Source organism: Micromonospora sp. CPCC 205554 (assembly GCF_036902745.1).
Taxonomy (GTDB): Bacteria; Actinomycetota; Actinomycetes; order Mycobacteriales; family Micromonosporaceae; genus Micromonospora; species Micromonospora tulbaghiae.
Map to the genome: position 1 here is coordinate 1 of NZ_JBAKHP010000013.1, position 115,343 is coordinate 115,343.

General features: G+C 73.0%; 96 protein-coding genes and 1 pseudogene (1 of these 97 running past the window's edge). 52 read left to right on the forward strand and 45 right to left on the reverse strand.

Translation table 11 applies throughout. The features are described 5' to 3' along the window. Positions 1–121 precede the first annotated feature (121 nt). Together V6U82_RS18245 and V6U82_RS18250 are read right to left on the reverse strand one after the other, a co-directional pair. Positions 122–538: a VOC family protein gene (locus tag V6U82_RS18245; RefSeq protein WP_128138701.1), complete on the reverse strand. Its 417-nt coding sequence runs from the start codon at positions 536–538 to the stop codon at positions 122–124. Further along, positions 514–1,086 carry a cob(I)yrinic acid a,c-diamide adenosyltransferase gene (locus V6U82_RS18250; RefSeq protein ID WP_128138700.1) on the reverse strand — a complete coding sequence of 191 codons (573 nt, stop codon included), beginning with the start codon at positions 1,084–1,086 and terminating at the stop codon, positions 514–516. Before V6U82_RS18250 ends, V6U82_RS18245 begins: the two co-directional genes overlap by 25 nt. Here V6U82_RS18250 and murA point away from each other — a divergent pair. Beyond that, positions 1,085–2,506 carry a UDP-N-acetylglucosamine 1-carboxyvinyltransferase gene (gene murA / locus V6U82_RS18255; protein ID WP_091422636.1) on the forward strand — a complete coding sequence of 474 codons (1,422 nt, stop codon included), beginning with the start codon at positions 1,085–1,087 and terminating at the stop codon, positions 2,504–2,506. The genes V6U82_RS18250 and murA overlap by 2 nt on opposite strands. Positions 2,507–2,575: 69 nt before the next feature. Next, entirely contained in the window at positions 2,576–3,424 is an 849-nt protein-coding gene (locus tag V6U82_RS18260) for a 3-hydroxyacyl-CoA dehydrogenase family protein (RefSeq protein ID WP_013475365.1), read from the forward strand. A gap of 57 nt (positions 3,425–3,481) precedes the next feature. On the opposite strand, the gene V6U82_RS18265 is transcribed toward V6U82_RS18260, so the two are convergent. Then, a complete protein-coding gene (locus V6U82_RS18265) occupies positions 3,482–4,291 on the reverse strand; it encodes an alpha/beta hydrolase (RefSeq protein WP_334462748.1) in 810 nt (269 codons plus the stop codon). A gap of 53 nt (positions 4,292–4,344) precedes the next feature. After that, positions 4,345–5,556: an MFS transporter gene (locus V6U82_RS18270; RefSeq protein WP_334462750.1), complete on the reverse strand. Its 1,212-nt coding sequence runs from the start codon at positions 5,554–5,556 to the stop codon at positions 4,345–4,347. 118 nt (positions 5,557–5,674) lie between these two features. On the opposite strand from V6U82_RS18270, the gene V6U82_RS18275 reads away from it, so the two are divergent. Next, entirely contained in the window at positions 5,675–6,568 is an 894-nt protein-coding gene (locus V6U82_RS18275; protein ID WP_334462753.1) for an ArsR/SmtB family transcription factor, read from the forward strand. A 7-nt stretch (positions 6,569–6,575) separates the two neighbouring features. Here the strand turns inward: V6U82_RS18275 and V6U82_RS18280 are convergent, their stop codons facing one another. Both V6U82_RS18280 and V6U82_RS18285 read right to left on the reverse strand, forming a co-directional pair. Further along, a complete protein-coding gene (locus tag V6U82_RS18280; protein ID WP_334462756.1) occupies positions 6,576–7,421 on the reverse strand; it encodes an ABC transporter permease in 846 nt (281 codons plus the stop codon). Beyond that, positions 7,418–8,266: an ABC transporter ATP-binding protein gene (locus V6U82_RS18285; protein ID WP_128138305.1), complete on the reverse strand. Its 849-nt coding sequence runs from the start codon at positions 8,264–8,266 to the stop codon at positions 7,418–7,420. The genes V6U82_RS18280 and V6U82_RS18285 overlap by 4 nt, the downstream gene beginning before the upstream one ends. Before the next feature lie 86 nt (positions 8,267–8,352). On the opposite strand from V6U82_RS18285, the gene V6U82_RS18290 reads away from it, so the two are divergent. The 5 genes from V6U82_RS18290 (at position 8,353) to V6U82_RS18310 (ending at position 14,167) form a co-directional block, all read left to right on the forward strand. Beyond that, positions 8,353–8,877, forward strand: coding sequence for a PadR family transcriptional regulator (locus V6U82_RS18290; protein ID WP_334462759.1), 525 nt, complete (start codon positions 8,353–8,355; stop codon positions 8,875–8,877). Beyond that, entirely contained in the window at positions 8,874–9,554 is a 681-nt protein-coding gene (locus V6U82_RS18295; RefSeq protein ID WP_334462762.1) for an ABC transporter ATP-binding protein, read from the forward strand. The genes V6U82_RS18290 and V6U82_RS18295 overlap by 4 nt, the downstream gene beginning before the upstream one ends. Beyond that, positions 9,551–11,704, forward strand: a complete 2,154-nt coding sequence (locus tag V6U82_RS18300) for an FtsX-like permease family protein (RefSeq protein ID WP_334462764.1) — start codon at positions 9,551–9,553, stop codon at positions 11,702–11,704. Before V6U82_RS18295 ends, V6U82_RS18300 begins: the two co-directional genes overlap by 4 nt. 101 nt (positions 11,705–11,805) lie before the next feature. Continuing rightward, entirely contained in the window at positions 11,806–13,818 is a 2,013-nt protein-coding gene (locus tag V6U82_RS18305; RefSeq protein ID WP_334462766.1) for a protein meaA, read from the forward strand. 52 nt (positions 13,819–13,870) lie between these two features. Beyond that, positions 13,871–14,167: a DUF1540 domain-containing protein gene (locus tag V6U82_RS18310; protein ID WP_128137340.1), complete on the forward strand. Its 297-nt coding sequence runs from the start codon at positions 13,871–13,873 to the stop codon at positions 14,165–14,167. A 10-nt stretch (positions 14,168–14,177) separates the two neighbouring features. Here V6U82_RS18310 and V6U82_RS18315 read toward each other — a convergent pair whose 3' ends face one another. Then, positions 14,178–14,795 (reverse strand): DUF4126 domain-containing protein, encoded by a 618-nt coding sequence (locus V6U82_RS18315; protein ID WP_128137341.1) that lies wholly within the window; start codon positions 14,793–14,795, stop codon positions 14,178–14,180. A gap of 71 nt (positions 14,796–14,866) precedes the next feature. On the opposite strand from V6U82_RS18315, the gene nucS reads away from it, so the two are divergent. Continuing rightward, the gene (gene nucS / locus V6U82_RS18320; RefSeq protein WP_128137342.1) at positions 14,867–15,526 is read left to right on the forward strand and encodes an endonuclease NucS; all 660 of its coding nucleotides are present in this window, start codon (positions 14,867–14,869) and stop codon (positions 15,524–15,526) included. A gap of 9 nt (positions 15,527–15,535) precedes the next feature. On the opposite strand, the gene V6U82_RS18325 is transcribed toward nucS, so the two are convergent. Further along, on the reverse strand, positions 15,536–17,038 hold the full coding sequence (locus V6U82_RS18325) for an aldehyde dehydrogenase family protein (protein WP_128137343.1): 1,503 nt from the start codon (positions 17,036–17,038) through the stop codon (positions 15,536–15,538). A 218-nt stretch (positions 17,039–17,256) separates the two neighbouring features. Between V6U82_RS18325 and V6U82_RS18330 the strand changes: the two genes are divergently transcribed. The 7 genes from V6U82_RS18330 (at position 17,257) to V6U82_RS18360 (ending at position 24,150) form a co-directional block, all read left to right on the forward strand. Continuing rightward, entirely contained in the window at positions 17,257–17,703 is a 447-nt protein-coding gene (locus V6U82_RS18330) for an FHA domain-containing protein (protein WP_120573401.1), read from the forward strand. Between the two features lie 532 nt (positions 17,704–18,235). Further along, a complete protein-coding gene (locus V6U82_RS18335; protein WP_334462770.1) occupies positions 18,236–19,300 on the forward strand; it encodes an alpha/beta fold hydrolase in 1,065 nt (354 codons plus the stop codon). A gap of 123 nt (positions 19,301–19,423) precedes the next feature. Then, positions 19,424–21,214 (forward strand): 3-hydroxyacyl-CoA dehydrogenase family protein, encoded by a 1,791-nt coding sequence (locus V6U82_RS18340; protein WP_128137349.1) that lies wholly within the window; start codon positions 19,424–19,426, stop codon positions 21,212–21,214. 41 nt (positions 21,215–21,255) lie between these two features. Then, positions 21,256–21,750, forward strand: a complete 495-nt coding sequence (locus V6U82_RS18345; protein WP_128137345.1) for a SigE family RNA polymerase sigma factor — start codon at positions 21,256–21,258, stop codon at positions 21,748–21,750. Then, positions 21,747–22,826 (forward strand): hypothetical protein, encoded by a 1,080-nt coding sequence (locus V6U82_RS18350; protein WP_334462775.1) that lies wholly within the window; start codon positions 21,747–21,749, stop codon positions 22,824–22,826. Before V6U82_RS18345 ends, V6U82_RS18350 begins: the two co-directional genes overlap by 4 nt. Positions 22,827–22,946: 120 nt before the next feature. Further along, positions 22,947–23,273 (forward strand): hypothetical protein, encoded by a 327-nt coding sequence (locus tag V6U82_RS18355; RefSeq protein WP_128137347.1) that lies wholly within the window; start codon positions 22,947–22,949, stop codon positions 23,271–23,273. Positions 23,274–23,340: 67 nt separating this feature from the next. Further along, entirely contained in the window at positions 23,341–24,150 is an 810-nt protein-coding gene (locus tag V6U82_RS18360; protein ID WP_128137348.1) for an alpha/beta hydrolase, read from the forward strand. 4 nt (positions 24,151–24,154) lie between these two features. Here the strand turns inward: V6U82_RS18360 and V6U82_RS18365 are convergent, their stop codons facing one another. From V6U82_RS18365 to mce, 5 genes are all read right to left on the reverse strand, one after another. Beyond that, positions 24,155–25,399: an AI-2E family transporter gene (locus tag V6U82_RS18365; protein ID WP_442933446.1), complete on the reverse strand. Its 1,245-nt coding sequence runs from the start codon at positions 25,397–25,399 to the stop codon at positions 24,155–24,157. A 216-nt stretch (positions 25,400–25,615) separates the two neighbouring features. Then, positions 25,616–27,712 (reverse strand): hypothetical protein, encoded by a 2,097-nt coding sequence (locus V6U82_RS18370; protein ID WP_334462779.1) that lies wholly within the window; start codon positions 27,710–27,712, stop codon positions 25,616–25,618. Positions 27,713–27,883: 171 nt separating this feature from the next. Then, positions 27,884–29,134, reverse strand: coding sequence for a DivIVA domain-containing protein (locus V6U82_RS18375; RefSeq protein ID WP_013475376.1), 1,251 nt, complete (start codon positions 29,132–29,134; stop codon positions 27,884–27,886). A 263-nt stretch (positions 29,135–29,397) separates the two neighbouring features. Then, positions 29,398–30,753: a crotonyl-CoA carboxylase/reductase gene (gene ccrA / locus V6U82_RS18380; RefSeq protein ID WP_334462786.1), complete on the reverse strand. Its 1,356-nt coding sequence runs from the start codon at positions 30,751–30,753 to the stop codon at positions 29,398–29,400. 281 nt (positions 30,754–31,034) lie between these two features. Then, positions 31,035–31,499, reverse strand: a complete 465-nt coding sequence (mce, locus tag V6U82_RS18385; RefSeq protein ID WP_120573410.1) for a methylmalonyl-CoA epimerase — start codon at positions 31,497–31,499, stop codon at positions 31,035–31,037. A gap of 62 nt (positions 31,500–31,561) precedes the next feature. Between mce and V6U82_RS18390 the strand changes: the two genes are divergently transcribed. The 5 genes from V6U82_RS18390 (at position 31,562) to V6U82_RS18410 (ending at position 36,857) form a co-directional block, all read left to right on the forward strand. Further along, complete coding sequence (locus V6U82_RS18390; RefSeq protein WP_128136498.1) at positions 31,562–32,755, forward strand: acetyl-CoA C-acetyltransferase; 1,194 nt, start codon at positions 31,562–31,564, stop codon at positions 32,753–32,755. A 5-nt stretch (positions 32,756–32,760) separates the two neighbouring features. Continuing rightward, positions 32,761–33,762 carry a methylmalonyl Co-A mutase-associated GTPase MeaB gene (gene meaB, locus V6U82_RS18395; protein ID WP_128136499.1) on the forward strand — a complete coding sequence of 334 codons (1,002 nt, stop codon included), beginning with the start codon at positions 32,761–32,763 and terminating at the stop codon, positions 33,760–33,762. A gap of 139 nt (positions 33,763–33,901) precedes the next feature. Then, positions 33,902–34,300 carry an Asp23/Gls24 family envelope stress response protein gene (locus V6U82_RS18400; RefSeq protein ID WP_128136500.1) on the forward strand — a complete coding sequence of 133 codons (399 nt, stop codon included), beginning with the start codon at positions 33,902–33,904 and terminating at the stop codon, positions 34,298–34,300. A 185-nt stretch (positions 34,301–34,485) separates the two neighbouring features. Then, entirely contained in the window at positions 34,486–35,202 is a 717-nt protein-coding gene (locus V6U82_RS18405; protein ID WP_258544664.1) for a FadR/GntR family transcriptional regulator, read from the forward strand. A gap of 191 nt (positions 35,203–35,393) precedes the next feature. Further along, on the forward strand, positions 35,394–36,857 hold the full coding sequence (locus tag V6U82_RS18410; RefSeq protein ID WP_334462794.1) for a P1 family peptidase: 1,464 nt from the start codon (positions 35,394–35,396) through the stop codon (positions 36,855–36,857). 645 nt (positions 36,858–37,502) lie between these two features. Here the strand turns inward: V6U82_RS18410 and V6U82_RS18415 are convergent. From V6U82_RS18415 to V6U82_RS18425, 3 genes are all read right to left on the reverse strand, one after another. Continuing rightward, on the reverse strand, positions 37,503–39,020 hold the full coding sequence (locus tag V6U82_RS18415) for an ABC transporter substrate-binding protein (RefSeq protein WP_128136502.1): 1,518 nt from the start codon (positions 39,018–39,020) through the stop codon (positions 37,503–37,505). Positions 39,021–39,144: 124 nt separating this feature from the next. Continuing rightward, a complete protein-coding gene (locus V6U82_RS18420) occupies positions 39,145–40,101 on the reverse strand; it encodes a formylglycine-generating enzyme family protein (RefSeq protein ID WP_334462796.1) in 957 nt (318 codons plus the stop codon). Positions 40,102–40,108: 7 nt separating this feature from the next. Continuing rightward, the gene (locus tag V6U82_RS18425) at positions 40,109–41,197 is read right to left on the reverse strand and encodes a 3-isopropylmalate dehydrogenase (RefSeq protein WP_121685029.1); all 1,089 of its coding nucleotides are present in this window, start codon (positions 41,195–41,197) and stop codon (positions 40,109–40,111) included. Positions 41,198–41,382: 185 nt separating this feature from the next. Here V6U82_RS18425 and pdxR point away from each other — a divergent pair, with 185 nt between their 5' ends. The 9 genes from pdxR to V6U82_RS18470 are packed head-to-tail and all read left to right on the forward strand — an operon-like array spanning position 41,383 to position 52,326. After that, complete coding sequence (gene pdxR / locus V6U82_RS18430) at positions 41,383–42,909, forward strand: MocR-like pyridoxine biosynthesis transcription factor PdxR (RefSeq protein WP_128136504.1); 1,527 nt, start codon at positions 41,383–41,385, stop codon at positions 42,907–42,909. 11 nt (positions 42,910–42,920) lie between these two features. Next, positions 42,921–44,165 (forward strand): M20 family metallopeptidase, encoded by a 1,245-nt coding sequence (locus tag V6U82_RS18435; RefSeq protein WP_334462798.1) that lies wholly within the window; start codon positions 42,921–42,923, stop codon positions 44,163–44,165. Continuing rightward, positions 44,162–45,604, forward strand: coding sequence for an aldehyde dehydrogenase family protein (locus V6U82_RS18440; RefSeq protein WP_334462801.1), 1,443 nt, complete (start codon positions 44,162–44,164; stop codon positions 45,602–45,604). Before V6U82_RS18435 ends, V6U82_RS18440 begins: the two co-directional genes overlap by 4 nt. A 22-nt stretch (positions 45,605–45,626) precedes the next feature. Continuing rightward, entirely contained in the window at positions 45,627–46,571 is a 945-nt protein-coding gene (locus tag V6U82_RS18445; RefSeq protein WP_128136506.1) for an ABC transporter permease, read from the forward strand. Continuing rightward, a complete protein-coding gene (locus V6U82_RS18450; RefSeq protein ID WP_013288207.1) occupies positions 46,568–47,452 on the forward strand; it encodes an ABC transporter permease in 885 nt (294 codons plus the stop codon). Before V6U82_RS18445 ends, V6U82_RS18450 begins: the two co-directional genes overlap by 4 nt. A 5-nt stretch (positions 47,453–47,457) precedes the next feature. Beyond that, a complete protein-coding gene (locus V6U82_RS18455; protein WP_334462805.1) occupies positions 47,458–48,444 on the forward strand; it encodes an ABC transporter ATP-binding protein in 987 nt (328 codons plus the stop codon). Continuing rightward, positions 48,441–49,265, forward strand: a complete 825-nt coding sequence (locus V6U82_RS18460) for an ATP-binding cassette domain-containing protein (RefSeq protein ID WP_334462808.1) — start codon at positions 48,441–48,443, stop codon at positions 49,263–49,265. The genes V6U82_RS18455 and V6U82_RS18460 overlap by 4 nt, the downstream gene beginning before the upstream one ends. After that, complete coding sequence (locus V6U82_RS18465) at positions 49,262–50,017, forward strand: SDR family NAD(P)-dependent oxidoreductase (RefSeq protein ID WP_334462811.1); 756 nt, start codon at positions 49,262–49,264, stop codon at positions 50,015–50,017. Before V6U82_RS18460 ends, V6U82_RS18465 begins: the two co-directional genes overlap by 4 nt. 8 nt (positions 50,018–50,025) lie before the next feature. Then, positions 50,026–52,326 (forward strand): arylsulfatase, encoded by a 2,301-nt coding sequence (locus V6U82_RS18470; RefSeq protein WP_334462813.1) that lies wholly within the window; start codon positions 50,026–50,028, stop codon positions 52,324–52,326. 75 nt (positions 52,327–52,401) lie between these two features. Here V6U82_RS18470 and V6U82_RS18475 read toward each other — a convergent pair whose 3' ends face one another. From V6U82_RS18475 to V6U82_RS18495, 5 genes are all read right to left on the reverse strand, one after another. Next, positions 52,402–53,700, reverse strand: a complete 1,299-nt coding sequence (locus tag V6U82_RS18475) for a dihydrolipoamide acetyltransferase family protein (RefSeq protein WP_334462815.1) — start codon at positions 53,698–53,700, stop codon at positions 52,402–52,404. Between the two features lie 14 nt (positions 53,701–53,714). Continuing rightward, the gene (locus V6U82_RS18480) at positions 53,715–54,683 is read right to left on the reverse strand and encodes an alpha-ketoacid dehydrogenase subunit beta (RefSeq protein WP_334462817.1); all 969 of its coding nucleotides are present in this window, start codon (positions 54,681–54,683) and stop codon (positions 53,715–53,717) included. A 28-nt stretch (positions 54,684–54,711) separates the two neighbouring features. Beyond that, positions 54,712–55,842 carry a thiamine pyrophosphate-dependent dehydrogenase E1 component subunit alpha gene (locus V6U82_RS18485; protein ID WP_128137607.1) on the reverse strand — a complete coding sequence of 377 codons (1,131 nt, stop codon included), beginning with the start codon at positions 55,840–55,842 and terminating at the stop codon, positions 54,712–54,714. A 115-nt stretch (positions 55,843–55,957) separates the two neighbouring features. Then, on the reverse strand, positions 55,958–57,289 hold the full coding sequence (locus V6U82_RS18490; protein WP_334462818.1) for an aspartate aminotransferase family protein: 1,332 nt from the start codon (positions 57,287–57,289) through the stop codon (positions 55,958–55,960). 20 nt (positions 57,290–57,309) lie between these two features. After that, positions 57,310–58,842, reverse strand: coding sequence for a CoA-acylating methylmalonate-semialdehyde dehydrogenase (locus V6U82_RS18495; RefSeq protein WP_442933447.1), 1,533 nt, complete (start codon positions 58,840–58,842; stop codon positions 57,310–57,312). Between the two features lie 107 nt (positions 58,843–58,949). On the opposite strand from V6U82_RS18495, the gene V6U82_RS18500 reads away from it, so the two are divergent. Next, positions 58,950–60,590, forward strand: coding sequence for a PucR family transcriptional regulator (locus tag V6U82_RS18500; RefSeq protein WP_334462821.1), 1,641 nt, complete (start codon positions 58,950–58,952; stop codon positions 60,588–60,590). Positions 60,591–60,594: 4 nt separating this feature from the next. On the opposite strand, the gene V6U82_RS18505 is transcribed toward V6U82_RS18500, so the two are convergent. Beyond that, positions 60,595–60,978: a hypothetical protein gene (locus V6U82_RS18505; RefSeq protein ID WP_318333022.1), complete on the reverse strand. Its 384-nt coding sequence runs from the start codon at positions 60,976–60,978 to the stop codon at positions 60,595–60,597. Between the two features lie 318 nt (positions 60,979–61,296). Here V6U82_RS18505 and V6U82_RS18510 point away from each other — a divergent pair, with 318 nt between their 5' ends. The 3 genes from V6U82_RS18510 to V6U82_RS18520 all read left to right on the forward strand — a co-directional run bounded on the left by V6U82_RS18510 (position 61,297) and on the right by V6U82_RS18520 (position 65,336). Beyond that, positions 61,297–62,985, forward strand: a complete 1,689-nt coding sequence (locus tag V6U82_RS18510) for an acyl-CoA mutase large subunit family protein (RefSeq protein ID WP_334462824.1) — start codon at positions 61,297–61,299, stop codon at positions 62,983–62,985. Positions 62,986–63,190: 205 nt separating this feature from the next. Beyond that, on the forward strand, positions 63,191–64,108 hold the full coding sequence (locus V6U82_RS18515) for a tetratricopeptide repeat protein (protein WP_334462826.1): 918 nt from the start codon (positions 63,191–63,193) through the stop codon (positions 64,106–64,108). 58 nt (positions 64,109–64,166) lie between these two features. Continuing rightward, a complete protein-coding gene (locus tag V6U82_RS18520; protein WP_334462829.1) occupies positions 64,167–65,336 on the forward strand; it encodes an arginase family protein in 1,170 nt (389 codons plus the stop codon). A 10-nt stretch (positions 65,337–65,346) separates the two neighbouring features. Here the strand turns inward: V6U82_RS18520 and V6U82_RS18525 are convergent, their stop codons facing one another. After that, positions 65,347–67,314 carry a penicillin-binding transpeptidase domain-containing protein gene (locus V6U82_RS18525; protein WP_334462832.1) on the reverse strand — a complete coding sequence of 656 codons (1,968 nt, stop codon included), beginning with the start codon at positions 67,312–67,314 and terminating at the stop codon, positions 65,347–65,349. 288 nt (positions 67,315–67,602) lie between these two features. Here V6U82_RS18525 and V6U82_RS18530 point away from each other — a divergent pair, with 288 nt between their 5' ends. Then, positions 67,603–72,666: an NAD-glutamate dehydrogenase gene (locus V6U82_RS18530; RefSeq protein WP_334462833.1), complete on the forward strand. Its 5,064-nt coding sequence runs from the start codon at positions 67,603–67,605 to the stop codon at positions 72,664–72,666. Between the two features lie 64 nt (positions 72,667–72,730). Here V6U82_RS18530 and V6U82_RS18535 read toward each other — a convergent pair whose 3' ends face one another. After that, positions 72,731–73,531 carry a class F sortase gene (locus V6U82_RS18535; RefSeq protein WP_334462985.1) on the reverse strand — a complete coding sequence of 267 codons (801 nt, stop codon included), beginning with the start codon at positions 73,529–73,531 and terminating at the stop codon, positions 72,731–72,733. 79 nt (positions 73,532–73,610) lie between these two features. Then, positions 73,611–74,852, reverse strand: a complete 1,242-nt coding sequence (locus V6U82_RS18540) for a hypothetical protein (protein ID WP_334462834.1) — start codon at positions 74,850–74,852, stop codon at positions 73,611–73,613. Between the two features lie 552 nt (positions 74,853–75,404). Between V6U82_RS18540 and V6U82_RS18545 the strand changes: the two genes are divergently transcribed. Then, on the forward strand, positions 75,405–77,216 hold the full coding sequence (locus V6U82_RS18545; RefSeq protein ID WP_334462836.1) for a glycoside hydrolase family 6 protein: 1,812 nt from the start codon (positions 75,405–75,407) through the stop codon (positions 77,214–77,216). A gap of 108 nt (positions 77,217–77,324) precedes the next feature. Here the strand turns inward: V6U82_RS18545 and V6U82_RS18550 are convergent, their stop codons facing one another. The 5 genes from V6U82_RS18550 to V6U82_RS18570 all read right to left on the reverse strand — a co-directional run bounded on the left by V6U82_RS18550 (position 77,325) and on the right by V6U82_RS18570 (position 81,645). Next, complete coding sequence (locus tag V6U82_RS18550) at positions 77,325–77,708, reverse strand: hypothetical protein (RefSeq protein ID WP_091422838.1); 384 nt, start codon at positions 77,706–77,708, stop codon at positions 77,325–77,327. A gap of 74 nt (positions 77,709–77,782) precedes the next feature. After that, a complete protein-coding gene (locus V6U82_RS18555; protein ID WP_091422840.1) occupies positions 77,783–78,106 on the reverse strand; it encodes a hypothetical protein in 324 nt (107 codons plus the stop codon). 17 nt (positions 78,107–78,123) lie between these two features. Next, positions 78,124–79,782, reverse strand: coding sequence for a sodium:solute symporter family protein (locus V6U82_RS18560; RefSeq protein WP_128137265.1), 1,659 nt, complete (start codon positions 79,780–79,782; stop codon positions 78,124–78,126). Positions 79,783–79,907: 125 nt separating this feature from the next. Next, on the reverse strand, positions 79,908–81,032 hold the full coding sequence (locus V6U82_RS18565; RefSeq protein WP_334462841.1) for a hypothetical protein: 1,125 nt from the start codon (positions 81,030–81,032) through the stop codon (positions 79,908–79,910). A 13-nt stretch (positions 81,033–81,045) separates the two neighbouring features. Further along, complete coding sequence (locus tag V6U82_RS18570; protein ID WP_334462843.1) at positions 81,046–81,645, reverse strand: hypothetical protein; 600 nt, start codon at positions 81,643–81,645, stop codon at positions 81,046–81,048. A gap of 304 nt (positions 81,646–81,949) precedes the next feature. On the opposite strand from V6U82_RS18570, the gene V6U82_RS18575 reads away from it, so the two are divergent. From V6U82_RS18575 to V6U82_RS18605, 7 genes are all read left to right on the forward strand, one after another. Further along, entirely contained in the window at positions 81,950–84,298 is a 2,349-nt protein-coding gene (locus V6U82_RS18575) for a sensor histidine kinase (protein WP_334462846.1), read from the forward strand. Beyond that, the gene (locus tag V6U82_RS18580; RefSeq protein WP_334462848.1) at positions 84,298–84,720 is read left to right on the forward strand and encodes a roadblock/LC7 domain-containing protein; all 423 of its coding nucleotides are present in this window, start codon (positions 84,298–84,300) and stop codon (positions 84,718–84,720) included. Before V6U82_RS18575 ends, V6U82_RS18580 begins: the two co-directional genes overlap by 1 nt. Further along, positions 84,710–85,099 carry a DUF742 domain-containing protein gene (locus V6U82_RS18585; RefSeq protein WP_128137836.1) on the forward strand — a complete coding sequence of 130 codons (390 nt, stop codon included), beginning with the start codon at positions 84,710–84,712 and terminating at the stop codon, positions 85,097–85,099. Before V6U82_RS18580 ends, V6U82_RS18585 begins: the two co-directional genes overlap by 11 nt. After that, the gene (locus V6U82_RS18590) at positions 85,080–85,682 is read left to right on the forward strand and encodes a GTP-binding protein (RefSeq protein WP_128137837.1); all 603 of its coding nucleotides are present in this window, start codon (positions 85,080–85,082) and stop codon (positions 85,680–85,682) included. The genes V6U82_RS18585 and V6U82_RS18590 overlap by 20 nt, the downstream gene beginning before the upstream one ends. Before the next feature lie 100 nt (positions 85,683–85,782). Next, entirely contained in the window at positions 85,783–86,817 is a 1,035-nt protein-coding gene (locus tag V6U82_RS18595) for a lactonase family protein (protein WP_334462854.1), read from the forward strand. Positions 86,818–86,994: 177 nt separating this feature from the next. Beyond that, positions 86,995–88,749 carry a substrate-binding domain-containing protein gene (locus V6U82_RS18600; RefSeq protein ID WP_181726636.1) on the forward strand — a complete coding sequence of 585 codons (1,755 nt, stop codon included), beginning with the start codon at positions 86,995–86,997 and terminating at the stop codon, positions 88,747–88,749. Positions 88,750–88,961: 212 nt separating this feature from the next. Continuing rightward, positions 88,962–90,443: a sugar transferase gene (locus V6U82_RS18605; protein ID WP_334462858.1), complete on the forward strand. Its 1,482-nt coding sequence runs from the start codon at positions 88,962–88,964 to the stop codon at positions 90,441–90,443. A gap of 10 nt (positions 90,444–90,453) precedes the next feature. On the opposite strand, the gene V6U82_RS18610 is transcribed toward V6U82_RS18605, so the two are convergent. Further along, complete coding sequence (locus tag V6U82_RS18610) at positions 90,454–91,584, reverse strand: PP2C family protein-serine/threonine phosphatase (RefSeq protein ID WP_128137840.1); 1,131 nt, start codon at positions 91,582–91,584, stop codon at positions 90,454–90,456. A gap of 95 nt (positions 91,585–91,679) precedes the next feature. Here V6U82_RS18610 and V6U82_RS18615 point away from each other — a divergent pair, with 95 nt between their 5' ends. Then, complete coding sequence (locus V6U82_RS18615; RefSeq protein WP_128137841.1) at positions 91,680–92,195, forward strand: MarR family winged helix-turn-helix transcriptional regulator; 516 nt, start codon at positions 91,680–91,682, stop codon at positions 92,193–92,195. A 1-nt stretch (position 92,196) separates the two neighbouring features. Here the strand turns inward: V6U82_RS18615 and V6U82_RS18620 are convergent, their stop codons facing one another. From V6U82_RS18620 to V6U82_RS18630, 3 genes are all read right to left on the reverse strand, one after another. Further along, complete coding sequence (locus V6U82_RS18620) at positions 92,197–93,234, reverse strand: cobalamin B12-binding domain-containing protein (protein ID WP_334462862.1); 1,038 nt, start codon at positions 93,232–93,234, stop codon at positions 92,197–92,199. Further along, a complete protein-coding gene (locus V6U82_RS18625) occupies positions 93,231–94,952 on the reverse strand; it encodes a PP2C family protein-serine/threonine phosphatase (protein ID WP_334462864.1) in 1,722 nt (573 codons plus the stop codon). Before V6U82_RS18625 ends, V6U82_RS18620 begins: the two co-directional genes overlap by 4 nt. A 78-nt stretch (positions 94,953–95,030) precedes the next feature. Continuing rightward, positions 95,031–96,290 (reverse strand): ROK family protein, encoded by a 1,260-nt coding sequence (locus tag V6U82_RS18630; protein WP_334462866.1) that lies wholly within the window; start codon positions 96,288–96,290, stop codon positions 95,031–95,033. Between the two features lie 50 nt (positions 96,291–96,340). On the opposite strand from V6U82_RS18630, the gene xylA reads away from it, so the two are divergent. The 3 genes from xylA to V6U82_RS18645 are packed head-to-tail and all read left to right on the forward strand — an operon-like array spanning position 96,341 to position 100,475. Continuing rightward, entirely contained in the window at positions 96,341–97,528 is a 1,188-nt protein-coding gene (gene xylA, locus V6U82_RS18635; protein ID WP_128139108.1) for a xylose isomerase, read from the forward strand. A gap of 11 nt (positions 97,529–97,539) precedes the next feature. Next, a complete protein-coding gene (gene xylB / locus V6U82_RS18640; RefSeq protein ID WP_334462868.1) occupies positions 97,540–98,982 on the forward strand; it encodes a xylulokinase in 1,443 nt (480 codons plus the stop codon). Positions 98,983–99,038: 56 nt separating this feature from the next. Further along, positions 99,039–100,475: an MFS transporter gene (locus V6U82_RS18645; RefSeq protein ID WP_334462870.1), complete on the forward strand. Its 1,437-nt coding sequence runs from the start codon at positions 99,039–99,041 to the stop codon at positions 100,473–100,475. A gap of 21 nt (positions 100,476–100,496) precedes the next feature. Here V6U82_RS18645 and V6U82_RS18650 read toward each other — a convergent pair whose 3' ends face one another. The 5 genes from V6U82_RS18650 to V6U82_RS18670 form a co-directional block, all read right to left on the reverse strand. Beyond that, complete coding sequence (locus V6U82_RS18650) at positions 100,497–102,140, reverse strand: glycoside hydrolase family 13 protein (RefSeq protein WP_334462986.1); 1,644 nt, start codon at positions 102,138–102,140, stop codon at positions 100,497–100,499. A 43-nt stretch (positions 102,141–102,183) separates the two neighbouring features. Further along, positions 102,184–103,254, reverse strand: coding sequence for a LacI family DNA-binding transcriptional regulator (locus V6U82_RS18655; protein ID WP_128138540.1), 1,071 nt, complete (start codon positions 103,252–103,254; stop codon positions 102,184–102,186). A 61-nt stretch (positions 103,255–103,315) separates the two neighbouring features. After that, positions 103,316–104,275: a carbohydrate ABC transporter permease gene (locus tag V6U82_RS18660; RefSeq protein WP_334462875.1), complete on the reverse strand. Its 960-nt coding sequence runs from the start codon at positions 104,273–104,275 to the stop codon at positions 103,316–103,318. 1 nt (position 104,276) lies between these two features. After that, on the reverse strand, positions 104,277–105,323 hold the full coding sequence (locus V6U82_RS18665; RefSeq protein WP_128136678.1) for a carbohydrate ABC transporter permease: 1,047 nt from the start codon (positions 105,321–105,323) through the stop codon (positions 104,277–104,279). A 72-nt stretch (positions 105,324–105,395) separates the two neighbouring features. Then, a complete protein-coding gene (locus V6U82_RS18670) occupies positions 105,396–106,736 on the reverse strand; it encodes an ABC transporter substrate-binding protein (RefSeq protein WP_120573484.1) in 1,341 nt (446 codons plus the stop codon). 236 nt (positions 106,737–106,972) lie between these two features. Between V6U82_RS18670 and V6U82_RS18675 the strand changes: the two genes are divergently transcribed. Next, entirely contained in the window at positions 106,973–107,749 is a 777-nt protein-coding gene (locus V6U82_RS18675; RefSeq protein ID WP_128136677.1) for a M23 family metallopeptidase, read from the forward strand. Positions 107,750–107,792: 43 nt separating this feature from the next. Here the strand turns inward: V6U82_RS18675 and V6U82_RS18680 are convergent, their stop codons facing one another. The 5 genes and pseudogenes from V6U82_RS18680 to V6U82_RS18700 all read right to left on the reverse strand — a co-directional run bounded on the left by V6U82_RS18680 (position 107,793) and on the right by V6U82_RS18700 (position 110,217). After that, positions 107,793–108,290, reverse strand: a complete 498-nt coding sequence (locus tag V6U82_RS18680; RefSeq protein WP_128136676.1) for a TspO/MBR family protein — start codon at positions 108,288–108,290, stop codon at positions 107,793–107,795. Positions 108,291–108,441: 151 nt separating this feature from the next. After that, on the reverse strand, positions 108,442–108,588 hold the full coding sequence (locus V6U82_RS18685; RefSeq protein WP_013288160.1) for a GPGG-motif small membrane protein: 147 nt from the start codon (positions 108,586–108,588) through the stop codon (positions 108,442–108,444). Then, a pseudogene (locus V6U82_RS18690) lies at positions 108,579–109,359 on the reverse strand (metallophosphoesterase family protein). The gene V6U82_RS18685 and the pseudogene V6U82_RS18690 overlap by 10 nt, the downstream one beginning before the upstream one ends. A 10-nt stretch (positions 109,360–109,369) precedes the next feature. Beyond that, positions 109,370–109,579: a hypothetical protein gene (locus tag V6U82_RS18695; protein ID WP_225853111.1), complete on the reverse strand. Its 210-nt coding sequence runs from the start codon at positions 109,577–109,579 to the stop codon at positions 109,370–109,372. 56 nt (positions 109,580–109,635) lie between these two features. Beyond that, on the reverse strand, positions 109,636–110,217 hold the full coding sequence (locus V6U82_RS18700; RefSeq protein ID WP_091422918.1) for a nucleotidyltransferase: 582 nt from the start codon (positions 110,215–110,217) through the stop codon (positions 109,636–109,638). Positions 110,218–110,367: 150 nt separating this feature from the next. Between V6U82_RS18700 and V6U82_RS18705 the strand changes: the two genes are divergently transcribed. After that, on the forward strand, positions 110,368–111,099 hold the full coding sequence (locus tag V6U82_RS18705; RefSeq protein ID WP_334462889.1) for a dTMP kinase: 732 nt from the start codon (positions 110,368–110,370) through the stop codon (positions 111,097–111,099). On the opposite strand, the gene V6U82_RS18710 is transcribed toward V6U82_RS18705, so the two are convergent. Further along, complete coding sequence (locus V6U82_RS18710; protein WP_334462891.1) at positions 111,084–111,761, reverse strand: SDR family NAD(P)-dependent oxidoreductase; 678 nt, start codon at positions 111,759–111,761, stop codon at positions 111,084–111,086. The genes V6U82_RS18705 and V6U82_RS18710 overlap by 16 nt on opposite strands. 257 nt (positions 111,762–112,018) lie before the next feature. On the opposite strand from V6U82_RS18710, the gene V6U82_RS18715 reads away from it, so the two are divergent. The 3 genes from V6U82_RS18715 to V6U82_RS18725 all read left to right on the forward strand — a co-directional run. After that, positions 112,019–112,933, forward strand: coding sequence for a MurR/RpiR family transcriptional regulator (locus V6U82_RS18715; protein ID WP_128136673.1), 915 nt, complete (start codon positions 112,019–112,021; stop codon positions 112,931–112,933). After that, positions 112,930–113,877, forward strand: coding sequence for an N-acetylmuramic acid 6-phosphate etherase (gene murQ, locus V6U82_RS18720; protein WP_128136672.1), 948 nt, complete (start codon positions 112,930–112,932; stop codon positions 113,875–113,877). The genes V6U82_RS18715 and murQ overlap by 4 nt, the downstream gene beginning before the upstream one ends. Before the next feature lie 484 nt (positions 113,878–114,361). After that, positions 114,362–115,343, forward strand: the 5' portion of a protein-coding gene (locus V6U82_RS18725) for a sigma-70 family RNA polymerase sigma factor (protein WP_181726522.1). The gene runs 8 nt beyond the window's last position; 982 of the gene's 990 nt are visible here — the first part of the coding sequence; it begins with the start codon at positions 114,362–114,364; its stop codon lies beyond the right edge, outside the window.

The window sequence follows — 115,343 nt, forward strand, 5'->3', positions numbered from 1 at the left end:
CCACTACGCCCAGTGGGAACAGCAGGCCGCCGACCTCGTCGCCCAGCACTGGAACAAGTAAGACCAACAAGCAAGCGAGACAGTGAAAGGCCGGCACCCCGAAACCGGGGTGCCGGCCTTTTCACGTCTCCGCGACCAACTCGACCTCGTAGCCCTGCCCGTCGGTGAGGTACGCGGCGTAGCTGTCCGGTCCGCCCGCGTGCGGGTGCCGGTCCGGGAACAGCAGCGTCCAGCCGTACTCTCCGGCGGCAGCGACCAGGTGCTCGACGGCGGCCGGCGGGCCGGCGTGGAAGGCCAGGTGGTTCAGGCCGGGCGCGCACCTGTCGTGGGTGCGGCCGGTTAGCGCCGGTGACTCCTCCAGCACCAGATAGGTGGACCCGAGGCGCCAGGACCGGCCGGCGGGCCAGTCCTGGTAGAGCGTCCAGCCCAGCTCGCCGAGAAGCCAGCCCCAGGAACGACTGGCCGCCGCCAGGTCGGGTACCCACACCTCCACGTGATGGAGGCCGCCGATGGTCAGCGCTTCCCGCCCGGCACCCATAGCACGTCGCCGTTCGGATTTGCCGTTCTTGACAGGATAAAGAGCAAATCGGAGAGCCGGTTGAGATACTTGGCCGGGAGGGGACTGGTCCGATCGGGGTCGTGTGCGACCAGCGCCCATGCCGCACGCTCGGCGCGCCGGGCGGTCGTCCGTGCCACGTGCAGCAGTGCCGCGCCCGCGGTGCCGCCGGGGAGGATGAAGGAGTCGAGCTTGCTCAGGCGCGCGTTGTACTCGTCGCACCAGCCCTCAAGGCGCTCGACGTACTCCTCGGTCACCCGCAGCGGCGGGTACTTCGGGTCCGGCTCGACCGGCGTCGCCAGGTCCGCACCGACGTCGAACATGTCGTTCTGCACGGATTCCAGCACGGCTCGCAGCTCGTCCGGGAGCTGCCCCAGGGCGAGCGCGACGCCGATCGAGGCGTTGCACTCGTCCACGTCCGCGTACGCGGCGATGCGCGGATCGGTCTTCGGCACCTGCTCGTTGTTGCTCAGCCTGGTCATGCCGGCGTCGCCGGCCTTGGTGTAGATGCGCGTGAGGTGGACGGCCATGACGCACAGCCTACGGATACCGGAACTGACGATCCCGGCCCGGCCGAGTCCGGTGGGGCCGGGTGACGCGGGAGATCCGGCGCTCAACGACGTCGACGTCATCCGGGTACGCGGCGACGCCCGGCTCGACGGCACCGTGCACGTGGTGGGTGCGAAGAACTCCGCGCTGAAGCTGATGGCCGCCGCGCTGCTCGCGCCCGGGCGCAGCCTGATCACCAACGTGCCCCGGATCACCGACATCGCGATCATGGGCGAGGTGCTGCGGCGGCTCGGCTGCGGCGTCCGGTTCGGCCCGGACGACCCGGTCGACCCGATGGTGGCGCACGGCGGCGTGGAGCGGTCCCGTTCGGTGCTCATCGACGTGCCGGAGCGGCCGGGCGCGGAGGCCGACTACGACCTGGTCCGCCGGCTGCGCGCGTCGATCTGCGTGCTCGGCCCGCTGCTGGCCCGCCGGGGGTACGTCCGGGTGGCCCACCCCGGCGGCGACGCGATCGGCTCGCGCGGGCTGGACATGCACATCGCCGGGCTGGCCCGGATGGGCGCGGAGATCTCCGGTGAGCACGGCTTCGTCATCGCCGAGGCGCCGGACGGGCTGCACGGCGCCGACATCGTGCTGGACTTCCCGAGCGTGGGCGCGACCGAGAACCTCGTGATGGCGGCGGTGCTGGCCCGGGGCGCCACGACGATCGACAACGCGGCCCGGGAGCCGGAGATCGTCGACATCTGCACCATGCTGACCCGGATGGGCGCCCGGATCGAAGGGGCCGGCACGTCGACGCTGCACATCGTCGGCGTACCGGAGCTGCGCCCGGTCCGGCACGCCACTGTGGGGGACCGGATCGTCGCCGGCACCTGGGCGTTCGCCGCCGCGATGACCCGCGGCGACGTGACGGTGACCGGCCTGGACCCGGCGTACCTGGAGGTCGCGCTGGACAAGCTGGTCGCGGCCGGCGGCCTGGTGGAGACCCGGGGCGACGCCTTCCGGGTACGCATGGACGACCGCCCGAGGGCGGTCGACGTGGTGACGCTGCCCTACCCGGGCTTCGCCACGGACCTGCTGCCGATGGCGATCGGGCTGGCGGCGGTCAGCGAGGGCGGCTCGCTGATCACCGAGAACATCTTCGACGGCCGGTTCATGTTCGCCAACGAGATGATGCGGCTGGGCGCGGAGATCCGTACCGACGGTCACCACGCCCTGGTGTGCGGACGGGAGCGGCTGTCCGGCGCCCCGGTACGCGCGACCGACATCCGGGCCGGCGCCGGGCTGATCATCGCCGGGCTCTGCGCGGACGGGCTCACCGAGGTCTCGCACGTGCACCACGTCGACCGGGGCTACCCGGACTTCGTGGCCGACCTGCGCGCGCTCGGCGTCGAGGTGGAGCGTGGCACCGCGCCGGAGGAGCCGGACCTGGCCATCTGACGGCCGGGGCTTATCCCTCGTTAAGTAGGGTTCTGGCAGACGTTGCAGAACACGGCGAGGGAGAAGCAGATGGCGGGTCGACTCGCGGTCGTCGGTGCCGGGCTGATGGGCTCGGGCATCGCCCAGGTGGCGGCGCAGGCGGGCTGGCAGGTGACGCTGCGCGACATCGACGACGCGGCCACGAAGCGCGGCGTGGACGGCATCCGGAAGTCGCTGACGAAGTTCGCCGAGAAGGGCAAGATCGAGGCGTCCGACGTCGAGGCGACGCTGGGCCGGATCACCCCGACCACCGACCTGGAGGCCGCCGCCGACGCGGACATCGTGGTCGAGGCGGTCTTCGAGAAGATCGAGATCAAGCACGAGGTGTTCCGCGCGCTCGACAAGATCTGTAAGGCGGACGCGGTGCTGGCCACGAACACGTCGGCCATCCCGGTGACCCAGATCGCCACCGCCACCGAGCGCCCGGAGTCGGTCGTCGGCACGCACTTCTTCTCGCCGGTGCCGATGATGAAGCTCTGCGAGCTGGTACGCGGCTACAAGACCAGCGACGCGACGATGGACACCGTCAAGTCGTTCGCCGAGGAGATCGGCAAGACCGTGGTGGTGGTCAACCGGGACATCGCCGGTTTCGTCACCACCCGGCTGATCTGCGCGCTGGCGATGGAGGCGGTCAAGCTCGTCGAGTCGGGCGTGATCTCCGCCGAGGACCTGGACACCGCCTGCAAGCTGGGCTTCGGCCACGCGATGGGCCCGCTCGCTACTGTCGACCTGACCGGCGTGGACGTGCTGCTCAACGCCACCCGCAACATCTACACCGACACCGCCGACGAGAAGTTCTTCCCGCCGGAGCTGCTACAGCGCATGGCCACCGCCGGTGACCTGGGCCGCAAGACCGGCCAGGGCTTCTACTCGTACTGACCGGCATGTCCCGCCCCCGGCCCGCGCGGCCGGGGGCGGTTCACGTCCGGTGCCGGTTCACGTCCGGGGCGGGCTGAGCGCGGCGCCGATCAGCGCGAACGCGTCCGGGATGACTGTGCCCCAGTAGCCGAAGTTGTGCCGCCCGTCGGCCCAGGCGGCGCGTACCGGCTTCTCGGGCAGCACCCGGGCCAGCGCGCGGACGTCGGAGAGGAAGTTGTCCTGCCGCCCGCACCAGAGCCCGACCGGGGTGCCGCGCAGCTTCTCCACGCCGGCGAAGACCGCATCCCCGGGGCTCACCGCGGGGGAGAAGGCCGCCGCCATCCGCAGCCACTTCGGGTACGTCTCGGCCAGCAGCAACGCGCCGAAGCCGCCCATCGACCAGCCCCACACGGCCAGCCGGCTGCTGTCGAAACCGCGCCGGGCGCACCAGGTGGGCACCTCCTCGCGCACCATCCGCTGCGGGTCGTCGTCGCCCGAGGCGCGCCAGGACAGCCGCCCGCCGGTGGCGCCCGCGAGCGCGAACGGCGGGGCGCCCCGGCGTACCGCGTCGGTGAGGAAGCGGGCCAGCCCGAACCGGCCGTAGTCGCGCGGGGTGGCCGACGCGCCGTGCAGCACCAGGCAGACGGGCAGGCCGCGGCCGTCGCCGTACCCGTCGGGCACGGCCGTCCAGAAGTCCACCTCGCGGCCGCGCGCGGCGGACGCGATGCGGATGAGCCGCTCGTCGCCGGGCGGGGCGTCCGGCAGGGCCGGAGCCGGTCCCGGGCGAGGGCCGGCCAGTTGCCGGGCGGCCAGACCGCCGACCAGGCCGACCCCGGCGATCCCGGCGGCGGCGGTGAGCACCGTGCGCCGGGTCAGCGTGTGTGCCATGCCGGCGAGTGTGCCATCCGGTACGCCTCGCGGGGAGCCGCGCGGCATCTCCTTCACGGTGCCGGGACGGCCGCCGCGGGTCTGCTGTCCGGCTCCCCGGCGCCCGGCGCGGTCCGGCGCAGGCCGGGGGTGAGCGCGACGGTGACGGCCAGCGCTGCGGCGGCGAGCAGCGCGACCGCGCGCGACGGCGTGACCAGGTCGGCGAGCGCCCCGGCGAGCGCGGCGCACACCGCCTGCGCGGCGAGCATCCCGTTGCCGTGCAGGCCGAGCACCTGGCCCCGGGCCTCGGGCGGCGAGTGGGCGATCAGCCGTTCCTGCATCGGCAGGGTGGAGGCGTAGCCGACGGATGCGACGAGCGCGACGGCCATGGCCACCGGCAGCGGCGGCGACAGCAGGATCAGCAGGTACGGCAGGGGGAGCAGCACCCGCAGCGGATGGATCCACCTCTCGCGGAGGGCGGGGGACAGGAACCGCCCCACCACCACGTCCCCGGCCAGCATGCCGAGCGCGGCGGCGGCGAGCAGGAAGCCGGCGCGGTCGGCGGCGTACGGGACGAACAGCGCCTCGCAGCCGACGACCAGGCCGCCCGGAACCCAGAGGTTGAGCAGGAGCGACCGGCGGCCGGGGTCGGCCCAGAGCACCCGGTTCACGCGCAGCGTGCGGGCGACCGTGACCCGCTCACTGGTCCGGGCCGGCCGCTCGGTGAGCCCGAACCATCCCACCGCGGCGGACACCGCCCGCAGGACCAGCGCCAGCAGGAACACCTGGTACGGGCTGAGCCACACCAGCAGGACGCCGGCCAGCCCGAACCCGGCGATCTGCATGACGCCGACGCTCGTGTTCATCGTGGCCCGGGCCAGCACGTAGGCGTTCACCGGCACGATGTCGGTGAGCAGCGCCCACTTGGCGCCGGCGGCGACGGAACCGACGTACGCGTTGCCGAAGATGATCGCGAAGCGGGCCCACAGCGGCAGCCCGGGCACCGCCTGGAGCGCCGCGCCGGCGGTGGCGAGCAGGGCGGCGAAGGCCATCGCCCGGCGCGGCGGCACGCTGTCCGCGGCGGACAGCAGCGTCAGGTTGCCGAGGACTCCGGCCAGCGGCGCCCCGAACATGCTCAGCGCGGTGAGCAGCGCCGAGCCGGTCGACGCGTAGGTCAGCGCGCCCAGGGCCAGCGCCGACGTGGTGTGGGCGGCGATCCCGGCGCAGTTGGCCAGGAACAGGTTGCGGAACTCCCGGACCGCGAACAGTTCTGCGTACGTTCTCACCCGGGCATGGTCGGCCGGTCGTCGGCGGAATCCCTAGACTTACGTCTGGAGGCGAAACGTGGGCGTCTGGCAGGTGCCGCCCGATCTGGTCGCGCGGAGTCGTTTCACGGTGTCGCCGATGGCCGAGACCGTCGGCGCGCTGAAGGCGCTGCGCCATCCGAAGGTCCCCTGGGAGCAGGCCTGGCGACGGCCGCACGTGGACGCGTTCCGGGAGATGCTGGCTGCCCGGCCGGTGGTCCGGGCGCTGGTGGAGGCGTCGTTCGGCCTTCGGTGGGTAGCGGACTTCCTCACCATCGCGCCCGCCTCGGCGGACCCGACGTTCGCCGAGGAACTGGCGGCCGTCGAGCGGTTGTCCGACGAGCGGATCCGGGCCGACCTGCGTGCCACCCGGCCGGGCCCGCTGGCGGCCGAACTGCTGGCGGACGGGCTCACCGGGCAGGTCGTGGAACTGCTCGACTGGATCTGGACGCACACCGTCGCGCTGGAGTGGCCGGAGCGGGAACGCCGCCTGCGGGCGGACATCGTGGCCCGCACCGCTGCCCTGAGCACCCGCGGCCTGGCCGGGGCGATCGCCGACATCAACCGCAACGTGCGGTGGCTGGGCGACGGCCGCCTCCAGGTCAACGACTATCCGGAACCGCCACTGTCGCTGCACGCGGCCGAGCAACTGGTCTTCCTGCCGGCCCACTGCCGCCGCGGCTGGGTGGTCTGGGACGCGCCGGCCCGGTTCGGGATGGTCTATCCGGCGCGCGGGATCCTGGTCGACCCCACCTCACCGGCGCCCGGCGGCCTGGCCCGGCTGATCGGCGCGAACCGGGCCGAGATCCTGGCCCGGCTGGACGCGCCGCTGAGCACCTCGCAGCTCGTGGTGGTGACCGGGCTGTCCCTGGGCACGGTCAGCGACCACCTGCGGGTGCTGCTCGACGCGGGCGCGGTCGCGAAGCGGCGGTCCGGGCGCGAGGTGCTCTACTGGCGTACGCCGCTGGGTGCGGCGCTCGTCGACGGCGGATGAGCGGTGGTCAGCCGTCGCGCTTGGTGGTCCAGCGGAACGTGGTCAGGCACAGCACCAGGCCGATGACGCACCAGGCGCCCAGCACCAGCGCGACGCTGCCCAGCTCGAACGAGCCGCCCGGCTCCCGGGCGCCGAAGCTGTCCGGCAGGAAGACCGAGCGCAGCCCCTGGCACATCCACTTGAGCGGGAAGATCGCCGCGACCTGCTGCATCCAGGTGGGCAGGCTGGTGAAGACGAAGAACACGCCGGAGATGAACTGGAGCACGAGCGCGACCGGGGTGACCACCGCCGAGCCGCTGCGGGCGGTGCGGGCCAGCGACGAGATGGCGATGCCGCAGAGCGTGCAGGCGGTGACGCCGAGCACGGAGACCCAGGCGAACGTCAGCCACTTGGCGGTGGTCTGCGGCAGGTCCAGGTCGAACATCGCCACCGAGACGGCGAGCAGCAGCACGGTCTCGGCGATGCCGATGACCACCACCATGATCACCTTGCCCGCGAACCAGACCCACTTCGGCATCGGCGTGCCGCGGTAGCGCTTGAGCACGCCCCGGTCCCGCTCGATCGGGATCCAGATGCCGAGGTTCTGGAAGCTGACTGTCATCAGGCCGGTCGCGATCATGCCGGTGATGAAGTACTGCGTGTAGCTGACCCCGGGCGCGATCTCGTCGCTGAAGATCGCCGCGAAGATCAGGATCATGATGATCGGGAAGCCCATCGTGAACACGACGGACTCCCGGCTGCGCAGGAACTGGGTGATCTCCAGCCGTCCCTGCCGCAGCGCCAGCGCGCCCGCGCCGGGCCGCCGGGCGGCGGTGGCGGCGACCGGGGCCGCCGGCTTCGTCGTGGTGGTCATGAGTGTCCGATCATCCGCAGGTAGACGTCTTCCAGGGTCGGCCGGGTCACCGTGAGGCCGGGCACCTCGCCGCCGAAGCGCGCGGCCAGGTCGGCCACCAGCGCCGTCGGCGTCGCGGTCTCCGCGGAGGCCGGCGTCCCGTCGGGGGTACGCCAGGAGACGGTCGCCAGCGACTCCTGCCGGTTGCCCAGCGCGTTGGGCGGCGCGACCTCGATCACCCGTCCGGCGGCGATCACGCCGACCCGGTCGGCGAGCGCCTCGGCCTCGTCCAGGTAGTGGGTGGTGAGCACGATCGTGGTGCCGGCGGCGGACAGGTCCCGGATCAGCTCCCAGAACTCGCGCCGGGCCTCCGGGTCGAAGCCGGTCGTCGGCTCGTCGAGGAAGAGCAGTTCGGGGCGGCCGACGATGCCCAGCGCCACGTCCAGGCGGCGCTTCTGCCCGCCGGAGAGCGTGTGCGTGCGCGCCTTGGCCTTGGCGCCCAGCCCGACCCGCTCGACCACCTTGTCCGGGTCGTCGGCGTCCGGGTAGAAGCCGGAGAAGTGGCGGACGACCTCGATGACGCTGAGCTCGTCGAACTCGCCGGTGCCCTGGAGCACGATGCCGACCCGGGAACGCCAGCCGGCGTCGGGGTGGGCGGGGTCGGCGCCGAGCACGCGTACCTCGCCGGCGTCGCGCTGCCGGTAGCCCTCCAGGATCTCGACCGTGGTGGTCTTGCCGGCGCCGTTCGGACCGAGCAGGGCGAACACCTCGCCCCGGCGGACGTCCAGGTCCACCGAGGCGACGGCGACGTTGTCGCCGTACGCCTTGCGCAGCCCTCGCACGGAAATCGCGAGCTCGTTCTCCATGACGTCAAGTGTGCGTCGTGCGGTCGCCCGTTCCACTGCCGGGTCAGCTATATACGCGAGGTATACACTCGGTGTAGTCTCTGCTCATGACGGTTCCCCTGACCCTGCTCGGGCTGCTCGAACGCGAGCCGAGCCACGGCTACGACCTCAAGCGCGACTACGACACCTTCTTCGGGCGCGGCAAGCCGCTGCCGTACGGGCAGGTCTACTCGACGCTGAGCCGGCTGGCCCGCGACGGCAAGGTGGTGGTCGGCGACGTCGCTCCCGGCGCCGGGCCGGACCGCAAGCGCTACGTCATCACCGACGTGGGCGCCACCGAGGTGGAGCACTGGCTGACCGAGCCGGTCGAGCCGGAACCGCACCTGCAGACCCTGTTGTTCACCAAGGTCGTGCTCGCACTGATGCTCGACCGCCCGGCCGAGGAGTACCTGGACACCCAGCGCGCCGCCCACCTGCGCCGGATGCGGGAACTCACCGAGATCAAGCGCAACGGCGAACTCGTCGACGTGATGCTCGCCGACCACGGCCTCTACCACCTGGAGGCGGACCTGCGGTGGATCGAGACCACAGGCGCCCGACTGGACGCCCTGCGAAAGGCGGTACGGCCATGAGCCCGATGATCGAGGCACGCGACGTCACGTACGCGTTCGGCGAGACACCCGCCCTGCGCGGCGCGAGCCTCGCCGTCGAGGCCGGCGAGATCGTCGCCGTGATGGGACCGAGCGGTTCCGGCAAGTCGACGTTGCTGCACTGCCTGGCCGGCATCCTGCGCCCCGACTCCGGTGAGGTCCGGTTCGACGGCACCCGGATCGACGCGCTCGGCGAGGCCGACCGCAGCGCGCTGCGCCGTGACAGCTTCGGCTTCGTCTTCCAGTTCGGCCAGCTCGTGCCGGAACTGACGGCGGCGGAGAACGTGGCGCTGCCGCTGCTGCTGCGCGGTGTCCGCCGCACTCCGGCGCTGCGCGCCGCGCGGGGCTGGTTCGAGCGGCTCGGCCTGGCCGGCATGGAGCACCGCCGCTCCGGGGAGCTGTCCGGTGGGCAGGCCCAGCGGGTCGCGCTGGCCCGCGGCCTGGTCGCCGAGCCCCGGGTGCTGTTCGCCGACGAGCCCACCGGCGCGCTCGACTCACTCACCGGCGAGGAGGTGATGACGCTGCTGGTGGACGCCGCCCGCGAGCGCGGCACCACTGTCGTGCTGGTGACGCACGAGGCGCGCATCGCCGCGTACGCCGACCGCGAGGTCATGGTGCGGGACGGCCGGGTCAACGCCCCCGCCGGGGTCGTCTCGTGATCGGGCTCGCGCTCCGGCTCGCCGTCGCCGGTGGCCGGGAGGCGGTGGTCCGGCTGGTCGCCATCGCCGCCGCCGTCGCGGTCGGCACCGGGCTGCTGCTCACCACGCTCGCCGGCGTGCACGCGGCCGACGCCCAGCTCACCCGCTACGCGTCCATGTACCCGCAGGAGACGGCGGGCGGATCCGCCGACCCGCTGCTGTGGGCGACCCGGTCCGACTACTTCCGGGGCGATCAGATCATCCGCGTCGACGTCGCGGCGACCGGCCCGGACGCGCCCACGCCGATCGGCGTTCCGCGCGTACCGGGGCCCGGCGAGTACTACGCCTCCCCGGCGCTGCGGAAGCTGCTGGCCACCACCCCGGCCGATCAGCTCGCCGACCGCTACCCGGACCGGGACCTCGGCGAGATCGGCCCGGCGGCACTCACCTCGCCGGACACCCTGCTCGTCCTGGTCGGCGGCACCCCGGATCAGGTCGGAAGGCTGGACCAGGTCCGGAAGGTGACCCGGCTCGACGGCAACAGCGCTCCGCTGCCGGGGGCGGCGGTCGATCTCATCCTCGGCGTGGTCGCGGGCGGGCTGCTGTTCCCCGTACTCGTCTTCATCGGCACGGCGACCCGGCTCGGCGCCGCCCGCCGGGAGCAACGGTTCGCCGCGATGCGGCTGGTCGGGGCCACGCCCCGGCAGATCTCGGCGGTCGCGGCCGTCGAGGCGGCGCTCGCGGCGGCGGCCGGCGCGGCGGCCGGCTTCGCGTTGTTCTTCGCGTTCCGCGGCCAGCTCGCCGGCATCCCGTTCACCGGCATGCCGTTCTTCCCCGGGGACATGGCCATCGGTGCGCCGGAGGCCCTCGTGGTGGCGCTCGGCGTGCCGGCCGGCGCGGCGGCCGCGGCCTGGGTCGCGCTGCGCCGGGTCCGGATCTCCCCGCTCGGTGTCAGCCGCCGGGTCACGCCCCGGCCGCCCCGGGTGTACCGGCTGATCCCGCTCGTGCTCGGCCTGGCCGGGCTGGGCTTCGCCCTGGTGTACCGGCCTCCCACGTCGGACGGTCAGACAGCGCTGTTCCTGCCCGCCCTGCTGCTGGTCATGGCCGGGCTGATCACCGGTGGCCCGTGGCTGACCATGGTCGGCGCCCGGGCGATGGCCGCCCGGGCCAGCCGGCCGGCCGCGCTGATCGCCGCGCGCCGGCTCGCCGACAACCCGGCTGCCGGGTTCCGGGCGGTGAGCGGGGTGATGCTCGCGCTGTTCGTCACGACGGTGGCCGTGGGCGTGATGGGGACGATCGCGCACGAGCGCGGTCCGGCGCCCCGGGGTTCCCTGGAGGCCGGCCGGCTGTCGATGGTGCTCACGGACGACCCGCCGGTGCCGGGCACGCTGCTGGCCGACCTGGCGGCGGTTCCCGGCGTCCGCAACCCGGTGCTCGTCCGGGAGAACCCGGTACGCGGTGACGGCCGCGACTCCGGCGTGATCGCCTGCGCGGACATCCCGCCCGCCTACGGGCGGTGCGCCACGGGGGCGAGCGTCGCCGAGGTGCCGCCCGACCTGATCCCCTGGCGGGAGTCCGCCTCGGCCGACCGGGTCTGGCCGTCGTCCACGGTGGACCCGGCGGCCCTCGCCGGACTCCCGGCGGGTTCGGTGGCGGTCGAGGCGGAGGACGCGGTCGCGGTGGAGCGGGCCCGGACGGTCCTGGAAGACGCGTTCCCCGCCTTCTTCGTGGCGCCGAACGTGCCCGGCGACTTCGAGGCCGACTTCGCCGACACCATGCGGGGCTGGCAGCGGCTGGCCGACCTCGTCGTGGTGGCCGGTCTCGCGCTCGCCGGATGCAGCCTGGCCGTGGCCGTGGCGGCCGGTCTCAGTGAACGGAAACGGCCGTTCAGCCTGCTCCGGCTCAGCGGCGCCCCGCTACGGCTGCTGCGCCGGGTGGTGGCCCTGGAGAGCACGGTGCCGCTGCTGACCGTCGCCGTGGTGGCGGTCGGGATGGGACTGGTCGCCGCGCAACTGTTCCTGCGGGCGCAGATGGACTACGACCTGCGCGTGCCGGGGATCGGGTTCGCCGCGGTGGTGGCCCTCGGCGTACTGGGCTGCCTGGCCGTCATCGCGGCCACCCTGCCGCTGCTGGAACGGATCACCGGCCCGGAGACCGCCCGCAGCGAATGACCCGTACGGTGGGCCGGCCGCACGCCGGCCCACCGGCGCGGGCATCCGGTTGTGTGGTTTTCCACACTCTCTTTTACTGAACGGTAACTTAAACTCCGGCCATGGACGACGCGATGCCGGGACGGCTGCCCGAGCGGGACCGCCCGTGGGTGATGCGCACGTACGCCGGGCACTCCTCCGCCGCGGCCACCAACGCGCTCTTCCGCCGCAACCTGGCGAAGGGGCAGACCGGCCTGTCGGTCGCCTTCGACCTGCCCACCCAGACCGGGTACGACCCGGACCACGAGCTGGCCTCCGGTGAGGTCGGCCGGGTCGGCGTGCCGGTGGCCCACCTGGGCGACATGCGGGCGCTGTTCGAGGGCATCCCGCTGGCCGAGATGAACACCTCGATGACCATCAACGCCCCGGCGATGTGGCTGCTCGGCCTCTACGGCACCGTCGCCGCCGAGCAGGGCGCGGAGCTGAGCCGCTGCGCCGGCACCACGCAGAACGACATCATCAAGGAGTACCTGTCCCGGGGGACGTACATCTTCCCGCCGGCGGCGTCGCTGCGGCTGACCGCCGACGTGATCGCGTACACGCTGCGCGAGATGCCCCGGTGGAACCCGGTGAACATCTGCTCGTACCACCTCCAGGAGGCCGGCGCCACGCCGGTGCAGGAGGTCGGCTTCGCGCTGGCCACGGCCGTCGCCGTGCTGGACACCGTGCGCGACTCCGGCCAGGTGCCGGCCGAGCGGATGGGCGACGTGGTCCAGCGGATCTCGTTCTTCGTCAACGCCGGGGTGCGCTTCGTCGAGGAGATCGCCAAGATGCGCGCCTTCGGCGCGCTCTGGGACGAGATCACCCGCGACCGCTACGGCGTGGAGAACCCGAAGCAGCGCCGGTTCCGCTACGGCGTCCAGGTCAACTCGCTGGGCCTGACCGAGGCGCAGCCGGAGAACAACATCCAGCGCATCGTGCTGGAGATGCTCGGTGTCACGCTGTCCCGCGACGCCCGCGCCCGCGCCGTGCAGCTGCCCGCCTGGAACGAGGCGCTCGGCCTGCCCCGCCCGTGGGACCAGCAGTGGTCGCTGCGCATGCAGCAGGTGCTGGCGTACGAGTCGGACCTGCTGGAGTACCCGGACCTGTTCGCCGGCTCGCACGTGATGACCGCGCTGGTCGACGACATCGTCTCCGGCGCCCGCGTCGAGCTGGAGAAGGTGCTGGAGATGGGCGGCGTGGTCACCGCCGTCGAGACCGGCTACCTCAAGAGCGCCCTGGTGGCCTCGCTCGCCGACCGGCGCCGCCGGATGGAGTCCGGCTCGGACGTGGTGGTCGGCGTCAACCGGTTCACCGAGACCGAGCCGTCGCCGCTCACAGCGGCCGGCGCCGAGGCGATCGAGCAGGTGGACCCGGCCGTCGAGGAGGCGGCCACCGACGGCGTACGCCGGTGGCGGGCCGACCGGGACGCGGCGGCGGTCGAGGCGGCGCTGGACCGGCTGCGCGCCGACGCCGCGACCACGGCGAACCTGATGGCGGCGACGCTGGACTGCGTCCGGGCCGGTGTCACCACCGGCGAGTGGGCGGGCGCGCTGCGCCAGGTGTACGGCGAGTACCGCGCGCCGACCGGCCTGGCCGGGGCGACCGGCGCGGCCGGTGACGCGAACCTCGCCGGGGTCCGCGAGCGGGTCGTCGCGACCGCCCGGGAGCTGGGCAGCGGGCGGCTGCGGCTGCTGGTCGGCAAGCCGGGCCTGGACGGGCACTCCAACGGCGCGGAGCAGATCGCGGTACGCGCCCGCGACGCCGGCTTCGAGGTGGTCTACCAGGGCATCCGGCTGACCGCCGGGCAGATCGTCGCGGCGGCGGTGGAGGAGGACGTCGACCTGGTCGGCCTCTCCGTGCTGTCCGGCTCGCACCTGGCCGCTGTGCCGGCGGTGCTGGACGGGCTGCGCGCGGCCGGGCGGGGCGACCTGCCGGTGGTGGTGGGCGGGATCATCCCGGCCGCCGACGCCGAGGCGCTGCGCTCCGCCGGGGTGGCCCGGGTGTTCACGCCGAAGGACTTCGCGCTCACCGGCATCATCGACGAGCTGGTCACCGTGATCCGCGAGGCGAACGCGCTGGATCCGGCACGCTGAAAGCATCACAAAGCCTAAAGTCGGGGCAAGACACCCACTGAAGGGCGAGATGATGACCGCGTCGTTGGAGATGCCCCGGGTCCAGGAGTGCGCCGTCCGGTCCTGCGCCTACAACCACACGAACGACTGCCACGCGTTCGCCATCACCATCGGCAGCAGCGACCACGCGCACTGCCACACGTTCGTGGAGATGCCGGTGCGGGGCGGCATCGACCAGCTCGTGGCCCAGGTCGGCGCGTGCTCGCGTGCGGACTGCCGGCACAACGCCGACCTGGAGTGCCACGCCCCGGCCATCACCGTCGGGCCGGACATGGACATGGCCGACTGCATGACGTACGAGAGCCGCTGAGCCGCCGCGGTCAGACGCGGAAGCCGGCCTCCCGGGCGGCGGCGCGTTCCCGGCGCCGCTCCCGGCGACGGCGGAACAGCCACGGCACGAAGAACACCAGGCCGACCAGGAACACCAGCACCAGCACCGGAAGCAGCAGCGCCACCACCGACATCACCACGCTCGTCGCGTCCTCGGCGGTGCTGGCCACCGGCGCGCCCACACCGGCCGTGGTCGCGTTGATGACCGGCCGGGCGGCGGCCTTGAGCAGGTGCACGCCGAGCGCGATGAGCACGCCGACCACCACCGGCACCCACTGGTGCGACGAGAAGAACGTGTCCGGGTCGCTGACGGTGACCGTCTCCGACCCGGCGCCCGCGCCGAACGCGAGCCCGCCCGCCGTCGGCCGGACCACCGTCTGGACCACGTCGTTGACGTGGTCGACCACGGGGACCTTGTCGGCCACCACCTCGACCGCGAGCAGGACCGCGAGGATCAGCACCACCCAGCCGTTGCCGAGCCACTGCCAGCCGCTCGGCAGCTCGACCAGATCGGTGTAGCGGGACAGCAGCCCCATCAGCAGCAGCGGGATGTAGGCGTTCAGGCCCGCCGAGGCGGCCAGGCCGGAACCGGTGAGGACTTCGAGCACGATCTCAATATGGCACCGGTACGCCAGTGGCGCTCGTCGGCGTCCGCCGGGGCCTCGGCTACCCTCGGCGGGTGCGGTTGGTCATTGCGAAGTGCTCGGTGGACTATGTCGGACGGCTCTCGGCCCACCTGCCCCCGGCGACCCGGTTGCTGATGGTGAAGGCGGACGGGTCGGTGTCGATCCACGCCGACGACCGGGCCTACAAGCCGTTGAACTGGATGAGCCCGCCATGCCGGCTGGAGGAGGCCCCCGGTGTCTGGCGGGTGGTGAACAAGGCCGGCGAGGAGCTGCGCATCACCCTGGAGGAGATCTTCCAGGACACCTCGTACGAGCTGGGCGTGGACCCGGGCCTGCGCAAGGACGGCGTCGAGGCGCACCTGCAGGAGCTGCTCGCCGCGAACCCGGCGACGCTGGGGGAGGGCTACACGCTGGTCCGGCGCGAGTACATGACCGCGATCGGGCCGGTCGACCTGCTCTGCCGGGACGCCGCGGGCGCCGCGGTGGCGGTCGAGGTGAAGCGGCGCGGCGAGATCGACGGCGTGGAGCAGCTCACCCGCTACCTGGAGCTGATGAACCGCGATCCGCTGCTCGCGCCGGTCACCGGCGTGTTCGCCGCACAGGAGATCAAGCCGCAGGCCCGGGTGCTCGCCACCGACCGGGGCATCCGCTGCGTGGTGGTCGACTACGACAAGCTGCGCGGCATCGAACGCGACGAGCTGACGCTGTTCTGAGGCGCTGCCTCAGCGGCCCCGGCCGTACATCAGCTTGGCGATCTTGACGATGCGGGCGACGTCGGCCGGGGTGCGCTCGAACGTCATCGCCGGCAGCAGCGACCGGGCTCGGCGGCGGGTCACCGACTTGGGCCGGCCGAACTCGCGCAGCCCCTCCTCGCCGTGGATGCGGCCGAAGCCGGACTCGCCGGTGCCGCCGAACGGCAACGTCGACATGCCGGCGAACGTCAGCGCCGAGTTGACCGAGGCCATCCCGGAACGCAGCCGCCGCGCCACCGCCACCGCCCGCGCCCGGCCGAAGACCGAACCCCCGAGCCCGTACGGCAGTGCGTTGGCCCGCTCGACCGCCTCGTCCACGTCGTGGACGCGGTTGACCACGAGCGTCGGCCCGAACGTCTCCTCCTGCACGGCGGCCGAGTCCTCCGGCACGTCGACCAGGACCGTCGGGTGCACGTACGGCGGCTGGACCGCCTCCGGGCCGCCCAGCACCGCACGGCCGCCCCGGTCGATCGCGTCGTCGATGTGCCGGCGGATGACGTCGATCTGCGACGGCATGGTGATCGGGCCGAGGTCGGACCCGTCGGCGCCCACGGTGAGCCGCCCGGCCTTCGCCACCACCTTGTCCACGAAGGCGTCGAAGACCTGGTCGACCGCGTAGACCCGCTCGATGCCGATGCACGTCTGGCCGGCGTTGGTGAGGCCGCCCCACACGCACGCCTCCGCCGCGGCGTCCAGGTCGGCGTCCGTGTCCACGATCATCGCGTCCTTGCCTCCGGCCTCCAGCAGCACCGGCGTGAGCGACTCGGCGCAGGCGGCCATCACCCGCTTCGCGGTCGCTGTCGAGCCGGTGAACGCCACCTTGCCGACCCCGGAGCGGCACAGCGCGGCGCCGACCGCGCCGAACCCGTGCACCACCTGGAACACCGGCTGCTCCGGCACCACCTCGGCGAACCGGTCGACCAGCCACTGACCGACCGCCGGGGTGTACTCGCTCGGCTTGAACACCACGGCGTTGCCGGCCGCGAGCGCGTACGCGGCGGAGCCGATCGGCGTGAAGACCGGGTAGTTCCACGGGCCGATCACCCCGACCACGCCGTACGGCTGGTATTCGAGGTGACCGGTGAACTCGGCGAGGATCAGGCGGGAGCGGACCCGGCGCGGCCCGAGCACCCGCCGGGCGTTGCGGGCCGCCCAGTCGATGTGCTCCAGCGCGGTGAGGATCTCCACCACCGCGTCACCGACCGGCTTGCCGCCCTCGGTGTGCATCAGGTCGGCCAGCTCCTCGATCCGCCGGGCGAGCACGCCGCGCCAGCGCTGGAGGCGGTCCCGCCGACCGGCGAAGCCGAGCCCGGCCCACCAGTCGCCGGCCTCCCGGGCGCGGTCGACCGCGGCACGTACGTCCGCCTCGGCGGCCAGCGGGAATCTGCCTGCCTCGGCGCCGGTGGCCGGGCTGGTCGACACCAGCAGACCCTCGGAGATGAGCGGGGCGCCCGGCACGTGTACAGCGGTCATGGCCGAAGTCTAGACCCGAGCATTACTCACCGGTAGGTGTCGAACGCGCCGTACGCTGCGCGGACGATCAGCCGTCGCATCGACGGAAGTGCCGTCCGAAACGGCGAACGGGAGATGACCGGCCGGGGTCGCGGGGGTGACCGCGCGGTGGTGCAAGCCACTACGGTGGGGTGGCAGGCTGACGCCGCGGGGCGATGTGGGGTGGAGGTCGACTGTCCATGGAGGAGCATCCTGAGCTGATGCCGTTGCTGACGGTGTCCGGCGGGGCGATGCGGGGGCTCACGTTCCGGGTCGGCCAGGACGCGCAGGTGATCGGCCGCGCGCCGACCGCCGACATCGTGCTCGCCGACCCGCACCTGAGCCGCCGGCACGCCACCGTCCGGGCCACCCCGGAAGGGGTGATGCTCACCGACCTCGGCTCGACCAACGGCACTTGGCTCAACGACACCCGGGTCACCGGCAGCGTGGCGATCGCCGACGGCGACGTGGTCCGGCTGGGCCGCACCGACCTGCGCCTCTACGACCCGGGCGTGGCCCGGACCGACCCGGTCGGGATGAGCTTCGGCGCGCTGCGCCGTGACCAGCGCCCCACCCTGCCGCTGCCCGTCCCCGGGCCGCGCCAGCCGATCGAGGCCCGCGAGGCCCAGCCGGCCGACGCCCGCTAGCCCTCCGCACCCGCCGGCCCCCTTGGGTCCGCTGGGTGCCGGCACCCGCTGGCACTCCAGGCCACATCGAGCCCGCGAGGCCGGCTGACTTGCCGCACCCGCTGTGCCCCGAGGTCGCGGCGAGTTCCGGGGCCGCTGATTCCCGGCGCCCGCTGAGCCCTCACGCCCCCGCTGCCCCCGGACGTCGCACCGACCCGCGCCTCAGCCCGGCGGGCGCCTCAGCCCGCGCGCCAAGCCCAGCGCCTGACCGCGAGCCCCGGCACCCGCCGCCTTCCCGGCGCCCCTCCCTGCCCGCCCACTCGCGGTGATCAAGGAGCTTGGGTACGAAAACGGCTCCCGCGGTGACGCAAACTCCTTGATCACCGCCGCGACGGGACCGGCGGGCGGGTGAGGGCTTTCATGATCGACCGGTGAGAGGGGGGTGTTGCGTGCGTGCGGTTCGGCGAGGCGGGGGTGCGCGCCACGTTCGGGGTGGGCGGTGTGGCGGTGGGGGACATGGTGCGGGGGCGGGGGCGCGTGCCAGCATGCGCGGATGCGCAGCGCACGGCTCACCGTCCAGGCCAACGGCATCACCCAGGCGGTCCGCGTGGCCGGTCCGCCGGACGGCGTACCGGTGCTGCTGGTGCACGGCAACGTCTCCTCCTCCGCGTTCTGGGAACCGCTGCTGGCCCGGCTGCCGGACACGCTGCGGGTGGTCGCCCCCGACCTGCGCGGCTACGGCGAGACCGACACCGCGCCGGTCGACGCCACCCGAGGGCTGGACGACTTCGCCGACGACGTGGCCGCGCTGCTGGACGCACCGGGGCTGTTCGCGCCCGGCGCCCGGCCGGTGGTGGTCGGGCACTCGCTCGGCGGCGGGGTGGCGATGGGGCTGCTCGTCGGCCACCCCGAGCGGGTGGCCGGGCTGCTGCTGGAGGCGCCGGTGTCCCCGTACGGCTTCGGCGGCACCCGGGATCTCGACGGCACCCCCACCACGCCCGACTTCGCCGGCACCGGCGCCGGTGGCGCGAACCCGGACTTCGTGGCCCGGCTCGCCGCCGGTGACCGGAGCGCGGACGGACCGACCAGCCCGCGTGCGGTGCTGCGCGCCGCGTACGTGGCCGACCCGGCGTCACTGGGTGACGACGAGGACCTGCTGCTGGAGAGCATGCTGACCACCGCCACCGGGGACGACAACTACCCGGGCACCGCAGTCGCCTCGGCCCACTGGCCGGGGACCGCCGCCGGGCGGCGCGGCGTGCTCAACGCGCTCGCCCCGGCCCACTTCCGGCTCGCCGACGAGCTGGTGGCCGTGCCGGTCAAGCCGCCGGTGACCTGGGTACGCGGCGACGCCGACGTGATCGTCTCGGACACCTCGCTGTTCGACCTGGCGTACCTCGGTCAGCTCGGTGTGGTGCCCGGCTGGCCCGGCGCCGGGGAGTGCCCGCCGCAGCCGATGGTGGGGCAGACCCGCGCGGTGCTGGACCGGTACGCGGCGGCCGGCGGGACGTACCGGGAGGTGGTGCTGCCCGGCTGCGGGCACAGCCCGCACCTGGAACGGCCGGCGGAGTTCGTCGCCGAACTGCTGGCGCTGGCCGGGGAGAACGCCACCGGGTGAGGCGCCGTGCGTGAAATATCCCACGGCGTCTCGACAACACAGCGTCACGTGGCAGACTCCGGCGCATAACCTTAGCGGCCGTTCATGTCGCGGACGGCGGAGTCGAGCCAGGGGAGGCCGGTCGTGGCGCGGGAGTTCACCAGGGTGGGCGTGGTGGGTCTGGGCACCATGGGTGCCGGCATCGTGGAGGTGTTCGCCCGCAACGGCCTCGACGTCACAGCCGTCGAGATCTCCGACGCGGCGCTGGAGCGCGGCCGGGCCACGCTCACCGGCTCCACCGACCGGGCCGTCGCCAAGGGCAAGCTGGCCGAGGCCGAGCGGGACGCCCTGATGGCGCGGGTCGACTTCCGGGTCGGGCTGGACGCGCTGCACGACGTGGACCTGGTGATCGAGGCGGTGCCCGAGCACCTGGACCTCAAGCAGCGGATCTTCGCCGAGCTGGACCGGGTCTGCAAGCCCGAGGCGATTCTCGCCACCAACACGTCCTCGCTGAGCGTCACCGAGATCTCCGTCGCCACCACCCGGCCCAACCAGGTCATCGGCATCCACTTCTTCAACCCGGCCCCGGTGATGAAGCTGGTCGAGGTGGTCCGCACGGTGGTCACCTCCGCCGACGTGGTCGCCGACGTGGAGGCGCTCTGCGAGCGGCTCGGCAAGGTCGACGTGACGATCAGCGACCGGGCCGGCTTCATCGCCAACGCGCTGCTGTTCGGCTACCTGAACCACGCGGTCGGCATGTTCGAGGCCCGCTACGCCACGCGCGAGGACATCGACGCCGCGATGAAGCTCGGCTGCGGCCTGCCGATGGGCCCGCTCGCGCTGATGGACCTGATCGGCCTGGACACCGCGTACGAGATCCTGGACACCATGTACCGGCGCGGCGGCCGGGACCGCCGGCACGCCCCGGCCCCGCTGCTCAAGCAGATGGTCACCGCCGGTCTGCTGGGCCGCAAGTCCGGTCGCGGCTTCTACACCTACGAGCGGCCGGGCTCGCCGAAGGTCGTACCCGACGAGTACACGCCGCTCGCCGCGGACGCCGCGCTCGCCGACGGCGCCCGCGCCATCGCGAAGGTCGGCGTGGTCGGCTCCGGCACCATGGCCACCGGCATCATCGAGGTGTTCGCCAAGGCCGGGTACGAGGTCGTCTCGGTGACCCGGGGCGCGGAGAAGTCCGCGAAGGTCTGCGAGGCGGTCAAGACCTCGCTGAACAAGGGCGTGGTGCGCGGCAAGCTCAGCGAGACCGACCGGGACGCCGCGCTCGGCCGGATCACCTGGTCCGCGACGCTGGAGCACCTGGCCGACGTGGACCTGGTGGTCGAGGCCGTGATCGAGGAGCTGAGCGTCAAGAAGGCGCTGTTCGCCAGCCTCGACGAGATCTGCAAGCCCGGCGTCGTGCTCGCCACCACCACCTCGTCGCTGCCGGTGATCGACGTGGCGATGGCGACCCAGCGCCCCGCCGACGTGGTCGGCCTGCACTTCTTCAACCCGGCGCCGATCATGCCGCTGGTGGAGATCGTGCAGACCATCCGTACCTCCGCCGAGACGTCGGCCACCGCCCGCGCGGTCTGCGCGAAGCTCGGCAAGACCGGTGTGGTCTGCGGCGACCGGTCCGGGTTCATCGTCAACGCGCTGCTGTTCCCGTACCTGAACGACGCGGTGAAGATGCTGGAGGCCAGCTACTCGACGGCCGACGACATCGACTACGCGATGAAGCTCGGCTGCGGCTACCCGATGGGCCCGTTCGAGCTGCTCGACGTGGTCGGCCTGGACGTCTCGCTGGCCATCCAGCGGGAGCTGTACCTGGAGCTGCGCGAGCCCGGCTTCGCCCCGGCGCCGCTGCTGGAGCACCTGGTCACGGCCGGCTACCTGGGCCGCAAGTCCGGCCGCGGGTTCCGCGACCACACCCGGCGCTGACCGCTGTCAACAGCCGGGCCCGGTGACGGCGTCTTCGGGGTGTGACATTCGAGGAGTACGTCGGCAGCCGCGGCCCGGCGCTGTTGCGTCTGGCCCGGCTGCTGACCGGTGACGCGCACCGCGCCGAGGACCTGACCCAGGACGTGCTGGCGCGCGCGTACGTGCACTGGCGGAGGATCGCCCGGGTCGACCGGCCCGACGTGTACGTGCGCCGGATGCTCGTCAACGCGAACACGTCCTGGTGGCGGCGCCGGTCCAGCCGCGAGCTGGCGGTGGACACGTTCGCCGACCGGCCCCAGCGCGGCGACCTCGGTGGCGAGGCGGCCGACCGGGACGAGATGTGGCGGCTGATCCGCGCCCTCCCGGACCGCCAGCGCGCCGTGCTGGTGCTGCGCTACTACGAGGACCTGGACGACGCCACGATCGCCCAGATCCTCGACTGCTCCCCGGTCACCGTCCGCACCCACGCGATGCGGGCGCTCGCCCACCTCCGGGAGCGCTGCGGCGTCCCGATGACCAAGGGGAGCCGGCCGTGACCGACCTCGACCAGCGGATCGCCTCGGTGCTGCGGGAGCACGCCGAAGGGGAGATCGACACCGCACGCCTGTTGCGCGGTTCGCGCACGCTCGGCCGACGCCGGCAGGTGCGCCGCCGGGCCACCGCCGGCACCGCGCTCGCCCTGGTCGGCGTGCTCGGCTTCACCGGCGCGATACGCGCGGACGTGGGCGGGCTGGCCGGGCGGATGCCCTGGACGGCCGCGACGCCGGCGACGGCGCCACCCCCGGTGCCGCCGCCCGCCGACGGGGTTCCCGCCGCGCGCGACCGCCCCGACCTGGTCGGCAGCGATCCGCAGGTGCTGCACCTGAGCCTGGACAGCAGCCGGGCCCGCTATCTGGGCTGGTCCGTCCACAGCTCCAACCGGGTCGAGTCGATCCGGTTCAGCGTCGGTGACGGACACCCGGTCCTGCTCGAGGTGAGCCCGGTGGCGAAGACCCTCGACGACACCCCGATCGAAGGCTTCCCGGTGCAGGCCGTCAGCGGCAGGCTGAACTTCGACGGTGGCGTGCTGCGCGTCGCCGGTACGGACGGTCTGGTCAAGTCGTGGCAGCCTTTCCCCGGCCTCTACGCCCGGGCGGCCACGCTTCGCGGTGACGTGGCCGCCCTGGACCGGGTGGCCGGCCTGGTGCGCTGGGAGGAAGCCCGGCGATGCACCGGGCCGGTCCGGCTGACCACGCTGCCGGCGAACGCGGCGGTGACGGCATGCTCGGTGGACGTGGCCGCCTTCCCGAAGGGCGTCACGGCGCAGCTCACCGTCGTCCGGGCACCCTCCTCGACCATGTGGATGCGGCTGGTGTACGGGGCGGAGATGGGGGAGGACACGGGCCGCAGCAGCAACCGCGACCTGGGTGGCCGCCCGGGTTTCCTCTATCCGGACGGCACGCGGCTCGAACTGATCGGCCTGCCCAAGGTGCGGTTGACAGTCGACTTCGCCTGGCCTTTCCCGGGCGACCGACCCGCGGGCCAGGTGGATTTCACCGAGACCGACGCGGCGGCGGTGCTCGCCGGGGCGAAGGTGGCGACGGACCTCACCCGTCCGCAGACCTGGCCCTGATCGGCCACTCACGAGCCGAGATCTTGGTACGGAACGGCCCGTGGAAGGGCGTATCCGTACCAAGATCGCTCGGTTTCGGGGCACCGGCGGTGAGGTGGGGAGGGGCCGTAGGCTGGGATCGTGAGTCCCCGTCGAAATCGGGCCCGCCGGGACGAAGGCCCCGGCCTGGACGCCGAGCGTGCCCGCCACGGCGTGCCGACCGTGCAGCAGTGGCGCGACGGCGACTGGCAGATACGCGCGATCAGCGGTGGCGCGTCCGTCAAGACGTACCGCTGTCCCGGCTGTGACCAGGAGATCCGGCCGGGCGTGGCGCACCTGGTGGCCTGGCCCGCCGACGACCGGGGTGACCTGACCGACCGCCGGCACTGGCACTCCGGCTGCTGGCGGGCCCGGGACCGGCGCGGACCGAACCTCCAGCGCGGCCGGGGCGCCCCGCGCTACGGCTGAGCGATCTGGATCACCCGGTTCCCGTCCCGCTGGGCGGCGGGGCCGCCGACGCGGGAGACTGGCAGGCGTGAGCACTCCGATTCGCGCGTCGTCGATCCTGCCCGGCCGCCGGGAGGACATCGAGCTGCACACGGCCGACGGGCTGACGCTCGTCGGCGAGCTGGCCCGGCCGCTGGACCGCGAACCGGCCGCCACGCTGGTCTGCCTGCACCCGCTGCCCACCCACGGCGGGATGATGGACAGCCACGTGTTCCGCAAGGCGGCCTGGCGGCTGCCCGCGCTGGCCGGGCTCGCCGTGCTCCGGTTCAACACGCGGGGCACCGCCAGCGTCCGCGGCACCAGCGAGGGCGCGTTCGACGGCGCGGTCGGCGAGAAGTTCGACGTGGCCGCCGCGATCGAGTACGCCGAGTTCCACGAGCTGCCGAACATCTGGCTGGTCGGCTGGTCGTTCGGCACCGACCTGGCGCTGAAGTACGGCTGCGACCCGGCGGTGGCCGGCGCGATCCTGCTCTCCCCGCCGCTGCGCTACTCCGCGCCGGAGGACCTGGCGGTCTGGGCCGAGACGGGCAAGCCGCTGACCGCCCTGGTCCCCGAGTTCGACGACTACCTGCGCCCGGAGGAGGCCCGGGAACGGTTCGCCGCCGTGCCGCAGGCCGAGGTCGTCGGTGTGGACGGCGCCAAGCACCTCTGGGTCGGCGACGCGGAGAAGGTGCTGGACGAGATCGTCCGGCGGGTCGCCCCCGGCGTACCGCTGCCGCTGCCGACGACCTGGGACGGCCCGATGGAGACCGGCGACGCCAGCGCGTACGCCGACCGCACGGTCGCCGCGTTCGCCGACACCCCGGTGCCCGGCCCGGCCCAGCGGCGCGCCGAGTAGCGGCTCAGCGGGCGTCCTGGCGGGGCAGCACCACCTCGCGCAGGATCAGCTGCAACGCGGCCACGGTGGGGATCGCGATGAGCGCGCCCACCACGCCCAGCAGCGCCACGCCGAGCAACGCGGCGAGCAACGCGGCCACCTCGTTGACCGACACCGCCCGGCGCATGATCTTCGGATAGATCAGGTAGTTCTCCACCTGCTGGTAGAGCACGAAGAACACCAGGCAGGCGATGCCCACGGGCAGGTCCGTGGCGAGCCCGACGAGCGTCACCACCACCGCGCCGAGCGTCGCGCCGATCTGCGGGATCAGGTCGGTCACCGCGACCACCACCGCCAGCGCGAACGGGTACGGCAGGCCGACCGCCAGCGCGAACACGAACGTGGTCACCCCGGCCAGCACCGCGATGGCGAGCGCGCCGACCATGTACGCGCCGACCCGGGTGAGGATCTCGTCGCCGATCAGCCGGACCCGCTGCCGGCGCGAGCGCGGCACCAGCGCGTACCCGAGTTCGCGCAGCCGGTCGAAGTAGGCCAGGAAGTAGATCGTCAGCACCAGCACGGTGAGCAGGCGGAAGATCGTCCCGAAGATCAGTTGTGCGCCGCCGAGGACGCCGCCGAGCGCCCGCCCGATGGTGTCCGCGTTCGCCGCCGCCTGGACCCGCTCCATCACGTCGTACCGGATCACCAGGTCGTTGACAGTGGGGTTGCGGCGCAGCTCCTCGACGTAGCCGGGTAGCTGCTGGACGAACTGGCCGGACTGGGTCACCACCGGCGGCACCAGCGCCAGCAGACCGGCGACGATCAGCAGCAGCAGGGTGAGCGTCACCACCGCCACGGCCAGGCCGCGCGGCACGCCCCACTTGCGCAGCCGGACCACCGCCGGGTGCAGGCCGACCGCGAGGAACAGCGCGATCACCACGAGCACCAGGATGCCCGCGGCGTTCCGGATGCCCAGGAACAGCGCGTACGCCAGCAGCACGCCGAGCGCGCCGGTGAACCCGATCAGGAAGGCGCTGCGCCGCAGTGGCCGCCCCGGTACGCCGAAGCGCCCGCTCGGCTCGAACTCACCCGGCTCGACGTCCACGCCAGCCGCCCGCTCGCCCGTGCTCCTCGCGGCGTCCGGGCCGGCGCCGGACGGTTTCGCGGCGCCGGGGCCTTCGGGCGTCGCGCTCGCGGCGGGGGAGCCGGTGGCGTTCGCGTCCCCCGTCGCGGCCTCGTCGTCCCGGGCGGCGGAGCCCTCCTGCGACACCCGTGCCTCCCCGCAGCCCGGCTCGCTCGCCGGTGACGTCCACGGCCGACCCCTGGCGGCGGTGCGACCCTCTGCCCGCAGAGTAGTCGCCGCCATACGCCCCGACCATCCCGCCACCGCTTTCCACCGCCCTCACCCGGCCCGGCACTCGCCGGTTCGGGGGCGTGGTGTGGTCCGGGCGGGTGGGACACCGCCACTCGGGCGGAGCGGTGCGGGTCAGTCCTTGTCGACGGTGACGGTGCTGGGCTTCGCGCTGCGCTCGTCGGTGGTCGGCTTGGTCGGGCGCTTGCCGTTCTCACCGGTGCTGGTGATCTTCGTCGGGGTGGCGCCCCGGCCACCCTCGCCCGGTACGGCGGCCACAGTGGGTTCCCCGTCGACGCCCGCGCCGGCGGGGGAGTCCATCGTGGTCACCGGCTCGCCGACCGGCTTCGCCGTGCCCGCGTCGGCGGACTCGCCGTCACCCCTGGCCGGCCCGGCGCCGTTGGGGACCGCGGTGGCGGTGCCCTTCGCAGTCACCGGCGCGCCGCCGCCGGCCGGGGTGTCACCGGCGCTCTCCGCGCCGCTGGTGACCGGCGTGCCCTCGCCCGCCGGCGTGCCGTCGCCCGTAAACCGGCCGGTGGAGGCGGCGGCGAGGTCGTCCGGGTCGACCGGGGTGGCCGCGATCCCGGCCGAGTCGGCGTCGCGCCGCAGATCGGCGAGCCGTCGTTGCAGGTCGTCGGACTCCTGCCGCGACTTCCAGGTCTCGGTGCGCAGGTCGGCCAGTTCCTGCTGGGCCTTGGCGATCTCCAGCATCACCCCGGCGAGCTGCTGCCGGCCGGCGGCCACCTCCTGCTGGGTGGCGGCCAGGTGCTGCTGCGTGGTGGCGAGGTGCTGCTGCGTCGTGGCCGCGTACTCCTCGAACTGGCGGCGCGAGGCCGCGACGTGCTCGTCGGCCTTGCGGCGCTGCGCGGTGGCGTCCGCTTCGGCGCGGCGCAGCAGCTCGGCGGCCTCCAGCTCGGCCTGCTGCCGCATGCTCAGCGCGTCGGCCTCGGCAGCCTGCCGGACGTCGGCGGCGGTGCGCTCGATCTCGTCGCGCCGCGTGGTGTACGCCTGCTCCAGCTCCTCCTGCCGCTTGGCGTGATGCTTGTCCAGCTCGTCGCGGCGCTTGGCGAACTCCTGCTCGGCGGCGGCCCGGCGCTGGGCCAGCTCCTTCTCCGCGCTGTCCCGCCGCTCGGCGACCTCCTTCTCCACCCCGGCCCGCCAGGCACCCAGCTCCTGCTGGGTCTGCGCGCGGGACTGCTGCACGTACGCCTCGGTCTCGGTGCGCATGCGTTGCACGTACGCCTCGACCTCGGCGCGGTTGCGCTTGCCGGCCTCGGCGGCCTCGGTGGTGAGCCGGTTGGCCTCGGTGCGGGCCCGGCCGCGGGTGGCCTTGGCGGCCTCCTCCGCGTCGTCCACGATCTTCTTGGCCTCGGCCAGTGCCTTGGCGTGCGTGGCCCGGCCGGCCTCGGCGGCGGCGTCGGTGAGCCGCTTGGCCTCCTGCTGGCCCTTGGCGTGCACCTCCTTGGCCGCCTCGCGGAGCTGGCTCGCCTCCTGCTGGGCCTTGGCCAGCGCCTCCTTGGCCGACTCCCGCAGCCGCGCGGCCTCCTGCTGGGCCCGGGCGTGGATCTCCTTGGCGGTGTCGCGGAGCTGGGTGGCCTCCTGCTGGGCCTTCGCCAGCGCGTCCTGGGCGGTCCGGCGCAGCTTCTCGGCCTCGTCCTGCGCGGCCGTCCGCAGCTTCGTCGACTCGTCCTGCGCGGCCTTGCGCAGCTGCGCGGACTCGTCCTTGGCGGCCTTGAGCGTGGCCTCGGCCTCGGCCTTGCGGGCGGCGGTGTGCCGCTCCTCCTCGGCCCGGCGGGCGGCCAGCGCGATCTCGAAGTCCTTGAGCGCCTGGGCGGCCTGCTCCCGGGCCTCCTCGACGATGTGCTCGGCGGCGGCGCGGCGGGCCTCGATCTCCTCGTTGGCGGCGGCCAGGATGTCGTCGGCCTGCTCCTCGGCCATGGTGAGGATCTGCTCGACGCGCGGACCCAGGTGCCGGAACGACGCCCGGTCCACCACCGCCGCCTGCTTGCGCACCTGGGCCAGGTCGCGCTGGAGCACCTCGACCTGACCGGCCAGCTTGTGGATCTGGGTGTACGCCTGTTCCCGCTCGGTGGTCAACGCCGCGATCTCGTGCTCCGCGCGAGCGACGTAGCGGTCGACCTGCCGTTTCTCGTACCCCCGCAGGGCGGACTCGAAGCTGGGCTCCGTCGTCACGTCCCCGCCGAGCGCGAACAGTTCCTCGCCGTGCGACATGCCCCCATCCTCACACGCATCCGGCTCTGCTGGGGCGATACGGACGCCCCTTCTGGGAGCTACTTCACCCTCCTGGCGAAACGGGCCGCACAAGCATGACGGCGCGGGGCGACACCGGTCACCCGGCGTCACCCCGCGCCGTGGCTCATGCCCCCGACAGCGGGTGTCCGATCAGCCGGCCGACTCGGCCGTCACCTTCTGGCCGGAGGCGTCCGCCTTCGGCGTCTCGGCCTTGCCGCCGGCCGGCACGCCCGGCACGATGCCGGCCAGGCCGGACAGCATCTGCCCGAGCTGCGAGGTGACCGCGTCCTTCTGGCGGGTGAGGTCCTCGACCTCGCGGCGGGCCGCCTGCGTGGTCAGCTCGGCCTCGGTGCGGGCCTCGTTGAGCACCCGCTGCGCCTCGGCACGCGCCTCGTTGAGCGTCTTGTCGGCCAGCGCCTTGGCCTTGTCGACGGTCTCGTTGGCGGTGCGCTCGGACTCGACCCGCCGGGCCTCGGCCCGCTGCTCGATCTCCTTGGCCCGCTCCTGCGCGGCCCGGGCCCGCTGCTCGGCCTCGTTCACCAGCTTCTGGGTCTGCGCGACCTGGGCGGCGTGCCGCTCCGACTCCTCGCGCTCGGCCTTCTCCCGCCGCTCGGCGAGCTGGAGCTCCAGGGCCTGGAGGTCCTTGTCGCGCTTGTCGCGCGCGTCGGTGAGCAGCTTGGTCGCCTCGGCCCGCTTCTCCTCGGCCTCCCGGGCGGCCTTGGCCCGCTGCTGGGTGATCTCCCGCTCGGCGGTGGCGCGCAGCGTGGCGACCTCGCGCTCGACAGTCGACTTCAGCTCGGCCACCTCGTGCGCGGTGACCGTACGCAGCTGCTTGGTCTCGCGGTCGGCGTCGGCGCGCAGCGTGTCGGCCTCGCGGCGGGCCTGCACGCGGACCTCGGCGGCCTCCCGCTCGGCGGCGGTACGGACGCTGCCGGCCTCACGCTCGGCGGTCGCCTTCATGGCGGCGGCCTCGGCGCGCGCCTTGTCGGTGATCTCCCGCGCCTCGAGGCGGGCGGCGGAGAGGATGCCCTCCGACTCGCGCTTGGCCTCGTTGCGGTGGTCGTTGGCCTGCTCCTCGGCCAGCCGCAGGATCTGCTCGACGCGAGTGCCCAGGCCGGACAGGGTCGGCCGGCTGTTCTCCTCGAGCTGCTTGTTGGTCTCGGTGAGCTTCTGCTCCAGCGCGCTCTGGCGCTGCTCGGCCTGCCGCAGGCGGCGCTGCGCGTCGTTCATCCGCTGCTCGGCCTCGGCGCGGGCCTGCTCGGACTGGCTCAGGGCGGCGCTGAGGCGGCCGATGAAGTCGTCGACCTGGTTGGTGTTGTAACCACGCAGGCCAACGGTGAAATCGGGCTGTGAGTTCGCGTTATCGAAGAACGCAAGAGGGGAGGACTGCTGCTGGGGCATTGGGACATACTGGCAGACGCCCCAGGGTGGTTCGCAAGAGCGGTGGGCACCTTTCGCGTCCTGTTTACATGGTCAACTCCGCCGTCCGGTGAGACCGGACCAATTGGCGATCTTGGCAGCTCCCGGGCGGGTGGGGCGGGTCGGGCTTCTGCGGGGAAGGCGGCGCGAAAAGGGCCGCGGGTCGGCACCCGCGGCCCTTTGTGCGTACGCCGGTCGAATGGCGCCCGGGTCGGCCGGAAAGGCAATCCGGGACGACCGTACGGTCAGTGACCGCGGAAGCGGTTGATCGCGCTTTCGTGCCGCGAGCGCATCTCGGTGTCGCGGACGCCGAGCCCGTCGGCGGGGGCGAGGCACCGCACGCCGACCTTGCCCTGGTGCGCGTTGCGGTGCACCTCGTACGCGGCCTGGCCGGTCTGCTCCAGCGCGTACGTCTTCGACACGGTCGGGTGCACCTTGCCGAGCGCGACCAGCCGGTTGGCCTGCCACGCCTCGTGGTAGTTGGCGAAGTGGCTGCCGACGATCCGCTTGAGGTGCATCCACAGGTAGCGGTTGTCGTACTGGTGGTTGAAGCCGCTGGTGGAGGCGCAGGTGACGATCGTGCCGCCCTTCTTGGCGACGTAGACGCTGGCGCCGAACGTCTCCCGGCCCGGGTGCTCGAAGACGATGTCCGGGTCCTCGCCGCCGGTCAGCTCGCGGATGCGCTCACCGAAGCGGCGCCACTCGTCCTGGTCCTGGGTCTGTTCGTCCTTCCAGAACTTGAACCCCTCGGCGGTGCGGTCGATGACCAGCTCGGCGCCCATCTTGCGGCACAGCTCGGCCTTCTCCGGCGAGGAGACCACGCACACCGGGATCGCGCCGCCGTTGAGCGCCATCTGGGTGGCGTAGCCGCCGAGGCCGCCGGACGCGCCCCAGATCAGCACCACGTCGCCCTGCTTCATGTTCGCGCCGTGGTGCGAGACGAGCTGCCGGTACGCGGTGGAGTTGACCAGCCCCGGGCTGGCCGCCTCCTCCCAGCTCAGGTGGCGCGGCTTCGGCATCAGCTGGTTGGCCTTCACGATTGCCAGCTCGGCCAGGCCGCCGAAGTTGGTCTCGAAGCCCCAGATCCGCTGCTGCGGGTCGAGCATCGTGTCGTCGTGGCCGGCGGAGTCCTCCAGCTCGACCGACAGGCAGTGCGCCACCACCTCGTCGCCGGCCTTCCACTTGGTCACGCCCGGGCCGGTACGCAGCACCACGCCCGCGGCGTCCGAGCCGACCACGTGGTACGGCAGGTCGTGGCGGCGGGTCAGCTCGGAGAGCCGGCCGTAACGCTGGAGGAACTTGAAGGTGGGCAGCGGCTCGAAGATGCTCGTCCACACCGTGTTGTAGTTGATCGCGCTGGCCATCACCGCGACGAGCGCCTCACCCGGGCCCAGCTCGGGGGTGGGGACCTCCTGCACGTGCAGCGCCTTGCGCGGGTCCTTGTCGCGGGTGGCCATGCCCTCGAACATGCGGGTGTCCTCGGCGCGCACCACCACGCCCCGGTAGCTCTCCGGCACGGGCAGGCCGGCGAGGCCGGCGAGCTCCCGCTCCGGCTGCGACGAACCCTCCGCCGCCATGATCGCTTCGAGGATGTCCTGCACGGTGACCTCCCGTTTGTCCGCACCCGCACGACGCGGGCAGGGGTGCTGCCATCGTCGGCGCCGGTGCGACGGGACCGCCATGTCGGCAATCGACACATTCGGCAACCGGTCGCCGCTGCTGTTCGGGCGGACGTTACTGAACGGTAGCTAAAGCGGGAACCCCTCTGTGAAAAACTGCATCCACCGATGCGTGGAGGTGTCCGTGGGAACGTGCAAGTGCGCACTGCCGCGCGTGTTCCCACATGCCGGGAGGGGGCCGCGACCGGCCCCCTCCACGCGCGTCAGGCCGGCTGGACCAGCTCGATCAGCACGCCGCCGGCGTCCTTCGGGTGCACGAAGTTGACCCGGGAGTTCGACGTGCCGCGCCGGGGTGCGTCGTAGAGCAGCCGGACGCCGCGCTCGCGCAGCGCCGCGCAGGCCACGTCGATGTCCGCCACCGTGTACGCGACCTGCTGGATGCCCGGACCGCGCTTGTCCAGGAACTTGCCGATCGTGGTGTCCGGTGAGAGCGGGGCGAGCAGCTGCACCATGCCGCCGGAGGCGTCCGGCCCGACCGCCAGCATCGCCTCGCGTACGCCCTGCTCGTCGTTGGTCTCGGTGTGCACGCAGCGCATCCCGAACGTGCGCTGGTAGAAGTCGATCGCGGCGTCCAGGTCGGCCACGGCGATCCCGACGTGGTCGATGCGGCGCAGGCCGATGTCTGTGACAAACTCGGCAGCGGGCTCGACGGGGGAGTTCTCAGCCATGACGCTAGTCTGACCGAACAATCGTTAAGGCGTACAGGTCGGCACCCCCTCGGAGGCAGGCAATGGCTTCGGTGATCGTCAGCGGCGCGCGGACCCCCATGGGGCGCCTGCTGGGCAACCTCAAGGACCTCCCCGCGACCAGGCTCGGTGGCATCGCGATCAAGGCGGCCCTGGAGCGCGCCGGCGTCGCGCCCGAGCAGGTCCAGTACGTGATCATGGGGCAGGTGCTCCAGGCCGGCGCCGGGCAGATCCCGGCCCGGCAGGCGGCCGTCGAGGCCGGCATCCCGATGTCCACCCCGGCGCTGACCATCAACAAGGTCTGCCTCTCCGGGCTGGACGCGATCGCGCTCGCCGACCAGCTCATCCGGGCCGGTGAGTTCGACGTCGTGGTGGCCGGCGGCATGGAGTCCATGACCAACGCCCCGCACCTGCTGCTCGGGCAGCGCTCCGGCTACAAGTACGGCGACGTGACGGTCAAGGACCACATGGCCCTCGACGGTCTCACCGACGCCTGGGACTGCTGCTCGATGGGCGAGTCCACCGAGCGGCACGGCGCGAGGCACGGCATCACCCGCGAGGAGCAGGACGCGTTCTCCGCGGCCAGCCACCAGCGTGCCGCCGCCGCGCAGAAGAACGGCCACTTCGGCGACGAGATCACCCCGGTGGTCATCCCGCAGCGCAAGGGCGACCCGCTGGTGATCAGCGAGGACGAGGGCATCCGCCCGGACACCACCGCTGAGTCGCTCGGGAAGCTGCGCCCCGCCTTCACGAAGGACGGCACCATCACCGCCGGCAGCTCCTCGCCGATCTCCGACGGCGCCGCCGCCGTGGTCGTGATGAGCAAGGCCAAGGCCAAGGAGCTGGGCCTGACCTGGCTGGCCGAGATCGGCGCGCACGGCAACGTGGCCGGCCCGGACAACTCCCTGCACTCGCAGCCGTCCAACGCGATCAACCACGCCCTGAAGAAGGGCGGCCTGAGCATCGAGGACCTCGACCTCATCGAGATCAACGAGGCGTTCGCGGCGGTGGGCATCCAGTCCACCCGTGACCTCGGGATCAGCGCCGACAAGGTCAACGTCAACGGCGGCGCGATCGCGCTCGGCCACCCGATCGGCATGTCCGGCGCCCGCCTCGTACTCACGCTCGCGATGGAGCTGAAGCGGCGCGGCGGCGGCACCGGCGCGGCGGCGCTCTGCGGCGGTGGCGGGCAGGGCGACGCGCTGATCATCCACGTACCGAACGGCGCCGAGAGCTGATCACCTTGAACGATGCACAGAACGCCCCGGCGGCGGCCTCCGGGCCGGTGCGCCGCAGCCGGGACGTACCCATGCTGGTGGAACGGGCCCGCGCGGGCGACCCCCGCGCGGTGGCCCGGCTGATCACGCTGGTCGAGTCCGGCGACGAGGTGCTGCCGCAGGTCGCGGCGGCGCTCGCGCCGTACGCCGGGCACGCCCAGGTGGTCGGCCTGACCGGCTCGCCCGGCGTGGGCAAGTCGACCACCACGAACGAGCTGGTACGCGCGCTGCGGGCGCGCGGTCACCGGGTCGGCGTGCTGGCGATCGACCCGTCCAGCCCGTTCACCGGCGGCGCGATCCTCGGTGACCGGGTCCGGATGCAGGACCACGCGACCGACCCGGGCGTCTACATCCGCTCGATGTCCAGCCGGGGCCACCTGGGCGGGCTCTCCGCGGCGACGCCGCAGGCCGTGCGCGTGCTGGAGGGCGCGGGCTGCGACGTGGTGCTCGTCGAGACCGTCGGCGTCGGGCAGGCCGAGGTGGAGGTGGCCTCGCTGGCCGACACCACGCTCGTGCTGCTCGCGCCGGGCATGGGCGACGCGATCCAGGCGGTCAAGGCCGGCATCCTGGAGATCGCCGACGTCTTCGTGGTCAACAAGGCCGACCGGGACGGCGCGGACGCCACCGTCCGCGACATCCAGGGCATGATCGCGCTCGGCGAGCGCGGGCCGGGGGAGTGGCGCCCGCAGGTGGTGCGGTCGATCGCCGCCCGTGGCGAGGGCATCGACGACATCGCCGCCGCGATCGACAAGCACCGCGACTGGCTGGAGCGCCACGGCGAGCTGCGCCGCCGCCGGGAGGCGCGGGCCGCCGCCGAGATCGAGGCGATCGCGCTGGGCGCGCTGCGCGCCCGGATCGGCTCACTGCGCGACGGTACGCAGCTCCCGACGCTCGCGGCCAAGGTGGCCGAGGGCGCCGTCGATCCGTACGCGGCGGCCGACGAGCTGCTGACCCAGCTCGGCTCCTGACCGCACCGCCGCCCTCTCCCCGGCTCGTTGATCTTGCAGTTGCGGCCCCGGGAACGCCTGCTTCGCGGCTTCTGTCGGGGCCGCAACTCCATGATCGACGGTCGATGTACGCTCCCCCGGACGAGGGAGGGTGGAGCGCGTGGAGCATGACGCTACTCAGGAGCTGCCGGTGCCGCCTGGCGTGGTCGCGGGCGGGAGCACTTCGGTCTCGGACGAGGTGGTCGAGAAGATCGCGGTGGCCGCCGCGAAGTCGGTGCCCGGGGTGGCCGAGCTGGGCGGCGACATCGCCCGCTTCTTCAACGCCGTGCTGGACCGGGTCGGGCTGGACCAGGTCGGGGACGCGCGGCGCGGCTGCTCGGCGCACGTCACCGACGGGTCGGCAGTGGTCAACCTCGTCCTCGTGATCGACGCCGGGTACCCGGTGCCGCAGGTGACGAACGAGGTGCGGGCTGCGGTGGCGTCCGCGATCGAGGCGTACGGGCTGCGGGCCGCCGAGATCAACATCCGGGTCGACGACGTGGCCATCGGCGCGAGCTGACGCGCTGCGCCGGGGCGGCTGTCGCGCCGGTGACCCGCCGCCCGGCCTGCGCACTCGTCGCGGCGGGCGGGGGCTGACCACCGGACGGGTCGATGCACCGTACCGTTGTTCCCAGCGGCGCGAGGCCGCCGTGCGTCGGGAGGTTCGCCATGCCCAAGGGTGTCTCGTTCGCTCCAGTGCGCACCGTGAGGGCGTACGAGGGGATCGTCCGGCAGGTCGAGGAGCGGATCGCCGCCGGGGATCTGCGGCCGGGGGACCGGCTGCCGAGCGAGCGCGAGCTGACGACGCAGTTCGACGTCAGCCGGTCCACCGTGCGTGAGGCGCTGCGCGTGCTGGAGAGCAGCGGCCTGATCCGTTCGCGCCCCGGTGACCCGCTCGGGCCGCAGGTGATCGCCTCGACCGCCTCGGCGATGCGCAAGCTGTTCGCCCGGGTCGTGGACAGCCGGCGGCTCGGCGTGGCGGAGCTGCTCCAGTTCCGGATGATCATCGAGTCGGCTGCGGGTTCGGTCGCCGCCCGGATGGCGTCACCGTCCGAGTTGGACGAACTGGAGCAGGCGCTGGCGGGCATGCGGGATGCGATGGCCGACGGCTACGAATCCTTCAGCGCGGCCGACGTCCGCTTCCACGAGCACGTCGCCCGGCTGTCCGGCAACGAGTTGCTCGTGCTCTGCCTCGACGCGGTCCGGAGCATGGTGCTGGACCTGATCTCCACCAAGCTCGCCGAGGCTCCGGACCGTGAGGCGCTGATGGAGCGCACGCTGGCCCACCACCGCCGTGTCCTCGACGCGATGCGCGCCGGAGAGGCCGAAGAGGTCACCCGGCTGACCCGCGAGGAACTGCACCGCTACTACGCCGAGTACGTGCCGGAGGCGCGGCGCTCGATGGTGGACGTATTGCTCTGAATCCGCCTGATGTGGCCTGACCTCGGGTTATCCGAGTCGGCCATTGGCTGAGCAGGCTCTTCCCTTCAACTGGTCTGACCAGTAGCCTCCCCCACATCTCGTCGTGTACCACGGGGGACCACCAGTTGCCCAATGCATCGACCGCCCCGGATCGGGGCGGAGGTCGCACCGCTTCACATGGGAGAAGCTGCATGAAGTCGTCCAGATTCGCCGCGATCGCCGCGGCAGCCCTGGTCTGTCCGGGACTCGTGCTCGTCGCGTCGCCCGCGTCGGCCAACCCCGCCGCCGGCGCCCCGGGCGCCCACAACGCCATCACCGACGTCCCCGGCATCCAGGTCGGTCAGGTCCAGTCCGACATCGCTCCGTACCTGACCGGCACCTCGGTCGTCTACATGCCGCAGATGTCGGTGGCGAGTGTGGACCAGCGTGGTGGCGCCCCCGCCACCAAGGAGACCGACCTGCTCAGCCCGCTCAACTCCAACCCGGGCGTCAACGCGATCCAGCTCGGCGGCAGCAGCATGTACGGGCTGTCGGCCACCAACGGCATCATTCGCTGGCTGGAGGACCGGGGCGAGGGCGTACGCGTCGGCGCCGGCGGCGTGGCCCCGATCGTGCCGGCCGCGGACATCTTCGACCTCGGCCGCGGCGGCGACCCGAAGGCGCGCACGTCCGCCGAGTGGGGCTACCTCGCGGCGCAGGCCACCTCGGACGGTCCGGTCCGCCAGGGCGGCGTCGGCGGCGGCACCGGCGCCCGTGGCGGCGGCATGCGCGGCGGCGTCGGCACCGCGAGCGTCCACCTCGGCGACGGCATCTACGTCGGCGCGATGGTGATCGTCAACCCGGCCGGCTCCCCGGTCGACCCGGCCGACTGCACCCTGTACGGCGTCAAGTACGGCATCGGCAACGAGTTCGCCGGGTACAAGGCTCCCAAGAAGAAGGAGTGCAACCCGCCGACCCCGCCGGCCGCCGCCGCCGAGCAGCCGGCCAACACCACGATCGCCGTGGTCGCCACCAACGCCCCGCTGGAGAAGGCCGCCGCCCAGCGCATGTCCGGCAACGCGCACGACGGCATGGCCCGCGCGATCAGCCCGATCCACACGCTCGGCGACGGTGACACCGTGTTCGCGGTGTCCACCGGCAAGGGCGAGGCGCTCCAGATCAACGACCCGGCCGACAGCCGCCAGCTCAACGCCATCTTCAACGCCGGCGCCAGCACGCTCGCCCGGGCCATCGCCAAGGCGGTCCTCTCGTCCGAGAGCATCGGCAACACCACCAGCTACTGCGACCGCTACCCCTCGGCCTGCAAGGGCATGAAGCAGCTCAAGCAGTGGCGTACGCAGGGCGACGCCCCGGACGTGACGCCGGAGACCTTCGCCCAGGCGTCGCAGGCGCTGGCCCAGACCCCGGTCCCCGCGCCGGCCGGTGCGGACAAGGGCAAGGACAAGCCCAAGGGCAAGCCCAACGCCGCTCCGGCGGGCAACACCACTGAGCAGGAGTCGCAGAACGGCATGGTCCTCGCCTCCGGCAACACCGGTGGTCCCACGCTCTCGACGGGCGTGACCACCGGCCTGCTGGCCGCTGCCATCCTCGGCGTCGGCCTGCTCGGCATGCACCTGCGGGGACGCCGTCGGGCGCCTTCCGGCCCGCTCAGCTGACACAGCCGCTGTCCCACCTCGCGCCGGCACCGTAGGCGTGACGATCGAGGCGGGCCCCGTCCACCTGGACGGGGCCCGCCTCCCGTCGTTCCCGGCCCCGCCCGCCCGCCCGTCCGTCCCGGGGCTTCTCGCCGATCTTGGAGTTGTGGCACCTCGCAGACTTCGCTTGCAGGACATCCTGGGCGCCACAACTCCAAGATCGACGAGTGGGGTGCGTTGACGGGCCGCCCACCTCGGAGCAGGACAGCTCGACGCCCCCGTGTCCGGGGAACACGAGCCCGCTCGGCGATGCCCGTGTCGATGCCCCGCGTCCCGGCAACGCAAGGCTCCACGCCTGCACCATCACCTCGACTGTCCTCGTGTGCGCTGCGGGCCGGCACGGCGCCTCGCTCGCCCTGAATGCCGTCGCCGCGCCGCCCCAGCAGGACAGCAGCTCCCCGGAACCCCCCTCGGGCCGTTGATCTTGCGCTTTGTGCCCCGGCGAAAGGGGTGAATCCCCCACGCCGAGGGCCGCAACTGCAAGATCGCGGGAGCGGGAGCGGGAGCGGGAGCGGGAGCGGGAGCGGGGTGCGGGGAGCGAGGGTGGGGAATGCGAGAAGGACCTGGTGGGCGGGGCCCACCAGGTCCTTCTGGGTCGTGGTGCTGTTACTTCTTGGAGACCTTGGTGACGTCGAAGGACTGGGTCACCGCGTCCTTCGGGTAGCCCTCCACGCCGTCGCGGATCACCGCGAGGTTCGGCAGCAGGAACAGCCAGTCGCTGGCGGCCTCCTGCGAGATGACCTTCGCGGCCTCGGCGAACTTCTTGTCCCGGGTCGCCGCGTCCAGGGCCGTGTCGGCCTCGTTCATGAGCTGCGTGACGGCCGGGTTCTTGTACCGGTAGTAGTAGTCCGGCTGGCCGTAGCGGACCAGGTCACGCGGCTCGACGTGGGCGATGATCGACAGGTCGTAGTTGGCCTTGCCGAGCACCTTGTCCAGCCACTGCGGCATCTCGACGTTGTTCTGGGTCACCTTGATGCCGACCTCGGCGAGCTGCGAGGCGACGAACTGCGCGGACGCGCGGGCGTAGCCGGGCGGCGGGACGTCCATGGTCAGGGTGAGCCCGTCGGCGTGGCCGGCCTCGGCGAGCAGCTGCTTGGCCTTGGCCGGGTCGTGCGGGAAGTCGCCGGTGCGGTCCTCGTACCACGGGTCGCTCGGCGGCACCATGCTGCCGATCTTCGTGCCGTACCCGGACCAGACGGTCTTGATCAGCGCGTCGTGGTCGATCGCGTGGCGGATGGCCTGGCGCACCCGGACGTCGGCCAGCGGGCCCTTGCCGTTGTTCATCGCCATGACGACCTCACCGGTCGTCTTGCCTTCGACCACCTCGAACTGCTTGTTGCCCTTGAACACCTCGAGCAGCTGCGGCGCCTGAATGTTGGCCACGATGTCGAGCTGGCCGGAGAGCATCGCGTTGTTGAGCGCGTTGGCGTCGGTGATGTACCGGAAGACGGCGGTGGCGACCTTGGCCTTCTCGCCCCAGTAGCCGTCGTTGCGGACCAGGGTGATGCTGTCGCCGCGGTTCCACTTGTCGAACTTGAAGGGGCCGGTGCCGTTCGGCTTCGTCCCCAGGTCGGTGGCGTTCTCCTTGAGTACCACGCCGACGCGGCCGGCGACGTCGAACAGCCAGCTCTGGCTGGGCCGGGACAGCGTCACGTCCACCGTGGACGCGTCCGGCGCCTCGACGGTCTTCACGACTGTCATCTGCGACTTGAACGGGTTCGTCGAGCCCTCGGCGGTCACCCGCTTGAAGCTCCACACCACGTCCTGCGCGGTGAGCTTCTGGCCGTCGTGGAAGGTCACGCCGTCGCGGAGCTTGAACGAGTACTTGGTGCCGTCGTCGGACACCTTCCACTCGCTGGCCAGCAGCGGCTCCACCTCACCGGTGTCCGCGTTCTGGCGCACCAGGCCCTCGTACACGTTGTAGAGCAGGACCTGCGGGATCGCGGCGCCGGCCTCGGCGGTCAGGTCGAGGCTCACCGGCTCGAGGTAGGCACCGAGGGTGACGGTGCCGTTGCCGGAACCCCCACCGGTGGTGGTCCCCGAGTCGCCGTCGCTACTGCATGCGGTCAGGGCCAGCGCCGTGGCGAGCAGCACGGCGGGCAGCGTTATCTTCAGCCGATTCATTCGTGTGTCCCATCGCGAAGAACGCCAAGGGCGCTCGTAGCCTGTGAGGCGGGACACTAGGAGCGTGGTACCCGATGCAAAAGGGCCAGTTCAGCGGGGTCGGCAGGTACCAATCAGCGCCGCGCTACCGTGCCACCCGGAATCCGGTGTTGCCGCTTGAGGAGTCGACGGTGGTCCGGCTCCGCGCTGCCACGCGGTATCGGTTGCAGTAGGAGTCGTGACACAGGTACGAACCACCCCTGATGACGCTCTCACCTGGTGAGATGTGGCCGAGGCGGTCCCGCCAGGGTTCGGCCGTGAGTTCCCAGACGTTGCCCGCAACGTCGTACAGGCCGTAGCCGTTCGGCGGAAACGCGGTCACCGGAGAGGTGCCTGCGAACCCGTCGTCCGCGGTGTCGACAGCCGGGAAGACGCCCTGCCAGATGTTGCACAGGTGCCGCCCGCCCGGGGTCAGTTCGTCGCCCCAGGCGTAGCGGGCCTGGGACAGCCCGCCGCGCGCCGCGTACTCCCACTCGGCCTCGGCGGCCAGCCGGGTACCGGACCACCGGCAGTACGCCTCGGCGTCGCGGTGGGAGACGTGGACGACCGGGTGCCGCTCGCGTCCCCGTACGTCCGACCCGGGGCCGTCCGGAGCGGCCCAGTGCGCCCCCTCGACGGCCAGCCACCACGGCGCCTGCGGCACTGACGCGTCCAGCACGTACTGGCCCGCGGACGGTGCCAGCAGCAGGTGGAAGACGAACGACCAGCCGTACCGTTCCGCGTCCGTCCGGTAGCCGGTGGCGTCGACGAAGCGGGCGAACTGCCGGTTCGTCACCGGTGTGGCGGCGATCTCGAACGGGCCCACGGTCACCGGGCGGACCGGACCCTCCAGGTCGTCCGGGAAGCCCTCGGGGTCGTCGGTGCCCATGAGGAAGGTGCCGCCGGGCAGCGCGATCAGGTCGTCCGTACCCCCGTGTGCGGATGAGACGGCGCTCGCGCCCGCAGCGGCGGCGACGACGCCGGCGGGCGGTCGCTTCGGCGCGCAACACGGCGGCGGCGGGGGAGTGTCCCCGCCGCCGTCCGGAACCGGTTCGGTGCTCACATCCGCGTCACGCCGGCAGGGCGTCCGCCTGGTACGCGCCCTCGCCGATGACGGCGGCGACCGCGTCACCGAAGTCCTCGGTCGACATGCCCATCTCCGGCCCGCGCATGGCGCCCAGGCGCGGCAGCACCGCCTTCACGCCGTCCTCCAGGCAGCGGGCCGCCTCGGGGTGGCCCAGGTGCTCCAGCATCAGCGCGGCGCTGAGGATCGAGCCCGCGGGGTTGGCCCAGCCGCGGCCGGCGATGTCCGGCGCGGAGCCGTGCACCGGCTCGAACATGCTCGGCGCCGACCCGGTCGGGTTGAGGTTGCCGCTCGCGGCGAGGCCGAGACCGCCCTGCACGGCCGCGCCCAGGTCGGTGATGATGTCGCCGAACAGGTTGTCGGTGACCACCACGTCGAACCGCTCCGGCTGCGTCACCAGGTAGAGGCACATCGCGTCGACGTGCACGTAGTCCACCTCGATGTCCGGGTACTCCGCCGCGACCTCCTCGAAGGTCCGCTGCCACAGGTCACCGGCGTAGGTGAGGATGTTCGCCTTGTGCACCAGCGTGACGTGCTTGCGGCGGCCCAGGGCCAGCCGGAAGCCGTGCCGGATGAGGCGCTCGACGCCCTTGCGGGTGTTCACCGACTCCTGGGTGGCGATCTCGTCCGGCCCGCCCCGGTGGATGAAGCCGCCGGCGCCGACGTACGCGCCCTCGGTGTTCTCCCGCAGGATCACCAGGTCGCACTGCTCCGGGCGGAGGCCACCGATGGGCGTGGGCACACCTGGCAGCAGCTTGACCGGCCGCAGGTTCACGTACTGGTCGAACGCGGTCCGCAGGTGGATGACCAGGCCGCGTTCCAGCACGCCGGGCGGCACCGACGGGTCACCGACGGCGCCGAAGAGAATGGCGTCCGCCTTGGCCAGTTCCTGCTCCACGTCCGGCGGCACGACCTGGCCGGTTATCCGCCAGTAGTCCGCGCCGAGTTCGTAGTCTTCCCAGACCAGGTCGATCCCGAACCGTCGGGCGGCGGCGTCGCACGCCTTGACCGCCTGCGCGGTGACCTCCGGTCCGATGCCGTCGCCGGGCACCAGCGCGATTCGCTGGGCGCTCATGAGTCCACCCCTGTCCGCGTGCAGGAGACCGTCACCTGCCATCGCCCGGCCAAGCGTGGCGGGAACGGGCCCTCCGCAACAGGTCCAGGTCTCCGGCTAGGCTGGTACCAGCGGGACGCACAGGGCGTGTGCAGGGCGTACGACGACGGGACGAGGCGAGACCCCCGCGGGAGTGGGAGGTCGAGGTGACGGATTTCCTGCTGCCGGTCAACCCGCAGAGCACGGTTCCGCTCTACGAGCAGATCATCACCGGGCTCGAGGACGCCATCCTCGCCGGGCAGTACGACGACGGCCCGCTGCCCAGCACGCGCCGCCTGGCCGAGGCACTCGGCGTCTCCCGGAACACGGTCCTGACCGCGTACGACCGGCTCATGGAGCAGGGCCTGATCGTGACCGTCCCGCGACGCGGTCTCTACGTCTCCTCCGACGCGGTGGTGCGGATGCGGGCCGCGCGGCGGACCGCCCGCTCCCCGATGCAGCCGATCGACTGGGCGGCGCGGCTGCCGGAACCGCCGCCCACTCCGGTGCACCGGGATCCGGCCTGGGCCCGGGCGCCGTTCCCGTTCGTGGTCGGCCAGCCCGACCCGTCCATGTTCCCGATCGGCGCGTGGGAGCGGGCGCAGCGCGAGGCGTTGCGGCAGGACGGGCTGTCCCGGGTCATCGGGGACGCCGGCCAGGCCGACGACCCGGAGCTGGTGCGTCAGCTCTGCGAGCACGTGCTGCCCGCGCGCGGCATCTCCGCCCACCCGGACCAGGTGATGATCACGCTGGGTTCGACGCACGCGCTGCACCTGCTGGCGAGCGTCCTCGTCCGGCCGGGCAGCGTGGTGCTCGTCGAGGACCCCGGCTACCCGGACGCGCGGACGATCATGCAGATGGCCGGCGCCGACGTGGTGCCCGGCCGGGTCGACGAGGACGGCCTGGTCGTCGAGGACCTGCCGGCCGACCTGCACGGCGCCCAGCTCGTGTACGTCACGCCGAGCCACCAGTACCCGACCGGGGCGACCATGTCGGCGTCCCGCCGTGAGGAGCTGCTGCGCCGGGCCGGCGCGGCGGACGCGGTCGTGGTCGAGGACGACTACGACCCGGAGATGACGTTCCGGGGGATGCCCGCGGTGGCGGTGCGGGCGCTCGACGACGAGGACCGCGTCGTCTACCTCGGCAGCTTCAGCAAGCTGCTGGCGCCGGGCCTGCGGCTCGGTTACGTGGTGGCGTCCCCCGCGCTCGTGGACGCCATGCGGGCCCGCTCCCGCTACGTGCTGCGCCACCCGCCCGGCCCGATGCAACGCGCCCTCGCGCAGATGATCGCCAGCCGGGACCTGGCCCGCCACGTGCGCCGCGTCCGCGCCCACTACCTGGGGCTGTACGAGGAGATGGTGCGGGCGGTCGAGCGGCACGTGCGCTGGGGACCGCAGCCGGTGCCGCGCGGCGGGCTGGCCCGGTGGATCACCGGCCCGCCGGGGCTGGACGCCGGGGAACTGGCCCGCGAGCTGCGCCGGCAGGGCGTGCTGCTCGACCCCGGCGCGCCGTACTGGGCGACCCGGCCGGCACCGCGGCACCACCTGCGCCTGGGGTACCAGGTGATGCCACTGGACCGCATCGACGAGGGGGTGCGGCGGGTCGTCGAGGCGGTAGAAGACCAGGTCCGGCCGCGACTGGTACCCCCACCGACCCGGAAACTGGACGTTCCCCTCCGGGGGCGGAGTTCGTAACCTCCGACGCCATGACGTCGGACACCCACGCCTCCCTCCGCGCCGGCCATCTCGTGGACGAGCAAGCCGTCGTGTCGCTGACCCAGGACCTGGTCCGCATCCCCTCGACCTGGGACGCGGGGCGCGGGCGGAGCGAGCAGCCCGCGGCGGAACTCGTCGCGCAGGTCATGCGGGGCTTCGGCTGGCGGCCGGAGGTCACCGAGGTCGTCCCCGGGCGTCCCAACGTCGTCGCCGTGGTGGACGGCGGCCTGCCCGGCCCCACGCTGATGTTCGAGGGGCACACCGACGTCGTCACCGAGGGCGCTCCCGAGGAGTGGACGGTCGACCCGTTCGGCGGCGACATCGTCGACGGGCGGCTGTACGGTCGCGGCTCCGCCGACATGAAGGCCGGTGTCGCCGCGATGATCCACGCGACCCGGGCCGTCGAGCTGGCCGGGCCGTTCCCGGGCCGGATCGTGGTGGCGGCCCTGGTGGACGAGGAGGGCCAGATGCTCGGGGCTAAGCACTTCACCACCACGGCGCTGGCCCGCGAGGTGGACGCCGCGATCATCTGTGAGCCGGAGGCGGAGGAGATCTGCGCGGTCGCCAAGGGCGCCGTCCGGCTGCTGGTCACCTGCACCGGCAAGATGGCGCACGGCGCGATGCCGCAGCACGGCCGCAACCCCGTCCCCGCGGTGGCCGAGCTGGTCGCCGCGCTCGGCCGGTACCAGAAGGAGCTGCAGGCCGACCCGGGTGAGCACGTGCACCTCGGCCCGACGTACCTGACCCCCACGGTCCTGGACGCCGGCTCCGCCGACCAGCTCAACGTCATCCCCGGCCGCGCCGTGCTCGGCGTGGACTGCCGGACCGTACCCGGTGTCGACCACGCCGCGCTCGCCGCGCGGGTCCGCGCCGACGCCGGCGCCATCGGCGCCCGGCACGGCGTCACCTTCGCCGTCGAGGTCGTCGACGACCGGCCGTGCGCGGTCACCCCGGAGGACCATCCGATCTCGCTCGCCGTGGCCGGGGCGCACCGCGCCGTCACCGGCGCCGAGCCCGTCTTCGGTGGCGTGCCCGGCGCGACCGACGGCACGATCCTGTGGCGCGACAGCGGCATCCCGAACGTGGTGTACGGCCCCGGCCCGAAGTGGATCGCCCACCAGCCCGACGAGTACGTCGAGATCGACGACATCGTCCGCAAGACGAAGGTGTACGCCGAGGCGGCGCTGGCCTTCCTCACCGGTGCCACCGGCGCCCGCACGGGTGCGGCGTCGTGACCGCGCAGGAGCTGCTGACCGCGCTGCCCGCCGGCCTGCCGATCGGCGCGGGCTGGACCAGCACCGCGCAGACCGCGCCGGTGCGCTTCCCGTACGACGGCAGCACAGTCACCCAGGCGCCATGGGGCGGCATCGCCGACGCGGAGGCGGCTGTCGAGGCCGCGCAGGGGGTCGCCGCGGAGATGGCCGGGCTGCCCGGCCACCGGCGGCGCGCGATCCTGACGGCAGTCGCCGCCGAGGTGCGCGCCCGCGCCGACTCGCTGGCCGAGCTGCTGGTCCTGGAGACCGGCAAGCCGCTCGTCGACTGCCGGGTCGAGGTCGCCCGCACGCTGGTCACGCTGGAGACGGCCGCCGAGGAGGTCGGGCACCTCACCGGCGAGACGGTGGCGCTGGACATGCAGCCGGCCGGCGAGGGCATGCTCGGTTTCTGGGTACGCCGCCCGGTCGGCGTCGTCGTCGGCATCACCGGGTTCAACTACCCGCTGCTGCTGGCCGCCCACAAGGTCGCGCCGTCGGTGGCGGCGGGCTGCCCGGTGATCGTCAAGCCGGCGCCCAACACGCCGCTGGCCACGCTCGTGCTCGTGGACCTGTTCCGCGCGGCGGGCTGCCCGGCGTCGGGCGTGCAGCTCGTCACCGGTGGCGTCGAGGTCGGCAAGCTCCTGACCACGCACCCCGGCGTCGCCGCCGTGTCGTTCACCGGGTCGGCGCACGTGGGCCACCAGATCGCCCGTGCCGCGGCCCCGCGCAAGGTGCTGCTGGAACTCGGGTCCAACGCGGCGCTCGTCGTCGGCCGCGACGCCGACCTCGACCGGGCCGCAGAGGCGGTCGTACGCGGCGGGTTCTACGCCTCCGGCCAGGCGTGCATCAGCGTGCAGCGGGTGATCGTCGAAGAGCCGGTCCGCGAGGCGCTGCTGGAACGCGTCCGGCCGCTGCTGGCCTCGGTCACCACCGGCGACCCACGGTCCGCCGAAACCCGCGTGTCCGCCCTGGTGGACGAGGCGTCCACCGAGCGGGTCCACTCGTGGGTGGACCGCGCGGTCGCCGCCGGGGCGCGCTGCCTGGCCGGCGGTACGGCGCAGGGCCGGGTGCTGCAACCGACGGTGCTCGTCGACGTCCCCGAGGACGCCGAGTGCTGGGCGGAGGAGATCTTCGGTCCGGTGGTCTGCGTCCGTTCGGTGCCCGACATGGACGCGGCGGTCGAGCTGGTCAACCGGTCCCGCTACGGGCTCCAGGCCGCCGTCTTCACCCGTGACCTGGCGGTCGCCCTCGACGTCGTGCGCCGCCTCGACGTCGGTGGTGTGCTGGTCAACGAGGTGCCCGGCTTCCGCGCCGACAACATGCCGTACGGCGGCGTCAAGGACTCCGGCATCGGCCGGGAGGGACCGCGCTTCGCCATGGAGGAGCTGACCGTGACCAAGATGGTGATGATCAGGCCATGATTCGGAGTGGGAGCACACACGCATGGTGATCTACTTCGTCCGGCGGCTGGCCATCCTCGCGGTATCGCTGTTCGCCGCGTCCGTCCTCGTCTTCACGATGCTGGCGCTGCTGCCGGGCGACCAGGCGCAGGCGATGCTCGGCGTGAACGCCACCCCGGAGGCGCTGGAGGCGCTGCGCGAGCAGTTCGGGACGAACCGGCCGTTCACCGAGCGCTACCTCGACTGGGCCGGCGGCCTGATCCGCGGTGACTTCGGCATCTCGCCGCTCAGCGGGGTGTCGGTCGGCTCGGAGATCGCCGACAAGCTCGGCGTCACGGTGCCGCTCATCCTGGCCGGGATGACGCTGGCGCTGCTGATCGCCGTGCCGCTGGGCATCCTCGCCGCGGTGAAGAGCCGTACCGCGATCGGGACGGCGCTGTCGGCGCTGAGCCAGGTCGGCATCGCCGTTCCGTCGTTCTGGCTCGGCATCCTGCTCATCACCGTGTTCGCGGTGAAGTTGCAGTGGCTGCCCGCCGGCGGGTTCACCGGGTGGGACGACGTCGGCGGCGCGGTGCGGGCCCTGCTGATGCCGGCGCTGGTCCTCGGCGTGGCCCAGGGCGCGATCCTGATGCGCTACGTCCGGTCCGCGGTGGTCGAGGTCATGCAGGAGGACTTCATCCAGACCGCGCGCGCCAAGGGCCTCAGCCGCTCGCAGGCGCTGACCCGGCACGCGCTGCGCAACGCGGCCATCCCGGTCATCACGGTCCTCGGCCTGCAACTCGCGACGCTGCTGATCGGCACCGTCGTGATCGAGAACGTCTTCGGCCTGCCCGGTCTCGGCCGGATGCTGCTGCAGGACGTGGGCAACCGCGACCTGCTGAAGGTGCAGGGCACCGTGATGGTGCTGACGGCCGCGGTGCTTCTGATCAACTTCGTCGTCGACGTGGTGTACCACGCGGTCGACCCCAGGCTGAGGAGCAAGGCATGACATCGGTCGCCGACGCCCCACCGGACGCCACCGCCGACGTCGTCGCGGCCGGCCCCGTCAAGCCGCGCCGCCGCTGGAACCTCACACTGGTGATCGGCGCCGGCCTGGTGGGCCTGGTCGTCCTCACCGCACTCGTGTCGTTCCTCTGGACGCCGTACGACCCGACCCGGGTCGACCCGTCCCAGACGCTGCTCTCCCCGGGCGGGGACCACTGGCTCGGCACCGACCACTTCGGCCGGGACATCGTCAGCCAGCTCCTCGTCGGCGCGCGGACCACACTGTTCGTCGGTGTCGTCGCCGTCGCGATCGCCGCCGCTGTCGGCGTACCGCTGGGCCTGCTCGCCGCCACCGGGCACCGCTGGCTCAGCGAGCCGGTGATGCGGGCGCTGGACATCGTGTTCGCCTTCCCGGCCATCCTGCTGGCGATCATCCTGGCGGCCGGCTTCGGCGCCTCCACGCTCACCGGCATGATCGCCATCGGCGTCGCCAACGTCCCGGTGTTCGGCCGCCTCACCCGGGCCGGCGCGATGCAGGTGCTGCAGAGCGACTTCGTGCTGGCCGCGCGCAGCTACGGCCGCCGGGGCGTGGTGCTCATGGTGCGGTACGTGCTGCCGAACATCGCGGCCCTGCTGATCGTGCAGGCGTCGGTGTCGTTCGCGCACGCGGTGCTCGCCGAGGCGGCGCTGTCCTACCTCGGGTACGGCACCCCGCCACCGACCCCCACGTGGGGCCGGATGCTCCAGGAGGCCCAGAACTACTTCGTCGTGCAGCCGATGCTCGCCGTCTGGCCCGGTCTGGCCATCGCCCTGTCGGTGCTCGGCTTCAACCTCATGGGCGACGGGCTGCGCGACGCCCTCGACCCGCGGCTGAGAGGACGGTGAGCGGCGTGAGCGGGCTCGTGGTGGAGGACCTCGTCGTCGAGGTCCACGACATCCAGGCCGTCAAGGGCGTCTCGTTCGAGATCGGGCGGGGCCGGCGGATGGGGCTCATCGGCGAGTCCGGCTGCGGCAAGTCCCTGACCGCGCTCGCGCTGATGGGCCTGTTGCCCCACGGCGTGACCGCGTCCGGGCGGGTGCTGCTGAACGGCCGTGACCTGCTCGACCTGTCGGACAAGCAGATGTGCGCGGTCCGCGGCAACGACATCGCCATGGTGTTCCAGGAGCCGATGACGGCGCTGAACCCGCTGATGCGGGTGGGCAACCAGGTCGCCGAGTCGCTGCGGCTGCACAAGGGGATGAGCCGGGCGGCTGCCTCGGCCCGGGCCGTCGAACTGCTCGAACGGGTCCAGCTGCCCGAGCCCGACCGCACCGCGCGCAAGTACCCGCACCAGCTCTCCGGCGGCCAGCGTCAGCGCGTCGTCCTCGCCATCGCGCTGGCCTGCGACCCGGCCGTGCTGATCGCGGACGAGCCCACCACCGCGCTGGACGTCACGGTGCAGGCGGAGATGCTGCGGCTGATGGACACGCTGGTGCGCGAGGAGGGCGCGTCGCTGCTGCTCATCACGCACGACCTGCCGGTCGTCGCGAGCATCTGCCAGGAACTGCTCGTCATGTACGGCGGCTCGATCGTCGAGCACGGCGACGTGGCCACCGTGTTCGACTCGCCCCGGCACCCGTACACGGCGGGCCTGCGGGCGTCCACGGTGCTGGAGAGCACCGACGGGAGCGGGCGGTTGTCCACCATCCCGGGCCGCGTGCCGTCGCTCGGGTCGTTCCCCACCGGCTGCGTGTACCGCAACCGCTGCCCGCGCGCCGACGACGTCTGCGGCACGGTGCCGCTGCTGACGGCGCCGCCCGGCAGCACCCAGCGGGCGGCCTGTCACCACCCGATCGAGAGCGACCAGCCCCTAGGAAGCGGGAAGGCCAGCGCATGACCACCACGCCGTTGCTGGAAGCCGTCGACGTGGTGCGCGAGTACCGCGCCCCGCGGCGGTCGCTGCGTACGCCGGGTCAGCCGATCCGCGCGCTCGACGGCGTGAGCGTGCAGGTCCACGAGGGCGAGGCGTTCGGCATCGTGGGGGAGAGCGGCTCCGGCAAGTCCACGCTGTCGCGGATCCTCATGGCCCTCGACCAGCCGACGTCCGGCACCGCGTTCTACAACGGGCAGCGGATCAGCGGCGTACCGGAGCGGCGGCTCGGGTTCCTGCGCCGGGACGTGCAGATGGTGCTCCAGGACCCGATGTCGTCGCTGAACCCGCGCATGCGCGTCGCGGACATCATCGCGGAGCCGATGCGCGCGCTGCGCCTGCCCGGCGACCACCGGGCCCGCGTGGCCGAGCTGATGCACTCGGTGGGCCTGCCGGAGGAGGCGGTGACCCGCTACCCGCACCAGTTCTCGGGCGGCCAGCGGCAGCGCATCGCCATCGCCCGTGCCCTCGCGGCGGGGCCGAAGGTCATCGTGGGGGACGAGCCGGTCAGCGCGCTCGACGTCTCGGTGCGCGCGCAGATCCTCAACCTGCTCACCGACCTGGCCGAGCAGTTCAGGCTGACCCTGATCCTGGTCTCCCACGACCTGTCCGTCGTCCGGTACCTCTGCGACCGGATCGCGGTGATGAACCAGGGCCGGATCGTCGAGACGGGCGAGACCGTATCGATCTACTCCGATCCCCGGCACCCCTACACCCAGAGGCTGCTGTCCGCGGTGCCCACCCTGAGCGGCGACCTCCTGGACCGATTCAACAGGAGCAGCACATGAGGTTGGTTGACCGCGTCGCCGTCGTCACCGGAGGCGCCAGCGGCATCGGACTGGCCACCGTCGGCCGGCTCGTCGAGGAGGGCGCGCGCGTGGTCATCGCCGACCTCGACGGCGACCGCGCCGCCGAGGCGGCCGCCGGGTTCGGGTCCGCCGTGGTCGGCGTGGCCTGCGACGTCACCCGGGCCGCCGACTGCCGCGCCGCCGTCGAGACCGCCGTCGAGCGGTTCGGCCGGCTCGACCTCATGCACGCCAACGCCGGTACGCCGTTCACCGGCCCGCTCGACGAGGTGGACCAGGCGACGCTGGACCGCGTAATCGACGTCAACCTCAAGGGCGCGTTCTGGACCGCGCAGGCCGCCGCGCCCGCGCTGATCGAGGCCGGTGGCGGCGCGATCGTGTTCACCGCGTCGCTCCAGGCCGTCATCGCCCGCCCCCGGTACGCGCCGTACACCGCCGCCAAGCACGGCGTCATCGGCCTGATGAAGGCGCTGGCGCTGGAACTCGCGCCGCACGGCGTCCGGGTCAACGCGATCGCCCCGGCGGCGACCGAGACGCCGATGCTCTCGGCGTTCCTGGGCGGGATGGGGGACGTGCCGGACAGCGCGCGGGAGAACTTTCGGGCGTCGATCCCGCTGGGCCGCATGGCGACGCCGCGCGACTCCGCCGACGCGGTGGTGTTCCTCGCCGGCGACGAGGCGCGCATGATCACGGGCCACACGCTCGTCCTCGACGGCGGCACGACGGCCGGCTGAGGCGTACCGTGACCGGACCTCTGGCCGACCCTCCGTACGAGGGGACCATCGGGCGCACCTACGGCGAGTCGACGGAGCACTGGAGCGCGCCGCCGTCGGCCGCCGCGGGTACGCCGAACGTGGTGTACGTGCTGCTGGACGACGTCGGGTTCGCCGACTTCGGCTGCTTCGGCGCCGAGATCGACACCCCGACGATCGACCGGCTGGCCGCCTCCGGGCTGCGGTACACCAACTTCCACACCTCGCCGCTGTGCTCGCCGACCCGGGCCAGCGTGCTCACCGGCCGCAACCACCACAGCGTCGGCATGCGCATGCTGTCCAACTTCGACAGTGGCTTCCCGAGCGGGCGGGGGCGGATCACCCACGCCGCCGCCACCGTCGCGGAGATGCTCGCCGACGCCGGGTTCAACACCATGGCGGTCGGCAAGTGGCACGTCGCGCCGCTGGAGCACACCACGCCGTCCGGCCCGTACGACCAGTGGCCGCTGGGCCGCGGCTTCGAGCGGTACTACGGCTTCCTGGAGGCCGAGACCGACAACTTCTATCCGGAGCTGGTGTACGACAACCACCAGGTGGACCCGCCGGCCACCCCGGAGGAGGGCTACCACCTCACCGAGGACCTGACCGACCGGGCCATCGGGTTCGTCCGGGACCAGACGTCGTTCACCCCGGAGAAGCCGTTCTTCCTGTATCTGGCGTACGCCGCCGCGCACGCGCCGCACCAGGCCCCGCCGGAGTACCTGGCGAAGTACCGGGGCCGGTACGACGCCGGCTGGGACGTCGTCCGCGCGGACCGGCACCGGCGGCAGATCGGGTTGGGCATCATCCCGCCGGACGCGCCGCTGCCACCGCACAACCCCGGCGTCGTGCCCTGGGACGACGTGCCGCCGGACCAGCGGCGCCTGTTCGCCCGCATGCAGGAGGCGTACGCGGCGATGGTCGACCACACCGACGCCCAGCTCGGGCGCCTGGTCGACTTCCTGGAGCGGATCGGCCGACTGGACGACACGATCTTCGTGGTCATGTCGGACAACGGCGCGAGCCCCGAGGGCACGCCGCTCGGCACGCTCAACCCCACCGCGTTTCAGAACCGGGTGCCGGAGAACCTCCAGGACAGCCTGGACCGGATCGACGAGATCGGCGGCCCCCGGGCGCAGAGCAACTACCCGCTGGGCTGGGCGCAGGTCAGCAACACCCCGTTCCGCCGCTACAAGCAGCACACCCACGAGGGCGGGGTGCGGGTGCCGTTCGTGCTGAGCTGGCCGGCCGGTGACGTGCCCGGCGGGCAGGTGCGGACGCAGTTCCAGCACAGCATCGACGTCACCGCCACGGTGCTCGACCTGGTCGGGGTGCAGCCACCCGCGGTGCGCCGGGGCGTACCGCAGATGCCGCTGCACGGCCGCAGCTTCCGCGACGGGCTGCGCGACCCGGCGGCGCCACCGTCGCGGGACCGCCAGTACTTCGAGATGTTCGGCCACCGTGGCATCTACCACCAGGGCTGGAAGGCGGTGGCGTTCCACGAGCGCGGCACCTCCTGGGACGAGGACCGCTGGGAGCTGTACCGGATCGAGGACGATCCCACCGAGAGCCGCGACCTCGCCGCCGAGTACCCGGAGGTGCTGCGGCGTCTCATCGAGGAGTTCTGGATCGAGGCGGCCCGCTACGACGTGCTGCCGCTGGACGACAGGGGATTCGCCGTCCAGGCCCGCGTGCCGCGCCCCGGATCGGTGCGGGACCGGCTGGACTTCACCTACCTGGCCGGCGTGCCGACGATCTCCGGCGCGGCGGTGCCGCCGACGATGAACCGCTCGCACGCCATCACCGCGCGGTTGCACCGCACCGACGCCACCCAGGGCGGCGTGATCGTGGTGCTCGGCAACGTCAGCGGCGGGTACGTGCTGCACATCCAGGACAACCACCTGGTGTACGAGTACAACCACCTCGGCACCCGCTACGTGCTGCGGTCCGAGGGCGAGCTGCCGCTGGGCCCGGTGGAGCTGACCTTCGAGCTGACGAAGACGGCCGACTGCCAGGGCACCGGCCGCCTGTACGTGGACGGCGAGGCGGCGGGCGAGGCGCTGTTCCCGCGACTGCTGCCGTTCTTCCACGGCTTCGCCGGCATGGACGTGGGGCGCAGCATCCACTCGCCGGTGTCGCCGAGCTACCCGGCCCGGCACGAGTTCTCCGGCGAGCTGGAGTACGTGCGGTTCCGGCTCGCCGCGTCCGAGGAGGTCGGCGAACCCATCGCGCCGGCGGGCGGCGTCGCGCCCCGGCCGTCCGTCGGCGTCGGGTTCGAGGTCGTGGACTGAAGCGCGCCGCGCGTACGGCGACGGCGCGTGGACGGACCTCGTCGTCCGTCCACGCGCCGTCCGTCTACCGGACCCTCAGCGCAGGGCCAGGCCCCACAGCGGATCCTCCAGGAACCGCCCGACGTGGGCCAGCACCCGGCTGCCCAGCTCGCCGTCCACCAGCCGGTGGTCGAACGACAGCGACAACTGCACCGTCCACCGGGGGACGACCTGCTCGTCGACCACCCACGGCATCCGGCGCAGCGCGCCGAGGCAGAGGATCGCCGCCTCGCCGGGGTTGAGGATCGGGGTGCCGGCGTCGACCCCGAACACCCCGATGTTGGTGATGGTGACGGTCCCGCCGGACAGGTCGGCGGGACGGGTGCGGCCCTCCCGCGCGGTGGCCGCCAGCTCGTTGAGGGCGGCCGCGAGGTCCCGTACCGGAAGGTTCTGCGCGGCCTTGACGTTCGGCACGAGCAGGCCGCGCGGCGTCGCGGCGGCGATGCCCAGGTTGACGTCGGCGAACCGGACGATCTCCTGGTTCTCCTCGTCCCACCGGGCGTTGACGTCCGGGTACCGGCGGACGGCGTCCAGCACCCCGAGCGACGCCACGAGCAGCGGGCTGACCCTCACCCCCTGGAAGGCCGGGTCCTGCTTCAGCCGGTCCACGAACTCGACGGTGCCGGTCATGTCGACGGTGAGGAACTCCGTGACGTGCGGCGCGGTGAACGCGCTGGCGACCATGGCGGCGGCGGTCGCCTTGCGGACCCCGCGCACGGGCAGGCGCTCGTCCCGCCGGTGATCGGTCACGGGCGCCCGGCCGGTGGTGTGGTCGAGGAGGTCCTGGCGGGTGATCCGGCCGCCGGGGCCGCTGCCGCGTACCTCGGTCAGCTCCACCCCGAGGTCCTTCGCGAGCCTGCGCAGCGGCGGCTTGGTGAGCACCGGCGGCCGGGACGTGTGCGGCCGGCGGACGGGCTCGGCCGGGCGGACGGACGGCGTGCCGCGACGCGGCCGGCGCGTCCGCGCCTGGGCGGACACGCCGTAGCCCACGAGCACAGCGGTGCGCTCCACGGCCGGCTCGCCGGCGGTCGGCTCGTCCTCGGTCGGCGGCGGGGTCGCGGGCTCGTCGGCGGGCGGGGCCGCAGGGCCGTCGCCCGCCGTCCGGATCGCGATGATCGGCGAGCCCACGTCGACCGTCTGCCCCTCCTCGGCGAGGAGGCGGTCCACCACACCGGCGTACGGGCTGGGCAGCTCGACCACGGCCTTGGCGGTCTCGATGTCCACCAGGACGTCGTTGAGGCGGACCGGATCGCCCGGGGCGACCCGCCAGGTGACGATCTCGGCCTCGGTGAGGCCCTCGCCGACGTCGGGCAGGCGGAACTGCTGAACGCTCACTGGTACCTCTCCCTTCACGCGGCCAGGACGCGGTCGACGGCGTCGAGGATTCGGTCCAGGTCGGGCAGGTACTCCTCCTCGACCTTGGCCGGCGGGTACGGCAGGTTGAAGCCGCCGACCCGCTCGACCGGCGCCTCCAGCGAGTAGAAGCACCGGCTCGTCACCTGCGCGACGACCTCGGCGCCGAACCCGGCGAACGTGGGCGCCTCGTGGACCACCACCGCCCGGCCGGTGCGGCGGACGGACTCCTCGACTGTGGCCACGTCCAGCGGGGAGATGGACCGCAGGTCGATCACCTCGATGTCGCGGCCCTCCTGTGCCGCGGCCTCGGCGGCGGCGACGCAGGTGGCGACGGTGCCGCCGTACGTCAGGAGCGTCAGGTCGGTGCCCGGCCGCACGGTCCGGGCGCGGTCCAGCGGCAGCGGCGGTCCGGCGGGTGTCACCTCGCCCTTGACCCAGTAGCGGCGCTTCGGCTCGTAGAAGATGACCGGGTCGTCACCGGCGACGGCCTGGCGGATCATCCAGTGCGCGTCGTCCGGGCTGGCGCAGTAGACGACCCGCAGCCCGGCGGTGTGCGCGAGGTACGCCTCGTTCGACTCGCTGTGGTGCTCCACCGCGCCGATGCCGCCACCGACCGGGATGCGCACCACCACGGGCAGGGCGGTACGACCGCCGGTGCGGGCCCGCATCTTGGCGAGCTGGGAGACGATCTGGTTGAACGCGGGGTAGACGAAGCCGTCGAACTGGATCTCGCAGACCGGGCGGTAGCCGCGCAGCGCCAGCCCGATGGCGGTGCCGATGATCCCGGACTCGGCGAGGGTGGTGTCCACCACCCGGGCCTCGCCGAAGTCCTTCTGGAGACCGTCGGTGACCCGGAAGACGCCGCCGAGGCGGCCGACGTCCTCGCCCATCAGGAGGACCTTGTCGTCGTCCTCCATGGCGTGGCGCAGGCCGCTGTTCAGTGCCTGACAGAGGGTGAGCATGAACGAGTTCTCCGATCGCAGGCGGGCGTCAGTCGAGGAAGGAGGCGCGGTAGGCGACGAACGCGTCGCGCTCCTCCCGCAGGAGCGGGGGCACGTCGGCCAGCACCGTGGCGAAGGCGTCCGCGAGGTCCGGCGCCTCCAGCGCCAGGCACTCCCGGCGGGTACGGTCGGCCAGCTCGTCCGCCTCGGCCTGGACCTCGCCGAGGAACGCCTCGTCGCTCCAGCCCTCGGCGCGCATGAGCGCCTCGACCCGGGCCAGCGGATCCCGCGCCCGCCACGCCGCCAGCTCGTCGTCCGTGCGGTACCGGGTCGGGTCGTCCGACGTGCTGTGCCCACCCATCCGGTACGTGGTGGCCTCGACGATCGCGGGACCGTTGCCGGACCGGGCGTGCGCGGTCACCGCGGACGTCACCGCGTACACCGCCAGCACGTCGTTGCCGTCGACCCACTCGCTGCGCAGGCCGAACCCGGCGCCGCGCCGGTGGATCGGCGTACGCGTCTGCGACGCCGTCGGCGTCGAGATGGCCCACTGGTTGTTCTGGCAGAAGAACACCATCGGGGCGGCGTTGACGGCGGCGATGTTCATGGCCTCGCTCGCGTCGCCCTCGCTGGCGGCGCCGTCACCGAAGTACGTCACGACGACCGTGTCGCTGCCGTCGCGCTGCACCCCGAGGGCGTACCCGGTGGCGTGCAGCAGTTGGGCGGCCAGGACCAGCGTGTAGATGTGGAACGCGTACGGCTCCGGATCCCAGCCGCTGTGCGCGACGCCGCGCCACTGGCGCAGCAGGTCGGCCGGGCCGATGCCGCGCCACAGCGCCGCGGCGTGCTCCCGGTAGCTCGGGAAGACGTAGTCGTCGGCGCGTACCGCCGCGACGGAACCGACCTGGGCGGCCTCCTGGCCGCGGCACTGCAGCCACAGGCCCAGCTCGCCCTGCCGCTGCAACGCGAACGCCTCGTCGTCGAGGCGGCGCGCGAGCCGCATCCCCCGGTACAGGTCGCGGGTGAGGCGGCCGAGGGCGTCGCGGTCGGCGTCGACCTCGGGGTGCAGGCGCCCGTCCGGGGTGACGAGCTGGGTCCAGCCCTCGGACGTACGCGGAAGTCCGGTGGTGCCGGTGAAGGGGTTGGTGACCGGTGGGTCGGCGAGATCTACGGTAGTCATTCGTCACCTTCTGGGTGCGTCGGTCTCCGCGTCACCGGGGTCGCCGGCCGTCTCGCGGATCTCGGATACGGGACCGCCCGCCGGGGTGGACCCGGCGGGCGGTGGTGGGCATTGCTCAGACCGTGTGGCGGTCGGCGAGTGTCAGCGCCTCGTCGAGGATCGCCAGCCCCGCCTTGGCCTCCGTCTCCGACACGGTGCACGGCGGCACCACGTGGATCCGGTTGAAGTTCGCGAACGCGACCAGGCCGCCGCGCTTGCACGCGGCCAGCACCTCGTTCATCTCCGGCGACGACGCCCCGTACGGCGCCAGCGGTTCCTTCGTCGCGCGGTCGCGCACCAGTTCCAGCGCCCAGAACACGCCGAGCCCGCGTACGTCACCGACGCTCGGGTGCCGTTCGGCCAGCTCGCGCAGCCCCGGTCCCAGCACGTCGGCGCCGATCGTGGCGGCGTTCTCGACGATCCGCTCGTCCCGCATCACGTTGATGGTCGCGACGGCGGCGGCGGTGGCCAGCGGGTGACCGGAGTAGGTCAGGCCGCCGGGGTAGGCACGGGTGGCGAACGTCTCGGCGACGTGGTCGGCGATCACCACACCGCCGAGCGGGACGTAACCGGAGTTCACGCCCTTGGCGAAGGTGATCAGGTCGGGCACCACGCCGTAGTGGTCCAGCGCGAACCAGGCGCCGGTACGCCCGAAGCCCGCCATCACCTCGTCGGCGACGTAGAGGATGCCGTGCCTGTCGCACAGCTCCCGTACGCCCGCGAGGAAGCCCGGCGGCGGCGGCATGATGCCGGCGGTGCCCGGCACCGTCTCCAGCACGATCGCGGCGATGGTGGACGGGCCCTCCATCTCCACCACGCGTTCGAGGTGGCGCAGCGCGAGCGCGCACTCCTCCTCCTCGGTGGTGGCGCCGAACTCCGACCGGTACAGGAACGGGCCGAAGAAGTGCACCACCCCGGCGGTGCCGTTGTCGCTGGGCCAGCGGCGCGGGTCGCCGGTGAGGTTCACCGCGGTCTGGGTGCCGCCGTGGTAGCTGCGGTACTGCGACAGCACCTTCGGCCGCCCGGTGTGCAGCCGGGCCATCCGGACGGCGTGCTCGATCGCGTCCGCGCCGCCGTTGGTGAAGAAGACCTTGGAAAGGCCGGCCGGGGTCAGCTCGGTGATCAGCCGGGCCGCCTCGCCGCGGACGTCGTTGGCGTACGACGGCGCGATGGTGCACAGCTTGGCGGCCTGCTCCTGGATCGCCGCGACCACCACCGGGTGCTGGTGGCCGATGTTGGTGTTGACGAGCTGCGACGAGAAGTCCAGGTAGCGGTTCCCGTCGCCGTCCCAGAAGTACGAGCCCTCGGCGCGCTCGACCACCATCGGGTCGAGCAGCGACTGGGCGGACCAGGAGTGGAAGACGTGGGCGCGGTCGAGTTCGTAGGTGCGCTGTGCGCTGCTGCTCATCGGCGTTCTCTCTCCGCTGCTCAGACGTTCTCGGGGAAGCCGAGGTTGATCCCGCCGTGGCTGGGGTCGAGCCACCGGGAGGTGACGACCTTGCCGCGGGTGAAGAAGTGCACGCCCTCGGCCCCGTGTGCGTGCGAGTCGCCGAAGAGGCTGTCCTTCCAGCCGCCGAAGGAGTAGTAGGCCATCGGCACCGGGATCGGCACGTTGACGCCGACCATGCCGACCTCGACCTCGTTCTGGTAGCGGCGCGCGGCGCCGCCGTCGTTTGTGAAGATGGCCGTCCCGTTGCCGTACCGGTTGGCGTTGACCAGCGCGAGCGCCTCGTCGTAGCTGCCCACGCGCACGACCGACAGCACCGGCCCGAAGATCTCGTCGGTGTAGACGCTCATCTCCGGCGACACCCGGTCCAGCAGGCTCGGCCCGAGCCAGAACCCGGACTCGTCGCCGTCGACCCGCACCTCGCGGCCGTCCACCACCAGCTCGGCGCCGGCCTCGACGCCCGCGTCGAGGTACGACGCGACGCGGTCGCGGTGCTCCTTGGTGACCAGCGGACCCATGTCGCAGGAGCGCCGCCCGTCGCCGACCTTCAGCGTGGCGATGCGCTCGCGGATCCGGGTCACCAGATCGTCGGCGACGGGCTCGACGACCACCAGGGCCGAGATCGCCATGCACCGCTCGCCGGCCGAGCCGAACCCGGCGTTCACCGCCGCGTCGGCGGCCAGGTCCAGGTCGGCGTCCGGCAGCACCACCATGTGGTTCTTCGCGCCGCCGAGGGCCTGGACGCGCTTGCCGTTGCGGGTGCCGGTCTCGTACACGTACCGGGCGATCGGCGTGGAGCCGACGAACGACACCGCCTTGACCTCGGGGTGCTCCAGCAGCCGGTCCACGGCGACCTTGTCGCCGTGCACGACGTTGAACACACCGGCGGGCAGCCCGGCCTGCTCCCACAGCCGGGCCACGAGCAGCGACGCGGACGGGTCCTTCTCGCTGGGCTTGAGCACGACGGTGTTGCCGGCCGCGACGGCGATGGGCACGAACCACATCGGGACCATCACCGGGAAGTTGAACGGCGAGATGACGGCGCAGACGCCGACCGGCTGGCGGATCGAGTAGACGTCCACGTTCGTGGACACGCCCTCGGAGTAGCCGCCCTTGAGCAGGTGCGGGATCCCGCAGGCGAACTCGACGACCTCCAGGCCGCGGGTGACCTCGCCGAGGGCGTCGGAGACGACCTTGCCGTGCTCGGCCGTGATCAGCTCGGCCAGCTCCTGCTTGTGCTGGTTGACCAGCTCGCGGAACGCGAACAGCACCTGGGTGCGCTTGGTCAGCGACGAGGTCCGCCAGGAGACGAACGCGGCGGCGGCGGACGCGACGGCCTGGTCCACCTCGTCGACGGAGGCCAGCGGCACCTCCGTCCGGACCGTGCCCAGCGCCGGATCGTAGACTGGGGCCGCACGCTCGGTGACGCCGGCGAACGGCTTGCCGTCGATCCAGTGGGTCACCCGCTCCAGCGGGACGGGAGCGGGCACGGTGCCGGGTGCTGTCTGGGTCATGCCCGGGATCATCTGCGCTTCCCCAGGTCCGGGCAATGGGCACTGTGTCGTTCCCGTCCGCGGGAAGCGCACATACTGTGCGCCGGAGGGAAGGGGGAGGCGCTCCGATGCCCATGACGGTCCGCGACGTGCTCGAACTGCCGGCGTTGCAGCAGGCCGGGCCGCGCGTCCTGGCGGGCCGGGACCGGCTGGACGCGCCGGTGCGCTGGGTGCACGTCGCCGAGATCCCCGAGATCGCCGACCTGCTCCGCGGCGGCGAGCTGGTCCTGACCACCGGCATCGGCCTGCCCCCCGACGACGACGGGCTGCGCCGGTGGATCGACGGCCTCGCGGCCGTCGGGGTGGCGGGTGTGGTGGTCGAGCTGGGCCGCCGGTTCGGCGGCACCCTGCCGGCCGGGCTGGTCGAGCACGCCCGCAGCCGGAACCTGCCCCTCATCGCGCTCCGGCGCGAGATGCGGTTCGTCGCCGTCACCGAGGTCGTCCACTCGGTGATCGTCGAGGAGCAGACGGCCGAACTGCTCGCGAAGGACGAGATCCACCGCGTCTTCACCGAGCTGTCGGTGGAGGGCGCCGAGCCCCGGCAGGTGCTCCGCGAGGTCACCCGCCTGTCCCGGCGTCCCGCCGTGCTGGAGAACCTCGCGCACCAGGTGCTGGCGTACGAGACCGGCCCGCTGACCGCCGAGGAGCTGCTCGACCGCTGGGAGACCCGCTCCCGCGCGGTCGAGGTCCCGTCCGGCACCGGCTACGAGCCGCGCTCGGGCTGGCTGGTGACAGGTGTCGAGGCGCGGGGCAACCGGTGGGGACGGCTCGTGCTGCTGTGCGACCAGGAGCCACCGGCCCGGACCCGGGTGCTGCTGGAGCGCGCCGCGTCCACCATCGCGCTGAACCAGCTCGTCGCCCGGGACTCGTCGTCGGTCGAGCGGCAGGCGCGCAGCAGCCTGCTGCTGAGCCTCGTCAACCACTCGGCCCCCACCCGGGACGTGGCGCTGCGGGCGCGCGGGCTCGGTGTCGTACTGGAACAGCGACTGCTGCTCGGCGTCGTGGTCCGGCGGCGCCGCCCGGTCCCGGCCACCGGCGAGGCGAACGGGCGGCGGCGGGAACTGCTCGACGCGGTGGAGACGGCGGTACGCGAGTGCGGGCTCGCCGCGCTCGTCGGCGACGTGGACGAGGCGGCCGGCGGTACCGGCGTCACCCTCCTCGTCGCGCTCGACGGGACCGGCTCCGACGAGGCAGCGCTGGGGAGCCTGTCCGCCGCGCTCACCCGGGCGGGCCACCGGGCCGGATCGGACGTCGTGGTCGCCGCCGGATCGGTGGTCCGGACGCTCGACCTGGCCCGGCGCTCACTGGTCGAGGCGGCGCAGGTGGCCGACGCGACAGTGCACACCGCCGAGCCGCGCCCGTTCTACCGGCTGCACGACGTCCGCCTCCGGGGCCTGCTGTACCTGCTGCGCGACGACGTGCGCCTGCAGACGTTCGTCGAGCGCGAGCTGGGCCCGCTGCTCTCCTACGACCAGCGCCACGGCACGAACCATGTCGGCCTGCTGGAGACGTACCTCGTGGAGGGGCGCAACAAGCGGCGCGCGGCGGACGCGATGTCCCTGTCGCGGTCAGCGCTGTACCAGCGGTTGGAACTGATCGAGCGGGTGCTCGGCGTCGACCTGGACTCGAGCGAGCGGCGCCTGTCGCTGCACGTGGCGCTCACCGCCCGGGACGTCATGCGCGCCGGCGGCCCGGAGGTCACCGGCTGACCGGTCACCGATGGGTGCCGCGGCCCGACCGGAGGCGCCGGACGCCGTCGCGGCCCGGCGCGCTGTGCACGCTGACGCTGACGACCGGTACGGCGTTCGCGACGCTCTTGCGGACCGTCTCCATCGGCGCCGTGGCGGGGGAGCACTCCACGATCATCACCGCGGACCGGTCCGGGCACTGCACGTACTGGACGTGTGACACGGCGACCCGACGGGAGTGCAGCACGGACAGCACCTTGAGCAGGCCGGTCGTGGAGTGACCCACGCCGAGGTGGACCACCATCGTGCACGGCGTGCCGTGCTCACCGGCGGGCTCGTCGTGCGGGCGGCGGCCGGGGTCGGCCCGGGGAGGATCGACGGTTGCGGGGGTGGATGCGGACACGCTCACGGGGGCCTCACAGGGACGAGCCGACAGGTTGGCTTGGCCGGCGACGCACGCGGAGGCGTACGCCGCCTAGGTAATCAGCCGGGTCGCGATTCGATTGCCCACGGCGGGAGTGTGGCACGGGAACCGGCTCGCCGGGAGGCTGCGCCGGGCAGCCGTCCGCCACGTGAGACAGGGCCCTGAGCTGCGGATCGACGGTGATGGGTCGCCCCGGTGGGGCCGATCGCCGGGTTACCGGCCGGTACGCGAGCCCTTAAGGATCGTTCAGGATCTCGCTCTACACTCGGAACCGGGACGACGACTTGAGAAGGAGCTCCGCGCATGGACGCTGACGAGATCGCCGCCGGTCGGGCCCGCTGGCAGGCCCGCTACGACGCCGCCCGCAAGCGCGACGCGGACTTCACCACGCTGTCCGGACTGCCGGTCGAGCCGGTGTACGGCCCGCCGGAGGACACCGCGTACCCCGGGTTCGAGCGGATCGGCTGGCCGGGCGAGTTCCCGTACACCCGGGGTCTGTACCCGACCGGCTACCGCGGGCGGACCTGGACCATCCGGCAGTTCGCCGGCTTCGGCAACGCCCGGCAGACCAACGAGCGCTACAAGATGATCCTCGGCGCGGGCGGCGGCGGTCTCTCCGTCGCGTTCGACATGCCGACGCTGATGGGCCGCGACTCGGACGACCCGCAGTCGCTCGGCGAGGTCGGCCACTGCGGCGTCGCTGTCGACTCGGCGGCCGACATGGAGGTGCTGTTCGACGGCATCGACCTGGCCGGCGTGACCACCTCGATGACCATCTCCGGCCCGGCCGTGCCGGTCTTCTGCATGTACCTGGTCGCCGCCGAACGGCAGGGCGCCGATCTGTCCACGCTGGACGGGACGCTCCAGACGGACATCTTCAAGGAGTACATCGCGCAGAAGGAGTGGCTGTTCGACCCCGAGCCGCACCTGCGCCTCATCGGTGACCTGATGGAGTACTGCGCGCGGGAGATCCCCCGGTACAAGCCGCTGTCCGTCTCCGGCTACCACATCCGCGAGGCCGGCTCGACCGCCGCGCAGGAGCTGGCGTACACGCTGGCCGACGGCTTCGGGTACGTCGAGCTGGGCCTGTCGCGCGGGCTGGACGTGAACACCTTCGCCCCCGGCCTGAGCTTCTTCTTCGACTCCCACGTGGACTTCTTCGAGGAGATCGCGAAGTTCCGCGCCGCCCGCCGGATCTGGGCCCGCTGGCTGCGCGACGTGTACGGCGCCACCAGCGAGAAGGCGCAGTGGCTGCGGTTCCACACGCAGACCGCCGGGGTGTCGCTGACCGCGCAGCAGCCGGTCAACAACGTGGTGCGTACGGCCGTGGAGGCCCTGGCCGCGGTGCTCGGCGGCACCAACTCGCTGCACACCAACGCGCTCGACGAGACGCTCGCCCTGCCCACCGACGAGTCGGCCGAGATCGCCCTGCGTACCCAGCAGGTGCTGATGGAGGAGACCGGGGTGACCAACGTGGCCGACCCGCTCGGCGGCTCCTGGTACGTCGAGGCGCTCACCGACCGGATCGAGGCCGAGGCGGAGGAGATCTTCGCCCGGATCAAGCAGCTCGGCGGCGAGGGCCCGCACACCATCGGCCCGATGACCTCCGGCATCCTGCGCGGCATCGAGGACGGCTGGTTCACCGGGCACATCGCCGAGTCGGCCTTCGTCTACCAGCAGGCGCTGGAGAAGGGCGACAAGAAGATCGTCGGCGTCAACTGCCACACCGGGACCGTCGCCAAGGACCTGGAGATCCTGCGCATCTCGCACGAGGTGGAGCTGGAGCAGCGCCGGGTGCTGACCGAGCGCAAGTCGGCCCGCGACGACGCCGCCGTCACCGCCGCCGTCAAGCGGATGGTCGAGGTCTCCCGGACCGGCGAGAACATGATCCCCGCCATGCTCGACGCGGTCCGCGCCGAGGCCACCCTCGGCGAGATCTGCGACGCCCTCCGCGCCGAGTGGGGCGTCTACCGAGAGCCCGCCCGCTTCTGACCCCCTCGCCCCACCCTCACCCCGTCGATCTTGCACTTCGACCCCCGCGACTGCGGCATTCGTCGCATTTGTCGGGGCGGAGAGTGCAAGATCGCGGGGAGGTGGGGGTGCGGGGGCGGCGCGGGGGCTGAGCAGGGGTGAGAGTGGCGACGTGGGCGTTGCGGGTGGTCGGAGATCCCCGGGGTACGTGCGAGACTAGACAACCATGAGCGACCCACGGATCACCTCGTCGATCTTCACCCGCGGCGCGGTCGACCTCAGCGCGCTGCGCACCCCCGCACCGGCCGACACCTCCTCCGCCACACCGTCCCAGGGCACCGGCCCGACCGGGCTGCCGGGCAGCCCCGCCGGCTCCGCCGCCGTGATCGACGTGACCGAGGCGAACATCCAGTCCGAGGTGCTCGAACGCTCGCTCACCACACCGGTAGTGGTCTTCTTCGGGGCCGCCGGCTACCCGGAGAGCGACCAGTTCGCCCCGGTTCTGGAGCGGCTGGCCGCCGAGGGCGGCGGAGCGTGGCTGCTGGCCCGGGTCGACGTGCAGCAGCAGCCGCGGCTCGCGCAGATGTTCCAGCTCCAGACGTTGCCGACCACGTACGCCATCGTCGGTGGACGCCCGATCGACGCCTTCCCCGGCCCGGTGCCGGAGTCGCAGTTGCGACAGTGGCTCCAGGCGGTCCTCAAGGCCGGCGGCGTCACAGTCGCCGAGCCGGAGGACCCGCGCCTCGACGCCGCCGACGACGCGCTGATGAGCGGTGACCTCGACGCCGCCGAGGCGGCGTACCGGAAGATCCTGGCCGAGTCGCCCGCGGACGCGGCGGCGGAGGCGGGCCTGGCGCAGGTCGGGCTGGCCCGCCGGGTGGCCGGCGCGGACCCGCAGGGTGCGCTGGACGCCGCGGCCGCCGCCCCCGACGACGTGGACGCCCAGCTGCTGGCCGCCGACATCGAGGTGCTCAGCGGCCTCGCCGACCAGGCGTACAAGCGGCTCGTCGGCCTGGTCCGGCGCACCGCCGGGGACGACCGGGACCGGGTACGCCAGCACCTGCTCGGCCTGTTCACCATCGCCGGCCCGGACGACCCCGCCGTGGCCTCCGCCCGACGCGCCCTGGCCAGCGCGCTGTTCTGAGTCAACCCGCGCGGGCCGGCGCACCGCCGGCCCGCCCGACCACCGAGGACGGGAGCCCATGATGCGCCGGATCGCCGTCCTCGACGCGCCGACGAACCTCGGACTGCGCCCGCCCACTGCGAGCTCCGTCCCCGGGTGCGGCAAGGCGCCGGGCGCGCTGCGCGACCACGGCCTGCTCGCCCGGCTGCGGGCCCGCGACGCCGGTTGCCTGACCCCGCCCCGGTACGACCCGGGGGACTGGCGGCCCGGCGACGGCGTCTGCCACGCGCCGGAGATCTCCGCGTACTCGGTGGCGCTCGCCGACCGGATCGGGGCGATCATCGACCGGGGCGAGTTCCCGCTGGTGCTCGGCGGGGACTGCTCGGTGCTGCTCGGCTCGGCGCTGGCCATGCACCGTCTCGGCGAGGCGGTCGGCGGGCGGATCGGGCTGGTCTTCGTCGACGGCCACTCCGACTTCCGGCACCCCGGCAACGCCTCCTACGTCGGTGCCGCCGCCGGGGAGGACCTGGCCCTGGTCACCGGCCGGGGGCAGCCCGACCTGGCCGCGATCGAGGGCCGCCGGCCGTACTTCCGGGACATCGACGTGGTGGTGCTCGGCATCCGCGCGCAGGACGAGTACCGGCTCGACCTCCAGGCCGCCGGCATCACCACCCGGCCGGTGCCGGCGCTGCGCGCCGAGGGCGCGGCCCGGACCGCACAGTGGGCGCACGAGCAGCTCGTCGACTGCGCCGGCTACTGGGTGCACATCGACGTGGACGTGCTCGACCCGGCGGTGATGCCCGCCGTGGACGCGCCCGACCCGGGCGGCATCGCCTTCGCCGAACTGGAGATCCTGCTCGCCGGGCTGGTCGACACCCCGCACTGCCTGGGCGTCGAGCTGACCGTCTTCGACCCCGACTACGACCCGGACGGGGCGTACGCGGCCGAGATCGTGAACACCGTGGTGGCCGGGCTCGCCCCGGTCGTCGCGCCGGGTGCCGTGCCGCCCCGGCTGTTGCCGGCCGGGCCTGTCGCACCGGCGCCCCGCGCCGCCGACAACCGGCCGGAGCCCGAGCCGCTGCCCGCCCCGGCGGCCGTACCGGCGCCGGCGGTCGCGGTGGAGCCGATCGGCCCCGACCCGACCGACGGCGACGACCTCGGTGATGACCCACTCGGGCCGGGCCTGCTGCGCCACGCGCCCGCCGGAGACGAGCCGGACCCGGCCCGCTCCGGCATCGACATCGCCTGACCGGTACGCCTCAGCTCGCGGCCAGACCGCGCAGGAACTTCTCGGCGATCGGCGCCGCGACCTTCGAGCCCGCCCCGCCCTGCTCGACGAAGACGGCGAAGGCCACGTCGCCCTGCCAGCCGACGAACCAGGCGTGCGTGTGCGCGGGGTTGTTGTCGTACTCCGCGGTGCCGGTCTTGCCGTGCACCGGCTCGCCCGGCACGTCCGCCAGCGCGCTGCCGCTGCCCGCTGTGACCACCCCGCGCATCATCGACTTCAGCGCCGCCACCGACTCCGGCTTGAGTGCCTCGCCGGCCGGCGCGGGCTTGGCCGGTGCCGGGTCGAGCAGCAGCTTGGGCTGCTCGAACTTGCCCCGGGCCACGGACGCGGTGGCGCTCGCCATGGCCAGCGGGCTCACCAGTGTGGTGCCCTGGCCGATCGCGGCGGCGGCCTGCTCGGTGGCCGAGCCGTTGGCGGAGATCTTGCCGGTGAACGCGTCGGTGCCGAGATCCCACGCGGCCTCCAGGCCGAGCGTACGGCCGGCCTGCGCCAGCCCGTCGGGGCCGAGCTTCGGCGCCAGCGCGGTGAACGCGGTGTTGCACGACTTGGCGAAGTCGGTGGCGAACGGCACCGCGCCCAGCTCGAAGTTGTCCGAGTTCTTGAAGACCCGGCCCTCGACAGTCGACGTCTTCGGGCAGTTCACAGTGGTCTGCGGGGTCACCGCGCCCCGGTCGAGCAGGCCGAGCGCGCTGACCATCTTGAACGTCGAGCCGGGCGGAACCTGGGCGGTGAAGGCGAGGTTCTCGCCCGCCGCGCCCGGGCCGTTCGCGGCGGCCAGCACCGCGCCGTCGCTGATCCGCACGGCGACCAGGGCGGAGCGGCGGGTCTGCCCGCGCAACGCGGCGTCGGCGGCGTTCTGGGTGGGCGCGTCGATGGTGGTCTTCACCGGCTGCCCGGGCTTCGGGTCGGCGCGGAACAGCTCCGTGCCGGTCGGCTCCACCTTGCCGTCCGGGGTGGTCCGCTCGGTGATCACGGTGACGCCGGGGACGCCGCGCAGCCGCTCGTCGTACCGGCCCTGGAGACCGCCGTGGCCGACCAGGTCGCCGCGCGCGTACCGCTCGGGGTGGGCCTGGAGGTCGTCGGCGGTGGCCTGGTCGACCGAGCCGAGCAGCGCCCGGGCGAACTCGCGGGTCGGGGCCAGCATGAGCTGCTCGGAGACGAACCGGGTGCCGGGCAGTTCGTAGATGCGCGGCTTGATCTGCCGGTACGCCTCGTCGCGCAACGTCACCACCTCGACGCGCCCGTCCGGCTTCGCCGCCTTCATCCGCTTCGGCAGGTCGCCCAGGTCGACCGGCGGGGTGAGCGCGGGCCGGATCGCCCTGAACGCGGCGTCCAGCTTCCGGACCAGGCCGGGGACGTCGTCGACCTCGCCGGGGACGACCTGCACCCGGACCACCGGACGCGGTGCGACGATCGGCTGACCGGCCGCGTCCAGCACCCCAGCGCGCTGCGCCGGCTCCCGCCGCAGCGCGATCTTGTCACCGCTCTCCAGCTTCTCGTGCACCACCGACGGCTCCCAGATCACCTGCCACTTGTCGTCGCCGCCGCGCTTGAGGCGTACCGGATTCTCGTAGGCCCAGGTGCCGCCGCCGGGCAGCGCCCAGCTCACCTTGACCCGGGCGGTGGCCACGTCCCCCTTGGTGGTGATGTCGCCGGTGCGCGCCAGCTCCGGCGGGTCGGCCGCGAGCGCGCCGCTGAGCGCCTGGATCTGCTTGGTCACCTCGGCGGCGGGCACCCGCCCGCCGGTCGGCTCGACGAAGCCGACGGCCTGGAGGTCGCCGGAGCGCCAGCCGCCGAGGAACGCCTCGACGGCCGTCTCCGGGCCGTCGTCCCCGGAGCATCCGGTCAGCGCGCCGGCCGTGACCAGCACGGCGGCCAGCGCCGAGAGAGCGCGGTGACGGGTGTGGCGGCGGGGGCGGACGGGGTACGACACGGGCATGAAGCGGTCCCTCCGGTGCTCAACTGCCCTGCACGCTAGTACGGCCCGGCGCTCCCCACCGCCCCGCCACGGCCTCCGGCAGCGCGAGAAGCAGCGTGTGGCAGTGTGATGAACATCGCCAGCCGGGGTACTCCGCGAGCGGCCGACCACGAACCCGCAACGGGTGAAAGGACAGAGTCCCGATCCGGACGTCCGGCCAGTGGTCCGCCGCGGGAGGTACCGCGCGGTAGGGCCTAGGCTGGGCGGCAGAGTGACCCACAACGCGGTGGGTCGAGGGGAGTGGCACCGATGGACCGGCGTCCGGCGATCAAACCGGGACCCGACCTCCGGCAGGCTGACACCGGCCGGGACGACGACAGCTTCGATTCGGCGACCGACGGAGACGGTTTCAGCCGTCTCGACACAGGAGTGACCGGGATGACCGGTTCCAGCATCGACACCCTCTACGACCTGGGCCTGCCCGCGCAGGCACTGGCCGACGAGTCGGAGGACGCCGAGCTGGACGAGCCCGTTCCCAACGCGGAGCGGCTGGTCGCCCAGGCGGTCGCGCTGGCCGGCGACGACCACGACGCGGCCACACTGGTGGACCGCTTCTGGCGGTTCGCGCCGGACGAGGAGCTGATCGGCTTCACCGCCGAGGAGATGCTGGAGGCGGCCCGGGCCCACCGGGACCTGGCCCAGCAGCGGGTGCCGGGCGAGCTGAAGCTGCGCATCCACGAGCCGGACGCCGAGCAGCACCACACGGTCGTCGAGATCGTCACCGACGACATGCCGTTCCTGGTCGACTCGGTGACCGCCCTGCTGAACTCCCGCCACCTGGACGTGCACCTGCTGGTGCACCCGCTGGTCGTGGTGCGGCGCGAGCCGCTGGGCCGGCTCACCGAGGTCTCGGCGGACGTGGAACCGGACGACGCCATCGCCGGTGACCTGGTCGAGAGCTGGATGCGGATCGAGATCGACCCGGTCCGCGACCCGGCCGAGCGGGAGACGCTGCGCCGCGAGTTGCAGCGGGTGCTCACCGACGTGCGCGAGGCGGTCGAGGACTGGCCGAAGATGCGGCAGCGGGCCCTCGCGCTCGCCGACGAGCTGGCCGCCGCCCGGACGTCGGACAACCGCCCACCGGTGCCGGAGAAGGACATCACCGACTCGGTGGAGCTGCTGCGCTGGCTGGCGCACGACCACTTCACGTTCCTCGGCTACCGGGAGTACCGCCTGGTCCACACCGACGGCGCGCGCGGCGGGCAGGCCCTGGAGGCGGTGCTCGGCACCGGGCTGGGCATCCTGCGCTCCGACTCGCCGGAGGCCCGGTCGCTGAACTCGATGACGCCCGAGGCGCACGAGAAGGTGCTGGAGAAGCGCCTGCTCATCATCACCAAGGCCAACTCGCGTGCCACTGTGCACCGCTCGGCGTACCTCGACTACATCGGCTTCAAGATCTTCAACGAGGCCGGCGAGGTGGTCGGGGAGCGGCGCTTCCTCGGCCTGTTCTCCACCGCCGCGTACCGGACCAGCGTGCAGGAGCTGCCGGTGGTCCGGCGGAAGGTCGCCGAGGTGCTCGACCGCTCGGGCCTGAGCCTGCGCAGCCACTCCGGCAAGGACCTGTTGCAGATCCTGGAGACCTACCCGCGCGACGAGCTGTTCCAGATCAAGACCGACGACCTCTACCACGCGGTGATCGGCGTGCTGCGGATGGCGGGCCGCCGGCAGCTGCGGGTGTTCCTGCGCCGCGACGCGTACGGGCGGTTCATCTCCTGCCTGATCTACCTGCCGCGGGACCGGTTCACCACGCAGAACCGGCTGCGCATGCAGGACATCCTGCTGCGCGAGCTGAACGGCGTCGGCGTCGACTACACCACGCGGGTGACCGAGTCGATGCTGGCCCGGGTGCACTTCATCGTGCGTACCGACCCGAACAGCCCACCCGGTGACATCGACGCCGACCTGCTCGCCGAGGAACTGGCCGACGCGACCCGCCTCTGGGACGACGACTACCGGCTGGTGCTGGAACGCAAGCTCGGCGACGAGCAGGCCAAGCACCTGTTCGCCCGGTACGCCGACGCGTTCCCGGAGGGCTACAAGGACGGGCACACGCCGTACGAGGCGATGAAGGACCTGGCGAAGCTGGAGCTGCTGGAGGAGCCCGGCCAGCTGGAGATGCACCTGTTCCGCAAGCAGGCGCCGCCGCGTCCGTACGCCGCCCGCGCCGCCGACGCCGACGACGCGTTGGACGTGCGGTTCAAGGTCTACCGGTACGGCGAGCCGATGATGCTCTCCGCCGTGCTGCCGGTGCTGCACTCGCTCGGCGTGAAGGTGGTCGACGAGCACCCGTACGAGGTGGAGCGCGTCGACGGCCGGATCTGGCTCTACGACTTCGGTCTGGAGCTGCCCGAGCGGCACCAGGACCTGGCCGAGGTGCGTCCGCACGTGGAGAACGCCTTCGCCGCCGCCTGGCGGGGCGAGGCCGAGGTGGACGGCTTCAACGAGCTGGTGCTCCGGGCCGGGCTCACCTGGCGGCAGGTCGTCGTGCTGCGCGCGTACGCGAAGTACCTGCGGCAGGCCGGCACCGTGTTCTCCCAGGAGTACATGGAGCAGACGTTCATCGCGTACCCGCAGATCGCCGAACTGCTGGTGAAGCTGTTCGAGACCCGGTTCGCCCCGGGCGCGACCACGCTCGACGAGCGGCGGCAGCGCAGCGGCGAGCTGGTCGACGCGATCGGCGAGGCGCTGGACGAGGTGGCCAGCCTCGACCAGGACCGCATCCTGCGGTCGTACCTGACGCTGATCCAGGCCACGTTGCGCACCAGCTTCTACCAGAAGCCGGTGGGCGGGCGGCCCAAGGCGTACGTGGCGTTCAAGCTCGACCCGCAGGCCATCCCGGACCTGCCGGCGCCGCGACCCAAGTTCGAGATCTTCGTCTACTCGCCCCGGTTCGAGGGCGTGCACCTGCGGTACGGGCCGGTGGCCCGCGGCGGCCTGCGCTGGTCCGACCGGCGCGAGGACTTCCGGACCGAGGTGCTCGGCCTGGTCAAGGCGCAGATGGTGAAGAACGCGGTGATCGTGCCGGTCGGCGCCAAGGGCGGCTTCGTGCTGAAGCAGAAGCCGGGCGACCGGGACGAGGCGGTGATCTGCTACAAGGAGTTCATCTCCGCGCTGCTCGACGTCACCGACAACATCGTCAGCGGCGAGATCGTGCCGCCGGAGGACGTGGTCCGGCACGACGGCGACGACCCGTACATGGTCGTGGCCGCCGACAAGGGCACCGCGACGTTCTCCGACATCGCCAACGAGATCTCCGAGGCGCACAGCTTCTGGCTCGGCGACGCGTTCGCCTCCGGTGGCTCGGCCGGCTACGACCACAAGAAGATGGGCATCACCGCCCGGGGCGCCTGGGAGTCGGTGAAGCGGCACTTCCGGGAACTGGGGCACGACACCCAGACGCAGGACTTCACTGTGGTCGGCGTCGGCGACATGTCCGGCGACGTGTTCGGCAACGGGATGCTGCTGTCGCAGCACATCCGGCTGGTGGCCGCGTTCGACCACCGGCACATCTTCCTGGACCCGGACCCGGACTCGGCCCGGTCGTGGGAGGAACGCCAGCGGCTGTTCGACATGCCCCGCTCGTCGTGGGAGGACTACGACCGCGAGCTGATCTCCGAAGGCGGCGGCGTGTACTCGCGTACCGCGAAGTCGGTGCCGATCTCGCCGCAGGTCCGCGCGGTGCTCGGCCTCGACGAGGACGTCACTCAGCTCAGCCCGCAGGAGCTGATGAAGGCGATCCTCACCGCGCCGGTCGACCTGTTCTGGAACGGCGGCATCGGCACCTACGTCAAGGCGTCCAGCCAGACCAACGCCGAGGTGGGGGACAAGTCCAACGACGCCATCCGGGTGGACGGCAAGGGCCTGCGCTGCCGGGTGGTCGGCGAGGGCGGCAACCTGGGCTTCACCCAGCAGGGCCGGATCGAGTACGCCTCGACCGGCGGCCGCATCTACACCGACTTCATCGACAACGCGGCCGGTGTGGACTGCTCCGACCACGAGGTCAACATCAAGATCCTGCTCAACACGGCGGTGGCCGACGGTGAGCTGGATCGGCCGGAGCGCGACGAGCTGCTGGCCCAGATGACCGACGAGGTTGCCGATCTGGTGCTGCGGGACAACTACGACCAGGCGCGGGCGCTCAACAACGCCCAGGCCCAGGCCGCCTCGTTGCTCCCGGTGCACCGGCGGATGATCAACGAGCTGGAGCGGTCCGGCGCGTTGAACCGGTCGCTGGAGGCGTTGCCGTCGGACGAGGAGCTGGCGGTCCGCACCGAGAGCGGTCTGACCGCGCCGGAGTTCGCGGTGCTGCTCGCGTACGTCAAGATCGTGCTGGAGCGCGAGATCGTCGGCGAGGGCCTGGCGGACGAGGAGTGGACGACCGACGTCCTGGTCAACTACTTCCCGACGCCGCTGCGGCAGCGTTTCGCCGACCGGATGGGCCGGCACCGGCTGCGCCGGGACATCGTCACCACGGTCCTGGTCAACGAGGCGATCAACCGGGGCGGCATCTCGTTCGTCTTCCGGGTGGTCGAGGAGACGGCGGCGTCCGCGGCGGACGTGCTCCGGGCGTACGTGGTGGTCCGCGAGGTGTTCGGCCTGCGCGACCTGTGGGACGCGGTCGAGGCGCTGGACAACAAGGTCTCGCCCGAGTTGCAGACGGCGGTCTACCTGGACACCCGGCGGCTGCTCGACCGCGCGGTGCGCTGGCTGGTCACCAACCGGCGCTCGCCGATCGACGTGCCGGCGGAGATCGCCCGGCTGCGCGACGGCGTGGCCCGGCTCCTGCCGGACCTGGAGCACCGGTTCTGGGGCACCGAGCGGGAGGCCATCGCGGCGCACATCGAGTCGCTGGTCGGCCGTGGGCTGCCGCGTGACCTGGCCGAGCAGGCGACCCGCCTGATGTACAGCTTCGGCCTGCTCGACATCGTCGAGACGGCGCAGGCGACCGGCCGGGACGTGAGCGAGGTGGCCTCGGTCTACTTCGTGCTGTCCGACCGGTTCCGGGTGGACGCGCTGCTGTCGAAGATCTCCCTGCTGCCACGTGAGGACCGGTGGCAGACGCTGGCCCGGATGGCGCTGCGCTACGACCTGTACGCCGCGCTCGCCGCGCTCACCGCGGAGGTGCTCGGGTCCACGCCCGAGGGCGTGCCGCCGGTGGAGCGGGTGCAGGAGTGGGAACAGGCGAACGCCACCTCGATCCACCGGGCGCACCGGGCGATGGGGGAGTTCGACGAGTCCCGCGCCGACCTGTCCGCGCTGTCGGTGCTGCTGCGCCAGATCCGTACCCTGGTCCGGACCTCGGCGGCGGCCTGACCGCTCTGACGCGCGTGGCCCGGTGGTCGGTTCCCCGACCACCGGGCCACTGCCGTTCCCGGCCTCAGCCCGTCATCGCCGCGTAGACGACGATGTTGTTCAGGTAGCTGCCGGCCGTCTTGTCGAACACCCCGCCGCAGGTCACGACGCGCAGGGCGGGGACGTCCGACGGACCGTAGACCTGCGCGGCGGGAAAGGCGGTCTTCGGGTACGACGCGACCTCCCGCACCCTGAACGTGGCGGCCGAGCCGTCCTGCCGGGCGACCACGATCGTGTCGCCGGGCACCAGCGCGCCGAGGTTGAAGAACACCGCCGGGCCGAGCTGGGCCGAGTCGACGTGACCCACGATCACCGCGTTGCCGGCCTCGCCCGGGCTGGCGCCGGGGGAGTACCAGCCGGCCTTCATGGCCTGATCCAGCGGGGGCACCTGGACCGTGCCGTCGGGATTCGTGCCGAGCGACATGACCGGGGCCTGCACCCCGATGCGGGGGATCGAGATGGTGGCCGGCGCCGACCGGGGCAGCGGGGCCGGGGCGGCGCCCGTCGCGTTCGGGGTGCCCGGGACTGCTGCGGCGCCGGGGGTGGCGCCGGGTGCCCCGGTCGGTGGGCCCGGCGTCGCCGGGCCGCCGGCGGCGTCCGCTTCCGGCTGACCGGTGTTGCGCAGGGTGGACCGGCCGGTGGTGCCCGGTGCCGGTTGGTCCTCGGCGCCCGGTCCGGGTTGGCCCTCGGCGTCCGGGTCGGCGTACGTGCCGCCCGGGTCGGTCTGCGGGCCGGTGGTGACCGGGCCCGCCTGCGAGATCGGCTGCGGCGGGGCCGGTGGCGGGACGGTCCGGACGGACGCGCCGATCAGACCGGCCCCGGCCATGGCGAGCAGGACGACGACGGCCGTGCCGGCGGCACGCCACGGACTTCCGTGACGGCCGCCGGCCCGGGTCGTCGTCCGGTCAGACCAGGCCACCGGCCCGCCGCCGGCGCAGCAGCACCAGGCCGCCCAGCGCCGCGGCGCCGATCATGCCCGCGCCGCCGGTGGCGAGGGTACGGTCCACGCCGGTGGTCGTCATGCCACCGTCGCCGCCGTCGACCCCACCACGCGGCAGGACCACCAGTTCGCCCTCACCGCAGGTGCCCCGCAGCTCGTAGCGGCCCGGCCGGGCGTCGTGCGAGACGGTGGCCTCGCCGTAGTAGACGAAGTCCTTCCCGTGCTCCCAGCCGTCCTTGCCGTAGTCGCGCTCGGCGTCCTTGCCGTAGTCACCCTTGTCGTCCTGCCAGGCGCCTCCGCTCGCCTGCCAGTCGTCCTTGCCGCCCTGCCAGTCGTCCTTGCCGCCCTGCCAGTCGTCCTTGCCGTCCTGCCAGGAGCCGTGCTCGTCCTTGCCGTCCTTGCCCTTGTCGTCCGGCCGGCCGCCACGGTCGTCCTTGCCGTGCTCGTCCTTGGCGTCCTTGCCGTACCGGTCCTTGCCGTCGGGGCCGTGCGCGTCCTTGGTCCAGTCCGGCGCGCCCCGCTGCTCCTTCTCCCAGCCCGGCTCGGCGTCCTGGCCGTACTCGTCGTGCCCCTGCCAGTCGCCCGGGTCGACAGCAGCGCCGGCGCCCGCGCCGCCCGGCTGCGGCTGTCCTTCCGGCTGGCCGGCCGGCGGCTGGGGCTGGTTCGCCGGAGGCTGCGGCATGCCGTCGCCACCGGGACCGTTCCCACCCGGCCCGTTGCCACCGGGCCCGTTGCCGTCCGGGCCGTGTCCGTCCCCGCCCGGCTCGCCGCGGCCGTCCGGACCCTTGCCGTGCTCGTCCTTGCCGTCGGGGCCCTTGCCGTGCTCGTCCTTGCCGTGCTCGTCCTTGCCGTGCTCGTCCTTGCCGTGGTCGTCCTTGCCGTCCGGGCCCTTGTCGTCCCAGCCCCAGTCCTGGTCGCCGCCCCGGTCGGCCCAGTCGCCGTGCTCGCCGTCCCGGGCCGGGTGCAGGTCGACCTTGCCGGTCACCTTCGACCAGACGGTGGCGTGCTTCTGCGGCTCGGAGCAGATCGCGAGCAGCTCGACGGTGTCCCCCGCCTTCACCACGTGGGGCTTGGCGATGACCTTGCCCTCGTCGTGCCCGCCCGCGTAGGCCATTCCCGGGGTGAACGCGAGAAGGCCGGCTCCGCCGAGGGCGGCGCCCGCGACCACCTTCCCGAGCATCTTCTTAGCCATGACCAGCGTCTCCATCCCTGTTCGTCCTGAGCCCGACGTCGGTCGAGCTAAGGCCGACGTTAGACCTTTTCGCGACTTATTCGGGGAAAGATTCGCTTTTAGGGATTTGCTGATGTTGGGGCGGCTGCGCGCCCTACCCGGCGCCTCGCCCCGTGCGTCCCCTTCCGCGCCGCACCGTGCGCTCCGCCGCCCGACTGGGTGTCCGAGAGCCGTTTCGGCGCCAGTGACGTTCCACCCGGGCGGGTGCCGGCGGGTGCGACGGTAGGGTGGGCGGCGGGCGTATCGAGGCATTGCCATGGAAGCGCTCCCATGCAAGAATCGCTGCACGCGGTTCGGGGAGCCACACCGCGAGCTCAGACGTCGAGGGCAGCCGGCACCACCGGCCGACGTCCGGCTCCATCGGCCGGTCCTGCGGACCGGTCGGCACCACCACCCCCAAGCGCCCGTCCGGGTCGGGCGTCCCCCGAAGAACCCCTTGGCGCGCACGGCCGTCCCCGCAGGACGACCGCCGCCGCCATTTGCGCCGGGCCGTACGCGGATCCGGTCTCGCCCAAGGAGATCAGTGGCATGAATCTGTGGAGAAGGCTGTCCGGCCGGAACCGGACGCTCGCGCTCACCGGCGCCGGCGTCCTGGTAGCCGGTGGACTGGTGACCCTCCCGGTCACCGCGGCGCAGGCCGCCACCCAGTGCAGCGTGACCTACACGACCAGCGACTGGCCCGGTGGATTCACCGGCACCGTGACCATCAAGAACATCGGTGACGCGCTCAGCTCGTGGAACCTCGGCTTCACCTTCCCGAACAGCTCTCAGCGGGTGGTGAACGGCTGGTCCGCGCGGTGGTCCCAGAGCGGCCAGAACGTCACCGCGCAGAACGAGGCCTACAACGGGTCGCTCGCCAGCGGCGCCAGCACAACCATCGGCTTCAACGGCTCCTGGAGCGGCAGCAACCCGAAGCCGACCCAGTTCACGCTCAACGGCACGGTCTGCAACGGCGGCACGCCGTCCACCAGCACCCCGCCGACGAGCACGCCGCCGACCAGCACGCCGCCCACCAGCACGCCGCCGACGACGGCCCCGCCGCCCACGACGGCCCCGCCGCCCACGACTCCGCCGCCGGGGCAGCGGGTCGACAACCCGTACGCCGGTGTGAAGGGGTACGTGAACCCCGAGTGGAAGGCCAAGGCCGAGTCGGTGTCCGGCGGCAGCCGGGTCTCGAACAACCCGACCGCGGTCTGGATCGACCGGATCGCCGCCATCAACGGCACGCCGGACAGCAGCTCCAACGGCGCGATGGGCGTCCGTGACCACCTGGACGCCGCGGTCGCCCAGGGCGCCGGCTACATCCAGTTCGTCATCTACAACCTGCCCGGCCGGGACTGCTCCGCGCTCGCCTCCAACGGTGAGCTGGGCCCGGACGAGCTGCCCCGCTACAAGGCCGAGTACATCGACCCGATCGCCGCGATCCAGGGCGACTCGAAGTACCGGAACCTGCGCATCGTCAACATCATCGAGATCGACTCGCTGCCCAACCTGGTGACCAACACCTCGGGCAACGCGGGCGGCACGGTCATGTGTGACACGGTGAAGGCCAACGGCGCGTACGTGAACGGTGTCGGCTACGCCCTGGCGAAGCTGGGCGCGATCGGCAACGTCTACAACTACATCGACGCCGCCCACCACGGCTGGATCGGCTGGGACAGCAACTTCGGCCCGGTCGCCGACCAGCTCAAGGCCGCCGCCGTCGCGTCCGGCAGCACCGTCGCCAACGTGCAGGGCTTCATCGTCAACACGGCGAACTACTCCGCCCTGAAGGAGCCGTACGTCAAGGTCACCGACTCGGTGAACGGCCAGACCGTCCGGCAGTCCAAGTGGATCGACTGGAACCAGTACGTCGACGAGCTGTCGTTCGCCCAGGCGTTCCGGCAGAAGCTGGTCTCGGTCGGCTTCGACAGCAACATCGGCATGCTGATCGACACCTCCCGCAACGGTTGGGGCGGCTCCGCCCGGCCGACCGGCCCCGGCCCGTCGACCAGCGTGGACGCCTACGTCGACGGTGGCCGGGTCGACCGGCGCCTGCACACCGGCAACTGGTGCAACCAGGCCGGCGCGGGTCTCGGCGAGCGGCCGCGGGCCAACCCGGAGACCGGGATCGACGCCTACGTCTGGGTGAAGCCCCCGGGTGAGTCGGACGGCTCCAGCAAGGAGATCCCGAACAACGAGGGCAAGGGCTTCGACCGGATGTGCGACCCGACCTACACCGGTAACGCCCGCAACGGCAACAACATGTCCGGTGCCCTGGCGGACGCGCCGATCTCCGGCGCGTGGTTCCCGGCCCAGTTCCAGCAGCTCATGCAGAACGCGTACCCGCCGCTCTCCTGAGCCGCGGTGAGGGCCACCCGCGGCGGCGGGAGTGAGGCACCGCCGCGCGGGTTCCCCGGGCCCCTGGTCGACGCCCACGTCGGCCAGGGGCCCTCGGCCGTTCCGGTGTCAGGGAACGGTGCGCTCGATCGCCGCCCGGCCCAGTTCGGCCAGGTCGCGGCGGGCCCGTTCCAGGTTCTCCGGCGTCACGTCCTGGCCCCGGGCCTGCACCAGGTCCTCCGGATCCCAGGGCTGTTCGGCACCGGTACGGATGTCGTCCGGGGCGGCGCCCGTACCGGTGCCGGTCGCGCCGGTCCCGGCCGCGTACGGGTCACCGATGAGGTTCGGCGACCCGGTGTCGGGCACCGCGCCGTCGGGCTCGGTGAAGGTGGGGTTGTCCGGGTCGGTGCCGCTGTTGCGCAACTGGGGCACCGTGCTGTCGTCGTCCACCGCCGCGGCCACCTCGGGGGTCTCCTCCAGCGGCCGCTCGCCACCGCGGTCACGATCGGTCATGCTGCTGCCCTCCTGTCCCTTCGCGTGATCCCCGTGGCCTACCCGGTGCAGGCCGCGGCATGCGGGCGGAGGGGTCAGGACTCGTCGCGCTGCGGCTCCGGCGCCTCGGTCGGGCGCAGCCGCTGCCACAGCAGCATCAGCAGGCCGAACACCAGCATCGCCGCGCCGGCCCACAGGTTGATCCGGACGCCCTGCGCCTTGTCGATCTCGGCGGACGTGTCGAACAGCCCCATCAGGCCGACGATCAGCCCGTACACCACGAACAGGCCGCCGATCACCCGGCGGATGTCGAACAGCCGGGCCGCTGCGGAGCGTTCCTCCCGGGCGTCCTCGGTCTCGTCGACCAGCGGGTCGTGTGCCTCGCCGCCCTGGTAGTGACGGTCCGCGTTGTCTGCCATGGCGTGCGTCCCCTCCTTCAGAAGACCGGGATGTAGAACAGGGCGGCGAGGATCACGGCGACGACGCCGAGCAGCACCGGGGAGCGGTACCAGGCGGTGTCGCCGGCCAGCGAGTCGTCGGCGAGCGTCGTGTCGCTGAGGCCGTACACCAGTCCGGTCAGCTCGTCGTCGGTCTTCGGCCGGGTCAGCGGCGTGACGATCGCGGCCACCACCGCGACGGTGGCGAAGGCCAGGCCCGCGCCCCAGAAGCTCTCCTCCAGGTCCGAGTTGAAGCTGATCACGCCGCCCTTGTAGAGCAGGTACGTGGCGGTGGCGACGACGGTGCCGGACAGCAGCGACCAGAACCCGGCCAGCGGCGTCATCCGCCGCCAGAACATGCCGATGATGAACGTGCCGAACAGCGGCGCGTTGAAGACCGAGAAGAGCGCCTGGATGTAGTTCATGATGTTGCTGAACCCGGCCGCGATGAACGCGGTGCCGATGCCGATCACCACCGCGCCGACGGTGGCGATCCGGCCCACCTTCACGTAGTACTCGTCCGGCTTGTCCCGCCGGAAGTACGCCTGCCAGATGTCGTACGTGAAGACGGTGTTGAACCCGCTGACGTTCGCCGCCATGCCGGCCATGAACGAGGCCACCAGGCCGGTGACCGCGATACCGAGGACGCCGTTGGGCAGCAGGTCGCGCATGAGCAGCGGGATCGCGTTGTTGTAGACCAGGTCGCCCTCGTCGGCGCCCAGGCCCTTGACAGTGACCAGGGCGATCAGGCCGGGGATCACGGTGACCGCCGGGATGAGCAGCTTCGGGTACGCGGCGATGATCGGCGTACGCCGGGCGGCGCTCATGTTCCGCGCGGACAGGGCGCGCTGCACCTCGGCGAAGTTGGTGGTCCAGTAGCCGAAGGAGAGCACGAAGCCGAGGCCGAACACGATGCCCAGCCAGTGCGCGCCGAGCGGGTTGTCGGTGCTGCCGGTGCCCTCCCACGCGTGCAGGCCGGCCTCGCCGAGCTTGGAGTCGCGAACCGCGTCCATCAGGCCGCTCACGCCGCCGACCTTGACCAGCCCGATCACCGTGATCGGCACCAGACCGGCGATGATCACGAAGAACTGGAGCACCTCGTTGTAGATCGCGCCGGAGAGCCCGCCGACGGTGATGTACGCCAGCACGATCACCGCGCCGACGATGATCGCGAACCAGAGCGGCCAGCCCAGCAGCGCCTGCATGATCAGGGCCAGCGCGTAGAGGTTCACGCCCGCGATGAGCACCTGCGCGACCGCGAAGCTGATCGCGTTGAGCAGGTGGGTGGGGCGGTTGAAGCGCAACCGCAGGTACTCGGGGACGCTGCGGACCTTGGAGCCGTAGTAGAACGGCATCATCACGATGCCGAGGAAGACCATCGCCGGTACGGCGCCGATCCAGTAGTAGTGCACCGTCATGATGCCGTACTGGGCGCCGTTGGCGGCCATGCCGATGATCTCCAGCGCGCCCAGGTTCGCCGAGACGAACGCCAGGCCGGTCACCCAGGCGGGCAGCGAGCGGCCGGAGAGGAAGAAGTCCACGCTGGTGCGGATCGCGCGCCGGGCGGCGAAACCGACGCCGAGCACCGTGACGAAGTAGAGCGCCAGGATCAGATAGTCCAGGGCGTTCATGTTCAACCGCAGGCCGCCACCGCCCATGCCCGTGCTCCCCTCGTGTGCACCGCTGACCGCACGTACCCCGATTGCGAAGTTTCATACCTGCTGTTCGGTCCGGGCACGGGGAAGCCCCGGCCGGGTCACCGGCCGGGGCTTCGTCGCGGGTCTCAGCGGCCGAGCACGCGGTCCAGGAAGTCGCGGTAGCCGCGCACGGCCACCCGGAGCTGCTCGGTGTCGGTGGAGCCGGACTCCTGCCAGGCGCCGAGCCGGGTGCGCTGCTCGCGCAGGGCGGTGGAGAGCGCCTCGATCGCCTCCTCGACGAGCGACTCCGCCTCGCCGACGGCCGCGCGCGGGTCGTCCACGAAGCGCAACTGCACGTCACGCCAGCGGTCCCGGAAGCCCTGGGCGGCCTCCGGCGCGAACAGCGTCGCCGCGTCGGCCGGTACCGCGCCGGGCGTGGGCCGCTCCGCGCCGGCCAGGCCCGTGCCGGCGGCTGCCGCGCCCGCCGCCGCGGTGGCGGTGTCCGCCCGGTCGTGCCGCCGGTCGGCGTCGTCGGTGGTGGGGACGGGCTCGGCGTCCGGGTCGACCAGGCCCGGCTCGGCGCTGCCGTACCCGACCGCGCCGTCGGCCGCCGCGTCGTCCCCGACGACGCCGTCGATGCGGCCGTCCCCGGCTGCGTCGTCCACCGTGCGGCCGTCCCTGGCTGCGTCGTCCACCGTGCGGCCGTCCCTGGCTGCGTCGTCCACCGTGCGGTCGTCGCGGCCGTCACCGTCGGCGTCCGGGCCGGCGGTGCCGGAGTGCTCGGCGTCCCAGCGGTCCCGGTCGTGCAGGCGGTCCCCGGCGGTCGGGTCGGCCCGCTCGTCGTCCAGCGGGTCGGTGCGTCCCGGCGCGCCGTCGCCCGGCGCCGCGGTGTCCTCGCCGCGGGCGTCGCGCTCGTCCTGCGGACGGCCGCTCGCCAGGGCCGAGGCGGCGACCGCGTCGCCCACCGTGGCCGCCCCGAACGCCGTCGGCAGCGGAGCCGGCTCGTGGAACGGGGGCCGTCCGTCGTCGTCGGCCCGGTCGGCCGCGTCGCGCAGCTCCCCGGCGTCGTAGGCGCGGGTCTCGTCGACCTCGGCGTCACGCCGCTGGCCGGCGACCGCCGGGTCGTCGAAGGTGCCCCGGTCGTCCAGCACGTCCTCGGGCACGTCGGCCCGGCCGGCGTCGGTGTGCTCGCCCGGCTGCGGCACCGGTACCGGTGCGGACCGGACGGCCTCGGGGTGGTCCTGCGTGACCTGCTGTTCCTCCTGGCGCATGGCGGCGGCCTCCTCAGCGGCTCGGGACGTCGTGGTCGTGGTCGGGGTGGCGCTGCTCCGGCTGCTGCGGGGACGTGGGCACCGGGTCCTCACCGAGCAGGTCGGCGAAGAGGGCGCGGTAGTGCACGAGCGCCTGCCGGAGGTCCTCGGTGCCGGCCTCACCGCGTTCGTTGCGCTGCCGGATCTCGTGGGCGTCGCGGTAGTGGGTGAGCGTGCGGGCGTGCTCGACGGAGAGGTGGGCGATCTGGTCCGAGAAGTCCCCGGTGGGGTATCCGCGCTCGGCGATCAGGCGGCTGACCAGCTCGTCGGCCTCGCCGACGGTCTCCGCGGGGGAGTCGACGAAGCGCACCTGGAGTTCCTCCCAGGCGGCGGCGTAGCGGGCCCGGGACTCCGGGCTCAGCGGGGTCAGCTCCAGCTCGGCGTGCCGGCGCTCGCGTTCCCGCAGCTCACGCTCGGCGGCGCTGCGGCTGTCCTGCTCGGCGACGGCCCGGTCGTACTCGGGGCCGAAGCGTTCCCGCAGCGCCCGGCGGCGACTGGCGACCACGGCGACCGCGACGAGCGCGGCGATGACGGCGACGACGATGACTATGACGACTACCTGGGTGGACGACATGGCTCCTCCTTCGCACGCTGGTATTCCCTCGTGCGGGTGATCGCCAATCCCGTTGTGCGGCACTTTCCGCCCCGGCCGGGAAAAAGGCGCGGTGCCGCGACCGCCGTCCGGTGCCGGAGCGGTGTCCGACTGCGCCCGCCGTGCCCGTCTCGGACCGTAGTGAGAGCCGAGACGGCCGGTAGTGCATCCGCCCCGGATTACGTATCCTGCCCAAGGCGTCCGGGCCGGGGCCCGGCGTCGTGGCCGGCGAACGTGACGGCCGCTGCCGGCGCCACCGAGCGACACCTTCCCGGGCGAGGTCTGATTGAACACCCGTGACTGGCCGATCCGCGCCAAGCTGACCGCGCTGGTCATCGGCCCGGTGACCGGGCTGCTGGCGTTGTGGATCTTCGCCACCACGCTCACGTTCGGGCCCGCGCTCGACCTGCTCTCCGCGCGTACCCTCCTCTACGACCTGGGCCGTCCGGGCGAGGCCGTGGTGGCGGAGCTGCAACGGGAGCGGCGGCTGTCGGTGGTCCAGCTCGCCGGTGACCGCGCCCTCCCGGAGCTGACCGAGCAGCGGGTACGCACCGACGACGCGATCGTCGAGCTGCGCCGCAAGGTCGACGGCGGTGACCTGCGTGACGTCGCCGACGCCCAGCTCGACAACCGGCTCGACCAACTGGTCTCGGCGCTCGACGCGCTGCCCGCCGGGCGGGCGTTCATCGACGACCGGAAGGTCGACCGGGCCGGTGCCGTCGGCCTCTACAGCGGGATGATCGGCTCGGCGTTCCAGGCGTTCGGCGCCATGGCCGCGCTGCCCGACGCGCAGCTCAACCGGGAGGCGACAGCGCTCACCGCGCTGGGCCGTTCCCGGGAGCTGCTCGGCCAGGCCGACGCGTTGCTGGCCGGTGCCGTCACCGCGGGCCGGTACGCCGAGGGCGAGCACGAGCAACTGGTACGGACGATCGAGAACCAGCGCTTCCTCGCCGAGATCGCGGTCGCCGACCTGCCGCCCGGGGAGCGGACCGCGTACCAGCGGATGACCGAGGGCGCCGGGTTCCTCCGGCTGCGCGCGCTCCAGGACAGCCTGATCCGCTCGCCCGCGCTGCCCGCCCGGTTCGACATGCGGGCGTGGGACACCGGGCACGCCGAGGTCTGGCAGAGCCTGCGCGACTTCGAGCTGCGCGGCGCGGACGCCCTGGCCGAGCGGTCGGTGCCGATGGCCACCCGGATCCTCGTCCAGCTCGCCGCCGCCGGTGTGCTGGGCCTGATCGCGATCGTGGTGTGCGTGCTGGTGGCGCTGCGGGTCGGCCGGTCGCTGGCGCAGCGGCTGAGCGGTGTACGCGCCGCCGCGACCGAGGTGGCCGAACGTCGGCTGCCCGACGTGGTCGCGCGGCTGCGCCGGGGCGAGGCGGTCGACGTGGCCCGGGAGGCGCCCGAGCTGGACCACGGCGGCGACGAGATCGGGCAGGTGGCGCGCGCCTTCAACGAGGTGCGCCGGACCGCGGTCCGCGCCGCCGTCGACGAGGTGACGCTGCGCCGGGGCTTCAACGAGGTGATCCTCAACCTCGCCCGTCGCAGCCAGGGGCTGGTGCACCGGCAGTTGGCGCTGCTGGACCGGCTGGAACGGCGCACCGAGGATCCCGACGAACTGGCCGGGCTGTTCCAGGTCGACCACCTGGCGACGCGGCTGCGGCGGCACGCCGAGGACCTGGTCATCCTCGCCGGGGCCGCGCCCGGACGCGGCTGGCGCCGCCCGGTCGCCGCTGTCGACGTGATGCGCGGCGCGATCTCCGAGGTCGAGGCGTACGACCGGGTCGACGTGGGCGAGGTGGCCCCGGCCGGGGTGCTGGGCCGGGCCGTCGGCGACGTGATCCACCTGCTCGCCGAGCTGATCGAGAACGCGACCGCGTTCTCCCCGCCCGGCACCCGGGTGTACGTCACCGGCCGGAGCGTCCCGGGCGGCTACACCGTCGAGATCACCGACCGGGGACTGGGCATGTCCGCGCCGGCCCTGGCCGAGGCCAACCGCAAGCTGGCCGAGCCGCCGGAGTTCGACCCGTCCGGCAGCGCCCGGCTGGGGCTGTTCGTGGTGGCGCGCCTGGCCGCCCGGCACGGCGTACGGGTGGAGCTGCGGCCGTCCCGCCCGGCCGGGATCGTCGCCGCGGTGTTCGTACCGTCGGAACTGATCACCGACGAGCCGCCGGTGGGCGCGGACGCCTCCGCCGGGCCGGAACGCCGGCGCCTGGCCAAGGTGACCCGGTTGACCACCGTGCCCCGGCCGGGCCGGCCGGCCCGGCCGGGCCGGGACCGGTCGGAGAACACGGTCGTCCCGTTGCAGTCGGCGCGCGCCTCGACTGTGGAACCGCCCGCCGACGGCGACGGCCTGCCCCGCCGGATCCGGCGCCGCGGCGCGACCGCGCGTCCCCGCGCGGCGGTCGCCGACACCCCGGCCCACCGCACCCCGGAGGAGGCCCGCCGGGCCATGTCGGCGTTGCAGGCCGGCACCGCGCGGGGACGCCGGGACGGCTCGCGCGCCGCCGGAACCGGCCCGGCCACCCCCGCCACCGAACCGCGCGACACCGGTACGCCGTCCACCCCCGCGGGGCCGGCCGTGGAGCCCGCCCCGCCGGCGCCGGACCAACGAACCGCGACTGAGAGGGACGCCTAGTGGTGCACACGACGCGGCAGAACGCCGATCTCGACTGGCTGCTCGACGACCTGGTGGAGCGTGTTCCCGCCGCCCGCCAGGCAGTGGTGCTCTCGGCGGACGGGCTCCTGCTCGGCGCCTCCACCGACCAGGACCGCACCGACGCGGAACACCTCTGCGCGCTGGCGTCCGGCTTCTCCGGGCTGGCCAAGGGCGCCACCCGGCACCTGGGCGGCGGCGCGGTCCGCCAGACGGTGGTGGAGATGGAGTCGGCCTACCTGTTCGTGACCGCGGCCGGGCAGGGCGCCTGCCTGGCGGTGGCCAGCGACGCCGACGCCGACATCGGGCTGGTGGCGTACGAGATGGCGATGCTCGTCATCCGGGTCGGGGAGAACCTGGCCGCGCCGAGCCGGGGAGCGGGGGAGCGGACCGATGCGCGCTGAGTCACCGGGGCCGCAGCACGAGTGGCTGGACGCCGACGCCGGGCCGGTGGTGCGCCCGTACACGCTCACCGGCGGCCGGGTGCGCCCACCCGTGGACGGCTTCGACCTGCTGGCGTTCGTGCTCGCCACCCCCGGCGCGGACCCGGCCGGCACGCCCGGCCTCCAGCCGGAGCACCGCCGCCTGATCGAGCTGGCCCGGCGGCCGAAGGCCGTGGCGGACCTCGCCGCCGACCTCGACCTCGCCGTGGGCGTGGTCCGGGTGCTGCTCGGCGACCTTCTCGCCCATGAGCTCGTCGCGGTGCACCGGCCACCGGCCACCGCGTACCTGCCCGACGACAACATCCTCAAGGCGGTGGTCAGTGGACTCCGTGCGCTATGACCGGGAGCCGGGGGCGCCCCAGGTGCCGCTGGCTCTGAAGATCCTCATCGCCGGTGGCTTCGGCGCCGGAAAGACGACGCTGGTCAGCGCGTTGAGCGAGGTCCGGCCGTTGCAGACCGAGGAGGTCCTGACCGGGGCCGGGCTCGGCACCGACGACGTGTCCGGGGTCGAGCAGAAGTCGACGACGACGGTGGCGATGGACTTCGGCCGGATCACCATCAACGACGACCTCCAGGTCTACCTGTTCGGCACCCCGGGCCAGGACCGCTTCTGGTTCCTCTGGGACGAGCTGGCGTTCGGCGCGCTCGGCGCGGTGGTGCTCGCCGACACCCGGCGGCTGGCCGACTGCTTCCCCTCGATCGACTACTTCGAGCAGCGGGGCATCCCGTTCGTGGTGGGCGTCAACTGCTTCGAGGGCTCCCGCCGGTTCGGCCTGGAGGCGGTCCGCGACGCCCTGGACCTGGACCCGGACGTCCCGCTCGTGCTCTGCGACGCCCGGGACCGGCAGTCCGGCAAGCTGGTGCTGATCTCGCTCGTCGAGCACGTGGCGCGACAGCGCGGCGAGCCGGTGCCGGTGGGCTGAGCACCCGCGCCCGATCCGTCGGGCCTCGTGGGACTGACCGGGCGCGCCACCGGGAAGCCTCTGGTTGGATCGCAGGCAGGACCGATGAGAGGTGGGAGCGGTGACCGGGCAGGACGAGATCGTCCACATCGGCGGCTACACGGCGGAGACGGGCGGGCGGGCCGAGGGTGTCGTGGCGGCCCGGCGGGACCGGGCGACCGGGGAGCTGATCCCGCTGGGCGTCGTGGCGGTGACCCCGTCGCCGTCGTTCCTGGTGCGGCATCCGGCGCTGCCGGTGCTGTACGGGTGCAACGAGCTGCCCGACGGGCTGGTGAGCGCGTTCCGGGTGGCCCCGGACGGCGACCTCACGCCGCTGGGCGTGCGCGAGACCGGTGGCGCGGAGCCGTGCCACCTGGCGGTCGCCCCGGACGGGCGGCACCTGTTCGTGGCGAACTACGGCGGCGGCAGCGTGGCGGTGTTCGGCCTGGACGCCGACGGCGTGCCGGGGGAGCGCACCGACCTGGTCCGGCACTCCGGACACGGCGCCGACCCGCAGCGGCAGGAGCACGCGCACTGCCACATGGTCTCGCCCGAACCGGCCGGTGGTGGGCTGCTCGCTGTCGACCTGGGCACCGACTCCGTCTACCGGTACGACGTCGACGCGTCCACGGGCCGGCTGGCCGAGCGGGAGCCCCGGCTGCGGACGGCGCCCGGTACCGGGCCCCGGCACCTGGCCCGGCATCCGGACGGGCGGCGCTGCTGGCTGGTCGGCGAGCTGGACGCCACGGTCACCGCGTACGAGCTGACGCCGGACGGGCCGCGGCAGTCGACGCGTGTCGACGCCAGCGGCCGGACCGGGCACGTCCAGCCCTCCGAGGTGGCCGTCGGGCCGGGCGGGCGTTTCCTCTACGTGGGCAACCGCGGCGTGGGCACGATCGCTGTCTTCGCGCTGGACGGCGCCGCGCCGGAGCTGGTGGCCGAGGTCGACACCGGCGGCGAGTGGCCCCGCCACTTCGCGTTCGCCGGTGAGCACCTCTACGTGGCCGACGAACGGGCCGACATGATCAGGATATTCCGGGTCGGTCCGGACAATGGGGTCCCCGAGCCGGTGGGCGAGCCGGTGCCGGTGGCTAGCCCGACGTGCGTCCTGCCGTGACCGAACGGTCACCAAGTGACAGTCCTAAGTAGATTGACATCACCATAAATGACTGACTGGTAACTTAGCGTATGGGTTAGGTGATCAACTGTTTCTGCTGCGTAACTTTCGTCCGAACGGTTGTGGTGGTAACCCCACGAGGTACGCAAGATGGTCACCGTGTCTGGCCGCCATCGCATGCGTTCTCACCTCCGCGGAGCAGGTGCCGCCGCCGTGGCGGCCGCTCTGGTCGCCGTCGTAGCCGGCTCCTGGTTCGGCTACCAGCAGCTGGCCGGCCCGAACTGTTCGGGCCGCATCGAGCTGTCGGTGGCGACCGCCCCGGAGATCGCCCCCGCGGTGCGCGCCGCCGCCGACCAGTGGGTCTCCGACGGCGCGGCGGTGGGCGGTACCTGCATCGCGGTCAACGTCTCCTCGTCCGAGCCGGTCGAGGTGGCCGCCGCGGTGGCGAGCAAGCACGGTGCCACGCTCGCCGGCGTCGGGCAGGCCAGCGGCACCGCCGTCACCCCCGACGTCTGGGTGCCGGACTCCTCGACCTGGCTGGTCCGGCTCAAGAGCGGCGGGGCCAGCGCGTTCGCGCCGACCAACGGCGCCTCGATCGCGCGCAGCCCGGTCGTGGTGGCGCTGCCCGAACCGGTGGCCTCGCGCATCGGGTGGCCGGACAAGAAGCTCCGCTGGTCCGACCTGCTGACCCAGGTCACCGCCAGCAAGCCGCTGCGGGCCGGGATCGTCGAGCCGACCCAGGACGCGGCCGGCCTGTCCGGCCTGCTGTCGCTGACCGCCGCGGCCAGCTCCACCGGCGAGTCCGGCTCGCCGAAGGCGCAGGAGGCGATGGTCGGCGCGCTGCGGGCCCTCGCCACCAACCGTTCCTCGCTGCGGCAGGACCTCCTCGCGCGGTTCCCGCGCTCGTCGGACCCGACGGCGATCGCCAACGGGCTGGGCGCGGCGGCGCTGTCCGAGGAGGACGTGATCGCCTACAACAGCACCAAGCCGCCGATCCGGCTGGCCGCGCTCTACCTGGAGCCGGCGCCGATCCCGCTGGACTACCCGTTCGCGGTGCTGCCCGGCATCGAGCCGACCAAGGCGTCCGCCGCCCGGGTGCTCTTCGAGGTGCTGCGGACGCCGGGCTTCAAGGACCGGCTCGCCGCGCAGGCGCTGCGCGCGCCGGACGGCAACTGGGGCCGGGGATTCCAGGCCCCGACCGGCGCGCCGAGCCCGGCCAACGGCGGCGCGAGTCAGGTGCCGCCGTCGGGCCAGGGTGGCGCGGCCGACCTCGACCCCGGGGCCATCTCGACGGCGACCACGACCTGGTCGGTGGCGACCCAGTCGGGCCGGATGCTCTGCGTCATCGACGTCTCCGGCTCGATGAAGAAGCCGGTCGCGACCGCCAACGGCGCCAGCCGGGAGCAGGTCACGGTCGCCGCCGCGAGCCAGGGCCTCGGGCTGTTCGACGACTCCTGGTCGATCGGCCTCTGGACCTTCTCCACCAATCTCCAGGGCTCGCAGGACTGGAGCGAGCTGGTCGGAATAAAGCCTCTGTCCAGCAACCGGGGCGCGCTCCAGCGCGGCCTCGCCTCGATCAAGCCCTCGAACGGCGACACCGGTCTGTACGACACCATGCTCGCGGCGTACAAGAAGGTGCAGCAGGACTGGGAGCCGGGCAAGGTCAACTCGATCGTGCTGTTCACCGACGGCAAGAACGAGGACGACAACGGCATCTCGCAGAAGGCGCTGCTGGACCAGCTGAAGAAGCTGAAGGACGACGAGCAGCCGGTCCAGGTCGTCATCATCGGCATCGGCACCGAGGTGAACCGGGCCGAGCTGGAGTCGATCACCAAGGTCACCGGCGGCGGCGCCTTCGTCACCACCGACCCCAGCAAGATCGGCGAGATCTTCCTCCGGGCGATCGCGCTGCGGCCGCCCGCCCCCCGCTGACCTGACGCTCAGCGCTAGTCTTCCGCCGTACCGGAAATCCGGTACGGCGGAAGGCTTCCCGGGTCAAGACGCGGGATGAGAACTGACGGTAATGCGTCCGAATCAATCGGTAACCATAATTGTCCAGGCATGATGACCGGGTGCCTCGACCGCAGGCTCCACACCGGAGCCGGGCGGGGACGGGGCGGTCCTGAGCGAAGTGGGGAGGGCCGGTGACCTCGGCGACGCTGTTGACCCCTGCCACGTCGTCGCGACCCGGTGGTGAACGCCCCGGCAAGACGACGCGAGCCGCGGAGCGGGCCTACATCCGGGTCCTGGTGGTGCTGGACACCGCCGTGCTCGCCGTGGCCATCCTGGTCGGTTACCTGGCCCGGTTCGGCGACGAGGAACCGACCGGCTCCGAGATCCCGTACGTGGTGGTCGCCCCGGCGCTGCTGCTGGTCTGGCTCGTCTCGCTCAAGGCGATGCGGTGCTACGACGACCAGGTGCTCGGCTACGGCGCCGACGAGTACCGCCGGGTCAGCGCGGCCAGCATGCGACTCGCCGGCGGCATCGCCATCGCCGGGTACATCGCCGACGTCGGCGTCTCCCGGGGCTTCCTGGCGATCTCCTTCGCGGCCGGCACCATCGGCCTGGAGGTGGCGCGGTTCGCGGCCCGCAAGCGGCTGCACCGGGCCCGCGACCGGGGCGCCGGCTGGTCCCGCAAGGTGCTCGTGGTGGGCGACACCGCGCACGTGCTGGAGCTGGTGCACACGCTGCGCCGCGAACCGTACGCCGGCTACCAGGTGGTCGGCGCGTGCATCCCGGACGCGCTGCTCGCCCCGGTGCCGCAGCGGCTGGGCGACGTCCCGGTGGTGGGCAGCTTCCGGGGCATCCCGGAGGCGGCAACCGCGATCGGCGCCGACACGGTCGCGGTCACCGCCTCTGGCGAGCTGACCGCGACCCGGCTGCGCCGCCTCGGCTGGCAGCTGGAGGGCACCGGCGTCGACCTGGTGGTGGCACCGGCGCTCACCGACGTGGCCGGCCCTCGCATCCACACCCGTCCGGTCGCCGGCCTGCCGCTGATCCACGTCGAGGCACCCGAGTTCCGCGGCGCCCGCAAGCTGGTCAAGGGCTTCGTCGACCGGTCGATCTCGTCGATCGCCCTGCTCGTGCTGGCGCCGCTGCTGATCGTGATCGCGCTGGCCATCAAGATCGACAGCCGTGGTCCGGTGCTGTTCCGGCAGACCCGGGTCGGCCAGGGCGGCGAGGAGTTCGGCGTCTTCAAGTTCCGCACCATGGTGGTCAACGCCGACGCCCTGCTCGCCGAACTGGCCGCGCGCAACGAGACCGACGGCCTGATGTTCAAGATGCGCGACGACCCGCGCGTCACCCGTGTCGGCCGGCTCCTGCGCAAGTGGTCGCTGGACGAGCTGCCCCAGCTCGCCAACGTGCTGCTCGGCCAGATGAGCCTGGTCGGCCCGCGGCCGCCGCTGCCCTCCGAGGTGGCCCGCTACGACGGCGACGTGGCGCGCCGGCTGCTGGTCAAGCCCGGCATGACCGGTCTCTGGCAGGTCAGCGGCCGGTCGGACCTGAGCTGGGAGGACGGCATCCGGCTGGACCTGTACTACGTGGAGAACTGGTCGCTGGCCGCCGACCTGACCATCCTCTGGAAGACGTTCGGCGCGGTGGTCAACAGCCGCGGCGCGTACTGACAGGGGCGGGTCAGGGCTGCGGCCCCAGCCAGTCCAGGCAGACCACCACCGCGTCGTCCACCAGATCACCGGAGACGAACGCCCGCAGGTCGCCGATCAGCGACCGGACCGCGTCCAGCGGCTCCATCGGCCCGGTCCGGCGCAGGAACCGGTCCAACGCCACCTCGCCGTAGCGCACCTGCTCGGCGGTGGCGTCGATCACGCCGTCGCTGACCACGAAGAGCCGGTCCTCGCGCTCCAGCCGGAACCGCTGCGGACGGTAGTCGGTGCCCTCGAACATGCCCAGCGGGAACTGCTTCTCCAGCTCCTGCTCGGTCACCTCCCCGGCCCGCAGCCGTAGCAGGCGGGGCGAACCGGCGTCGACCACAGTCAGCTCGCCGGTTGCCAGGTCCAGCTCGATCAGGAGCACGGAGACGTGCTGTTCGCCCCGGTGCTGGGCGTAGATCGCCTGGTCGGCCAGCGCGGCCTGGTCGGCCAGGTCGAGCCCGGCCCGGCGCGCGTTGCGCAGCGCGTACGTGGCCAGCGAGGCGAGCAGCGCCGCGGGCACCCCCTCGCCGTAGCCGTTCAGCACCGCCAGCCAGAGCCGGTGACCGTCGTCGGACCAGTCGAAACTGTCCCCGCGCACCGCGTACGCCGGCTCCAACTGCCCGGCCAGGCTGAACGACGGGCGGATCCGGCTGCGCCCGGGCAGCAGCTCCCACTGCATCTCGGCGGCCAGCGTGAGCCGCCGGCTGCGCCGGGCGGTGCGGTAGATGTCGGTGGTGGCCATGACCGCGCTCAGCTCGTGCCCGAGCACCATGGCGATGGTGTCCAGCTCCCGGCGGGCGTGCGGGTCGGCGGGCACCGGCGCGACCTCGAGCACGCCCCGCCGTTCGCCCCGCATGCCGACCGGGAACCAGCCGACGCCGTCGGCGATCACCGGCTCCTGGTGGTCGAAGGCGCGCCAGGCCGGGTGTCCGGGGCCGGTGACCGACGGGCCGTCATCCAGCGGCAGCAGCTCGGCGAGCCGGTAGTCGACCTGGTAGAGGGCGGTGCGGGTGACGCCGTACGTGCGCGCCAGCTCGGCGCCGAGCCGGTCCACGATGAGATCCGTCGGCGCCTCGGTCAGGACGCGGCGCGCGCGGCCCTCCGCTCCGCTCATCTTTGCTCCTTTGCACAGGTCGCCGGGCAGATCCGGGGAGTAGTCTCGGCCCCACCATGACCGAAGAGCGCAGTCCCCGGGAACCTGAAACGAGTATGTCCGCCGCCCTGGACGAGGCGGCAGGCACCTTGCTCGCCGTCTGGGAGGCCGCCCGGGAGCGCACCACCAGCCGGCTGTCGAGTGCCCAGCTACGCGCGATCATGGTCGTCGAGCAGTATGACGGCATCAACCTCCGCCGGCTCGCCACGCTCACCGACATGTTGCTCTCCTCCGCCAGCCGGCTGTGCGACCGGCTGGTCGCGGCCGGGATGCTGGAACGTGAGCCCGGCCGCTACGACCGGCGGGAGATCTCGCTGCACCTCACGCCCGCCGCCATCCGGCTCCTCGCCGAGCTGCGCGCCGATCGGCGGCACCGGCTGGAGCGGATCCTGGCCGGGATGAGCCCGGAGGGCCGGGCCGCGCTGGTACGCGGCATGCGCGAGTTCGACGAGGTGGGCCGGCGCGGCGAGGCCACCGTGGCGGAGGGCTGGCCGATGCTGCAACCCTCCGGGGAACGGATCGGCGACCCCGTCCGGCCGTCCGGCGACGCTCCGGTGGCCCGTACCGCCTGACTCAGCCGGCCCAGCCGGGATCGTCCGGCGCGCCTTCGCGGGCGGCCCGCAACCGGGCCACCACCCGGGGGTGCTCGGTGAGCGCCCGCTCCAGAGTGCCGAGCGCCTCGTCCAGCAGCGCCCGGCCGCCCCGGGACGTCAGCGCCTCCTCCTGCCACCCGACGAAGTCGCGCAGCAGCCGGTCGTCGTCCACCCGAACGGCCGCGATCAGCGCGTCCACCAGGTGCGCGATGCCGGCGGCGACGTCCTCGGCGTGCTCCGGCGGCGGGTCCACCGCGGCGAGCGCGAGCCCGACCAGCTCACGCCGCCGGTGCAGCACCGCCACGTAAGCGTCGTCGGGCGGGGGCGGCGGCGCGCCGGTGTGCGCGGCCGACAACGGCCGTTCCAGCAGCGCCACCGCGTCCCGGGCGCTGGCACCCCAGCCCGCCGCGCCGATCGCGGTGGCCCACCGGCCGTCCGGGCCGAAGCCGGGACCACCGGCCAGGACCGGCACCCCGGCCGCGCGGCTGGCCTCCACCATCCGCGCCGCCCGGACCAGCCGGTTCGGCTGCACGCAGCTCAGCAGCACCGCGTCCGGGCCGGTCTGGTGCAGGTAGGAGACCAGATGCCGGGCCGGCACGCTGGCGCCGAGGAACGTCACCCGCCAGCCCGCCGCCCGGACCACCTCGGTGACGATGCGGGCGGCCAGCGCGTGCCACTCGCCCTCCACGCAGGCCATCACCACGTGCCCGCGTCGCGGCGGGCCGGTCGTCGCGCCCAGCGCGTCCACCACCTGCTCGCTGACATGGGTGGCGGCGTGCTCCTGGGCGACGCTCCACGAGCCGGTGAGCCAGCGCCGGCCGACCTCCCGCTGCGCCACCGCGACCAGGTCGACCAGGACGTCCGCGACCGAGAAGCCGTCGGCCAGCAGGCCGCGCGCCAGCGCGACCGCGCCGGCCCGGTCGGCGGCGTCCAGGCGGTCGAGGTACGCGGCGAGCGTCTCCGGCCCGATCCGGCGCTCGGCCGCGGGGGTGGGGCGGTCAGGCGGCGGCGGTGTCACCCGGCCGCCACGGCGAGCATGGCGATGTCGTCGTGCGGTTGCCCGTCCAGCCACTCGTCGACGAGCTGGAGCACCCGGTCGACGAGCGCGGCGGGCGGGAGCCCGGCGCCGGTGGCGAGCGCCTGACGCAACCGGGCGTCGCCGAACATGGCCGGCTCGGTCGGGCCGCCCCGGGCCTCGGTCACCCCGTCGGTGTACGCCAGCAGCAGGTCACCCGGCGCCAGCCGTACCTCGGTGTCGGCGAACCGGGCGCCGGTGAGCGCGCCAACCGGCATGCCGCCCACCCGGACCGTCTCGACGCCGCCGCCGGCGCGGACGACGAGCGGCGACGGGTGCCCGCCGCCCGCCACCCGGATCAGCAGCCCGCCGTCCGGCTCGCGGCGCAGCGCGCCGAGCAGGAGCGTGGTGAACTGGGCCCGGCGGGCCGCGTCGGGAGCGTCCAGCAGCGCCCGGTTGAGCAGCTCCAGCAGCTCCCGTGGGTGCTGCTCGACCAGGCGCAGGGTCTGCAGCGACTGGCGGACCCGGCCGGTCAGCACGGCCGCGCCGACGCCCTTGCCGCAGACGTCGCCGAGCGCGAACAGGCCGCCGTCGCCGGTGGGGAACAGGTCGTAGAAGTCGCCGCCGATGCGCAGGCTGTCCCCGGCGGCGCGATAGCCGCCGGCGAGCGTCATCCCGGGCAGGCGGGGCAGCGCCGGCGGGAGCAGGCTGTTCTGGAGCACCCGGGCCAGGTGTGCCTGCTCGCCGTACAGTTCGGCCGCGGCCAGGGCGGCGCCGGCCCGGCCGGCGAACTCCCGGGCCAGGCCGATCTCCCGCTTGTCGAAACCGGGCCGGTCCCGGCGGCGGGCCAGCACCAGCGCACCGGCCGGACCGCCCGCGCTGGGCATCGGGCTGATCAACACGGTGCCCGGGCGGCCGAAGTCGGCGGGCAGCACCTCGGCCAGGTCGGCCAGCTCGGCGTCGAGCCAGGGGCTCGGTTCGGTGAGGTCGCCTTCGAGCGCCTCGACCAGGCCGGGGACGGACTCCACAGTGGGCCAGCCGGCCAGGCCGGTGACCGGGCCGGTGTCACCGGTGGCGTACCGGATCCAGTGCGGCTGGTCCTCGGCGGGTGGCGGCGGGCGGTGCACCACGACCGCGGCGTCGGCCAGGTAGGGCACCGGCAGCGTCACGGCGGTGCGCAGCGTCTGCTCGCGATGCAGGGACAGCCCGAGCCGGCTGCCCGCCTCGGCGAGGAACGCGGTGCGCGACCGTTCGGCCAGCAGCGCGTCGGTGCGGGCGTGCTCCTCGGTGACGTCGCGGACGTACCAGGCGCTGCGGTCGTCGGCCAGTGGACGCCGCAGGCCGCGTAGCCGCCGGCCGTGGTGGTCGGTCTCGAACGCGTCCGATCCGGCGGCGGCCGCGTCGGCCAGCGCCGGCACCCGGCACGCGGCCAGGTCGACGCCGGGCGCCACCTCGGGGAGCAGGTCGGCGGCCATCGCGTTGACGAGCGTCACGACGCCGGCCCGGTCGACTGTCACGACCGCCTCGGCGAGCCCGTCCAGCAGTTCCCGGGCCAGATGGCCGTCAGCCGGCAGCGCGGCCTCGGCAACCCGCCGGGGCCGTCTCCGCGAGGCGTGTCCACCGCCGCTGACCGGCCCTGCGACACCGCCCCGGCGCGCGGCGGTCACCTCCGGTGGCCGGGCGCTTCGGTCGGTCGACCCCTGCGCATGCTGTCGGTGCACCCCTCGCTCGCGGACATGTTGCCTGACGGCAAGCGTACCGAGCACAGGCACGGAATGCCCGTCCAGGATCATCCCGGGTCAGGTGGTCCGGGTCAGCCAGCCCACCGGCCGGTCGACGATCCGCCGGACCACCGAGCCGGCCCCGCCGACCGCGGCGGACTGCGCCCCGAGTACGGCGGGTCGCACCGTGACCGGCGCCCACCCGGCGGTGAGCACCCGCCGGGAGACCTCCGCCTCCACCGTCGGCCGCAGCCAGGGCGCGAGCCGGGCGTATCCGCCCCCGAGCACCACGGTGTCCAGATCCAGCAGGTTCACCACGCCCGCCACGGCGATCCCGAGGGCGGTGCCGGCGTCGGCCAGGGCGGTCAGCGTGGCCGGATCACCGGCCTCGGCCAGGTCGGCGAGCCGGGCGGCGGCGGTGTCCGCCGGAAGTTCCGCGCCGGGCAGCCCGGCGGCGGCGAGGATCGCCTCCTGGCCCGCGTACCGCTCCAGGCAGCCCTGACCGCCGCAGCGGCACGGCCGCCCCTGCGGCTGCACCGGGAAGTGACCGATCTCTCCGCTCCAGCCGCGCGCGCCCCGGTAGAGCGCGCCGTCGAGCACGATCCCGGCGCCGATGCCGATCTCACCGGTGACGTGCAGGAAGCTGCGCGGGCCGGCCGGGCCGGCGTACAGCTCGCCGAGCGCGGCCAGGTTGGCCTCGTTGTCGACCACCAGCGGCGGCACCCCGTCGACCGGCTCGGCCAGCGGGCGACCGGCGAGCACTGCCGGCACGTCCACGTCCCGCCAGCCGAGGTTCGGCGCGAGCCGGACCAGGCCGCCGTCGCCGACCAGACCGGGCACGGCGAGCGCCGCGCCGGCCAGGGTCAGCCCGTCGCGTACGGCGGCAGCACGCGCCTCGGCGGCCAGCGCGGCGAGCCGGGCGAGCGCGTCGGCGGGGGAGACCGGGCGCAGGTCGGCGCGGCGGACCAGGTGGTGCCGGACCGAGCCGGTGAGGTCGACGACGCAGGCCGCCAGGTAGTCGACGTTCACCTCCAGGCCGAGCCCGGCCGGGCCGTCGGAGGCGAGCACCAGGCCCCGGGCCGGGCGGCCCGCCCCGGTACGCGGTTCCGGCTCCGCCTCGGCGACCAGCCGGCCGGCGATCAGGTCGTCCACCACGGCGGAGACGGTGGCCCGGGTGAGGCCGGTGTCGGCGGCGATCCCGGCGCGCGAGGGCGGCCGGTCGGCGGCGGCGATCCGCCGGAGCACCACCGCGAGGTTCAACTCGCGCAGGCTGCCCTGCCGGACCGCCCCGGCGGTGCTGGTGCTTGTCACCTCTTGACACTGCCACATCGCCGCCATTTAATTCAACCGCTGAACAAATCGCGGACGACACCACCTGGAGGTCTGCCATGGCACCCCGCCCCACCCCCGCGGACAAGTTCTCCTTCGGCCTCTGGACGGTGGGCTGGCCGGCCCGTGACCCGTTCGGGGACGCCACCCGCCCCGAGCTGGACGCCGTCGAGGCGGTGCACCGGCTCGCCGAGCTGGGCGCGTACGGCATCACCTTCCACGACGACGACCTGATCCCGTTCGGTGCGGACGCGGCCACCCGCGACGCCCGGCTGAGCCGCTTCCGCAAGGCCCTCGACGAGACCGGCCTGGTCGTGCCGATGGTCACCACCAACCTGTTCAACCACCCGGTGTTCAAGGACGGCGGCTTCACCAGCAACGACCGCGACGTGCGCCGGTACGCGCTGCGCAAGGTGCTGCGCAACATCGACCTGGCCGCCGAGATGGGCGCGAAGACGTTCGTCATGTGGGGCGGCCGGGAGGGCGCCGAGTACGACGTGGCCAAGGACGTCCAGGCCGCGCTGGACCGCTACCGCGAGGCGGTGGACCTGCTCTGCGAGTACGTCGTCGACAACGGCTACGACCTGCGCTTCGCGCTGGAGCCCAAGCCGAACGAGCCCCGGGGCGACATCCTGCTGCCCACCGTCGGGCACGCGCTCGGCTTCATCTCCACCCTGGCCCGCCCGGAGATGGTCGGTCTCAACCCGGAGGTCGGGCACGAGCAGATGGCCGGGCTGAACTTCGCCCACGGCATCGCCCAGGCGCTCTGGCAGGGCAAGCTGTTCCACATCGACCTCAACGGCCAGCGCGGCATCAAGTACGACCAGGACCTGGTCTTCGGCCACGGCGACCTGCTCAACGCGTTCGCCCTGGTCGACCTGCTGGAGCACGGCGGCCCGAACGGCGGCCCGGCCTACGACGGCCCGCGCCACTTCGACTACAAGCCGTCCCGCACCGAGGACATGACCGGCGTGTGGGCCTCCGCCGAGGCGAACATGCGGACGTACCTGCTGCTGAAGGAGCGGGCCGCGGCGTTCCGCGCCGACCCGGAGGTGGTCGAGGCGCTCGCCGCCGCCCGGGTGGCCGAGCTGGCCACCCCGACGCTCGACCCCGGTGAGGGCTACCGCGAGCTGCTGGCCGACCGGACCGCGTTCGAGGAGTTCGACCCGGAGGCCGCCGGGGCGAAGGGCTTCGGCTTCGTCCGGCTCAACCAGCTCGCCGTCGAGCACGTGCTCGGCGCGCGCTGAGGCGGGCCGCCATGCCGCTCGTCGCCGGGGTCGACTCGTCGACCCAGTCCTGCAAGGTGGTCGTCCGGGACGCGGAGACCGGCGCGCTGGTCCGGCAGGGCCGCGCGCCGCACCCGCCCGGCACCGAGGTCGACCCGTACGCCTGGTGGGAGGCCCTGCGGGCGGCGGTGGCCGAGGCCGGTGGCCTGGCCGACGTGGCCGCCGTCTCGGTCGGCGGCCAGCAGCACGGCATGGTCTGCCTGGACACCTCCGGTGAGGTGGTCCGCCCGGCGCTGCTGTGGAACGACACCCGGTCCGCCGACGCGGCCCGGGAACTGGTCGAGGAGGCCGGCGGCGGGGAGACCGGCCGCCGGTTCTGGGCCGAGGCGACCGGCGCGGTGCCGGTGGCCAGCTTCACCGCGACGAAGCTGCGGTGGCTGGCCCGGCACGAGCCGGACAACGCCGACCGGGTGGCAGCGGTGTGCCTGCCGCACGACTGGCTCACCTGGCGGCTCGCCGGCGCTCCCGGCCTGGACGCCCTGCGCACCGACCGGGGCGACGCCAGCGGCACCGGCTACTGGTCGCCGCGCACCGGCGAGTACCGGCTGGACCTGCTGGAGCGGGCCTTCGGCCGGCGCCCGAAGGTGCCGGCCGTGCTCGGCCCGGCCGAGGCCGCCGGGCACCTCGACCCGGCGGCGCTCGGCGGCGCGGCGTCCGGCGGCCCGGGGCCCGGTGCGGCCGGCCCGGTGCTCCTCGGGCCGGGCACCGGGGACAACGCCGCCGCGGCGCTCGGGGCCGGGGCCGGTCCGGGCGACGTGATCGTCTCGATCGGCACCTCCGGCACCGTGTTCGCGGTGGCGGACACGCCGGCCGCCGACGCCGGCGGCGCGGTGGCCGGATTCGCCGACGCCACCGGCCGGTTCCTGCCGCTCGTGTGCACGCTCAACGCGGCCCGGGTGCTGGACGCCGCCGCGACGCTGCTCGGCGTCGACCTCGACAGGCTCGGTGAGCTCGCCCTGTCCGCCCCGCCGGGTGCGGACGGGCTGGTGCTGGTGCCGTACCTGGAAGGGGAACGGACGCCGGACCGGCCGCACGCCACCGGCACCCTGCACGGCCTCACGCTCGGCACCTCGACCCCGGCGCACCTGGCCCGGGCCGCCGTCGAGGGCATGCTGTGCGGGCTGGCCGACGGCCTGGACGCGCTGATCGCGCAGGGCGCCCGCGCCGACCGGATCATCCTGGTCGGCGGCGGCGCACGGTCGGCGGCCGTGCGCCGGATCGCGCCGCAGGTCTTCGGCCGCCCGGTGGTGGTGCCACCGCCCGGTGAGTACGTGGCCGACGGCGCGGCCCGGCAGGCCGCCTGGGTGGCGCTCGGCGGCGACAGCCCGCCCGCCTGGTCGATCGGCGACACCGAGGAGTACACCGGCGAGGCCGTGCCCGCCATCCGCGAGCGCTACGCCGAGGCGCGGGGATGACGCCGGTACGGGGGGTCGTGCTGCGCAGGTGACCTGCACCTGATTTGCTGCCCGGCATGAGCGGCACCAGGATCTCCCGGCGCGGGAACGCGACGCACCGGTTCTACAGCGTCGTGGTCTTCGTGGTGCTCGCCTCGCTGGACAACGTGGCGATCGGCCTGGTGCCCCCGCTGTACGGGCCGATCTCCGCCGCGCTCGACGTACCCCAGCGGATGCTCGGCCTGGTCACCGCCGTCAGCTTCCTCGTGAGCGCGGTGGCGGCGGTGGGCTGGGCGTACGTCGGGGACCGCACCAACCGCAAGCCGCTGCTCATGGTCGGCACGCTGCTCTGGGCGGCCGGCACCGGGGGCAGCGCGCTCGCCGGTGGGTACGCGACGTTCCTGATCGCGCAGTTCGTCGGCGCGGTCGGGCTCGGCGCGGTGGGGTCGGTCGGTTTCTCGGTGGTCACCGACCTGATCTCACCGCGCCGCCGCGGCCTGGTGATGAGCTTCTGGGGCCTGTCCCAGGGCGTCGGCACGCTGGCCGGGACGCTGCTCGGCGGCGTGCTCGGCGCGACCGACTGGCGGCGGCCGTTCCTGCTGCTGACCGGCGTGGGCCTGGCCGCCACGGTCGCGTACCTGTTCACCTACGACATCCGGCGCGGGCAGAGCGAACCGGAGCTGGCCGGGGCGATCGACGCCGGGAACGAGTACGACTACCGGATCAGCCGCGCCGACCTGCCCCGGATCCTGGCCCGCCGGACCAACCTTTGGCTGATCCTCCAGGGGCTCACCGCCCAGGCCGCGTTCGGCTCGCTGGTCTGGCTGCCGGTGCTGTTCAGCCAGCGGGCCGAGGCGCAGGGCTACTCGCCCGCCACGGCCGTGGTGGTGGGCAGCGTCTTCGCCACGCTGTTCCAGCTCGGCGGCGTGCTGTCCATCGTGGGTGGTCTGGTGGGCGACGCGCTGCAACGGCGTACGCCCAGCGGCCGGGCCATGGTCGCCGCCGTCGGCATCCTCGCGGCGCTGCCGTTCTATCTGATCCTGTTCTTCGTGCCGATCCGCATCGACGTGCCCGACGGAGCCGGTTCCGGCGCGGTGGTGACAGCCGTGCTGTCGAGCGTGTTCACCGAGCCGTCGGTGGGGCTGAGCCTGCTCACCGCCGTGGTGGCGCTGGCGCTGACGTCGGCGAACTCGCCGAACTGGTTCGCCCTGATCGCCGACGTCAACCCGCCCGAGCACCGGGGCACCGTCTACAGCCTGGGCAACCTGGTCAACGGCGTGGGCCGGGCGGCGGGCAACGGGCTGGTCGGCGTGGCGTTCGCCGGGCTGCGGGCGGCCTTCCCGCCGCCGCTGAACTACGCGGTCGGGCTGGCCGCGTTCCAGCTCTTCTTCATCCCGACCGGGATCATGTACTGGCTGGCCGCGCGCACCTCGCCCCGGGACATCGCGCAGGTGCACGACCTGCTGCACGCCCGCGCCGGCCGGCTGGAGAGCGAGGGCCCCGCCGGACGGTGACCGTCCGGCGGGGCCACCGCGTCAGCTCCGGAACCAGACCGTCACGTCGGTCGGCACCGCGTCGCCGTCCAGCGGCGCGCTCGACACCAGCACCTGGGCGCCGGCCGGCAGCGGCACCGGGTCGGCGCCGAAGTTGGTCAGCACGGTGAGGTCGCCGTTGGTGAACGTGAGCACCTCGTCGCCGGAGGTCAGGAACCGCAGCGGGCCCCGGGCCAGCGCGTGCTCGCGGCGCAGCCGCAGCGCGGTCCGGTACAGCTCGTACGTCGAGCCGGGCACGCCGCGCTGCCGGTCCAGCGCGTACTCGGCCCACACCGGCGGCTGGGGCAGCCAGCTCGCGTCGGTCGGCCCGAAGCCGTACGACGGGGCGTCGGCCTCCCACGGGATCGGCACCCGGCAGCCGTCCCGGCCGCGCTCGGTGTGGCCGCTGCGCTTCCACGTCGGGTCCTGCCGGGCCTCGTCGGGCAGCGTGGTGTGCTCCGGCAGGCCCAGTTCCTCACCCTGGTAGAGGTAGGCGGAGCCGGGCAGCGCGAGCATCAGCAGGCTGGCCGCCCGGGCCCGGCGCAGGCCCAGCGCGGCGTCCGGCTGCGGGTCGTCCACGCCGACGCCGTTGGCCCGGCCGCCGGCGGTGCCGAGCCCGAGCCGGGAGGCGTGCCGGACCACGTCGTGGTTGGACAGCACCCAGGTGGTCGGCGCGCCCACCGCGTCGGTGGCCTCCAGCGAGCGGGTGATCACCGCGTACTGGGCCGGCGCGGTCCACGCGGCCAGCAGGTACTCGAAGTTGAACGCCTGGTGCATCTCGTCCGGGCGCACGTACCGGGCCAGCCGCTCGGCCGGCTCCACCCACGCCTCGGCGACCAGGATCCGCTCACCGGGGTATGAGTCGAGCACCCGTCGCCACTCCCGGTAGATCTCGTGCACGCCGTCCTGGTCCCACATCGGCGGGCGCGGCTTGTCCACCTCGCTGCCGGAGAGGATCTCCTGCGGCTCCTGCCAGTCGGCGAGGTCCGCCTGCTTGATCAGGCCGTGCGCCACGTCCACCCGGAAGCCGTCCACGCCCCGGTCCAGCCAGAAGCGCAGCACGTCGAGGAACTCCTCGCGTACCTCCGGGTTGTCCCAGTCGAGGTCGGGCTGGCCGGAGTCGAACAGGTGCAGGTACCACTGCCCGTCGGGCAGCCGGGTCCAGGCGGGGCCGCCGAACACGCTCACCCAGTCGTTCGGCGGTTCGGCGCCGTCCGGGCCCTTGCCGTCGCGGATGATGTAGCGCTGCCGCTCGGGGCTGCCCAGCGCGGCCGCCACCGCCGCTTCGAACCAGCGGTGCGCGGACGAGGTGTGGTTGGGCACGAGGTCGACGATCACCCGCAGCCCGCGGGCCTTCGCCTCGGCGATCAGCTTGTCGGCGTCGGCGAGCGTGCCGAACAGCGGGTCGACGTCGCGGTAGTCGGACACGTCGTACCCGGCGTCGGCCTGCGGGGACGGGTAGAACGGGGACAGCCAGACCGCGTCGACTCCCAGCTCGGCGAGGTGGTCGAGCCGGGACGTGATGCCCGGCAGGTCGCCGATCCCGTCGCCGTCGGAGTCGGCGAACGAGCGCGGGTAGACCTGGTAGATGACCGCCTCGGTCCACCAGCCGGTGCCCGGGGCCTGCTGCGTCGCGTCGGTGTTCAGCGCCTTACTCCTGTCTGGGTGGTGCGGTGACGAGCGAGTTCGTTCAGTGTGCCCGGGGCGGCGCGGTCGATTCGCGCACCACCAGGCGAGTGGGCAGGATCACCGGGGGTGGTGTCCCGTCGCCGGTGTCGGCGCCGCGCGGCGCGGGCACCAGGCCGGGATACGGCTCGGTGGCCCGTACGCCGAGCGGGTCGAGCAGGATGCGGGCGGCGAGCAGCCCCTGGTCTGCTGCGGGCTGGGCGATCGTCGAGAGCCCGAGCACGCCGGCCAGGTCGTGGTCGTCGATGCCCATCACGCTCACGTCCTGCGGCACCCGCAGCCCGGCGTCGCGCAGCGCGGTGATCGCGCCCATCGCCATCTCGTCGCAGGCGGCGAAGATGGCGGTCGGCGGCTCGCCCCGGGCCAGCAGCTCGGCGGTGGCCCGGGTGCCCCCGTCGATGGTGAACCGCGACTCGACGTCGAGGCTCGGGTCGGGTCGCAGCCCGGCGGCCCGCAACGCCTCCTGGTAGCCGCGCCGCCGGTCCAGGTGGGTGGTGAAGGCCAGTTCGTCGTCCGGGTCGCCGGAGATGTGCGCGATCCGGGTGTGGCCGAGGTCGAGCAGGTGGCGGGTGGCGGTCCGGGCGGCGGCCACGTCGTCGATCCGGACGCAGGGCCACCCGGGCACCTCGCTGCCGGAGCTGATCGTCACGCCCGGCAGGTCCAGTTTCGTCAGCGCGTGCACGTCGGCCGCGCGCAGCGGGGTCGCGACCAGGATGATCGCGTCGACGCGCTTGTGCAGGCTGGCCGTGCGCAGCACCCGCTGCCGGGTCCGCTCCCGGCCGCCGAGGTTGTAGAGCAGCAGGTCGTAGCCGCTGTCCTGGAGGAACTCCTCGACCGCCTCGACCACGGTGCCGAAGAACCACCTGGTGATCCGGGGCACCACCACCGCGACCGTGCCGGTCCGGCCGCCGGCCAGCCGGCTCGCGCTGGGCGACACCGCGTACTGGAGTTGTTCGGCGGCGGCGAGCACCCGGCGGCGGGTCGCGGCCGAGACCGTCGGCAGGCCCCGCAGCGCCCGGGAGACGGTGGCCGTGGAGACCCCGGCCAGACGGGCGACGTCGTCAATCTTGGTCATCGTGAGCTCCCCGCTGTGACCCGGGCCCCGCCGCCGGCCGTGCCGGCGGCGGGGCGCCGGATCAACCCTTGACGCTGCCGGCGAGCAGACCTCGCACGAAGAAGCGCTGGAGGGACAGGAACACGATCAGCGGTACGACGATCGACACGAACGCACCGGCCGTCAGCCGCTGCCACTCGTTGCCCCGGGTACCGGCCAGCTCCGCGAGCCGGACGGTCATCGGGGCGGTCTCGTCGCCGCCACCGGCGAAGATCAGCGCGACCAGCAGGTCGTTCCAGACCCAGAGGAACTGGAAGATGCCGAACGCCGCCAGCGCGGGCATGACCAGCGGCAGCACGATGGTGCGGAAGATCTTCGGGTGGGTGGCCCCGTCGACCCGGGCCGCCTCCATCAGGTCGCCGGGGAGCTGCGAGATGAAGTTGTGCAGCAGGAACACGGCGAACGGAAGCGCGAAGCAGGTGTGCGCGAACCACACCTGGGCGAACTTCTGCTCGTCGACCAGGTCCCACGCGGGGAGGATCTGCACCCCGGCGACGGTGACGCCGGTGGAGAAGAACCGCAGCAGCGGCACCAGCGCCATCTGCAGCGGCACGATCTGGAGCGCGAAGATCCCGATGTAGACCCAGTCCCGCCCCTTGAAGTTCATCCACGCCAGCGCGTACGCGGCGAGCGACGCGAAGGCCAGCGGGAAGAGCACCGAGGGGATGGTGATCGCCAGCGAGTTGATGAAGTAGCTGGCCAGCTGACCGGACGAGCCGCGGCTGAACAGCACCTCCTGGTAGTTCTCCAGCGTGATCTGCGGGTCGCTGAAGAACGTCCACCATCCGGTGGTCTTGATCTCGTTCTCCGGCCGGATCGAGGAGATGAACAGGCCGAAGGTCGGGATCGTCCAGAGCATCGCGATGACGATCGACACGAGCGTGGCGGTGCGGCTGTTCAGTCGCTTGCGCACCCGGGCGACCCGGGTGGTCGGCTCGGTGGCCTGGGCGCCGACTCCGACGGTGGGCGTGGCGGTGGTCATCTCAGCCCTCCCGCTGCTTGCGCAGGTTGCGGATCTGGTAGATCACGATCGGGATCACCAGCACGAACAGGAACACCGCCAGCGCCGAGCCCTGACCGTTCTCCTGGTAGCGGAACGCCTGGTTGTACATCTCGGTCGCGATCACGTTCGTGTCGTAGTTGCCGTTCGTGGCGGTCCGGACGATGTCGAAGACCTTGAGCGTGGCGATGGAGATCGTCACCACCACGACGATCAGCGCCGGCCGGATGCTCGGAATGGTGATCCGCCAGAACATCTGCCACGGGGTGGTGCCGTCCAGCCGGGCCGCCTCGACGATGTCGGCCGGGATGGCCTTGATGGCGGCGGAGAGCACCACCATCGCGAAACCGGCCTGGATCCACACCATGATCACGATGAGCAGGAACGTGTTCAGCGGCGAGTCCAGCAGCCACTGCTTCGGCTCGCCGCCCAGGCTCACCACGATCTGGTTGAGCAGGCCGATCTGGTCGCCCTCGCCCCGGTAGGCGTAGACGAACTTCCAGATGATGGAGGCGCCGACGAACGAGATCGCCATCGGCAGGAAGATCAGGGACTTGGCCACGGCCTCGAACCGGGCCTTGTCCACCAGGACCGCGTAGATCAGGCCGAACGCGGTGGCCACCAGCGGCACCAGCAGCACCCAGATCAGCGTGTTGATCAGGACCCGGACGATCGAGTCCTCGGCGAACATCCAGCGGTAGTTGTCCAGGCCCACCCAGTCGTTGCTGCCGGAGTCCATGAAGGAGAGCAGCGTGGTGCGGACGGCGGGGACCACCAGCCCGACGGCGAGCAGCAGCAGCGTCGGCAACAGGAAGAAGAACGCGAACGCGCCCTCGCCCTGCTTGCGCCGGCGGGGCAGCGGCGCGCCGCCGGCCGAGGCCGCGACGAGCTGTGCCTCCCGGCGCCGGGCGAAGAACGACGGCACCACGTCGAGGAGCAGGAGCAGCCCGCCCACCACCGCGACGAAGGCGATCAGCCCGTACATCAGCATGAGGAACTTCGGCTGCTCCGCCGCGAAGTCGAACTCCATCGACCCTCCCTCAAGGGTTCGGCTAGCAGAGGTGGCCCGGTCCGGGGGAACCGGACCGGGCCACCTGCTAGATCACTTCCAGCTGCCCTCGATGTCGTTCAGGACGGCGGTGGTGTCCTTGCCGTTGATCCAGGCCACCATGCCCTTCCAGAAGGTGCCGGCGCCGACCGCGGCCGGCATCAGGTCCGAGCCGTCGAAGCGGAAGACCGTCTTCTCGTCCTGGAGGATGCCCACGGAGAGCTTGTCCACCGGGTTCGGGACGTTGTTCAGGTCCAGCTTCTTGTTCGCGGAGACCCAGTCACCGATCTTGGCGCGGCTGTTGGCGTACTCGCCGGAGGCCAGGTAGGTCTGCACCGCCTGGACCTCGGGACGGTCGGCGAAGGCCGCGACGAACTCGCCGCCGCCCAGAACCGGCTTGCCCTTCGACGGGTCGATGGCCGGGAAGTAGAACGCGAAGACGTCGCCGTCCTCGGCCACCTTGGTGCCCTCGGGCCACTGGTTGGCGTAGAAGGACGCCTGCCGGTGCAGCGCGCACTTGCCGGTGGTGATCGGCGTGCCCGCCTCCTGGAACGAGGTGGTGGCGATGCTCTTCACGCCGCCGAAGCCGCCGTTGACGTACTTCTCGTTCTTCAGGATGGTGCCGGCCCGGTTGAGCGCGTCGGCCACCTGCGGGTCGTTGAACGGGATCTCGTGGGTGGTCCACTTGTCGTAGACGTCCGGGCCGCCGGTGCGCAGCAGCACGTCCTCGATCCAGTCGGTGGCCGGCCAGCCGGTGGCGTCACCGGACTCGATGCCGGCGCACCACGGCTTGGTGCCGCTGGCCGCGATCTGGTCGGAGAGCTTGATCAGGTCGTCCCACGTGGTGGGGACGGTCCAGCCCTTCTCCTTGAAGGTCTTCGGCGAGTACCACACGAAGGACTTCACGTTGGAGCCGAGCGGGGCGCCGTAGAACTGGCCGTTGACGGTGCTGTACTTCAGCCAGTCGGCGGAGTAGTTCTGCTCGGCCATGGCCTTGGTGTCGGCGCCGGCCGGCTTGAGCTTGCCCGAGTCGACGAACCGCTTGAGCAGACCCGGCTGCGGGATGAAGGCGAGGTCGGGGGCGTTGCCGCCGTCGACCCGGACCGGCAGCTGGGCCTCGAACTCGCCGGAGCCCTCGTGGTCGATCTCGATGCCGGTGCAGTCCTCGAACTCCTTCCAGGACTGCTGGAGGCGCTCGTCCTCGATGTCACGGATCGAGGAGTAGATGGTCACCTTCTTGCCGTCGTGACCCTCGTACTTCTCGTATGCGCCGCACTCGGCCGAGCCCGCGTTGCTGCTCTTCTTGTCGTTGCCGGTGCCGCAGGCGGCGACGCCGAGCGCCAGCCCCAGGACGCCGGCGACCGCGAGCGCCTGGCGCGATCTGGCAAACGCCATGCCGATCTCCTTCCTTGCCGGCGCGTGGGGGGATCGACCCGCGCCGGTCCGATGGTCGTCCTCACATGTAAGCGCTTGCATCGTGTCGGGTCCACCCCTGGCCGGACACGGCCCGGTAACAATCCCGAAACCCTGGCCACCGCTGGTGGGTGCGCTCCCACGAATCTTCCCGGGAACGGAACTTTCTGTCAGGATGTCCGCATCACATTGAAGACTTTCAACATTGGAGGCAGTGGATGCGTAAGCGATGGCTCGCCCTCGGTGCGAGCGCGGCGGTCCTGGCGGCGACCCTCGTGCCGGCCGCGCCGGCGATGGCCGCTCCGACCTTCAAGGTCCCGTTCCCGTGCAACCAGTCCTGGTCCGGTCAGACCCGGACCAACCACAGCCCGGCGAACGCGATCGACTTCAACCGCACCGACGACCTGGGCGACCCGGTGGTCGCCAGCGCTCCCGGCACCGTCGACGTGGTCACCAACCTCGGCGACACCAGCTACGGCAAGTACGTCCGGATCAACCACGGGGGCGGTCACACGACCTACTACGCCCACCTGAACGCCTTCAACGTCTCGGTCGGGCAGACCGTCGGCTACGGCCGGGTGATCGGCTACGTCGGCACGACCGGCGGCTCCACCGGCCCGCACCTGCACTACGAGCAGCGCCTCAACGGCAGCTCTGTGAAGATCAAGTTCAACGGGGTCCAGGCGCTCTACTGGGGCACCAAGACCTACACCAGCGACAACGGCTGCGGCGGGACGAACACCGGCGAGGGCACCGTCAACACGGCCGGCTCCCCGCTGACGGTCCGCTCCGGCCCCGGCACCGGCTACAGCTCGGTCGGCACGGTGGCCGACGGGGCGAAGGTGACCATCCAGTGCCAGACCAGCGGCACCAGCGTCAGCGGCACGTACGGCACCAGCTCGATCTGGGACCGGATCGGCTCCGGCCGGTTCATCTCCGACGCCTACGTCTACACCGGGTACGACGGCTACATCCCGGGCGTACCCCGCTGCTGAACCCGGCGGGCGCGGGGGCGAGCCGCCCCCGCGCCCGTACCGGTCAGGAGTTCAGCCGCCACACCGCGAAGTTCAGCGCGGACGCGAACGTCACCCAGGCCCAGTACGGCAGCATCAGCAGCGTGGCCGGCCGGGAGACGCGCCGGAACAGGGCGACCGTCACGCCGATCGCCAGCCACATCAGCACGATCTCGGCGAACGCCAGCCCGTACGCCCCGGCGCCGAAGAACAGCGGGGTCCAGATCGCGTTGAGCACGAGCTGCACGACCCAGGCCCAGAGCGCGGGGCCGAAACCGGCCCGGCGCCAGACCAGCCAGCCGGCGATCGCGATGAGCGCGTAGAGCACGGTCCAGACCGGGCCGAACAGCCACGACGGCGGCGCCCAGGCGGGCTGCTCCAGGCTCTGGTACTCGGCGGAGGTGCCCTGGACGCCCAGCCCGCCGATCGCGGCGGCGGCGAAGGTGGCGGCGGCGAAGCCGAGCAGCGCCCACCACGTGCGGGCTCCGGTGGTGCGCCGGGTGACACTCTGCGACATCTCCATGGTCGAGATGTTTCCGCTCGACCGGCCCGGCAAACGCCCGGACGCCGCCGGACCCGGACGCGGAGAAGCCGGAGTCACCCGGCCCGGACGTTCCGGTCCGGCAGGACGGAACGCCCGGGCCCGGCGACCCCGGCGGGTACGGGAACCGCTGTTACGTGTTGAAGATGCTGACGCCACCCGGGCCGACCAGCAGGCCGACGACGATGAGGACGATGCCCCAGAGGATCTGCCGGCGGAACAGGGCGAGAATTCCGGCGACCACCAGTACGACTGCGAGAATCCAGAGAATCAGCTCCATGTCGGCTGAATACCCGTGCGCCCGTTACCGGAAACCTCCGGCTCAGTCGAGCTGATCACCGCCCAGGTGGAAGACGCTGTACGCCTGCTTGATCACCGGGTGGGCCACGTTGCGGACCCGTACGCCGCCCGGCGTGGTGCCGCGCTCGGTGCCGTGGTGGGCGTGCCCGTGCAGCGCCAGCGCGGTGGGTGCGGAGTCGATCGCCTGGCCGAGCTGGTAGCAGCCGAGGAACGGGTAGATCTCCAGCGGCTCGCCGGCGAGCGTGTCCGGCACGGGGGAGTAGTGGGTGAGCGCGACGAGCGCGTCGCACTCCAGCGAGAGCAGCGCGCCGGTGAGCGCGTCGGCGCTCTCCCGGGTGGTCCGCACGAACGCCTTCATCTCCGGCTCGCCGAAGTCGCTGGCGCACCGCCCGGCGAACCCGCCGCCGAACCCCTTCACGCCGGCCACCCCGAGCCGTCCGCCGGGCGTCTCCACCACCGTGCCGGTGCCCTCCAGCACCGTGATCCCGGCGTCCTCCAGCACCTTCACCACCTGCGGCACCTCGTCGCACTGGTGGTCGTGGTTGCCGAGCACGGTGATCACCGGTACGCCGAGGTCGCCGAACTCCCGGGCCACGCACCGGGCCTCGGCCTCGGTGCCGTGCCGGGTGAGGTCACCGGCGAGCAGCAGCGCGTCCGCGCAGCCGGGCAGCTCCTCCAGCGCCGGCCGGAACCGGCCCACCACGTCCTCGTCCAGATGCACGTCGCCCACGGCGGCGATCCGGATCACCATCGAACCTCCCTCACGGCAACTCCTCGACCTGGGTGGGCGCCTGCGTGCGGATCACCCCGATGTCGCTGGTCACGGGCGTGTCCGGGAAGCGCTCGGCCACCCGTCGCAGGATCTCCTCCCGCCGGTGCGGGCTCTCCACCTCGCCGTAGAGCACCAGCCCGTTCTCCCGCCGCACCACGGTGATGCCCTGCTCGGCCACCGTCGGGTCCTCGGCCAGCATGCTCTGGATCTCCGCCTCGACGTACTCGTCGGGGGGGACGTCGCCGGACAGTCCGGTCACAGGGTCTCCCTTCCGCCGGGCGCGCCGCCGGGCAGCACGTCCAGCCGGTCGAGCAGCACCAGGAACGCCTCCGCGTACGGCGAGTGCTGCGTCTCCTTCCGTACCCGTTCCCAGTCGATCTGCTCCCGCAGCGAGCGGGCCAGCGGCAGGGCCCGGGCGAAGTCGCAGTAGTGCTGGGAGAAGCTGAGCAGCTTGTGCACCATGAGCTGGCTGGCCGAGAGCACCGGCATGTGGATCGCGTCGACCGGGCGCACGATCGTGTCGGCGAACGTCTCCGCGGTGACCGGCGTCTCCACCGGCCGGTGGATCAGGTCCACCATCCGGTCCTCGTCGTAGACCTTGACCAGCCAGTCCTCCGGCGGACGCTCGGCGGTGAAGCCGGCCTCGACCAGCGCCTCCAGTGCCCGGTCGACGTCCGCCTCGCGGAGCAGGAAGTCCACGTCGTGGTCGCTGGAGTGGCCGCCGTGCGCGTACACCGCGAAGCTGCCACCGAGCGCGAACGGGATCTCGGACTGTTTGAGCACGGCGGCGACCTTCTTCAGCGTGTGCACCAGGGTCTCGTCCCCGCGCTCGGCCATCTGCGGCTCCCTCGTCGTCATATCTGCGGTGGGACCACGATGCGTACCCGGCGGACGCTCCGGTCACACCTGTTGGGGCGCGATCGGCCCGTCAGGGTAGGAAAGCGACATCCGGGCCGGTGTGAGCATCGGTCGGATAACCTCGGGAGGGTGGCCAGCTCACTGCGGACGCGGCGGGGCGGGGCCCGACTGCGCGCCGTCGCCCTGATCGGCATCGACGGCTCAGGTAAGACCACCCAGGCCCACCGGCTCGCCCAGGCACTCACCGCCGCCGGTCGTCCCGCCACCTACCACCGCAACGCCGGTGGCCGCCGCTGGCTCGGCCGCATCGCCCAGCGGGTCGGCCGTCCGGACGCGCAACGGCTCGTCGGGCGCGACGGCCTGCTCGTGGTCGAGTCGGTGCTGCGGTGGCTGGCCATCGCGCTCGCGCTGCTCATCTGCCTGGTGACCGGCCGCACCGCGGTGATGGACAGGTGGTCCGCCTGCCAGTACGCCAGCATCCGGGCGCACGGCGGGCAGCGGTGGGAGCGGCTGGCCCGGGCCGGGTACCGGATCTTCCCGGCGCCCCGGGTGACGTTCCTGCTCACCGTCGACCCCGCCGAGGCGTACCGCCGGATCGAGCGGCGTGGCACCGACCACGAGACGATGGAGTGGCTGACCGCCGCGGCCGCCGCCTACCGGGGGCTGCCGGAGTACGGCACCTTCGTGGTGGTGGACGGCAACGGCCCGCCGGAGGAGGTGGCCCGCCGGATCCGGGCGCACCTGAGCGAGTGGCTGCCCGACGACCCGCCCGCCGGTCCCGGCCCGGCTCCGGCCGGTCCGCGACGCCCGGCCGGTGGCGCCGGGCGGGACGGGCCGGTGCCGGTTCAGGCCCGCCCGTAGACCGGGATGCTCGCGCCGCTGGTGGGCGCGGACTCGGGGGAGGCGAGGAAGCGGATCACCTCGGCGATCTCGGCCGGCGGCACCCAGCGCCCGTGGTCGGCGTCGGGCTGGGCGGCGCGGTTGGCCGGGGTGTCGATGACGCTCGGCAGCACCGTGTTGCACCGCACGCCCCGCTGCCGGTACTCGACCGCCACCGTCTCGGCGAACGCCCGCACCGCGGCCTTGGCGGTGGCGTAGCCGGAGGCGCCGGGGAACGGCGAGACCGCCGCCCGGGCCGAGACGCAGACCACCGCTCCGTCGCCGGACGCCATGAGGTGCGGCAGCGCCGCGTGGGTGACCAGGTACGTCGGGCGCAGGTTGAGCCGCAGCATCCGTTCGAAGTCGTCGACCGGGGTCTCGTGCACCAGGCCACCGGCCGCGTACCCGCCGACGAGGTTGACCACCGCGCGCAGCGGGGCGGCCGGCTCGGCGGTCGCCGCCTCGACCGCCCGCGCGACCCCCTCGGGGGTCAGCAGGTCGGCCACGACCCGGACCGGGCCGTCGTCCGTCCCGGGCTCCCGCTGGGGTACGACCACCCGCCAGCCGGCGTCGAGGAAGGCGGCGGTGACCGCGCCGCCGAGCCCACCCGTGCCTCCGGTCACCAGCACCGTGCGTTCCGTCATGGACACACGCTAGCCAACCGCCCCGCCGGCGGACCGGTGGGCCGTCCGGCCCGCCGGGTCGAGGCCGACCAGGCAGGGACCGCCGCGCGACGGCGGACCGGCACGTCGGGCGGCAGGAGTGACTCGACCGGAGCGGATGAGGCGGTGGGGCTGCGACAATGGGATCCTTGGCCCGGGGACGGGCACGGAAGACAGTAAATTTCCCGATACGCGGTGTCATGGTTGACGCTCACGCCTCGTGAAAGTAAGTTTCATCCGTGGCGAAGAGTTCGAAGATTTCTGCGAGTCACGAGCCCGGTGGACTGATCGTCCACATCAGCGGCCTGCTGCCCTCGCTGTCCCCGGCCGAACAGCGGGTGGCCCGGCTGGTCGTCGCCGATCCGGCGGACGCGGCCCGGCGTACGATCACCGACCTCGCCACCGCCGCCGAGACGTCCGAGGCGACAGTGATCCGCTTCTGCCGCTCGGTCGGCATGGACGGCTACCCCCAGTTGCGGATCCGGCTCGCCGCCGAGGCCGCCCGCCGGGTCGAGCCGCCGGACGCGCGCGTGGTCGGCGGCGACATCCCGCCGGGCGCGGACCTCGCCCAGATCATCGCCACGATCGCGTTCAACGACGCCCGGGCCGTGGAGGAGACCGCCGAGCAGCTCGACCCGGCGGTCTGCGAGCAGGTGGTCGAGGCGATCGGCGCGGCCGGCCGGATCGACGTCTACGGCGCGGGCGCCAGCGGCTTCGTCGCCTCCGACTTCCAGCAGAAGCTGCACCGCATCGGCCGCATCGCGTTCTACTTCCCGGACGTGCACACCGCGCTCACCTCCGCCGCCCTGCTGGGCCGCGGCGACGTGGCGGTCGGCATCTCGCACACCGGCACCACGTCCGACGTCATCGAGGTGCTGGAGCAGGCGCGGGCGCGCGGCGCCACCACCGTGGCGCTGACCAACTTCCCGCGCTCGCCGATCACCGAGGTCGCGGACCACGTGCTCACCACAGCCGCCCGGGAGACGACGTACCGCTCCGGCGCGACCGCCAGCCGGCTGGCCCAGCTCACGGTGGTCGACTGCCTCTTCGTCGGGGTGGCCGCCCGCAGCCGGGCCCGGACCAAGAAGGCCCTGGAGGCCACCGCCGAGGCGGTCCAGTCGCACCGGGTCGGCCCCGGGCGGAGGCGGGGATGACGGCGGGCCGGGTGGAGCGCGACGGCGTGGCGGCGGTGCGGCCGGTGGTGCGCGTCGGCGCGCCGACCGAGCGGCGCAACCCGCACAGCGTCGACCTCGACCTGATGTCCACCCGGGACGTGCTCACCGTCATCAACGAGGCGGACCGGCGGGTGCCGGCCGCGGTCGCCGCCGTGCTGGACGAGATCGCCGAGACCGTCGACCTGGCCGTGGCCGCGCTGCGCGACGGGCACCGTGTGCACTACTTCGGCGCCGGCACCTCCGGTCGCCTCGGCGTGCTGGACGCGGCCGAGCTGGCGCCCACGTTCAACTCGCCCCGGCACTGGTTCTGCTCGCACCTCGCGGGCGGCCCGGACGCCATGTGGCGCGCCGTCGAGGACGCCGAGGACGACGAGCGCGGCGGCGCCGCCGAGGCCGCCGAGTGCGTACGCCCCGGCGACCTCGTGGTGGGCCTGGCGGCCAGCGGGCGCACCCCGTACGTCCTCGGGGCGCTCGCCGCGTCCCGGGCGCAGGGGGCCGGTACGGTGCTGCTCTGCGCGAATCCGGAGGCCGAGGCCGCCGCGTCGGTGGACGTCTTCATCGGGGTGGACACCGGACCGGAGGTGGTCACCGGGTCGACCCGGATGAAGGCCGGCACGGCGCAGAAGCTGGTGCTCAACACGTTCTCCACGGCCGTGATGGTGCGTCTGGGCCGGGTCTACTCGAACCTGATGATCGACATGGTGGCCACCAACGCCAAACTGCGCGGCCGCATGATCTCGATCCTCATGGAGGCCACCGGCTGCGCCGAGGAGGTGTGCCGGGTCGCCCTGCGGGAGGCCGACGGCGACCTCAAGACCGCGCTCGTCGCGCTCGTGTCCGGCGCCGAGGTGCCGGCCGCCCGGGCCGCGCTGGCCCGCTCCGCCCACCAGGTACGCGGCGCGCTCGAACTGCTCGCCTCCTGAGGGTTCCGGCCCCCGCCGCGGGCCGGCCCGTCCCGCCCGATCCACCCGCCCGGCGCATCCGCCCGGCGGGTGCGACGCGTATCACGTGCGGGGAGGGGACGACTCCTCCCGCACGGATTGTTCAACGAGGCGGAGGGTAATCCTTGAGCATGGCTGAACCGACCGGTCCGCAGGCGCGTATCTCGCAGTGACCAGGATCGCAACGACTCGGTGACGCGGCTCGCTGTGTTCATGGAACAGGCAATGGTGCCATTCCATGGGCGAACGGCGATTTCGCAGCTCCGGTGTGCGCCGAAAACGGCGCCCGCGAGCCGCCCGAACCGGGCCGGTAACAGGAAACATGGACCGGGCTCTCAGCTACTACTCAGGCATTCGTGACAGTTTCGACTCACGACATGGAATCCCCGACGCGTCACATCTGTTGTGTAGGTGTCAGCACCTACGGGCACAGCGGAGGTTACGGGGAGGGCTGATGAACGTGGGGATGGCAAGGAACCGGGCAACCGGCGCGAGCGAGGGGACCGTGGCAATCGTGGACAAGAACATCGGCATGCGTACCGACGAGGTCGCCGAGGAGCGGGACCTGGTCGGCGTCTACCTGCACGAGATCTCCCGGACGCCGCTGCTCGACGCCGCCCGGGAGGTCGACCTCTCCAAGGCGATCGAGGCGGGCCTCTACGCCGAGCACCTGCTCGACGAGGATCGGATCCCCGACGGCGTCGACCGGGAGGACCTGGAGCGGCTGGTCGTCGAGGGTGAGCGCGCGAAGGACCTGTTCATCCGCGCGAACCTGCGGCTGGTCGTGTCGATCGCCCGGCGCTACGTGCGCTCCGGCATGCCCATGCTGGACCTGATCCAGGAGGGCAACACCGGCCTGGTCCGGGCGGTCGAGAAGTTCGACTACGAGCGCGGCTTCAAGTTCTCCACCTACGCGACCTGGTGGATCCGCCAGGCCATCAGCCGGGCGATCGCCCAGCAGGAGCGGACCGTACGGCTGCCCGTGCACCTGGTCGAGGACGTCAACCGGATGCGCAACGTGGCCCGGCAGCTCACCCGTGAGCTGGGCAGCGACCCGGAGCCGGAGCAGATCGCGACCGCGCTCGGCGTGACCGTCGAGCGGGTCAACGAGCTGGTCCGCTGGTCGCAGGACACCGTCTCGCTGGACACCCCGGTGGGCGACGACGGCGACACCAACCTCGGTGACCTGGTCGCCGACAGCGACGCGCCGTCGCCCGAGGAGATCGTGCTCACCGGTCTGGAGCGGCAGCGGATCGAGGGTCTGCTCAACCACCTCGACGACCGTTCCGCCGGCATCATGCGGGCCCGGTACGGCCTGGAGGACGGGCGGGAGCACTCGCTGACCGAGGTCGCGTCGCGGTTCTCGCTGTCCCGCGAGCGCATCCGCCAGCTGGAGATCCAGGCACTGGGCCGGCTGCGTGAGCTGGCTCGCGCGGAAGGGCTCCAGG

Coding starts and splice junctions, on each gene's coding strand:
- V6U82_RS18245 (WP_128138701.1), bottom strand. CDS start 538: ATGGGTGCCGGGCGGGAAGCGCTGACCATCGGCGGCCTCCATCACGTG.
- murA (WP_091422636.1), top strand. CDS start 1,085: ATGACGCACAGCCTACGGATACCGGAACTGACGATCCCGGCCCGGCCG.
- V6U82_RS18250 (WP_128138700.1), bottom strand. CDS start 1,086: ATGGCCGTCCACCTCACGCGCATCTACACCAAGGCCGGCGACGCCGGC.
- V6U82_RS18260 (WP_013475365.1), top strand. CDS start 2,576: ATGGCGGGTCGACTCGCGGTCGTCGGTGCCGGGCTGATGGGCTCGGGC.
- V6U82_RS18265 (WP_334462748.1), bottom strand. CDS start 4,291: ATGGCACACACGCTGACCCGGCGCACGGTGCTCACCGCCGCCGCCGGG.
- V6U82_RS18275 (WP_334462753.1), top strand. CDS start 5,675: ATGGCCGAGACCGTCGGCGCGCTGAAGGCGCTGCGCCATCCGAAGGTC.
- V6U82_RS18280 (WP_334462756.1), bottom strand. CDS start 7,421: ATGACCACCACGACGAAGCCGGCGGCCCCGGTCGCCGCCACCGCCGCC.
- V6U82_RS18285 (WP_128138305.1), bottom strand. CDS start 8,266: ATGGAGAACGAGCTCGCGATTTCCGTGCGAGGGCTGCGCAAGGCGTAC.
- V6U82_RS18290 (WP_334462759.1), top strand. CDS start 8,353: ATGACGGTTCCCCTGACCCTGCTCGGGCTGCTCGAACGCGAGCCGAGC.
- V6U82_RS18295 (WP_334462762.1), top strand. CDS start 8,874: ATGAGCCCGATGATCGAGGCACGCGACGTCACGTACGCGTTCGGCGAG.
- V6U82_RS18305 (WP_334462766.1), top strand. CDS start 11,806: ATGGACGACGCGATGCCGGGACGGCTGCCCGAGCGGGACCGCCCGTGG.
- V6U82_RS18310 (WP_128137340.1), top strand. CDS start 13,871: ATGACCGCGTCGTTGGAGATGCCCCGGGTCCAGGAGTGCGCCGTCCGG.
- V6U82_RS18325 (WP_128137343.1), bottom strand. CDS start 17,038: ATGACCGCTGTACACGTGCCGGGCGCCCCGCTCATCTCCGAGGGTCTG.
- V6U82_RS18330 (WP_120573401.1), top strand. CDS start 17,257: ATGGAGGAGCATCCTGAGCTGATGCCGTTGCTGACGGTGTCCGGCGGG.
- V6U82_RS18335 (WP_334462770.1), top strand. CDS start 18,236: ATGCGCAGCGCACGGCTCACCGTCCAGGCCAACGGCATCACCCAGGCG.
- V6U82_RS18370 (WP_334462779.1), bottom strand. CDS start 27,712: ATGTCGCACGGCGAGGAACTGTTCGCGCTCGGCGGGGACGTGACGACG.
- V6U82_RS18375 (WP_013475376.1), bottom strand. CDS start 29,134: ATGCCCCAGCAGCAGTCCTCCCCTCTTGCGTTCTTCGATAACGCGAAC.
- mce (WP_120573410.1), bottom strand. CDS start 31,499: ATGGCTGAGAACTCCCCCGTCGAGCCCGCTGCCGAGTTTGTCACAGAC.
- V6U82_RS18390 (WP_128136498.1), top strand. CDS start 31,562: ATGGCTTCGGTGATCGTCAGCGGCGCGCGGACCCCCATGGGGCGCCTG.
- V6U82_RS18410 (WP_334462794.1), top strand. CDS start 35,394: ATGAAGTCGTCCAGATTCGCCGCGATCGCCGCGGCAGCCCTGGTCTGT.
- V6U82_RS18415 (WP_128136502.1), bottom strand. CDS start 39,020: ATGAATCGGCTGAAGATAACGCTGCCCGCCGTGCTGCTCGCCACGGCG.
- V6U82_RS18425 (WP_121685029.1), bottom strand. CDS start 41,197: ATGAGCGCCCAGCGAATCGCGCTGGTGCCCGGCGACGGCATCGGACCG.
- V6U82_RS18435 (WP_334462798.1), top strand. CDS start 42,921: ATGACGTCGGACACCCACGCCTCCCTCCGCGCCGGCCATCTCGTGGAC.
- V6U82_RS18445 (WP_128136506.1), top strand. CDS start 45,627: ATGGTGATCTACTTCGTCCGGCGGCTGGCCATCCTCGCGGTATCGCTG.
- V6U82_RS18450 (WP_013288207.1), top strand. CDS start 46,568: ATGACATCGGTCGCCGACGCCCCACCGGACGCCACCGCCGACGTCGTC.
- V6U82_RS18460 (WP_334462808.1), top strand. CDS start 48,441: ATGACCACCACGCCGTTGCTGGAAGCCGTCGACGTGGTGCGCGAGTAC.
- V6U82_RS18465 (WP_334462811.1), top strand. CDS start 49,262: ATGAGGTTGGTTGACCGCGTCGCCGTCGTCACCGGAGGCGCCAGCGGC.
- V6U82_RS18480 (WP_334462817.1), bottom strand. CDS start 54,683: ATGCTCACCCTCTGTCAGGCACTGAACAGCGGCCTGCGCCACGCCATG.
- V6U82_RS18485 (WP_128137607.1), bottom strand. CDS start 55,842: ATGACTACCGTAGATCTCGCCGACCCACCGGTCACCAACCCCTTCACC.
- V6U82_RS18490 (WP_334462818.1), bottom strand. CDS start 57,289: ATGAGCAGCAGCGCACAGCGCACCTACGAACTCGACCGCGCCCACGTC.
- V6U82_RS18495 (WP_442933447.1), bottom strand. CDS start 58,842: ATGACCCAGACAGCACCCGGCACCGTGCCCGCTCCCGTCCCGCTGGAG.
- V6U82_RS18500 (WP_334462821.1), top strand. CDS start 58,950: ATGCCCATGACGGTCCGCGACGTGCTCGAACTGCCGGCGTTGCAGCAG.
- V6U82_RS18510 (WP_334462824.1), top strand. CDS start 61,297: ATGGACGCTGACGAGATCGCCGCCGGTCGGGCCCGCTGGCAGGCCCGC.
- V6U82_RS18515 (WP_334462826.1), top strand. CDS start 63,191: ATGAGCGACCCACGGATCACCTCGTCGATCTTCACCCGCGGCGCGGTC.
- V6U82_RS18520 (WP_334462829.1), top strand. CDS start 64,167: ATGATGCGCCGGATCGCCGTCCTCGACGCGCCGACGAACCTCGGACTG.
- V6U82_RS18525 (WP_334462832.1), bottom strand. CDS start 67,314: ATGCCCGTGTCGTACCCCGTCCGCCCCCGCCGCCACACCCGTCACCGC.
- V6U82_RS18530 (WP_334462833.1), top strand. CDS start 67,603: ATGGACCGGCGTCCGGCGATCAAACCGGGACCCGACCTCCGGCAGGCT.
- V6U82_RS18535 (WP_334462985.1), bottom strand. CDS start 73,531: ATGGCCGGGGCCGGTCTGATCGGCGCGTCCGTCCGGACCGTCCCGCCA.
- V6U82_RS18540 (WP_334462834.1), bottom strand. CDS start 74,852: ATGGAGACGCTGGTCATGGCTAAGAAGATGCTCGGGAAGGTGGTCGCG.
- V6U82_RS18545 (WP_334462836.1), top strand. CDS start 75,405: ATGAATCTGTGGAGAAGGCTGTCCGGCCGGAACCGGACGCTCGCGCTC.
- V6U82_RS18550 (WP_091422838.1), bottom strand. CDS start 77,708: ATGACCGATCGTGACCGCGGTGGCGAGCGGCCGCTGGAGGAGACCCCC.
- V6U82_RS18555 (WP_091422840.1), bottom strand. CDS start 78,106: ATGGCAGACAACGCGGACCGTCACTACCAGGGCGGCGAGGCACACGAC.
- V6U82_RS18560 (WP_128137265.1), bottom strand. CDS start 79,782: ATGGGCGGTGGCGGCCTGCGGTTGAACATGAACGCCCTGGACTATCTG.
- V6U82_RS18565 (WP_334462841.1), bottom strand. CDS start 81,032: ATGCGCCAGGAGGAACAGCAGGTCACGCAGGACCACCCCGAGGCCGTC.
- V6U82_RS18570 (WP_334462843.1), bottom strand. CDS start 81,645: ATGTCGTCCACCCAGGTAGTCGTCATAGTCATCGTCGTCGCCGTCATC.
- V6U82_RS18585 (WP_128137836.1), top strand. CDS start 84,710: ATGCGCGCTGAGTCACCGGGGCCGCAGCACGAGTGGCTGGACGCCGAC.
- V6U82_RS18600 (WP_181726636.1), top strand. CDS start 86,995: ATGCGTTCTCACCTCCGCGGAGCAGGTGCCGCCGCCGTGGCGGCCGCT.
- V6U82_RS18610 (WP_128137840.1), bottom strand. CDS start 91,584: ATGAGCGGAGCGGAGGGCCGCGCGCGCCGCGTCCTGACCGAGGCGCCG.
- V6U82_RS18615 (WP_128137841.1), top strand. CDS start 91,680: ATGTCCGCCGCCCTGGACGAGGCGGCAGGCACCTTGCTCGCCGTCTGG.
- V6U82_RS18630 (WP_334462866.1), bottom strand. CDS start 96,290: ATGGCGGCGATGTGGCAGTGTCAAGAGGTGACAAGCACCAGCACCGCC.
- xylA (WP_128139108.1), top strand. CDS start 96,341: ATGGCACCCCGCCCCACCCCCGCGGACAAGTTCTCCTTCGGCCTCTGG.
- xylB (WP_334462868.1), top strand. CDS start 97,540: ATGCCGCTCGTCGCCGGGGTCGACTCGTCGACCCAGTCCTGCAAGGTG.
- V6U82_RS18645 (WP_334462870.1), top strand. CDS start 99,039: ATGAGCGGCACCAGGATCTCCCGGCGCGGGAACGCGACGCACCGGTTC.
- V6U82_RS18655 (WP_128138540.1), bottom strand. CDS start 103,254: ATGACCAAGATTGACGACGTCGCCCGTCTGGCCGGGGTCTCCACGGCC.
- V6U82_RS18660 (WP_334462875.1), bottom strand. CDS start 104,275: ATGACCACCGCCACGCCCACCGTCGGAGTCGGCGCCCAGGCCACCGAG.
- V6U82_RS18665 (WP_128136678.1), bottom strand. CDS start 105,323: ATGGAGTTCGACTTCGCGGCGGAGCAGCCGAAGTTCCTCATGCTGATG.
- V6U82_RS18670 (WP_120573484.1), bottom strand. CDS start 106,736: ATGGCGTTTGCCAGATCGCGCCAGGCGCTCGCGGTCGCCGGCGTCCTG.
- V6U82_RS18675 (WP_128136677.1), top strand. CDS start 106,973: ATGCGTAAGCGATGGCTCGCCCTCGGTGCGAGCGCGGCGGTCCTGGCG.
- V6U82_RS18680 (WP_128136676.1), bottom strand. CDS start 108,290: ATGGAGATGTCGCAGAGTGTCACCCGGCGCACCACCGGAGCCCGCACG.
- V6U82_RS18685 (WP_013288160.1), bottom strand. CDS start 108,588: ATGGAGCTGATTCTCTGGATTCTCGCAGTCGTACTGGTGGTCGCCGGA.
- V6U82_RS18695 (WP_225853111.1), bottom strand. CDS start 109,579: ATGCTGGCCGAGGACCCGACGGTGGCCGAGCAGGGCATCACCGTGGTG.
- V6U82_RS18700 (WP_091422918.1), bottom strand. CDS start 110,217: ATGGCCGAGCGCGGGGACGAGACCCTGGTGCACACGCTGAAGAAGGTC.
- V6U82_RS18710 (WP_334462891.1), bottom strand. CDS start 111,761: ATGACGGAACGCACGGTGCTGGTGACCGGAGGCACGGGTGGGCTCGGC.
- murQ (WP_128136672.1), top strand. CDS start 112,930: ATGACGGCGGGCCGGGTGGAGCGCGACGGCGTGGCGGCGGTGCGGCCG.